Raw genomic sequence first — 115,343 nt, forward strand, 5'->3', positions numbered from 1 at the left:
TTGTTCTCGGCGCTGGAGTTCCGCGCGCCGCTCATCCATGAGCGGTGGCAGCTTCGCTAACAGCTCATCGCTCACCGCTAAGGCGGCACGGCGGAACTGGCTCTTAATATCAGCCGCAAGTGTGCGGCAGAAATTGAGCAGCGCCTCGCCGCTATTCCCCGTTCCCGGCTTAACTGAAGCCGCCAGCCACTCCTGGCTCACCGCCGGGAACCCTTGCTTCAGAGTCGTCTCCGCCTCCTCCTCCCACAACCCGAGACTCTCCGCCCAATCACGAACCAGCTGAATCAAATGCCATTCCAGCTGAGCGGAAATCTCTCGGGTCAACAGTCCTTGCCATACCGCCAGTCGTTTACTTTGTTCCTTCTCCCGCCGCGCAGCCGTAGAGAAAAACCCTAACCGAAACGTAGGGCTGGCACTCTCGATATAGTTTCCCGATGCCTCTCTAACATCCGCAGGCATTAGATTAGCATTATTCAGTAAAGTGTCGAGACCCGTTCGCAAGCTCGATCGCGAATGCTGAGGCAACTCCTCGAGTTGTTTCTGCTCTTCTTCTAGCGACTTCAGTTCCTTCGTCACCGTCTCTGCGTTCGTACCTTCCAATTCTTCAAGGAGAGCTGCTTTCTCCTCCTGCTGATCTTCACGGAATGCAGTTAAAGAAGCGTCCGCTGTATGGTGAATGGAACGAGATAGGCTATATTGAAGTAGTTGCTCCTTTTGTTCCAATAGTTCGGTTATTAGGATGAGGAGATGATCCCAATGATTAAGTGGATGCTCTTTCTTTTTGAGAGAGGTGAACAGAATTCCAGCACAATGAATCCCCCATTGTTCAAAAGCATTTTCAAGTTGACGTTTATATTCCTCAATAGAAATTTCTTGTTCCCTGTGCTTGTCGATCTGATTAACGATCAGATACAAAGGTTTACCCCAGTCGCTAAGATTTTTGGCAAAGGCCAAATTATTCTCTGACTGTACATGGTTATAATCCATTACATAAAATACAACATCCGCTAAATGCAGCGCGGAACGAGTCGCCGCCTGATGACCATCATCCGTCGAATCTACACCAGGTGTATCCAATAAAACGCCATCCTTACCTAGCAGCGGTATCTCATTCCATACCTCAATCGCGGAATATTCGCCACCATTTCGACAGTATTCCTGTAATCTTTCTGGAGTTGTCTCTATAGGTGAAGGTTCATTTTCACTTCCTTCAACCCTAGGATAAATAAGCACTCGCGGAACTCCACTGCGAATAGAGACAATATTGGCACTAGTCGGCACAGGTCCCGAAGGCAGCACTGAACTGCCGCATAGGAGATTGATCATACTGGATTTCCCTGCCGAAAAATGCCCGCAAAAAGCAAGGGTCAGTTCATTCCCACCCTCTTTATGCTGTAAATCTTCATATATACGTTCAGATCCCTCATCGCCCCAGCGATGCATTAATCTACGCAACTGGAAAAGCAGCGATGCTGTTTCATTTAATGTCTCTTTCTGAATGCTAACCTGTTCCGCTCTCACTGACTCTCCACCTCCACTGTTACCATCTAATCATGCTTTGAATATTACCCATTCAAGAATACGAAATCAGACTCATTTTTAAAATATAAGAAAGTATATGTTTCACACTATTCATTATCCTTATATTTCTCGCTTAAACGCTTGCCGTCCTTATAAGGACGCTGAAGGCATTTAAATTTATACAATGTTTATAACGGTGTAATTTCTGAGATGTCATGCGAAACCTTTTTTATAAATAATAATTACAGTTTATCACCAGTTTGACACAAATTAAATACACACTACTTACAAAATAACCTATCATCTCTTACGAAATGAGGTTATTAAAACATCTTTCTGCTATTATCGCTAAAAAGTAAGCAACAAAAAAGGAGCCAACCTGAGGGCTGACTCCTTTTAACATTTTTTAACTTATGCAGTTTCCGAAACAGGTAACAGAATTTCGAATACTTTTCCGTGCTGCAGAATAGTCAACCCACGAGATTTATCTCTCATTACGACAACCTCAGGTTTCACTGACATACGCTCAAAATAGTGTTCAGGAACGTCACCGGAATGACTGATCGTGATACCTTCTACTTCTTGCTCTTCGTTCTCTTCGAGTGGGCTTTCCACTACGCGATCAAAAATATCAGAGAACACTTCAAAATTATCTGTGTATACAGAAATGCATTTCATCTCTATCCCATCCTCTTCTTCAACTCTAACTTTTTGACGTATGATCTTTAGCTTTCCTGACAACCGCTGTTTTCATACGTTTTTTGCCCTCTCGACATACATCAAGGAGCGGACAAACTTGACATTTTGGGTTCTGTGCCTTGCAGTGATATCGTCCGAAAAAGATAAGCCGGTGATGAGTGATCGTCCATTCGTCACGTGGCACAGCCTTCATCAGCTTCTTTTCCACTTCCAGCACAGAATCTTTCCAGCCTGCTAGCGCAAGTCGTTTGGCAACCCTCTCCACATGCGTGTCCACTGCAATGGCAGGAACTCCAAAAGCGTTGGATACTACTACGTTTGCGGTTTTACGACCTACACCGGGCAACGTTACAAGCAAGTCATGAGCCTCAGGCACCTCGCCACCATACCGTTCTATGAGTATAGAGCATAGGCTTTGGATATGCTTAGCTTTGTTACGATATAAGCCGATGCGCCGGATATCCCCCTCCAATTCCTCCAGCGGTACAGAAATATAATCGATGGGGGCTTTGTACTTTTGGAACAGGTCCTCGGTCACTTTGTTCACCGTTGCATCCGTACATTGGGCTGACAACAGTACCGCTATCGTTAATTCAAAAGCATTACTGTGATTGAGCTCGCAATGTGCATCAGGGAACAAGTCTCCAATCGTATCCAAGATGTGGCGGACCTCTGCAACTTTCATAGTGTCCCCTCCACGGAGCGATTACGCTCAGTAAAACTTACACGAGCGTGTCCTCTAATGTAAAGAAATATAAGCAAAGTCTGTATTATAACGTATGGTTTCATACATTTCAAGAAAATACAACTCTTAAACTTTCTTATATTTCAAAAAAAACGTCTTGACGCAGGCAAAGCCCCTGTGTCAAGACGGTGATTCACTCGGAAATCCACCATTGCTACTATTGTTTCACAATTTCAACCACGATATCATTATTGAAATACATTATAATATTATCATTTTCTTTCAGAGATTGCACGGACAATGTCGTATCTCCTTGATGAATATATACATTTGAAGCAAGAGTGAACTGATACTTATCGTTCAGATTTGCTCTCTTCGTCACCAATGAGTTCGTCGTACTGTCAAAGCGAGAGAATGAACGAGTTAACTGTGGTAACACTCGAATGACTGTCACTCCATCCGTATCTTTCCGAATCTCCACTCTGTCCGCTGTTGTTAAGTTACTAAGAGCCGTTGTTGTCGCACCATCACGTATGATTCTAACTCCACCTACAGTAAAGTTTTGTGCTGCTCCAGCATACTCCTTCACAATTAAGCTATTGGTTGCTGCTCCTACTGAACTAATCTGACCTGTTGTAAGCTTGACGGCCTGAATAGAGAGCGGTGCGCTTCCATCAAAAGTCACATTCAGATAATCTCCTGATTTCAAAGCGGTTATCTTAATGCTCTCACCGGCTTCATTAGTTATTGGAAGCGCCGCAGTATTAATTTCACTGGTCCCCCCGTTCCACTTAATGCTTACACGGTTGGTTCCAGAATTAACAGTTGCTGCTTCAACCTGAAGAACGGTCTTTACTTTCAATACTGCAATGAGATCCTGACTAGTTGTCAGTGAGGCTGTCACATTACTACCAACAGGGACATCACTTAAGGATGGATTAGTCTTCCCAAAAAGATCAACTAATTGTGGATATGGCAGTGTTATAGTTTGCCCGCCATCTTTAAGCTTCAATACAATTGTTCTAGAAGTAGTATTAACAGCAGACAAAGTTCCTTCGTACTTTGTGACAATTTCCAAAGACAAAGCCCGTTGACCTATTGCCGTTAAATTTACTTTACGGTTCTCAACAAGTTTCGTACCGGCATTCGTTAAGTTAGGAAGTACGCCTTCAATCAACAATTTTGTTTTTTCATCCAACTGAACGACATGTGCCTTTTTATCAACATCCAGAACTGTCAACAGCTGTGTTTTTGTATTATAGTCAATAACCGTCGCTCCACTATACTGCTCAATTTGACGACTTAACACTTCAATTTTTGTGACCTGGTCACTGCTGTTTAGCGTAAGCTGAATTTTGTCCCCACCTACTTTATCAGCTATAAGATCATCAGCCACGGCGCTATTCATATTCGGAATAACAATCACCGGCTTCGTGCCTAACAGTTTAACTTCAAGTGTTCCGTCCGTTTTTTTATAAACAACTGTTGAATTGCTCAGTTCCGTAAGTACACCTTGAACTGTCCGTTCAACACCCTCTGTCACTTCTACAGTACGTATCACATTTTCCTTAATCGTATATTTAACAGCAGCACCTGTCTTTAAATCTGCTGGCTGCAGTACTGATGATTGCGAGCTGAATAATGAAGTGCCATCTTCCCATTTAAAGGTTTCCACCGTACCAGCAGCATTTTTAAACGTAATGCTTTTCCCAGTAAGATCTATGCTTTGAACGGTACCTGTCGTCGTTTTGTTAACAACGCCTGAAGTCACTTGAACGTTGACCACTTTATGTGAACCGCTATAAGTTTCACGCTGTAACGTAACTATGCTGTCTGCTACCAGCGAAGCAGGTTCAATTGAAGTCCCATTCGCATCTACAAAGGTAGTCGTTTCATCGTAGTAATATTCAGTGAACCCAGTAGCTGATTTCAGCCATAGCTTATTACCAGGTGCTACCATTGCGAAGTTTCCGGAAAGGCTCTCCACTTGTTGTGTAGGGTCTGTCACTTCAACATAAGCTGCGTTATATGTCGCTCCAATTACAGTAACCTTTGTGTAAGGTTGGATATCACTTAGATTTATTCTACTTTCAGAAGCGCTTGTGTAATAAGCGGTGCTCGCTCCCAGGTTATATGTAGAAGTCTTTCCATTGTTATAAACGGATAGTTTTCCATCTGCTAATTGACTGATTGTTCCTGATACCGTGTTGTCATATTCAACCGTATTGTGAGCTTCCGCACGGCTGAAAAAGGTTGCCAATTGAGCACGGGTCACAGCCCCTTGTGGATCAAAGCGATTACCATCAAGACCATTGGCTAGTTTCAGATCAACAGCAACGTTGATGTAGCCTCTTTTGTTTGCAGACACTTTAGCATCATCCGCAAAACCTGTCGGCTCACTAGCTGCTACGGCTGCATCTGCAGTTTTTCCTAGTGCACGAATTAGGAGTTCAGCAATCCATTCGCGGGAAGCTTTACGCTCTCCCCAAGAAGTCTTCAGATTATCTGGAGCCATTTCGGTTGCCTTATCAAGCAGGCCTTGTTGAAAGGCTAACACTACATAATCCTTGTAATAATTTGTAACCTTAAAATCATTAGGTAAGGAAACTGTTGAAGAAGTATCCACTTTATCCTGCAACTTCATAAAGCGTAATGCCATAAGCACAGCTTCTTGTTGAGTTACAGAATCGCCAGGGCGGAACAAACCATTATTACCAACCACAATTCCTTGTGATGCAAGTTTATAAATATGCTTTTCAGCCCAGAAGCCTGTTTTCACATCGCTAAAAATGCCTACAGATTGTGTTGTGGTTGTTGCTGCTGTCGTTGCTGTATCTGCAAACACTGCGCTTGTGCCGCCAAAAATCATGGCACCAGCCATAACAGCCGATACTGCTTTAGTAGAATAAGTCTTCAATGGACGTTTTGACCTTTTTTGCGCGGACAATAGATTATTCCCCTCTCTGTGACACAAATAAATAGTATACCTTAAAGTTCGTCAGTTAGATGCTGTATTCCTTTGTTGTAATAACAATTAGCTATTATCTCTAGTCATAGGATGCATTAGGTCCACATGACCCATCAAGCTTTCAACCTTTTCACCGTCTACCAAAACTTCGATACTTTTCACTTCATCAAATTGAAAATAGGTTTTGGCAAGTGAAGAAATCGCTAAGGACTCCCCACCAGCACCCAGCTGTGCTTCATCCGGTTTATGAATATCCATCACAATTTGACCATCCACAAACTTTAACGATTTCAGCTCAATCTTTCCCCATAACGATACAAGCTCAGTATTCTCGTTACTTTGCAATGCTTTGAATGTCTCTGTATATTTCTCAACATCGTCAGAGAAGCTAATGCTAGTCTTAGCAGGAATCAGATCCATAACTTGTGAATTCGTATAATAAGCTTCTATACTCAGACTCTGTTTTTGCTTCTCATCTGCTACTGGCTTCGCAGTAGGCTGAGTTTCTGCACTAGTATTGTCTGCTGTCGGTTGCGGAGTGCTAGCCACTTCGTTTCCTGGATCTTCACTTGGAGCCGGAGTACTTTCTCCAGCACCACTTACAACATTAGTACTACCTGTCTCCACACCGTTTGCTGGAGCTGCTGTAGGCTTATCTCCACAGCCAGCGATCACTAGCAGGAGCAGCGCGGCAACCCCAACCATAGTCCATTTTTGTTTCATCATTAATAAACGCCTCCTCTAGATGAATACGGGCAGACAGGTACCGCAAAACCACTTCTTCCCTTTTAAAAACAAAAGCAGAAAGCTGACTTTGCGGCGCTCGTCTGCCACTGGTCTGTTATTTTATACCCAAATATTCCTTAATTCCACTCACCATTGAAGCAGCAACTTTATTTTGAAGTGCATCTGTAAAGAGCAACGCCTCATCTTTTTTGTTACTCAGGTACCCTACTTCAAGTAAAACTGCAGGCATTTTCGTTTCACGAATTACATGGAAATTACCGTAACGTACACCGCGATCGCTAAGTCCTGTAGCTTGAACAAGATATTTATGCATCACGTTCGCCAATGCCTTGCTGGCTTCCCGTTGATAATAAGTTTCTGTTCCACTTGCCGCCGAGGATCCTGAACTATTGGCATGTACAGAAATAAATAGGTCTGCCTTTAAATTATTAGCCATTGCCGCACGATCCTTAAGTTCCAAGAAAGTATCGTCACTACGCGTTAACACAACGTCGATATTACTCTCTTTTTTAAGCAACGCAGCTGCCTTAAGCACTATAGCTAAATTAAAATTCTTCTCGTATTTACCAGTGACTCCAACTGCTCCAGAATCCTTAGCTCCGTGCCCTGCATCCAGTACTACAAGCTTCTTACCATCCTTGCCTGGCTGTGTTGAAGTATCTCCCGTATCTTCTGCATTCAGATCAATGATGACCAGCTTAGAATCGGTGCCAGAAACGCTTACGTTATAATTTTTAGGATGATTCAAATCGATCACAAAACGTACTGTATAAGGGTTAGTGTTGTAAAGAGAATAACGCACTCCAGAAACATCAGGATAATCCGTTACTTCCAGTTTACCATTCAGGTCAGGGTCAAGAACTTGTCCAGTTCCGAACAGATCGGAGAAAGTAGCATTAGGAAAATCAACCACTAACCGATCCGGTCCAGTCATCGCCGTCACTTTCGGTGCTGAATTACCCTCTATCGCAATACTCAAACGATTTTCACTAAAACTCACACCATTTACCATCGTTAAATTCTTAGAAGGATCTACTGGGGGTACAACCTCAGATCCACCATTTTCAGTATTTCCACCAGAACTACCGTTATCATTTGAGGATCCTGGGGTAATAAGATATACACTCTTCTTCACGTTGTCCCACGAGACATTCAATCCAAACTGTTCACTTATGAATCGAATCGGTACAAGTGTCGTATTACTACGAAGGATTGGTGCCGTGGTAAGCGTTAGTGTCTTGTCATCAACTGAGGCTGTCTTTTGATTCACAACCAGTTTGATGACCTTTCCTTGCTGTTCAATCGTTACCGTCTTGCTCTTCTGATCCCATCCCACGTTATATCCAAGGCTTTCAGAGATCAACCTTAACGGCACCATGATTGTATCATTCACATTCTCAACCGGGACATTTTGCCCTGCGGTCAGCTCCTTGCCGTCCAGATAAATCTTGCTATTCCCGGCAGCAGCATGTCCGTTCTCAGGCAAAACAAAAACTAAGAGCAACAAAAACAACATCAAACTGAATTTCTTCATTCTTCACCTCTAAATCTAGTATTCGCCTGTGAATGGCGATCGTGATGGCCTGTCTACGTCAACCTCAGACCTCTATTAGACGCTAATAATCTATAAAGGTTGCGAATATATTCCATAAAAATTGAGAAATCTCACCAACATTAAGCATTAAAGTCCTAAATATTCCTTAATACCAGCTACAATTTCCCTCGCTAATTTGTCTTGTAGCTGCTCACTATACATCCCTGATTCATTTCCTGAATTAGTAAGATACCCCACTTCTAGAAGTACTGCCGGCATACTGGTTTCTCTTGTAACATGCAGACTTTTCGTTCTTACTCCGTTGTCCTTGAATCCAGTACCAGCTATCAGATGTTTGTGCATAATCTGTGCAAGCGGCAGACTTCCACTACGCGAATAGTACGTTTCACTGCCATTTATTTTATCTCTATTCGGATAACCCTGCTCCAGTGAATTCCCATGAACTGAAATAAATAGATTAGCCTTTGCAGCTTCTGCGATATTCACACGGTCCTGAAGACCTAACGTAATATCTTCAGTCCTAGTAAATACGACGTCAACCAAAGCTTCTTGCATTAACAGTGCTTGTACTTTACGGATAACAGCTAAATTGAAGTCTTTTTCCAGTTTACCTGTGAGGCTGACTGCTCCTGATTGTGACCCTCCATGACCCGCGTCGAGGACTACAACTGGCTTCCCTGTCATTCCACTACCACCTGAGGTATTCCCTTCACTGCTTGTAACATTCAAATCTAGTGTCACCAGTCCAGTACTTTCATCCGTACTTAATTGATAAGGCTGGCTCCCGACTGTTTGAATCACGAACCTAACAGTAGAAGGACTTACACTGAACAACGCATACCGGATCTCAGAAACTAGAGGGTAACCCGTAACATCCAGCTTCCCTTGCGGACTTCCGTTTGTGGTAATACTTGGTAGGCCTCCTACGAAATCAGGAGCAAAAGCCGCACCGGGAAAATCTACGACGATTCGATCTGGACTGCTCATTTTTGTGATGCTAGGTTTAGCAGCCCCAGAAACAGCGATGATTAATCGATTCTCAGTGAAGGCTGCCCCATTTACAAGCGGACCTGCTGCATTCACACCAGTGCTTCCTGGTACGGAAGATGATTGTGGTGTCGGTGAGGGCACAACACTTCCAGCGCTTGTGCCATTATCCATGCCGGGTGTAGTAATCTGAGTTGGAGAAGGCGTACTTGTTGCTGTAGGACTAGTAACGGTTCCCTCAGGTGTAGCCACCGAAGCTTGTCCACCCGTCAAATAGACCGTTTTATCGCTATTATCCCAGCCAACCTTGAGCCCGAACTGCTCACTTACGAAGCGAATCGGAACGAGAACTGTACCACCGCTTTGCTTGGGTGCTGCGTTTAAATCAAACGTTACTCCATCCGCATCAGCTGTTTTTCGTCCTACAGCCAGCTCAATGCTTTTTCCATCTTGGTGAACCGTTACTTTGCGGGCCTGCTGCTCCCATAAAACCTCAAATCCAAGATTCTCCACTACCACTCTGACAGGGATCATAACACTGCCATTGACGTTCTCAAGTTTAATTCCTTTTGGTAAAGTAAGCTCTTGATTATCCATAATAATTCTGCCTGAGCTACTACTAGCTGCGGCAGCTTCACGTCCAGTGAATGATAGTAATAATAATGGCAGCAACAATAGCAGCAACGTTCGATACCCAACTCTTCTCATTTTCCCGCTCCTTCTGCAAGTGATAGTTCTAGATAAATACTTAGACGACAGAAATCACCAAATGTTTCCTTAATAACCAATGAATATTTTGATTATAGCAAAAAAACTTCTATTTCCGTGACCCGGAAATAGAAGTTTTGCGTAATTTTTGTAAAAATTAAGAATGAAACCAGTCATACCCTACTATTAAGAGAATAACTTAGCCGCATGACGCTCTTCATACGCAGCAATTTCATCCGCATGTTGAAGGGTCAAGCCGATATCATCCAGACCTTGCAGCAAGAACTGACGGCGGTGCTCATCCAGATCAAAGCTGATGCTTAGTCCAAATTCATCATGAAGTGTATTGCTTTCAAGGTCCACGGTCAACTGGTAGCCATCATGCTCGGCTGTCCGATTAAACAGCTCATCCACTTGCTCTTCCGAAAGCTTGATCGGCAAAATGCCATTCTTAAAGCAGTTGTTGTAGAAGATATCTGCATAAGAAGGTGCAATAACAACTCTGAAACCATAATCCATAATCGCCCAAGGTGCATGTTCCCGTGACGAACCACAGCCAAAGTTAGCACGTGAGATCAAGACAGAAGCATCTTTATAGCGTGGTTTATTCATTTCAAAGGCAGGATTATCGTTGCCAGCCTCATCAAAACGCCATTCGTAGAACAAAAATTGTCCAAATCCAGTCCGTTCAATCCGTTTCAAGAACTGCTTTGGGATAATTGCATCCGTATCTACATTCACCCGATCTACTGGTGCAACAATTCCTGTTAATTTTTTAAAAGCATCCATAGTTTTATCCTCCCGTGTTCTCTCTAGTTCTATGAGCTGACAGCTTCCGTCTTATAGTTCCAATCACGTACATCAGTGAAACGACCCTTTATCGCAGCTGCAGCAGCCATAGCTGGGGATACCAGATGCGTGCGTCCACCGCGACCTTGACGTCCTTCAAAGTTACGGTTCGAGGTAGATGCACAGCGTTGCCCAGGTTGCAGTACATCAGGGTTCATCGCAAGGCACATACTGCATCCCGCTTCGCGCCATTCAAAGCCCGCATCAGTAAAGACTTTATCAAGCCCTTCCTTCTCAGCCTGCATTTTAACACGACCAGATCCAGGAACAACAATGGCAGTAACCTTGTCAGATACCTTATGGCCTTTTGCTACCACGGCAGCGGCTCTCAAATCTTCGATCCGTCCGTTAGTACAAGAACCGATAAATACATAATCAATTGGAATTTCAGAAATAGGAGTTCCAGGAGTCAAATCCATATATTCAAGCGCTTTTTCAGCAGCTTTGCGTTCATTTTCAGTGGTAAAGTCAGCCGGATTTGGCACGCTAGAGTTGATATCTGTACCCATGCCCGGGCTAGTACCCCAAGTCACTTGTGGAATCAATGTCTCCACATCGAATTCAACCACCGTATCATACTGAGCACCTTCGTCACTAACAAGACTCTTCCATCCTTCAACAGCAGCGTCATAAGCTTCGCCTTGCGGCACATATTGACGTCCACGCAGATAGTTAAAAGTAGTTTCGTCAGGAGCGATCAAGCCTGCTCTTGCTCCGCCTTCGATCGACATGTTGCAGACGGTCATACGTTCTTCCATCGACAACTCACTAATAGCTTCACCTGTGTATTCAATTACATAACCTGTTGCAAAATCAGTACCATACTTAGCAATAACACCAAGGATCATATCCTTTGCTGTTACACCAGGATTTCTTTTACCAGTAAAGCGTACTTCCATTGTTTTAGCTTTGGATTGTTGCAAACATTGGGTAGCCATTACATGTTCAACTTCGCTTGTTCCGATACCAAAGGCCAGCGCACCGAATGCACCATGTGTAGAGGTATGGCTATCACCGCAAACGATAGTTTTACCAGGGTGAGTCAAGCCGATCTCAGGACCCATTACGTGAACAACACCTTGATCAATATCATTCAGGTCGAACAATCTCACACCAAAATCAGCACAGTTCTTAGAAAGTGTATCGATTTGCTGCTTGGAAATTGGATCTTTAATGTTAAAACGATCCTTGGTAGGAACGTTGTGATCCATTGTAGCGAAAGTCAGTTCAGGACGGCGAACCTTGCGGTTACTGAGGCGAAGTCCTTCAAACGCTTGTGGAGAAGTTACTTCATGAACCAAATGAAGATCAATATAAATAATGCTAGGCTTACCTTCCTCTTGATGAATAACATGATTATCCCAAATCTTCTCAAACATTGTCTTGTTGCTCATAATTTCACCTCATTAATAGAATCGTTCATTGGAAGAGAGCGTGGAGTCTCTCTTGAATGATCTAAATATAACATCACCTTCTTTATAATTCCAAGATATGATATCTATAGAACTGATAGGTTCAACCTATAAGATTGAAGACGTTTTTTTCTGAGACCCTAGTAAGCCCACTCCTTAGACGAATGCCCTTCATACTATATCGGGTCCTAGTTGTTGAAATGCAGTGCATTTGTTAGCTCAGAAGGAGTTGGAACAATTGAAGTCAGGAACGAGACTTACCGGGCGAGTTATTTTCAAAGGTGATCAAGGGTATGAAACGGCACGTAAGAATTGGGATCCACATACTGACAAATTCCCGAAAGTGTTTGTTTTCGCACAAAAAACACAAGATGTCGCGAACGCCATAAAATGGGCTAACGAGAATAAAGTCCCCATCCGTGCAAGAAGCGGTAGACATTCCCTGGAGGTTAATCTTTCACAGGTCACCGGAGGAATTGTCATCGATGTAAGTGAAATGAAGAAAATCAAACTAAATAAAAAATCAGGAACTGTTGTTGTGGGTACCGGAAATACAGTAGGGAGAATTGCACACACGCTTGCTGGGCAAGGATATATGGCTCCATTCGGCGATAGCCCTACGGTTGGAATCGGAGGCATCACCCTAGGCGGGGGTATCGGGCCGCTCCAGCGAACCGTGGGCCTTGTTAGTGATAATCTAATCGAACTCGAAATGGTTGATGCCAAAGGGAAAATTATTCGCGCCAATAAGAATAGTAACTCTGATCTCCTCTGGGCTTCACGCGGAGGTGGCGGGGGGAATTTCGGAGTTTACACCAGTTACAAATTCAAAGTACGTCCAGCTCCAGCTTCGGCTACCGTTTTTCGTATCACCTGGCCTTGGGATCAGTTCGAGAAGGTATTCAAAGCTTGGCAACTCTGGGCTCCTTCCGTTAATACCAAGTTGGGCAGTGAATTATCCATTGGTCCGAAAAAAGGCGGTAATGTTACTATGACGGGGCTGTTCCTCGGATCAAAAGCAGAGGCTTCTCGCCTCTTAAAGCCCGTTACGAGCATAGGAACGCCTACGAATCAAATTATCCGCTCTTTGCCCTATACAAAAGTAGTGAGTTTTATGTTAGCGCCCGATCCAGTGCTAACTCAAAGAGTCAGCAACCAGTTCTCCAGCGGTTTCGTAAGAAAACCCTTCCCGGACAAGGCAATTAAGTCCATGCGTGAATTCTTAGAGAAAGTGGAGGGAGAGTTCGCAGGTTTCTTTTTCCTCAACTGGGGTGGAGCTGTGAGCCGTAAGTCACCCAAATCTACAGCCTTCTACTGGCGTAAAGCGAAATTCTATGTAGAGTGGAATAGCTCATGGATCAAGAAATCGGAAGCTGCCAGAAATATATTCGTAGTACGAAATACACGTCGGAAGCTGCAGCCATTTATCGTGGGGAGCTACATCAACGTTCCAGACCAGGGAATTAAAAATTCCGGAACAGTATATTATGGAGCGAACTATCCTAGATTACGGAGAGTCAAAGCTAAATATGACCCGGGAAATATATTTAACAACCCTCAAAGCATCTCTCCAGCCCGCAAAGTATAGTAAGACGTAATAAGATAGCATAGAAATTAGACCGGCAAACATAAAGGACTCCAGCGATTACTGGTAAACCACACCTTCCTATTTGCCGGTCAGAGCGTTCGTGCACGAACTCACATGCGAACCTATATAAAACTTCAACTTCATAGGTTATACTTATAAGTAAAAACAATCTCCCAAAGGAGTTTATACATGGAACTGAGACAACTACAATATGTACTGCAAATCGCAGCCGAAAAAAACTTCTCCCGAGCAGCGGACAAGCTGCACATTGCCCAACCATCACTCAGTCAGCAGCTTTCCAAGCTGGAAAAAGAGCTCGGTGTAATGCTGTTCCAGCGAAATACCAGTTCTGTTGAACTGACCTATGCTGGATCTAAATTCGTAGAGCAAGCCCAAATCATCATTGATGGCGTAGAACTGCTGCGGCAAGAAATGTCTGATATTTCTGAACTGCGTACCGGTCGAGTCGTTGTAGGCAGTATGCCGATCACTGGTGCACATTTACTACCGCATGTGCTTCCGGTTTTTAAACAAAATTATCCGGATGTAGAAATCACTCTGCTTGAAGACTCCTCCATGAACCTAGAGAAGCTTACTGCGAGTGGTCAGACTGATTTAAGCCTGCTCTCATTGCCGCTCGAAATTCCGGCTCTTGCTTACGAAGAACTGGGTGAGGAAAGGATCGATCTTGCAGTCCCACCCGAACACCCACTAGCTAAACGTAGCTTAGATGGAACTAAAACCTCTTTGGAAGAACTAAAGGACGAGCTATTTATTGTACTTAAAGAAGGTCAAGGCTTCCGCAAAATGACTATGGATCTGTGCCGAAACGCTGGCTTCGAGCCAAAAATTGTTTTTGAGAGCAATAACATGGAGACAGTTCAGTCACTGGTGGCTACTGGCATGGGGGTAACTCTTGTACCTCATTTTATCGCTCGTGCACCGCGGAGTGAGTTCGTGCCTGTCTACTTGCCTCTAGCTGATCCAGCCCCTAGCCGAACATTAGTCGTAGCCTATCGACGTGGACGTTATTTATCCAAGGCCGCAAAGGCTTTTGTAGAAACATTTAAATCTACGGTAGCTGAACTAACTGAGGAATAGATACTTAGCCTTTCATAACCTTCTTCCAAAACATATGAAATGCCCTGATAACCAATTGCATGGTTGTCAGGGCATTTTTTCAAGTTTACCTTATAAAACTTTCTGTTTTATTTACGCATATTACGCTTTGTAATCAGGCGGTTCTGATCATCTGACACCCGAGCCGTACTTTCATTAACAGATCCTTTAACAATGAAAGTTCCGGTATGTTCCTCCACAAATTCACGAGTCACACTATTTTGAAACTCTGCTATTTCGTTTGGATCTTGGTTCTGTGCCTGCTCAGCATTGTTGCCTTTAGTCACTTCAATCCACCTCCTAGTAACAGATTATAAGTACTTTACCCCCTCGCTTAGAGGCTAAACATAATATTTAAAGCTCTCTCATGCGAGAAATAGTTCCTTCGTTTTTCCTTTGCAATGCAACCATCTCCATGGTATTCTATTGAAAATAAGTGAAACGTGCAGACGGGACCAGTAAGAATGAGTCTAACCGCGCCTAGAGAGTAAATTCCGACAGGCTGAAAGAATTTACCGCGGTTTTCATTCCGAATCCTACCCCCGAGCGGCCTGTGCTAAACAGGACGGATCCTCCCGTTACGAGAATGAAGTCGGATGATCCCTCATCAATGAAGGTGGTACCGCGGAAGTTAATAGCTTTCGTCCTTTGCTAAGTCTAAGGATGGGGGCTTTTTGTCGTTTTCAGGATCTATAAAATACTAAGGAAGTGAACAGAAATGACGACACGAATCGTAGTCAAAATAGGCAGCAGCTCGCTGACTGGAACAGAGGGCGGTTTGAATCGCGAAGCCGTCTCCTTCTTCGCTTCAGAGATTGCCGAATTGAAGAGAAACGGCTGCGAGGTGTTATTGGTAACCTCCGGTGCTGTAGCTGCAGGCTTTCGCAGTATCGGTTACCCAACACGTCCAAAGCTACTGCATGAGAAGCAAGCAGCGGCAGCTGTAGGCCAAGTGCTGCTCATGCAGGCATATCAAGAAGCTTTTGCTGAGCATGGAATCACCACAGCACAAATTTTACTAACCCGTACCGACTTTTGTAGTCGCAGAGCCATGAATAACGCTATGATGACGGTAGATGAGCTGCTTCGCCAAGGAGCGGTGCCTGTATTTAACGAGAATGACACCGTCTCCGTAGATGAGTTGAAATTCGGCGATAACGATACTTTATCTGCGCTCGTAGCCAACCTGCTGAAAGCCAGCAGATTGCTCGTCTTAACCGACATGGATGGCTTATACAGCGGAGATCCACGGAAACATCCCGACGCTGTTCGCTATCAGTTCGTTGATGATATTACGCCAGAGATTTATGCTATTGCCGGTGGAGCCGGCTCTAGTGTGGGAACGGGTGGTATGCGTTCAAAAATCGATGCTGCCAAAATTGCCACACGAGGTGGTGTACCTGTCTTTGTTGGAAGAGCTACCGAGCCTGGAGATTTACAACTCGCAGCGTCAGGAACGGGTCGAGGTACTTATTTTGCAACCAAGTTATCTTCCTTGCCTGTTAAAAAGCAATGGCTTGGCTTCATGTCCACCCCGCTCGGCTCCCTTTACATTGACGAAGGAGCCGTTGAAGCGCTGCTCCATGGCGGTCATAGTCTGCTGCCTGTCGGCGTCAAACATGTAGAAGGCAATTTTCATGCAGGTGATGTTGTAGAGGTCCTTGGACCTGACTCCAAATTGCTGGGACGCGGGATTGTGAATTACGATGACGCCCAGCTGCGCAGTATTCAAGGCTTACCAAGCCGTCAGATTGTTCCGAAGCTGGGAGAAGTACACCGGCTAGAGGTCATTCACCGTGACGAATGGATTACTTTAAGGTAAGGAATCTTGTCCATACAAAATTTAAGGAGGAATCGTCATGAGTGAGGTTGTCAATAAAACAAAATTAGCCAAGGAAACCACTGGAGTATTAGCTAGTCTAACAACCGGTCAAAAAAATGAAGCTCTCTTAGTGATGGCAGAAGCGCTACGCCGTGAAGCTCCAGCCATTATTACCGCCAACAAGGAAGATTTGGAACGCGGGCGCCTAAGCGGCACTCCTGAGTCTATGCTTGATCGACTAGCCTTAGATGTAGGCCGAATAAACAGTATCGCTGAAGGACTTCAACAAATCGCTGTATTACCTGATCCGATTGGTGACACGCTAGAAACCATTGAGCGTCCAAATGGTCTGGGCATCCAGAAACTCCGTGTTCCACTCGGTGTCATCGGGATCATCTATGAAGCACGCCCAAACGTAACTGTTGATGCTGCTGGTCTGTGTCTTAAGACGGGTAACGCTGTTGTGCTGCGCGGTGGCTCCTCCGCTCTGTCCTCTAACCGAAAAATTGTCGAGGTGCTTCACCAAGCGCTAGCAGGGACTTCAATGCCGAAAAATGCACTTCAGCTGATCGAGGATCCCAACCGTTCCTCCGTTGATGAAATGCTTAAGCTCAACGGACTACTTGATGTAATTATCCCCCGTGGAGGTAGTTCTCTGATTCAAAATGTTGTGCTTAACGCAACCGTGCCTGTTATTGAAACAGGTGCAGGCATCTGCCATACTTATCTCGACGCAAGCGCCTTGCCAGAAATGGCACAGAACATTAGCTTGAATGCCAAAGCACAACGCCCTTCGGTCTGCAATGCCATGGAGACGCTGCTCGTTCATCGGGATTTCGCAAAAGAGTATTTGCTTTCATTAGCCGAAGCTTTCCGTGAGGTTAAGGTTGAATTGAGAGGCTGTCAGGAAACAATATCTTATGTCCCATGGGCATTACCTGCAACATTAGAGGACTATGCTACAGAATATAACGATTATATCTTGAATATCAAAATCGTCAGCGATTTAGATGAAGCTATGCAGCATATCGCCCAGTATGGAACGAAGCACTCGGAATGTATCGTAACAGAAGATCCGGATAACGCTTCACGCTTCTTACAGGAAGTAGATGCTGCAGCTGTTTACCACAATGCTTCCACCCGCTTCACAGACGGCTTTGAATTTGGATTTGGTGCAGAGATCGGCATTAGTACACAGAAACTCCATGCTCGTGGACCAATGGGTCTACCTGCCCTTACTTCAACCAAATATAAGATTTATGGAACAGGTCAAATACGAGGCTAGTGTCCACGTATCTGTTTTCAATTACACCACTTTAGGAGGATTTTAGCCATGTGTCAGCAACCTTCCATTCCACTAATGAATCATAATATTGTATTTTATGGCGCTGGCTCCATGGCAGAAGCCATCGTTCGCGGGATGATTAGCCGCAGTATCGTGAAATCCGATAATGTTATTATGCTTAACCGCAGCAGCAGTGAACGTCTGGCAGAGCTAAGAAGTCGTTACGGCGTAATCGGTACAAATGATCCTGAACAAAAAACAGATTATCTACGGAACTCACCAGTAATTGTGTTAGCAATGAAACCAAAAGATGCTGCCGAAGCGCTACGCGGACTAAGTCCTCTTCTTTCTCCAGATCAGATCATAGTTTCTGTAATCGCTGGGCTGTCCATTCGAACGATGCAAGGTCTGCTTGGTAAAGAGCAACCCATCGTCCGCACAATGCCGAATACTTCTAGTTCTATTGGTCTTGGTGCCACCGGCATTGCCTTTTCCAAGGAAGTAGATGAGAAAGGTCGACGCCTTGCACTCAACATCTTTGAAGCTGTTGGACTTACAACAGTCATAGACGAAGAACGCATGGAAACCTTGACGGGTATTTCCGGCAGTGGACCTGCCTATATTTATTATATGATGGAGGCAATGATCGCTGCTGGTATACGAGGCGGACTGCCGCTTGATCAAAGCACGCAGTTAACCGTTCAAACGGTTCTAGGTGCTGCCAGAATGGTACAGCAAACGGGTGAAGATCCAGCTGCACTTCGCAAGAAGGTCACTTCCCCGAATGGTTCTACACAAGCAGCAATAGAAGTACTAGAGCAAGGAGAATTCTTTGAAACTGTCATTGCAGCAGTAAATCGATGTGCCGAACGTTCCCGTGAAATGGGCACTGCGCTTGAGAAAGAGCTGCATTCCTAACTAAAAAGATCGCTCCCAGACCACATTGGTCAGGAAGCGATCTTTTTTCAAATTAAACTTAGATTAACTGGTCACAACATTTCCATAAGTATCTCGAATAATCACTTTAACATTAGCAGGAGCCCCAACAGTCACGTCCAGTGTGTTCCGAGAATTATCGAATAGCAGGTCTCTAGGAGTTTCCCCTAAAATGATGTATAACGTATTCCCAACATGCTTAGTTTGAAGCAGCTGCTGCTCTTGTGCTTCTTGTAGCTTTCCTTTATTTGAAAAATAACTTCCAAATACATTTAGCTCGTTTCCACCCGTTTGATCCACTTTAATCCCATAAGGCTCGGCAGCTTGAATAATGATGGTACTAACGCCATCTGGAACGGCTCCTTTCCAATCTGGCAATGCGTAACTTTCTTGCACAGCTGAAACGGCACGGCGAAATTCCTGTGTTAATCCTAAAGAACTAATTGCTGCAAAAACTAGACAACATACTGCTATAAAACCAACGAACAGAACACTTAGCACGTCATAATACATTTTTCCTTTTCCACGAAACCATAAAGTGTATATTACAATTTCTAAGCCTAATAATATAAAAATAATCGGCCACCAAGCTAACGTCGTCTCGAACACCTCCGCGCCTCTCCACTGCGAAACCATAATTAGTGCTCCCAGAAATAAAAGACTCAGTCCCATCGACAACGTTCCTACACGCCACCGCCTTGTTTTATCTTCCGTGACTGGACGCTCATTTGGAACAATGACTCCCTGCTGTATTTCTATCGGATTATTCAAGAGTGACCACCCGTCCCTTTTCTTCCTTTATTATTTTTACTTCCCGCCATCAGTTTCAAACCACCGCCAATCAATAGCACGGATACAATAATGGTCCTGAAATATTCATTGACTCTATACTCCAAACGCCATTCAGGAAATCTGATATCAAGTGCGGGAACTGCGACATTCACTACAATGTAATACAGCCCTAGACACATCAGAGCAGCTCCAAGCCATCCTTGATGATTTAAAAATCCTTCTATGACTGGCTTATCCCGTAAAGGCTCACGTCCATGTCGGCTGACAAGCTGTAAACCATCGAATAAACTGTAAAACCAAATGACTGGAATGAGGAAGAATAGCAGCGTTAAACGCAGTAGGTCCATGACATAAATACTCCCGAGGAATAGTAACATGAGCTGTAATCCTCTTTTTTGCAGCCCTAGATACATTTGTCCGGCACCCGGAAAAGCAGAAAGCAGTGTAGCCAAAACTTTGCTACGGCGCCCCTCCTCACGACCAGCCTCCATCTCTTCGAATAAGGTACGATCTACCATTTCTTCTCCAGCTTGCTTGCGATGGATTAACTGAACCGCATCAAACATACAATATAACCAAATCACTGGTAATACGCCAAACAGGAGAAGGAAAACATCACTTGACGTAATCCCTGCCAGGAATAACATCACGGTCATGAAACCGAAGAAAGATATGAGGAAAGACAATCCTCGCTGCATCAACCCCATATGAAAATGACCTAATCCTGGAATGAACGATAATAAAATTACATGTACACGCTCATTATCGTCTGTCTTAACGGGCATTGAAGAATAATCAAAATTCGATCCATCTGGAGCCATTACCGGAGCAGGCATCTGCAGCATTTTTACTACCAGATGCACCATCGAGACCATCCCAATGAGTAAAAACCCCAAAATACCCATGATTAGAATCTCCTCAGCGCCTTCAGCCACAGCTAATAAGAATGACATAAATAAGATGCCAAAGCTTAACAGAAGATAAACAATTCCCTGTGGACGTTTTCCCATATAATAATGACCTGCTCCAGGAATCAAATTAAGAAAAAAAGCTTTTAATTTACTACGCTGCTGTTGCATGTTTCATTTCTCCTCTCATCACTTTCTGCTGCCCATTAGCTGATCCAACCATCCGCTAGTTGCCTGTATGACTTGCTCGCTAAATGATAGGGAATTATCTTTTTTAGGGATCATTAGCTCCATTTGACCTGTGTGCAGCTTATCAAACATACCTGATGACATAATCAACAGTGTAAGTGATGCGGCAACCGCATAATGAAAGATTGTCTTTTCATACCAGCGATATCGCCGTCCCCCTTCTTCAACCGTCACTTGTTCCAATGCTGCTGAAGATTCGGTCATTTTTGCCCAATCAGCCATAACTCTCTCTGTAAAAACAGACGAATTCTCCAATGAAGGCAGATCCTCCTGTAGCTCATCCAGCATTTCCATATAAGAAGTAAACGTTTCTTCATCTTCCAACAGCAATCGTTCCCAATCTTCTCTGATCGTTTCTTCCATGTGACCTTCAACATACGCTTTTGCTTGTTCACGTTGGTTTGGATCTTCTCCACGCTTCATCATAGCCATTCGTCCTCCTTCCAATGGTTTCGAATCCATTGTCTCGCCCTATATAATCTGGATTCTACTGTCTTCAGTGAAATTCCCTGCTCTGCAGCAATCTGATCATATTTTTTATGTTCCAGATAATAAGCCACCATAATTTCACGATGAGTTTCTGGCAGGCTATTAATTTCACTGAGCAGCCGATCCATCCGATCACGGCGTACAACACCTGACAACACATCCTCCTCGTTGGAAGCGGTCTGGCTTAGTACAAGCTCATAGTCAACAGGCAGTTCCCTAAGTCGATCACGCTTACGCTTAGCATCGATTGCCTTATTTAAGGCGATCCGTGTAATCCATGATTTCAAGCCTTGAAAACGGTAGTCAGGGAGAGATTTGTACATTTGTAAAAAAGCTTCCTGAGCAGCATCTTCCGCCATCTTGGCATCGCGTAATACAGAATAAGTAATTTTGTAAATTTGCTGACTGTATGTATTTACAAATTGGCGGAACGCATCTTCGTCACCTTGGCAAATCTGCCGAATTAATACCTCTTCTTCAATGACTCTCCCCTCCTTCCCACAGCAATAGACGCCATCGATTACAACTACCCCTGCATTTTTTTATAAAAATATTAAAAAAACCGCACTGACTTTAGCGATGGGCTAAAGCAATGCGGTTCTCTCCTGAGCAAGCTATCTTCCGCCATTGCGGAATTTTTGCGTATAGTTCTTAACATCCTGAGCGTTCTTGACCCGGTTGCGGGCCCATTCCAGCAATATTCGATCAATATAACGGAAATGAACCTTTCCTGCAAATACAGATTCCTTCAGTGCTAACAGAATCAGCTCCTCGGGATACCGGTCTTGATCCACCCAACTAGATATCGTCTCACATTCCATTGGAGATAGCGGACGTCCGAATTCCTTTTCGAAAATACTGAACAGATTTCGGCTTTCCTCTTCAGCTCCAAGTTGAGAAGGAGATGAGGGGGGTTTTCCGCCGAATCCACCCCCTGAAGCAGCCCGTGGTGCCGAGGTTGCATAGCCCCCTGCGTGCTTATCTTGCTCATGCTCTTGCACAACTGTCGCTAGATAAGCACCAAGCTTTCCGTATAACCCTGAGAAGTTGTAGCGTTCATAATGGATGTCTCTTAGTTCATCGTTGTCTCCATCGATACTAATGAAACCTTCCTTCATAAGCTTCTGCAATTCTCCTGCTAGAACAGATATGCTACGGCCTGTTACGACCTGAAGCTCCTCAAGCGAAGGGAAGTCAATCCCTTCCACCTGCCTGAAAGAAAGCAGATGGATCAGCAGCATGGCCTCACTTCCGCTTAAATTCAGCTTCCGGTAATACTTCAGTAATGCATAAGGTATGACGGCCATTCCGTTCTCCAGACCGAAGGAGACGCCTTCGCCCCAGGTACTCCATCCTTTGCCGTCCATGAACGTCCCCCTTCAAATATAAGAACTTATGGGTAGAGACGGTACAGTGTACGTGGGAATGGAATAGTCTCACGTACATGATCAAGACCACAGATCCAAGCTACAGTACGCTCAAGTCCAAGTCCAAAACCAGAGTGAGGTACAGATCCGTAAGTACGCAGATCCATGTACCACTTGTAAGAGTCCATCGAAAGATTATGCTCTTTGTAACGCTCTTCAAGCAGAGCAGGATCGTCGATCCGCTGTGAGCCACCAATAATCTCTCCGTAGCCTTCTGGAGCGATCATGTCCGCACACAGCACGACTTCTGGACGATTTGGATCCGGCTTCATGTAGAACGCTTTGAAAGAAGCAGGGTAGTGAGTAATAAATACTGGTTTATCGTATGCTTCTGCGATTGCTGTTTCATGAGGTGCACCGAAATCATCACCCCAAGCAATATCTTCAAAGCCTTTATCGTTTAAGAACTTGATTGCATCGTCATAAGTAATCCTTGGGAATGGCGCTTTGATATTCTCCAGTTTGGAAATATCGCGACCTACTGCTTCCAACTCCGCACGGCAATTCTTCAATACGGATTGCACAACGAAGCTAATAAACTCTTCTTGTACCTTCAAGCTTTCTTCGTGATCTGTAAAGGCCATTTCTGGCTCGATCATCCAGAACTCGATTAAGTGGCGACGAGTCTTGGATTTCTCTGCACGGAAAGTTGGTCCAAAGGAATATACACGGCCCAGTGCCATTGCAGCAGCTTCCATGTACAACTGTCCGCTTTGAGTCAGATAGGCATCCTCATCGAAGTACTTCGTGTGGAACAAGTTAGTAGTTCCCTCTGCCGACGTTGGTGTCAGAATCGGAGGATCTACCTTTGTAAATCCACTCTCGTTAAAGAACTGTTGGATTGCGCGAATAATTTCCGCACGAATAACCAGAACAGCACGCTGCTTCGAGGCACGAAGCCAAAGATGACGGTGATCCATCAAGAAATCTACGCCATGCTCTTTCGGAGTAATAGGATAATTTTCTGTAAGATGCAGGACTTCAATTCCAGTTACAGTCATTTCAAACCCGGACTGACTGCGAGGCTCCTCGCGAATAATTCCGGTCACATACAAAGAGCTCTCCTGCGTGAGGCTCTTAGCAGCATCCCATACCTCTTCAGGTACTTCTGATTTCACTACAACTCCCTGAATATAACCTGTACCATCGCGAAGCTGCAGGAACTGAATTTTACCACTGGAGCGCTTGTTGTTTACCCAACAACCGATAACAACGCTCTCTCCAACATGTTCATTCACGTTCTTGATTACACTCTTGTTAGCCATGCCTTCAATCTCTCCTCTAATTTAGCCGTTAATTCCTTGCACAATACGGTGTGTATCGCGTGCAATGACAAGTTCTTCGTTTGTCGGAACTACTAGCACTTGTACCTTGGAATCTACCGTAGAGATACGACGTGGATCGCCTGAACGAACTTTGTTAGCTTCAGCATCCAACTCAATACCCAGGAAAGTAAGGTTATTTAGCAGTTTCTCACGAAGCAATGAAGCATTTTCACCAACACCGGCAGTAAATACGATCGCATCTACACCGTTCATGGCAGCCGTATATGAACCGATATACTTGCGCAAGCGGTACTCATACATTTCAAAAGCTAGCGTGGAATTAGGCTCACCTTTTTCCATACCCTCAATAATATCACGCATGTCACTGCTTACGCCCGAAATTGCTAAGAGACCACTATGTTTATTCAACATGGAGTTCACTTCACCTACAGACAATTCTTCCTTGTTCATTACGTAAGGAACAATTGCTGGGTCAAGGTCACCACTGCGTGTACCCATCATCAAACCTTCCAGAGGTGTCATACCCATCGAAGTATCCACGGACACTCCGCCCTGAACTGCAGTTACACTACCGCCGTTACCGATATGACAAGTAATGATCTTCAGATCTTCCAGCGGACGCTCCAAGTACTCCGCAGCAGCCTTGCTTACGAAGTCATGTGATGTACCGTGTGCGCCGTAACGACGAACTTTATATTTATTGTACAGTACTCTAGGAATAGCGTACATATAAGCTTTCTCAGGCATCGTTTGGTGGAAGGCAGTATCGAATACAACGACCTGCGGTACACCCGGCATATTTACTTCAGAAGCCGTAATCCCCATCATCGCTGCTGGGTTATGCAGTGGTGCAAGGTCAAACAATTGACGAATTTTCGTTTTTGCGTCAGCATCCACAAGTGCGGAGGCTTTGAAGAATTCACCACCATGCACTACGCGATGACCTACAGCATCAATTTCTTTAATGGATTCAATTACACCATGCTCCTTGTCTGTAAGACAAGCAAGGACTTTACGAATCGCAGTATTATGTTCCAGGATTTCGCTTACTTCTGTCACTTCCGCTTTGCCAGTCGGTTTATGATTCAGAATAGAGGAGTCCATTCCAATACGTTCAACCAAACCTTTAGCCAAAACCGATTCATCATTCATGTTATAGAGCTGATATTTCAAAGAAGAACTACCTGAGTTAATAACTAGAATATTCATACACGGTCACCATCCTTGTCGTACTTGAAGAAGCCTTCTCCTGATTTCATACCCAGTTGTCCTGCACGTACCATCTTCTTGAGAATTGTAGAAGGGCGGTATTTCAATTCACCGTATTCACGGAACATATTTTCAAGCGCAGCAAGAACCGAATCCAAGCCGAATCTGTCAGCCATTTCAAGCGGTCCATATTGGAATTGATAACCGATACGCATAGCATCGTCAATATCCTGTGCGGAGGCAACGCCCTCTTGCAACACATGCATAGCTTCATTGATAAACAAGCAAATGAGGCGTGATGTTACAAATCCTGGGGATTCATAAATCATTACACCTTTTTTCTCAACAATCTCATCAACAAAGGATTTTGTGTCTTCAAAAGTAGCATCTGAAGTTTTCAGACCGCGTACGATTTCAACAAGATCCACTTTAGCAACAGGATATATGAAATGCATTCCGATCACGCGTTCCGGATACATTGTAGAACTTGCAAGTTCAGTCAAGCTAAGTGTTGACGTATTGCTGGCAAGAATAATGTGATTTGGACATACTTGATCCAATTGATTTAGAATCTTTTTCTTTTCTTCCAAATCCTCAACAATGGTTTCGATGACCATATCACAAGAGCTGAGCTCTGCGAAATGTGTCACTTTTTGAATGCGGCTAAGAATCAGCTTCTTTTCTGCTTGAGTGATCGCCCATTTCTCCAATTGCTTATCTAGACTTGTCTCGATCATTTCGTAAGAGTAGTCCAGTTTTTCTGCGGTTTTCTCCACCAGCAATACATCCAGGCCTTTGGCTGCTAACATTTCAGCAATACCTTGTCCCATTGTGCCACCGCCGATGACACCTATTTTTTTGAAATTCATAAAAAAGTCTCCATCCTTTCAGGTATCTATACTTTTGTATTGTACCTTGTCTGTCGCAAAAATTTATAAAGCCCGACATATAATGATATCTTAGCATGCCTGAAAAGTAAAAAAAAATAACCAGCATAAAAATTTATGCTGGTAAAAGGACGCTGTCACGAAATTGACATCGAAATTGCTCTCCAGAGAGTACTTCTTCCTTCATTAAAATGTCAAGAGAGTAATCAAATACATTTCGTTGCTTTTCAAGGTGCTCACGAGTGCGCGTCATCAGTTCATCCAATATCTTACTATTTTCCTTCATAAGCTCTTCAGTGGTAACCATTTCCAGTTTAGCAATCCCCAGCGAAGTTAATCCTGACTTCATCATCGTTTCCACAATATTCAGCGCCTGATCGAAATCAGCGCGTGAACCTGTGCTTCGTCCGCCATAATACATTTCTTCAGCCGCCGCTCCACCAAGTGCAATCATAATCTGATCTTCCAAATAATCTTTGGTGTACAAATACTGCTCTTGCTGAGGATTGTGCCGTACATATCCAAGGGCTTGCCCACGCGGAGTCAGTGTAACCTGACTAACGCTTCCTGGACGAAGGAGCTCTGCCATGATGGCATGTCCCAATTCATGAATAGCGACCCTCTTTTTCTCTTCGTGATTGGTTTCTCGATCCGTTTTTTCACCCATCATTACCTTGTCAATCGCCATCGACAGATGCCGTTGCTCAACTTCCGTCAAGTCCTCACGCATCATATAAATCGCAGCCTCATTCATGACACTTTCCAGCTGAGCACCGGAGAAGCCATAGGCTTCTTCAGCAATTTTGTCGAGGCTTACTTCTGGATGAATAGGTTTATTCTTCGCATGCAATTCGAGAATCGATTTACGGCCCTTCTTGTCAGGCATGTCCACTTGAATATGACGGTCGAACCGTCCAGGACGTAGCAATGCCGAATCAAGCATTTCTTTCCGGTTTGTTGCAGCGACCAGCAGAATACGCGGTGTTTCGTTATTATAAATACCGTCCATCTCAGTCAACAGCTGATTCAAGGTCTGGTCATATTCACGCTGCTGCCCGCCTTCACGTTTACCGCCAATTACGTCAATTTCATCAATGAAAATAATGGCACTCTGCTTGTTCTCCTTAACAGCGCGGCTACGGGCATCCTTGAACAAATCACGAATCCGGCCGGCCCCGACACCCACATACATTTCAACAAATTCACTACCTGATGCAGCTACGAATACAGAATTTGTATAATGTGCAGCCGCTCTGGCCATAAGGGTCTTACCTGTTCCTGGAGGACCAGTGAGCAGAATCCCTTTTAAAGGACGAATCCCAAATTTGCTGATTTCCTCATGACGGATCAAAAAATCGAGTGCTTCACGAAGCTCTTGCTTCGCATTGTCTTGCCCGCCAATTTCTTCAAAAGTTAGCTTTGAAGGTCCTTCCTTCTTGCGTTTTTTCCCAGCACCAGCGTTCACCGTAAGCCCGCCGCGCAAATGAGCAATTATAAGCAGTGCAGTAAGCATTCCAGCTGCTATAACAATTGGGAATATATTAATACCTAAAAAAGCCATGAAAATAAACAGTACAGGAATAAATCCGAGTAAAATTTCTTTAAGATACTTAGGCATTATTCCATACCCCCAAGGTCGCAGGTTTTCGCGGCAAAATAATGAATTTACTTTCTTTTCCATTACTTAAACTAACATACACATTGTTGTCGTCGATTTCAGTAGATGCTATCACATTTTTATATTCTGAATGTTGCTCTTTTAATCTATCAAGTTCAGTAGGTATAAGAGTATATTTACGGCTCTCCATCGCTTCAGCTACAGAGAACATCGCTTTATCCCAGTAATCATCCAATAATTCACTTGAATTTTGATCCACATCGAGTTTAAGTTTACGTCCTTCAATCACTGATTTTCCTTCTTTGGATACATACGATACTAGATCACGTAAATTCGTGCCCGGCTGCAAATCAAGTTTCAAAGTGACCTCATCGCGGTTAATACTAATATGTGAATTGTTTACTCCCTCATAACCGGATACAATCTTTTGGAGCGGTTCCTGTAAAGCAAACTGACGATATAAAAAGAATCCTCCGAACAATAGAGTAGCCGACAGTAGAGACGTTATCAGTACAGGTACAAGACGTAATTTCAAGAAACGTCCTCCTCTCAAAGATGACAAAATGTAAACAGAATGATCAATAAATCAAAGCTGTTAAGCGCTCATCAGAGCCTAACGTTCTCTTAATACTGTTCTAATTACAAACAGTAGTATATCACATGTGTATATATAAAAATGAAAAAAAGTGTGAATATATTTAAAATTTTATTTTTTATTTTTTTCCAATTCATTAAATATATTGATTTATTTCAACGAAAAAAAAGAGCCGTTACTTGTCATTAACAGGCTTATTTCCACATGTGTTTTTAAATAGAATATATAAAAACTACCTACTTAGTATATCACAAATAGTACATTACGAGTATATCAAAATAATCCATCATATTAACGAAAACAAGCGAACCATAAATGGTCCGCTTGTTTCTAGTATAGTACTTTTGTTTATTTTAGCGGCTGGGTAAACTATATCCTTCACCCATTCGAGCTCCATCTGAGAACCGATAAAATTGATAATAATAACGACCGCTTTGTTTATAAAAAAGCTGCCATGCATACTCTCCGTTATATACCCCCGGCAACAACCGCTCGATACTAATGTCCGGAAGATCAGCTTTAATTATGCTGCGTATTTTCGCTTCAGAGGTCCCTTTACTCAGTTCCTCAGCATATACTGCGTCGTTGCCTTCTGCAAACTTCCCGTCTACAGTAAAGCGTACCCATACCATCAACTCGGTCCCGGATTGATTCTTCCCTGTTAAGACCCAGTACACTGCATTTTCATCCCACACGGATTTCTGTGCTTTAGTTACCTCTGTCAGACCAGCGCTGGTTTTGGCGATATCCTTAGCAATATCTCGCTCGTTCCATTGATCTTTCATAATATAGGCATAGAACTGGATAAGTCCAAACAGAAGGAGCAGAATCAGAACTGACCCCAGGAGGATCCATTTTTTCCTTTTCTTCAAGGTGCAGCTCCCTTTCTAGTAATATATCTTTTTTGATTATATAACACACCCGTGTGTTTATCCAAAGTTTCATATTCATTCATATAAATTCTTATATTTACAGAAAAGGCCGTAACTTTTGCAAACGCAGAAAGTCACAGCCTTACAGTTAATTCTTATCATCTTAGACTAGCGCTTGAGCAGCCCCTCAAAGGATTCTTGCGCCTTACGACGGATAGCTTCCTCATCTAACGTTACACATTGTCCATGTTTTACAACCTGTTTACCATTCACCCATACATGCTCAACATCCTTGGCACTGGCAGAGTATACAGCATGAGACAGCAAATCTGTGTGCGGTAGTAAATGCGGCTGGTCTATATCAATCGCGATAAAGTCAGCTTTCATGCCTACAGCGAGCCTGCCCACATCATTTAAAAAGATAGACTTCGCGCCATACTCTGTAGCCATACTCAGAGCTTCCGGAGCCGGTACAGCCGTAGGATCACCACTTACACCTTTATGGATAAGTGCTGCAAGACGCATCTCTTCAAACATATCCAAGTTATTATTACTTGCCGCGCCATCTGTACCCAGCGACACCTTCACACCGGCCTTTAGAAGATCCGTAACACGAGCAACTCCACTAGCCAGTTTTAGATTACTTCCCGGGTTATGAGATACACCTACATTATGACGAGCCAGAATCTCGATCTCTTCATCATTCAAATGAACGCCATGAGCAACAATAGACGGACGTGTGAACATTCCAAGCTTCTCTAAATGCGCTACAGGCCGCAGGCCGTAATCCACTACATTCTGCTCCACTTCGCGATTCGTTTCGGACATATGTGTATGCATCGGTAAATCCAAATCATGCGCCGCCTGTACAAACTTAACAAAGAAATCCGGTGGGCAAGTATATGGAGCGTGTGGCGAGATCATCGTTGTAATTCTACCGTCAGCCTTTCCATGCCAGTTCCGTGCAAAAGAAATCGCTTCCGCAAGCTTGTGATTCTGTACTTCCTCTGGACAAAGACCGATTACGCCTCTCATCAATACGGAACGGATGCCTGATAATTCGACCACCTCAGCTACTCGATCCATATGATCATACATATCCAGGAAGGTTGTAGTGCCACCTTTCAGCATTTCCAGAACAGACAAGGAGGTTCCCCAGTATACATCTTCTCCGGTGAACTTCTCTTCCATCGGCCACATTTTTTCCTGAAGCCACACTTGAAGCGCCAAATCATCTCCATAACCACGAAGCAATGACATTGCAGCATGGCCGTGTGTGTTTACCAGACCAGGCATAAACAACAGACGACTGCCATCAACAACTTGCACACCTTCTTCCATCAGAGGCTCTTCTTTTCCTATGTAAGTGATCAAATCATCTTCAATAGTCATATATCCACTAAGAACAGGCTCATCCGTTCCCGGAATAAGAAAACGCCCGCCTTTGATAATCGTTTTACTACTCTTCATTTCCGCTTTCTTCCTTTCCGTCTTTCAAATAATAAGCAAGGCTTTGCAAATCCGTTGTAAAATCGGCTGCATGAACCCGGATATTCGGTGGTGTTTTTAGAATCACTGGTGCAAAATTCAAAATCGCCTCAATGCCAGATTCAATAAGAATATCTGCTACATTCTGCGCTTCTGAGTCAGGTACTGTAATAATCCCAATTCGAATGCCTTGCTCACGAACTGTCTGACCTAGCTCCTCCATGGGTTGAACCGTAAGAGAGTTGATTTTCCGCCCTACCTTAGGTGCATAAGAGTCAAATATAGCGGTAATCTTCATAGTATCCTTCAGATAAGCATTATAATTAGATAATGCATGTCCAAGGTTACCGGCACCTACTAATGCCACATTCAGCTGTTGGTCCAGCTTCAAAATATGACGGATTTTCTCAATAAGATAAGTTACGTCATACCCGATACCTTTTCTACCGAAGTCTCCAAAATACGCTAAATCTTTACGGATTTGAGCGGGATTCAGATCAAGTTTTTGTCCTAATTCTTGCGAGGAAACGGTTAATATTTCACGTTTCTGGAGATCATTCAAGAAACGTAAGTATACAGGAAGTCTGCGAACAACGGCTTCTGATATTTTATCCGATTTCATAATTTACCTCCTAATTTAAGTACTATTCTGTTTGAATCCAATTAAAATTTCTGTACCTCGTCTCAATGAAGAGCGGTATTCTCTTATACCGCCCTTCATTGTGGAGTGATTAATTAAACAGAAGATGTCCTTCTTAAGAAACGCCTCCGTCTTCCAACCACTCTGCTATACGAGGAACCATTTGATCCGTAAGCATATGTTCCATTTTCGGGCCAGGCAACGAATAAAGGAAATACTTCCCATAATGAGATTCGATAACCCTAGTGTCATACACTATAACAATACCCCGATCCTGCGCTGTCCGTACCAGTCTTCCAAATCCTTGCTTGAAGCGGATAACTGCCTGAGGCACCGACAATTTCATAAACGGATTCTTCTTCTGGGCTTGTAATAACTCAGACTTCGCTTCCGCTAGAGGGTGATTAGGCGGTTGAAATGGAAGCCTCACGATGGCCAGGCATGTCAATGCCTCACCCGGAATATCTACTCCCTCCCAGAAGCTGCTAGTTCCAAGCAGAACTGAAGCAGCACTGTCCTGAAAGCGTCGAATCAGCTTACTGCGGCTTCCACCTTCCACGCCTTGACCTAGCACCGTGATTTCTTGTGAGGCTAGAGCCTCTTTCAGAGGATCGTAAACTTGGCGCAGCATCTTGTAAGAAGTAAACAGAACAAGCATCCGTCCGCGTGTCGTAATAGCCGCTTCTGCTAGTGACTGTACGAGCGTATCGACAAATCGGGCATCACCCACACTGCCCTTCACACTAGGGAAATCCCGTGGAATTACTAATAGTGCCTGCTCCCGATACTTAAAGGGAGAAGGAAGGAGAGATGTCATTAGACGCCCCTCTTCCGCAGCTTCATTAAGTCCGAGATTATCAATCATAAACTGGAACGATTTATCGACAGAAAGCGTCGCCGAAGTTAACACAATACTTTTCTTTTTGTCGAAGAACAGCTCTTTAAGCTGGGTACTAACATCAACAGGGACGGCATATAGCTGTAGCGATTTGCTGCGATAATTTCCATTCGCCTCCAGCCAATATACTACATTCTCGTCGTTTAATCCCATAAAAAACCGTACTTGCTCACGTATAGAAGCTAAATCCTTAAATAAGCCGCTAATATCGGTTACTAAACTATCTGAAGAAGATTGACCTTCTTGATCACGCATCTCATTAAGCATTTTATCACCCTTACGGATAATTTCGCTCAATGTCAGATTCATAGTATTCTCCAAAGCAACCAATTCATCCCAATCTTTCGGTTTACGGGTAGGAAGTAACCGCATGACTAGCTGTCCAGCTTCTCCCGCCGCTGCATCGCTACGTTCCGGCAAGAGGCTAAATAGCTTGTCACTAAGTAGATCCCAGGTTTCTTTTACAGTAAGCAGATCTGGATAGATTCTATCGATAACTCCGCTCCATTCAGAAGCTTCCTCACTGCCTGATGACTGAAGCATTTGACGAAGCGTTGGGAGTTGGCCGTTACGACTATCCTTGTATAATCGGGACAGCGTGTGAGCCACCGTGAAATGCTTCATATGCATACCTAAATGCTTGCCAGCCACGTCCTCCAGATGGTGGGCCTCATCAATAACAAGATGTTCATAAGCCGGGAGTAGCTGGTGCCCAGCCTTAACATCTGCGAAAAGCTTAGAGTGGTTCGTAATAACCACGTCAGCAATACCCGCTTCATGTTTTGCCCGATGGTAATAACACTTGCGGAACCAAGGACAGGAGCGACCGAGACAAGAATCGGTATCGCTTGCTACCGTCTCCCAGAAATCTCCGCCACGACCGCTTAAATTGAGCTCTTCGTCATCCCCTGATTCACTTTGTGTCAACCAAACGATCATCTGAGCCGCAGTAAGTGCATCTTCCCTTGGACTTATAAAGTCTTTTTTATTAATTTTATGTTCAAACTTACGAAGACACAAATAATGCCCTCTGCCTTTAAAAATCGCAGCTTTAAATGGAAACGGAACTACCTGCGTTAACAAAGGAATATCACGCTCACGCAATTGATCCTGCAGATTAATGGTATGAGTGCTGACCATAACTTTCTCATTAGTACGAACACTTTGGTATATGGCAGGCAACAAATAACCAAGCGATTTGCCGGTTCCTGTCCCTGCTTCGATCAATAGATGTTTGTCTTCGGCAAGTGCCGTTATCACCTCATTGATCATAATATCCTGAGCTTCTCGGCTTTCATACTGTGGCAAAGTGTCTTTAAGCCGTTTCGTTACTTCATCCATATAATCTGTAAATGATAAATTCTGTAGCGGATTCTCAGCATGCTCGTCGCGAGGTGGAGCTAGTTCATTCCAATCCCCTACTGCAAGCGCTAATTGACGATAGAAAGTCAGATCACCTTCGGGTTGAAGCGTCTCCGCTTCCCGCTCACGCAGCAGACCATCAAAATACCAACCTAAATCACTATCCTCTTCGGTAAACAGCTCACATAGTCGCTGGATGGTGAGTAACGGTAAACTATAAAGCTCCTCCAGACATTTCAACAGCACAAGAGCTGTCGCCAGTGCATCACTATCTGCCTGATGCGGACGATCATGTGTCACTCCAAAATGTGCACTAACTGACCCTAGTTGATAGGATGTTAGGGAAGGAAAGCAGATTTTTAGAAAATCAATCGTATCTAAAATCCGCCCTTGAAATGGTAAATACCCACATCTGTCTAAAGCATTTTGCAAAAAATGGAAGTCAAATGCGACATTATGCCCTACAAGCACAACATCATCCAAGAGTGGAACAAGCTCCATCATCATCTCATCCAGCTCAGGCGCATCCTTTACATCATCGTCGGTAATCCCCGTCAGACCAGTTATAAAAGGAGGTATCGGCGTTCCGGGCTTGACGTAGGAACCATATACCCGGGAGATGGACCGGTCTTCTTCTATAATTGCAAGGCCAACCTGGATAATTTCACCCACGGATTGGGTTCCCGTTGTTTCAAAATCAAGCACGGCAAATTTCATTATAATTCTATTCCCTTTCAATTGAGACTCTTAATCAGCATAACAGAAGTTGCGAAAAAAGGCGATGCACACCACTGGTTCAGGGGATGCATCGCTTGAATGAAAATGCGGAATAATAAACCGTAAACGTAATAATTTACAATAATGAAACAAGCTGATTTCCGAAATGAAGCTTTCCTCCACGGCGGCGGCAAACCTCCAAATTAACCGTTGGTTCAGGAAGTGCAGGGTCAAGCTGCAATGAGAGGCCAAACAGCTCCTGCGCTTCATTGAAGCGTTCCTGTGAAGCCCGGATGCAGCCTAAAGCATTATAAACCATTGCTTTCAGCTTGGTTTCCCGTATCAAACCGAGCATATGGTTCAAATGACTCCACGCTGCTTCCCCATTCCCTTCCTGAAGGTAAGAGATGGCTAAATATAAGCGAGCAGCCAAACTATCCGGATATTGCGCAATAACTTCCTTAAACTGCTCAATACATTTTCCATACATCAGCAGCTTATAATACCCCTGGCCTCTAACAAAAGTATCCATGCAGAGCTCGGGTGCTTCCTGCTCTGGCATGTCCTCTTCAGCCACAGTCGTAAAATCTACACTTTCACGAAAGTGACTTAGCTTCTCTGCAAAGGCCAGCCATTCATCCATTACTTTATCGCTTAGTCGGTGCAGCATATTATAATTGCATAAAAGCTCATTCCGGCGGGCACCCTCCGCTGTAGGGTAATCTGTAACGATCTCCTGAAGCACCTTGTTCATTTCAGCAAACAAATGTTGAAACATGGGCTATCCCCCTTTACTGAAGATGAAATCAGTTCAGCTTGCCTGACTTCATTTTCTGCGAGAACGGGGTCTTTCATCCCTGCCATTCATTACATGGCGTAAGTCCATTATTTAAGCGATTGTAGCATGCAATTCATGATCAGCCAGCTTGACGGGTCTGTTGTTCTCATCCACGAATACCACTGTTGGCTTATGCGACTCCAGTTCTTCCGAAGACAACATCGCATATGAAATAATAATTACTGTGTCTCCTGGTTGAACAAGACGGGCGGCTGCACCATTCAGACAGATCACACCACTTCCGCGAGGTCCAGGAATAACATACGTTTCTAACCGTGAACCATTATTGTTATCCACGATCTGTACTTTTTCATTTTCAAGAATATCTGCCGCTTCCATTAAGTTCTCATCAATGGTAATACTACCCACATAATTCAAGTTCGCTTCTGTCACCGTAGCGCGGTGAATTTTGGATTTCATCATATGTCTAAACAAGAGCGGCAACCTCCTTTGGAATAAATACATTATTGTCAATTAAGCGTGTTCTGCCAAACTTCACAGCAAGCGCTATAATAATTTCCCCTTCTACATCCGTTATTAAAGCTTCGTGGTCTAAACTTTCCAGATTAGGGAATGTCAGTATTTCCGCATAATCAATGACCGCCAAAGGAGAGCTGGAAATAACCGATGTCAACAATTCCCGCACTTCAGCAACGGTTCTTACTTTTCCTTCTTCAATGGACTGACGTGCTTCACGTAAGGAACGAGATAGCACTAATGCCTGACTACGTTCCTCCGAAGATAAGAATACGTTTCGTGAGCTAAGCGCAAGTCCATCCCCTTCACGAATGATAGGGCAAGGTACAATTTCAACATTCATATTCAAATCGGATACCATTCGGCGGAGCACTGCTACTTGCTGGGCATCCTTTAGTCCAAAGAAAGCATAATCCGGCTGCACGATATTAAATAGTTTATTCACAACCGTAGTTACGCCATTAAAATGCCCTGGGCGCGAAGCTCCGCAAAGTCGAGTAGTAAGCTCAGATACTGAGACTGTAGTCCGGGTAGGCTGCGGATACATTTCTTCCACGCTGGGGATAAATACAATATCGACCCCTTCGCGTTCCGCCAGCTCCAAATCACGATCTTCATCGCGCGGATAGGAATCATAATCCTCATTCGGTCCAAACTGCAGCGGGTTCACAAATATGCTCATAACCACCGTGTTGCTCATTTCTCCTGCCCGCCGAAGCAGACTGGCATGTCCTTCGTGAAGATATCCCATGGTTGGAACAAAACCAATCGGGGTATGCCCACCTTGTCTCATATACTCCAAAGCTTCGCGCAGCTGCTCAATGCTTCTGACAACTCTCATCTTATTCCCCATCCTTTCCGGCACCGCCGTATAAAGATTCCAGAACGGTTTCATCTGCCTTAAAAACATGGCCTTCATCTGGGAACGAGCGATCCTTCACTTCTTGCACATATTGGCTAATCCCCTCACGAATTACATTACCCACATCCGCATAGGTTTTGACAAAACGTTTCTCACGATAGGGTGAGGCATACCGCAGCAAATCATGGAAAACCAATACCTGACCGTCACAATAACGGCCTGCACCAATCCCAATGGTCGGAATGCTCAGTGCCTCAGAAATCGCTTGTGCGACTTCTTCTGTCACCAGCTCCAGTACGACTGCAAATGCACCGGCTGCTTCAAGCGCCTTGGCCTCATCCATCAGGCGTTTTGCGTCTTTGGCGTCCTTACCTTGAATACGGTAGCCCCCAATCATATTTACCGATTGTGGTGTAAGTCCAATATGCCCAAGCACAGGGACTCCCGCAGCTACAACTGCAGCGACTGTCTCACAAATTTCGAGACCGCCTTCCATTTTGACGGCATGAGCCCGCCCTTCCTGCATTAGTCTGCGCACACCCCGCAGGCTCTCATCTACACTTCCGTGATAGGTCATAAACGGCATATCTGCCACAATGAACGTATTTTGTGCGCCTCGAGTTACGGAACGAGTATGGTAGACCATATCGTCAATCGTAACGGGTAAAGTTGTATCATATCCAAGTACCACGTTTCCCAGGGAGTCACCCACCAGGATAAGGTCGATACCGGCTTCTTCAGCAAGTAGAGCCGATGGGTAATCATAAGCGGTCAACATACTCAACCGTTCACCATCTGCTTTCATTTTTTTCATTTTCACAATATTAAGTGCTTGTTTGTTTGCCATTTCTCTCTTCGTCCTCCTTTTTGAAATAACATCCCCGTAAAAATCGCAACAAAAAAACCCTTTAGCAATCATTTGCTAAAAAGGTCCGAAGGGCAAAAAAGAGTCACTCGCGATCGTCCCTTCTGTCTCGGTCCTTACGGCTCAGAGCAGAATCCAACGTAACCGTCTAACGCAGTTATGAAGGTAATTCCAATAATAAAAACATTATAAATTCATCAGATCAAGAGTACAGTTCGTAAAACGATACCGCCTCCGACCCATAGTATATCAAAAAGGACTCGGAATTACACGAAAAAAATATGACAAGGGATGACACCCCTGCCATATTGAAAAGACTTATAAAAGCTCAATTTCACCTGAGCATACATTTGAAATGTCCCCTGAGCTATTTTTAAGGAGTAGTCCGCCTAAGTTGTCCAGACCTACTACGACGCCTTCAGAACGCCCCTGAGGGCTATTCAGGGCGATTTGGCGCCCCAATGTAACTGACATCGACTCCCATAGCTCTTTGATGGGTTTAAAACCTTGATTCATATACAGATTGTAATGCAATTCCAACTCATCGAGCACAGCCCTAACCAGCTCCGAACGGTCAATAGGAACACCGCTCCGCTGTATCCGAAGTGAAGTTGCCACTTCTTTCAGATGATCAGGATAATCGTCTTCAGTCAAGTTCGCAGAAATCCCAATTCCGGCGATGCAATAATGAAGCTCCCCTTCTCTTAGCGAAGACTCAAGCAAAATTCCGCATATCTTACGACCGCCCGCAAGCAAATCATTCGGCCATTTAATACCGGCATCGACTCCGGTCACACGACGTATTGCTTTACAAACAGCAACCCCAGCAAGCAGTGTTAACTGCGGAGTCTGTAACAAGGGTAAATTCGGCCGCAATACTATACTCATCCAAATCCCTTTGCCACGAGGAGAAAACCAATTTCTGCCCATTCTCCCCCTAGCGCCGGTTTGTTCTTCAGCGATTACGGTTGTTCCTTCTGGTGCGCCGCTTTCTGCCAATCGTTTGGCTTCCTCCTGAGTAGATACGACAGACTCTAGAAGCTGAACTCTGTCTATCCAATTCGAATCGGAAGCTTCCTGCTTCAATTCGGTTAGCGACAGCGCCTTATCATAGCTCATGTCCATCCATCCTTTTTGCTTCAAACAGCAATACTTGTTTATTGTTTAGTAGATCTCCCGAAGCAGTCGCTTGCAGAAGTGCACTCAGCATATTGCCGAGCCAAGGACCCGGACGTTTCACAAGCGCTTCCGCCAGCTCATTACCTGTAACAGCAAGCTCGGATAAGCTCTTAAGCGGCATCTGTGAGATCCAGTCTCTTGCAGCTTGCAAATAGATCAAGCCATTTACAAGCTCTGGCGCCGCTGGGGTGACAGCGGGTGAAATCTCTGAAACCGCTGGCGGGTTCGCAGCGGGAAGGCCACCTGCTGGCAAGATCGCCAGCAGCGAGAGCCACCCTTCGGCGGCTTCCACGCCGAAGGTCAGCACGGCGGCGAGGAAGCGCCGCCGCAGTAGATCCGTGCCGCCCGGTTCCCCCGGCGGCACTGCCACCAGGGCAGCGGTCCAAGCTTCGCGGACCCGCAGCACCTGGACGACGCTGGTACGCGTCGTCCCAGAGAACGTCCATGCCCGCAGCAGCTCATCGGCCTCCTGGGCCGACTGCTTCAGGGCATGGAGGAGAAGCGCCCACCCCAGGTGGGCGCTCTCCAGTTACCCTATCCCGGCCGTCAAGGCGGCAGCAGCTGCCAGATCGGTTCCGGTCCAGGGGAACGGGGCTTTGCCGCGCGCGAGCAGTTCACAGCGCGCTAGCATTGCAAGTCCGCGCCGAGGATGCGGCCCCTCTACGATGCGGTCCAGCTCCGCGCGGACGCGCTCCACAGCAATATGCGCCAGCTTATCTCGCTGGCGCAACAGTCCCCTCCACGTATTCTTGGCGATGGAGAAATCTAACACCGATGCGAAACGAACGCAGCGAAGCATGCGTAGCGCATCCTCATCGAACCGTTCCTCCGCATCCCCCACACAGCGGATCACACGGAGAGCTAGATCCTTCTCGCCTCCGAAGGGATCAATCAAATCTCCGTCCAGTCCGCAGCATATTGCGTTAATCGTAAAATCGCGACGACGCAAATCTTCCTTCACATCACTAACAAATTCAACATGTTCCGGACGACGATGATCGACATACCCACTTTCAGTTCGGTATGTCGTCACTTCAAACCCATGCCCATCCTGAAGCACGGTGACCGTCCCATGTGCTAGCCCTGTCGGAATACTGCGTGCGAAGATGGCTATCACTTCCTCCGGCACTGCTGAAGTTGTAATATCCATATCATGTACTGGCCTACCCAACAGCTCATCGCGAATGCAGCCTCCGACCCAAAAAGCCTCATGGCCGTTCTGAGTTAGCTCAGAAATTACATTTTCCGCCGCAAGAGCCATAGCGGATGGCGCCATTTTCCATTTCATTACGAACCCCTTACCCCCTGACTGTATCCAGTCTAGGTACCTTGCGCCCGAGCACACGGTAATATATATCTTCATACTGACTTGTAATCGAATCCTTACAGAAATCTTTGCAGGCTGTTTCCAGACAGGCTTGTCTGAATTGCTGCACCATGCGATCATCCGAAAGGAGTTTAATTGCATATTTCGCCATAGTGTCCGTATCACCAATCGGAGCAATAAATCCTGTCTTGCCATGCTCAATTAGCTCTGGAATCCCTCCGGTTTGAGAACCTATAGTCGGTACTCCACAGGCCATCGCTTCTAGCGCAACCAGACCAAAGCTTTCCTTCTCTGACGGTAACAGCAGCAAATCAGCTAACGAAATGACTTGAGCGATCTCATCCTGTCTTCCTAAGAAGCGGACTTTATCTTCCAGACCCATTTCACTGATCTTAGCTTGAATCTTGGGAAGATCAGGCCCTTCGCCAACAAGCAGCAGTCGTGAAGGGATTTCACGATTCACTTTAGCAAAGATATCTACAACATCGCTTACCCTTTTAACTGGACGGAAGTTACTGATGTGCATCAGGATCTTCTCCTCAGTTGAAGCAAAATCTTCCCGAAGATTCGATACATCCCGCGGGTAATAGACACGATGATCAACGAAATTATAAGTGAGGTCAATCTCGCGAGTGATATCCAGCACTTCACGTGTTTCTCTAATGAGATCCTTCGATACAGCCGTTACAGCGTCACTTTCATTAATTCCAAGACGAATTAGATCTTTTAGAGATTCGTCCTGTCCAAGTACCGTAATGTCAGTGCCATGCAAGGTCGTTACAACCTTTATATCATTACCAAGCATTTGCTTGGCAAGAAAAGCACAAACAGCGTGTGGAACGGCATAATGAACATGGAACAGATCCAGATTCTGCATTTTAGCAACCTGAGCCATCTTCGTAGCAAGCGCTAAGTCATAAGGAGGATATTTAAATACGTAATAATCGTTAACTTCTACCTCATGATAAAATATATTTTTCTGAAACTTCCCTAACCGAAACGGAATACTGTGTGTAATAAAATGAACTTCGTGCCCCTTTTCGGCCAAGAGTTTTCCTAATTCAGTCGCTACTACACCTGAGCCGCCAAGAGACGGATAACAGGTAATACCTATTTTCAAACGATCCATGTTCCGTCCCCTTCTATACTTTATAAAGTATGATCCCCCGCAGTAAACAAATTTACCGCATAAGGAACTTTTGTAGCAAACCCTTCCGCATAAGGAATGAGTCTGCGCTGTCCAAGCAACATATCTCTAGAGCGGACCCGCTCAATGTAACCCTCCGTTAACGGTGTGGATACAGCATCGGCACCCAGCGGTTTGGTGAACTGAGAGCGATAACAGGACAACGCCTGCTCCTTTAACCCATATTGTTCAGTAACATCTACAATAAGATCCGTACGTCCAAGATCATTTATAAAATAAAAAAACAATTGTGGTGCTGAAACTGCCGGCTTGTCCGGCATATATTTACGTAGTTTGGCATTAAAGACCGCCTCTTCTACCAGCTTACTGCATGCTATATGATCAGGATGACGATCTTCCCAATAAGGAGCAAAAACTATCGCAGGCGCAAAACGGCGAATTTCTGCTGTAACAGCTGCTACATGCTCTTCCGTTATAAAAAGCCCTCTGTCTGATAAACCTAAATTCGTCCGCACCGATACACCAAGTAGATCAGCAGCTTGCTGCGCCTCTTCCTTGCGTAGCTCTACAGTACCATTCGAGGACATCTCTGCAGCCGTTAAATCGCACAGGCCCACTTTAAGGCCTGCGGCGGTATGTTTCGCAATCGTACCTGCCATACCGATCTCCGCGTCATCCGCATGAGCTCCAAATACAAGAATGTCCAGCTTCATTCATCGACACCTGGTTTGTATTTATGAACTAGTTCACGCCAAGCAAAGTCACCGCGATCAATCGCCTTCACAAGCACTTCAGCTGTCGCAATATTCGTAGCCACAGGTATACCGTATACGTCGCATAGACGAAGTAAAGCTGTAATATCTGGCTCATGTGGCTGTGCCATTAATGGGTCACGCAAGAAAATAATAAGATCCAATTCATCCTGCGCTACCATTGCGCCAATTTGCTGATCTCCACCTAACGGGCCGGACATATAGCGATGAATTTTCAAGCTAGTCACATCCATGATTCGTTGGCCAGTAGTCCCCGTGGAAAATAATTCATGACCTACAAAAACATGCTCATAGGCTAATACAAAATTTACGATTTCATCTTTTTTACGATCATGTGCAATAAATGCGATTTTTAACATGGTGTTCTCCCCTGTCTATTCTATAAAGTGCTCAAAACCATAGATCAAGCCAGTGTATTCCATTACCTTCTGAATCCCCATCTTAACGCCTGGCATATATCCTGCTCGCTCATAAGAATCATGCCGGATTTTTAAGGATTGTCCGAACCCGCCAAAAATCACTTCTTCTTGGGCAAACACACCAGGAAGACGGACACTATGTATCCGGAATCCGTTATAATAACCCCCGCGGGCACCTTCAATCGTTTCTTCTTCTTTAGGATTCCCTTGACGAAGCTCTTCCCGAACCTCTGAAATCATCTCTGCCGTTTTAATTGCAGTTCCGGATGGAGCATCCAGTTTCTGGTCACCATGATACTCGATAATCTCCAGATGCGGGAAGTATTTTGAAGCTTGAGCCGCAAATTTCATCAACAGAATAGCCCCTATGGAGAAATTAGGAGCTATGAGTCCGCCTATCCCCTGGTCTTGACACTGCTTGTCCAGTTCCACAATTTGCTCCGGTGTGAATCCGGTTGTACCGATAACCGGACGCACTCCGTATTTAATGGCTAGTGCTGTATTCGTATACGCTGATTGTGGTGTAGTGAAATCAACTACAACATCTCCATTGCTTCCCGCGAGGGCAGCCTCAAGATCTGAAGTTACAATAACTCCCGAGTCTTCTAGACCTACAAGACGGCCTGCGTCTATATCCATCGTTGAACGATCTACCGCAGCTGCCAGCTCTAACTCTTCGTCCTGCAGCACAAGTTTAATAACCTCTTTACCCATTCTCCCGCCTGCGCCGGATACGATAACTCTGATCTTGTTGCTCATATCTTTTCATCCTCGCCTTCACTGGTTATATAGTTACTGCATATACGATTGTATGGATTTCTGAAGGTCTACCATCAATTCTCGCAAGCCAGAATCATCCGGATGTAAAGAAATCACTTCTTTCAGGGCAGCTATAGCCTGAATATGCTCATTTACCCGACTATGCGCGATGGCAAGCCATACATAAGCATCCCCATATAATGGGTCAAGAGTGATGGCCTCTTTAAGCAGCGTAATCGGATGATACGGGTTGCGAGTTTTGTTATCTTCATCTTCTATCAACCGCTTAGCTTCCTGTACATGCATCATAGCCTGAAGATGTTGTAGATGTAGACTATACTCAGGTTTGCTACCGTCTAACTTCATAGCGGCCTGAGCATGAACTAAAGCTTTATCTAGCATACCACTGCGGGCATACGTTATGGAACAACGATATCTGACTTCTGCATCTGCCGGGCTTGCCGCAATCGCAGCCTCAAAGCAAACAATAGCTTCCGCAAAGTCACTTCGCAATATAGATCGGTAGGCTTCTCTTACATAATCTCTTTGATCCATATACACACCATCCTCACGGCTAAATCCCGTTCGTTTGGTACAGCATATGTTATAGAGGCCTAATCGGTGTCTTTTGGTGTCCAACGCCCAGCGTCTCGGGTATTAAACTTATGCATAACCTTATTATGCGCTTCAGTCAGATCTATCCCAAGAGAATTCGCAAAACAAACGGTAATAAACAGAATATCTCCCAGTTCAAGCTCAATAGAATTCTCTGCTTCATCAGACTTCTTCGGCTTTTCACCGAATTCATGATTAACTTCCCGCGCCAACTCTCCGACTTCCTCGGACATGCGGGCTAACATAGACAGCGGACTGAAGTACCCTTCTTTAAATTGCGATATATAAGCGTCTACTTCACGCTGAATGTCACCAAGACTTTTGTCCATAAAATGTATCTTTGCCCCCTCTGTATATCTTGCCTTCTGTTTGCCCCTATGTTATCGTAAAGACGTTTTGAAGACAAATCTTTTTTGAATATTTTAACACCTGCAAGAAAAGGTATACTTATTATAGGAAAAGAAAAACTGCCTTAACAAGGCCTAACGAGGGATTCCATGAATTCAAACAAGGTAATCACAATCAGTAAAACAGTTGCTCCCATCATGCTCGGCACTGCCGTATATGCATTCGGTCTACTGTATTTCATCATTCCCAGTCAGCTAATGGAAGGCGGCGTAACAGGTATCACACTGTTGCTTAATTATGCCTTTGACATCCCAATCTTTTTAACAACGCTGCTAATCAATCTTCCATTGTTTCTGCTGGGTTGGAAAGTCCTAGGCGGCCGCCAAATTGTATACACAGGTGTAGGGATCGGGTCTTTATCCCTTTTCTTGTGGATCTTCGAAAGATTGATCTCTGCCGGATGGATCGTGCCGTTCAGCACCGAACATGACTTTATTCTTGCTGCACTATACGCAGGGGTGACACTTGGAACAGGGCTTGGGATTGTGTTCCGTTTTGGTGGCACAACAGGTGGCGTAGACATTGTAGCAAGAATTCTGGGACGGAATTTCGGCTGGAGCATGGGACAGATTATTCTGGCTATCGACATTTTCATTATCGGTTCTTCCATCTTCTATATTCCCAAAGAAAAAATTCTATACACTCTCGTCGCAGTGTTTATCGCTTCACGTGTTATTGATTTCATCCAGGAAGGCGCTTATGCCGCCAAAGCTTTTACTATCATTAGTGACGAGGCACCCCAAATTGCCGATCTAATAACTGCTGAATTAGAACGAGGAGTAACGCTCATCCCCGCCATCGGTGCGTATTCTAAGCAAGCCAAGCATATGGTGTATTGTGTGGTCTCAAGGCAGGAAATTCGCCGTCTTAGTTTATTAGTCAAATCAATTGATCCGCACGCGTTCGTAATTATAAGTGATGTGCATGATGTTCAAGGCGAGGGATTCAGAGAAACATAAAGAAAAAGGAGCGAGGACTCTTCCCGCTCCTTTTTGTTATTCATTAAGCCAATTTCACTAAATCGGCTTGAATTTTTGATTTTCTCCACGATACTTACGATAGCCCACATAAGCTAATGCTGCAATTATAAAGCTTGCGGCTAGCCCTCCCCAAATCCCAAATTCTTGTGAGGCCAGGGGTAATGACAAAGCAGGCTCATCCTTCGATTTTCCGAACATTACCCGCACCGCATCCTGACCGTAAGACACTATTTCAAGCAACCGGGCCCGTTCGATTTTTTGTGAAGAAGAAGGAATGCCTGCTGCATAAGAGAGCCAAGAATCAAAAGCATTTACAACTTCTGCTTGACGGGAGACGATCACTGCTGGCCGAATATTCTCGTACCTGCTCTGCAGCCTCTCTACAGCCGCTTTCCATCCAGCCAGATCATTTGCAGCACCGCTTCGTTCCATCGCATTCAGATCTTCGCGGATTAGCTTATAATACTGCAGCCAAATGGGCTGTCCAGGTTGATTTAGACTGTTGGCGGCTAACCGTAACTTGGTTGCTGTAGTCTCCAATTGCTGTTGAGATATTTTTGCACTTGCCACTGCGGCCTTCAGGTCCATAATTACCCCTGACAGCGCATTAATGCCCTCTACAGAAGTCATTCCTTCAAAGGAAGAGGACACTAAGATCCTAGAGAGCTCTTCGGTTTCTTCTCGGACCTTCATCACATCGCCTTCCAAGACATACCCATACAATGCCTCAGCGGCTTGTTCTAGCTGCTGTGCTCCAGTTTTCCCACTCATCACAACCAAACCGTTGCCCGAACTAACATCGGCGCTTTGCTTCGAAACATTGCCAGAACCTTCACCAGCATTCGCTTGCGCTGCTGAAGCTTTTTCAACATTCATGCTGGCCAGTAACCAGCAAAATACTAGAATAACCAACACATAATATCTCCCGCGGAGCATGAGACATCCCCCTTCTACCTTAAGAAGAAACGACGTTGTCGTCTTTTAAAGACGATATTCATTTCTCGTAAAATTATAAGGATAAAGTATAGTATAAAACTAATACTTCTTATAATTCTAAATGTATGGCAAAGGGACAAGGGTTAGAACTGCTTGCTAGAACCTATTCTTAAACTGATAGATAGACTCAACTGGTCTTTGTCTACTACTAAACAACCAAGCAACAATTACGCTAAACACCGTAAGCGCCATTGTAAAGTATTGTACCTGAGTAACATCATCATTCAGTACAGAAGGTAACCATGGGTATATTCCATAGGAATAGTCCAGCAAATCGTTAGCAAGGGTCCAGAACAGCGCTAGCGGTATCATTTTGCGGAAAGAAAAGAATCGTGCATAGATCAAGGCTTCCACTGCCATCCCCAAATGGGAGATTACCAGCATCCAATCTTTCCACACTAGAATATCTCCTTGATACCCTCCAGCAAAAATCATACTTACCGCCCAAATCCCATACTTCACGGACGTCACTACCGCTAATGCTTCAATAAGCTCCCTAACGTTATTTCCCGTATAGCTTTTTGGAGGAAAGAGCATTAGCAACAGTGCCAAGGTAAAGAACAAGCTCGCGGTTGGACTATCTGGAACAAACGGCAGCAACCAAAGCGGAAAGTTAGCTGCCGTGAACTCCAATTGATTGCCATACCATATGTAGCCATAAATGGTACCGAGAAGATTCACAATAAATAACAACCAAATGATTCCTCGGTGTTTAAACAGTCTATCAAACCCATGAACTGACATACAGATCATTAACCTCCCAAGTAGTGGCAACTTTACGATTGACATACAAAAACCTGACCGCAGTTTCGATCAGGTTTTGCGTTATTATTATTTTACTGTTCGCTTTTTTGTTTGGCAAGCCAGTCTGCCAAGGCATCAATGTCTTGATCCGAAAGCCCCGCTCCCAGAGCAGTATCATACATCTTCGGCATCTGCCCTTGACCCTCTTTTATAATAGTAAGGATTGCTTCTTTATCATGGGTGTCCCCTACGCCACGAAGAGAGGGTCCACCAGCCCCTTTCAAATCGGCGGCATGACAAGAAATGCAGGTAGCTTGCTTAAAGAGTCCCATGGCTGGATCATCCTTGTCTACAATCGCTACTTCCTTTGCTTTAACTGCATTCGAGGTTGGGAGGCCCTTCGCCCTATTCTCCGCCGCCTTCTCTTCCCGTTGAACATCTTCAGGAATTTGACCGGTTTCAGCCATTTCATGTTTGTATTCAGTCCAAGCCGTATTCGTCAAGTACACAATCGCTGCAAGTGATAAGAACATCAAAGATGAAGCGATCGGTCTACGATAGAAGCGGCGTTCTCTGCCTGTATCCAGAAATGGAGCTAAAAGAAGTGAACCAAAAGCTACACCGGTTACTCCTAATGTACCCAGTACGATATAATCACCAGAAGCATATGGAAGCTTTAAATACTGATAGAGAAACAAGAAGTACCAGTCAGGAATTGGGATAACCGTAGCACTCGCATTCGCTGGAAATCCTAGCGGCGCAGGCTCTGAAATAGTAAGCACTAATATTCCTACAAGTACAACGACGCCAACCATCCATTCTTTCAGTAGAAAGTTAGGGATGAAGGCTTCCGATTTACCAGGATAGGCTGAATAGTCTGGAGGTGTGATAAATCCATTGCCTTTACGAACTCTGGTATCACCGACGTATACAACCTTTTCCTTAGAATTGTTTCCATGTGCCATCCGTATTCCTCCTCTCTCAGATTAACTTACAACGGTCCAGAAATCCCTTGTCTGCGGATCATAATAAAGTGTCCTACGAGCAGACTAAGAAGCACCGCTGGGAGGAAGAATACATGTAGTGCGAAAAACCGAGTCAATGTTTCTGCACCAACAATCGTACCACCTTGCATAAGCTCTTTTAGTACGGGTCCCATCACAGGAACAGAGTTAGCAATTTCAAGGGTTACTTTTGTTGCAAAATAAGCTTTATTATCCCAAGGCAATAAGTAACCCGTTAAACCGAGACCCAACATTACGAAGAAGATAAGCATACCCACTACCCAGTTCATCTCACGCGGAGCTTTGTAAGAGCCTGTAAAGAAGACACGCATCGTATGAAGGAACATCATAACAATAACTAGACTGGCACCCCAGTGATGCATTCCGCGGACAATTTGTCCAAAAGCAACACTAGACTGTAAATATTCAACACTTGCATAAGCATTGATAATATCTGGAACATAATACATCGTTAAGAACATACCCGATAAGATCTGAATCACTGTAATAAAAAAGGTCAGTCCGCCAAAACAATACACAAACGCAGAGAAATGATGGGCCGGGTTAACATGCTCAGGAACCTCGTGATCGGCCACGTCCCTCCAAATTGGCGTAACATCCAAACGTTCGTCAATCCAGTTATAGACATTTTTAAACATTAGAACCTACGCCTCCCCACTAGCTACTGTATTAGGCACAATATCACCCAAAAGAACCCAGCCGTTATCAAATTTCGTTTTATACTGGTCAAGCGGCTTTGGAGCAACCTCGAGATTTTTGCCGAGTTTAGTGTAACGCGCACCGTGGCAAGGGCAGTGATATTCGTCGGGATGAGCCTTATCGTTATTCCATCCGACCGTACATCCTAAATGTTTACATATGGGTGAAAGCGCATAAATATCACCCTTTGCGTCTTTACGGATCCACGCAGTCAGCGTCGCTGTGCTATCGTACCATCCGTCCTTCTGCTTCAATTCAAACGTAAATTCTTGGGGCTCTTCGGTGATTTTACTTATTTCAGCAACCTTTATAAATTCACCTGCGCCCTTCTTATGTAATATTGGGTCCACGACAAAACGGACCATTGGGAGAATTGTGCCTGCCCCCATAAAAGCAGTAGCGCCACCTAGCGTGTAGGTCAAAAATTGCCTGCGCGACATCTCTTTACGGCTGGGTGGTTGTTCAGGCCAAATATCCTGTTGATCATTATGGCTGCTCATACTGTTATATAACCCCCTTCACAAGATATAAGAAAGTATCTATGGTGTCCGATCAGAGATGCCTTACTATAAATAATCCGTTTTCAAATCTTTTCAATGAAATACATCACATACCATTTCGATTCAACCTAATAATAGCTTAGGCACCAAAACCCGTCAAGAATATTGTCTAATTTGTGACAGGCCAAAAAGTGATTTTCGCCTACAATTGTTGATTTTCTGTCACATTTAAAAGAGGTTCACCGTCGCCACATTTCTTGAATTTTCATACCAATATCACTATTAATCTTGCCTTCCAGAGAGGACTCAATAATAGGCAGAGAGAGCACTAAATCGCTTTCAAAGATTTCTTTCTTCAGAAGTGCTATATCCGCTGTCAATACTACGGCATACTGGAAACCACTGGATTTGACTTTTCGGCAAACCTCATTAATTAGCTCGACATATCCTCCCCCTCCATACTGAATCGCCGGGTAAGTTACGATACGCCCCTTGAATGGTATTTCCACCAAATCCATGAAATCACGTAATCTTTCTAATGCCTGAACCGTCTCAGGGGGACTCTCAGAACCGCTTAATCCTGTAAAAGGTATGAGACATGTATCATAGAAATTTCGATTGTCTTCCCATTGTTTAACTTCAAAATCACTGAATTTCATTTATGTCCATCTCCCTATAATACAATCCTTCGTCGTTTCCGCTGTTCACAAATTTGCCCGAAGTTATAAATCCCATTATATTGAAAGAGGGGTACAAACGTCTAGATTTAGATTTTTACTGATACAGAAAGTAAGCTTCATCGCTCCATTAGCAAGACCACAACAAATTAAATAAAAAAAGAAATGCGCTAAGCGCATTTCTTTATGCCAAACTTTTAAGTTCTTCTGTAAGATTTCGAAAAGCCAATTTATCTCCTGTAGCCAGCGCCGTGTCAATCTCACGGTGCAAGATGTCGGAGCGACGCTTTCGCAGCGCTTCATCCCACACCATTTCTGCCGCAAGTCCTAGCATCACTTCGTACGTAGCCTTCATTTTGTCCATTCGATACACCTCCGCTGTTTAAGAGATCCTTATTGCTTTAATATTTTGAATATCCATCAAGATGATTTGTTTTCGGTTTCAAAAGTGACGGCACCTACTAAATCATATTCAACAATCCTGTCTACGTTCTACATATTTACCCATTCTGATCAATACTTCATCTACTGTTCCTATCAGCAACCAAGGCGAAGTCCTCAATCTACATATGTAATCCCCATAAGCATTTGCTTGTATGCCTCCATACTACTATAGATGTTTAGGCACGGCTATCTCCATCCCCCACGGCGTCATCATCACAGCGAGTCCAACTGCGGTCTCCCCTAATTTAAGCATCCCAAGGTGCACCATCATCCGAATAATTCGTTGCTCCAGGATAGAAGCAGCATTGTCATAATAGAACGGTTTAATTAACCACCCTACCCCATCCACTAATGAAGGTACGCTCACCCAATTCCTTGCACTAATGCTTACCCAATACACAAGTGAAGGCAGGTTTGGTATAGCCCCCTTATATAGTTTTAACCAAAAAGAGAATATCTGCATCAACGAGTCGCATTTTCCATCGGCCAACACTGCCTCTCCTGTCGCTGTAAGCCTTAACCGAAACCCTTCTTCAGTGATCCAGCGGCGATGACGAACATAATCATACAGGAGCGCTAATCTAGGTGGATAATGCTCGCATGCCCTACCATAACCAAATCTCCAGCCGCCTTTGCTAAGAAGATCCTCCGGAATATGAAGTGCATTCATCACTCCTTGCTGATACCGCCTATACATTGCCCCTTCCTGATTCAGCTCCGGCTCATTTTCTTTAATATATCTCAGAAGCATAACCAGATCACCTAATAACAATTCGCCTTCATTTCGATACATGGCTGGTTCAGAGCTAACCGTAACCTTATCCTTGATATATGCGCTCATCGTCTCACGAAAGCGCTCTTTCAAATCTTTAGGCACTTGGAACAAATATCTGGTTTGCTGGGAGGAGCCACTAAAGAGCCAGCCTCCGCTTTTGAAACGAGAAACCATCTCCCGGAAACCTCCGGTCTTTCCTTCAGGAGCGTCAAACGAAGCCTGCCTAGCCACAGCCAACAAATCTTCTAGACTAAAGTAGCTGCGTTCATCAAAAAGTAATGTATTCAGAAACCGCAGATCCTCCGGAGCACATTCCCGGATATGAGACTCCATAAAACTTCTGCTACCCAGCATAATCAAAATACTCTGGATCAAGTCATGTTTAGAATTCAGCTTGCATTCACACCGGTAGCGTCCCGCTATGGCGGTCAGCTGTCCAATATCTGCATAAGTAAGCATATCCGCCAGATTCATGTTTTATCGCCTCACCGTTTTACTACCATTATGGGAAATACAGCCCATTTTATTCCCCTTAGCGCAAAAAAAATAACCCGATGCACGGGTTAACGCTGATTTTGCAGGATATGGCGAGTACAATTGTATAAAATAGGGTTCCATTCCCGCTCTTTCTTCTCTAAGATGGTTAGGGATAAATTCCCAATTCGTTCAGAATACTTATCCTTGTAAAGTGCAGTATACAGCTGAGCGAGGAACCCCCCATGAGAAATAACTAATATGTTCCGATCGGGATGCTGCGCAGAAATATCCTCCATAAAAGCTAGTGCACGAGCCTGAAGCTGCTCGTCGGTTTCTTGACCTAGCGAGAGCTGACTCCATTCCTTGCCCCACTTCTCTTCGCGTTCAGCGGCAGTAAGCCCTTCTACCTGCCCGTAAGCACGTTCCCGGATCCGATGATCAGGATCTAGCAGCGGTATGCCTAATTTATCAGCAATAATCTTGCCTGTCTCTGCGGCGCGGGAAAGGTTACTTGTAATGCAATAATCCCAGCGATACGGTTCCTGTAGTAAGCGGTCAGCAAGCATAGCAGCTTGCATCCGTCCTTCATCATTAAGCGGAATATCACTTTGTCCCTGAATCTTCCCAATTGCGTTCCAGTCCGTCAATCCATGGCGTATCAAGCCGATTAGCATATTGCCTCCCCCTTTTCATCCAAGTATTTGTCTCTTAATGTAACATGGATGCAATAAAAAGTCTTCTTTTATACATATTAGAATACAAAAAAAGCCCCTCATAACCTTAAGTAAAGGGACTCCTACAACGTTATTAACACTATTATATACTGTAACAGCCAAGTCATACGTCAATAGACCCTTTAAGATCTGCGATAGCGATTCAGCCGGGTTAGCGAAAACACTGCAAAACCCACGCCAAGCATGGATAACATCATCCAATATTGAGGATGAGTAGGTCCCATATTCACTACAAGCGGTTCAATAATCCCACCTTCAGAGCCTAAAATCGGATAAGTCGATGTCCATTCCATAGAACCTGCAATACCCGTCTCTACAATTCCACTTTGAGCCGCTGTGATATCAGTAGGTGTTCTAAACATAGTGAAGTAAAGAACACTGGATAAAAATACTGCCAGAAAGCAAGCGATCCAGAGGCTAAGCCGATGGCGGACAATAGCAGATGTCCCTGCGGATTTCCCATCACCTGGCATCAACCAAGGACTCTCTAGATAAATCCGTTCCATAACTTTAACATTTATGAGCTCTGCACTCTCTTCGCTTATCTCTTCCTTCAAATCATGCATAAGCTGACTACTTTCTTGCCACAAAGACCATTCAGCCGCGCAGTAAGGACAAGTTTCAATATGTCTTTCAAGTAAAATCCGCCTAGGATGTGTGGGGGGAGCGTCCCACAAGAGCGGAATACATTCTTGCGCTTCCCTGCAATTCATTCGCCTTACACCCTCTCAACCTGCTCTTCAACTTCAGGCTCATTGAAATAGGATTCGAGTTGAAGCTTCACACTACTTCTGGCACGAAACAACAATGATTTCACGGAGCTTACACTTTGATCCAAAATTTCTGCAATTTCTTGATAGTCCATTTGATCGTATTCACGCAGGATTAGCGCAGAGCGTTGTTTCTCCGGAAGATTATTAATTGCCTCACGGACTAAATTCATCCGTTCTTTACGCAATGCAGCCTGCTCAGGTGCTACCTCAAACGGTGCAACGGGAGTATATCCGCTCTCTTCTAGAGATACATTTCCGGCACGATTCTTACGAAGCTCACTTAGTACAGTATTACGAGCAATAGTGTACAACCAAGTTGAAAAGGAAGCATCTACCTCTCGAAAGGAATGCAAGCTACGGAATGCCTTGTAGAAAGTCTCCGAACAAAGGTCCTCTGCAATTAGCTCCATTTGTGAGTTTCTAAGCATATGATATACAAATGCCAATATTTTTCGCTGATAACGACGCATTAATTCTGAATATAATTCTGTATTTCCTTGTTTGATTTGCTGGATCAACTGGGAATCCGTCATGGTGAGATTGGCCCTCCTCGCCCTTGCACGTCTTTTCCCGTCCGGTCCGTACTTATTATACCGGTTAGGGCTTTAAAAGTTGCGGTGCTAACTGCAATTTTTTAGTTTATTACCAAGAAGAAACGATATTGTCGTCATTTTATGTAGGACAACCTTTTCTCGTCGAAATTTAAAGATAATGTATAACATAAGACTTACATGATCTTAAATTTTGAAATACACCTATGTATATTCAACCACCCAATATTTATGGCATGATGATTGTGATGAATATAAAAAGAAAAATGGCATACTTATAAAAGCATATAAATTTTATAACGAATCTAGAAATATACCAGATCTATTGTATCACAGATTCTCATAGGATGACATTAATAGACTTCAGAGCAGTAATCTCGTCAGCACGACCTGACATCAGATTATAAATAAACTTTAGCTCCAGCAATAAGACTTTGGTCACTGTAAAAAGACTTTAATCTCTTTTTTAATAAACTGTTGACAAAATGTAAACGTATACATATAATAAAAGTACAGTATGGTTTCTCTCCACTCCTATCCAAAAACTGTACAGTTCCAAGTAATTGTGAACTGTAGCCGCTTACTTTGTAAGCGGTCTTTTTTTTGCCTTGTAAGCGCTGTATCTAACTTATTAAAGATATAAGCTACCATCACTAGATCAAGTCAGCCAGGTTAGCGCCGGTCATTATCAATACCCTCTTCTGCATCCACTTGAAGCAGTTATTGTTCACAGCGTTATGCTTTTTTAGAGCCCATAATAAATAAAAGCCCCTCCATATTGGAAGGGCAACTAACTACACATATACGGTATAATCGTGCTGCTGCAGAAGCACCTTCGCACGTTCCATATCGTTCTCCTGTCGAAATGATAGGCGCATAATACCCGGCACATCTTCACGACTCTCGATGATTTGTACGTTACTAAGGTTAATGCCTTGGTCCCCCAGCTCAGTAGCAATACGACCGATAATCCCCGGATGATCCGGTACATCAATATGTAGGTCAAATAAAGGTGCTATCATGCCTTTACGCCGTTCAGGTAACCGACTGCGGAAGCCATTTGCTTCCTGGAAGGCCTCTTCAATCCCCACACCATCTTCACTTTCCAGTAGACGAACAAAAGAAGAAACTTCCTCGTTCCAATCCTTCAATAAACGAAGCATTACAAAACGATTGTTCAGTAAAATGTCTCGCCAAATTATAGGATCACTGGAAGCAATCCGTGTAATATCCCGAAAGCCCCCAGCAGCTAATGTGCTATATAAGGAGTCAGTATCATCATAGGCACGAATCTGATTCACCAGAGCAACGGCAATAATATGCGGTAAATGACTAATGGCGCCTACAATCTCATCATGACGTTCTGGATCAAGGCGTACAATCTGCGCTCTTGTGTGGTGTAGTAGAGACTCCAACGCATGATAAGCCTCGTCTGGTACGCCTGGAGGAGGCGTCAACACATAATACGCATTCTCAAATAGCAGTGATGAAGCCGCCTCAACACCTGAGCGCTCCGATCCTGCCATTGGGTGTCCGCCGATAAAATGTACTCCAGGAATATCTAAGGAGACCGCACATGCGGCAATACTAGCTTTCGTGCTTCCAACATCTGTAATAATGCAGCCGGGTTTTAGAGGCAATTTACTTAATTGTTGCAGATAATCCTCTAACATCCCTACCGGTACACATAAAAAAATGAAATCAGCATCAAGTGCCGCTTCTTCAACAGAAAGCGTGGCTTGATCAACCACACCTCTGCTTATATATTTACTCGCGGATTCAGGACGGTGGGCATGTCCTACGACGGTCAGGCCCTCCTTGCCTTTAAAGCAAAGGGCCAGTGAGCCTCCGATCAGACCGACACCGAATATAGCTATTTTTGTCGTCATGTTCTTTGAACTACCTGCCTTTTTTAGTCTAGTCTTGCTGTTTATTACTAAGCGCGCACACCATACTCTATAAGCGTTTGTTCCAGCGCAGTTATAAACGCTTTGTTCTGTTCAGCAGAGCCCACAGTAACACGAATATAAGTAGGGTAAACTTGATGACCTGCTCTTACTATGATGCCTTTACGCATCAAAGCATCGAAAACCTCGGTTGCAGGTTTACGAACATCTACCATAATGAAGTTCCCGTGTGCAGGGAAAGATTCTAGTCCCAGACGTTTGAATTCACCTTGTAATTGGACAATACCCGCGCTATTAAGACGACGGCATTGCTCCACGTAATCTTGGTCATTCAAGGCAGCAAGAGCCGCCGCCTGCGCAAGACGAGAAGTATTGAAAGGCTCACGTACCTTGTTGATCAATGAAATAATCTCAGGACTAGCAACGCCATAACCAATACGCAATGCGGCTAAACCATAAATTTTGGAGAATGTGCGAAGCACAACCAGATTCGTATAACGATTTAATAATTGGATACCGTTGGAGTAAGAAAGATCTGTTACGTACTCGCAGTATGCTTCATCAAGGACAACCATTACATTCGAAGGAACAGCATCAAGGAAAGAAACCAAGGCTTCCTCTGGTACAATCGTTCCTGTTGGGTTATTCGGATTACAAATCCAGACAACCTTCGTGCGGTCCGAAATACGGGCCAGCATCCCATCCAGATCATGTGTACCCTTTACAAGGGGTACCTCGATGGATACAGCGCCTTCGATATCTGCGTTACTCTTATAGACAGAAAAGGTCTGGTCAGCCATGATTGTCTCATCACCTGGCAAGAAGAAAGCACGAGCAATAAGAGCAATAATCTCATCAGAACCACAACCAAAAATAATATTATCGCTATTTACACCAAGCCGGCTGGCAAGTGCTGCCGTCAACTCAACGGCCGATCCGTCTGGATATAGATAAAGATTCTCAAGCTCTGCTAGAATAGCCTCTTTAGCACTCGGGGAAGCTCCATACGGGTTCTCATTGGATGCAAGCTTAATAACCTCACTTAAGCCGAGCTCCTTCTTAACTTCGTCTATAGGTTTCCCTGGTTTGTAGACAGGGAGATTAACTATATTCGGTTTTGGATTCATGAATAGTCCTCGCTCTCCATAGTTGATTACTCCACTATACACAGGTCTAAATGACCCTGTTATGGTCTTTTAAATTGTGCCACAAATTCTCGAATTTGCAACAGCCCCTCATTCCGTGTGACAGGATTGTCGAGCAGCGGAATGACATCTTCTATTTTGCGGACAATGGCACTGCCTACTACAACCCCATCGCAAATCTGAGCAAAGCGGGCAACCTGTTCACCCGTTGAAATACCAAATCCAACAGCTACTGGTAGGTCTGTTGCTTGACGTACAGAATCAATAAACGCTTCTACATCAGCATGAAAAGTGGATCGTTCTCCTGTCACACCTAACGAGGATACACAATAGATAAACCCACTCGCACCTGAGACAATCTTCGCAATCCGTTCACTTGAGGTCGGTGCAACCAGTGGAATCAGATTAACGCCAACCTCACTACTGCGGCGACGCATCTCCTCTGATTCCTCGACAGGAAGATCTGGAATAATAAGACCACTAATCTCATGAGCATTCAGTTCTGCAAAAAATGTATCCAGTCCCATTTGCAGAATAGGGTTGTAATAGGAAAACAAAATAAATGGCAATTCACTTCCAGCTTGACGAGCCTTTAACGCAGTCTCCATGCAAGTACGCAGGTGAACCTCACCCCGCAGAGCACGCGCAGACGCTCGCTGAATGACAGGGCCGTCTGCAAGCGGATCAGAGTAAGGAACCCCTAGCTCGAGAATATCTGCACCTGCTAGTTCAAGCTCGGCGATGATGGCAAGCGTAGTCTCTAGATCAGGATCTCCCACAGTTAGAAAAGGAATTAATGCCGTCTGTTCTTCAGCTTTAAGCTTCCGGAATACCAAATCCATTCGGTTTGTAGTTTCGGTTGTCATTCATTTCCCTTCCCTTCTGTGTACGCCATGATCGATTCCACATCTTTGTCTCCCCGGCCTGACAGACAGATAACAACAATATCGTCCTTGGTAAGGGTTGGACCCATCTTTACTACATGGGCTATCGCATGTGCTGACTCTAACGCTGGAATAATGCCTTCCGTCACGCATAGCAGCTTCAGTGCATCTAACGCCTCTGCATCTGTAATCGGGACATATTTTGCGCGTTCGATATCTTTTAAATAGGAGTGCTCAGGACCTACACCAGGATAATCCAGACCTGCGGAGATAGAATGAGCCTCTGTTACTTGACCATGTTCATCCTGCAGAAGGTAACTCATCGAACCCTGGAATACGCCATGAGTCCCCTTACTCATCGTCGCCGCATGAAATGGTGTGTCAATTCCTTTGCCTGCTGCCTCCACACCAATCATACCGACACCTTCATCCTCTACAAACGGATAGAACATGCCGATGGCATTACTACCGCCGCCTACTGCAGCAACAAGCACATCCGGCAGTCTTCCTTCAGCCTTCAGAATCTGGCGCCGCGTTTCATCACCAATCACCCGCTGAAAGTTACGAACCATCATCGGATAAGGATGTGGGCCTACGGCAGAACCGAGAATGTAAAAAGTATCTTCCACATTGCTAACCCAGTAGCGAAGCGCTTCGTTGCCGGCATCTTTTAAAGTACGCGATCCTGAAGTAACGGGAATCACCTCAGCTCCAAGCAGCTTCATACGGAATACATTGAGTGCCTGGCGACGAGTATCCTCTTCCCCCATAAACACCTTACATTCCATACCAAGTAGGGCTGCAACCGTAGCAGTAGCAACACCATGCTGACCAGCTCCAGTCTCAGCGATCACCTTGGTTTTACCCATCATTTTAGCCAGAATTCCCTGACCAATCGCATTGTTAATCTTATGAGCGCCCGTATGATTCAAATCTTCACGCTTCAAATATATTTTAGCTTCTCCCAGATGTTTACTTAGACGTTCTGCATAATACAGTGGGGTCTCCCGTCCGGAATATTGCTTTAATAGATAATCTATTTCTTCTTGAAAAGCCGGGTCCGCCGAATACTTCTGATAGGCTTCCTCCAGCTCAATCAATGCAGTCATCAAAGTTTCGGGCACGAAGCGCCCTCCGAATGAACCGAAACGTCCATGCTGGTCCGGTACTTGTGTCATGATTGCTTCACCCTTTCCACAAAAGCTGTCATTTTAATAATATCTTTAACGCCTTCACTCTCTACTCCACTAGATACGTCTACTCCGTACGGAGCATAAGTATCTAGCAACTCTCCTACGTTATTAGGATGAAGTCCTCCAGCTACAAATAACGGCAAACCATTTCGTAGCGCGATTTCCTGATAATCAGGCAACCTCTCCCAAGCGAAAGTGCGCCCAGAGCCGCCGCTCTGCTGAGGATCATAAGTATCTAACAATACAGCATCAACGAAGCCTGCGTATTGTTCCAATGTATATTTGTTTTCGGCGTCATCACGCTCTTTATCAGCAACAGACAATGCCTTCCACACCTGAACTTGTGGGAAAGCTTGCTGAACCTTTTGACAAAAGGCTGGACTTTCCTCCCCATGTAACTGAATAACATCTAGTGACACAACGGAGAGCAGTTCGCTCAGCTCATCCAGCTCGGGATTAACAAAAACCCCAGCAGCTTTAGGCTTGTCACTAGTCTTCCATTGTGGAAGCTCAGCAATCAGTTCGGAAGCACGCTCCAGAGTAATCCTGCGACGACTAGGTGCGAATACAAATCCAATATAATCTAGTGGTAAGTGTACCATAGATTTTAGCACTTCAACGTCCTGAAGTCCACAGATTTTTACCAATGTCTCAGCCATGCCGGACACGGTCCTTTCCATTTGGGAGCATACCTAACAATCCATTTACCGCATCTTCTACATTAGCTTGACGCATTAGATATTCCCCAACGAGTACACCATGAGCGCCAGTCGTTCTTAGGTAGTCAATATCACTTGGACCTGCAATTCCGCTTTCACTGATCACAGGGACGCCTTGAGGTACTAATGCTGCAAGTTCTGCCGTTGTCTCTAAGGAAGTCTCAAACGTACGCAGATTACGATTATTAATGCCCAGCAGTATATTAGGATGAGTTATTTTGTCTGTACTTAATACCACCGCAAGCTCGTTTCGATCATGAACTTCGATCAATACATCCATTCCAAGTCCTGTGGCTATATCTACAAAATGAGACAGTTTATCCGGTGTCAAAATTGCGACGATTAACAACACCGCATCTGCTCCAAGAATACGCGCTTCATAAATCTGTTTCTCATCAATAATAAAATCTTTGCGGAGCAGCGGAAGATTAACGCTATCCTTCACTTGCTGCAAGTAGGCAGCGCTGCCCTGAAAATAATCCCTATCCGTCAAAACAGATAAACAATCAGCGCCTCCCGCTTCATAGCCTTTTGCAATAGAAACAGGATCGAAATCTTCACGGATCAAACCTTTAGAAGGGGAAGCCTTCTTCACCTCAGCAATCAATCCCATCTCTCTGTTCTTCCCTTGGGTCAGCGCCTTACGAAAGCCCCTAGTCTGAGGGAGTGCTGCTATATCACGTTCGGCTTGAGCTATAGAAAAGCGTTCACTGAGCGCCTCCACCTCTTTGATCTTTGTAGCGACAATTTTATCAAGATACATAATTAAGCTCCTCCGTCATCACAACAAGCTGATCCAGCTTGGATAATGCCTTACCCGAATCCACTACTTCTTTTGCTTTCTCGACGCCTCCGGCCAAGGTATCTGCCAGACCTGCAACATATATACATGCTCCCGCATTAGCTAACACGATATCGCGATAGGGATTGATCTCACCTTGGAGCACGGAGGTAATAATTGCTGCGTTCTCAGCTGCGTCTCCACCCAGAACGGCTTCAAGCGGATGTCTGTTAAGACCTAATCCCTCCGGAGTAATTTCATAAGTGGTCACTATACCCTCTTTTAGCTCAGACACTAATGTAGAGGCAGAAATGCTGATTTCGTCTAGACCATCCGAACTGCTTACAACCATTGCACGCTTGGAACCTAGCTCCTTCAGTACATTAGCCACCGTCTCCGTCTTATCCCGGTCATAAATCCCCAGCAGCTGACGGTCAGCACCTGCTGGATTTGTAAGAGGACCCAGCATATTAAAGATCGTTCGTACACCAAGCTCTTTACGAGGTGCTGCTGCATGTCGCATCGAAGGATGGTAAATTTGTGCGAATAAAAAGCAAATGCCAATGCGATCCAGACATTCTCGAGCCTGCTCTGCATTCAGATGAATGTTAACACCTAAGGCTTCAAGTACATCAGCACTTCCCGCTCTGCCTGAAGCCGAACGATTGCCATGCTTTGCAACTCTAACCGAAGCCGCAGATGAAATAATCGCTGAGGCGGTTGAAATATTAAATTTATGGATGCCGGAACCGCCCGTACCACAGGTATCTAACAAACGTGCGCGGTCAGTCAGTACGGATGTGCCGAAACCTCTCATAGCTTCCGCAAAACCCGTAATCTCCTCCACGGTTTCTCCTTTAATTCGTAAAGCAGTCAGCAATGAACCGATTTGTGCTTGTGAAGCATCTCCAAGCATTATAGCACCCATTATATCCCGTGCTTCAGTACGTGTCAGATTTTTGCCTTCGATCAGTCCGGCGATTCCTGATTGAATTAATTTCGTTGCATCCATAATAATCTTCCTCCCAGCCTTAATGAGTTACTATATAAATCAAACCACTTGTTCAGGGGTATATTCGTACATATAATCTTGGTTGATGACTTGCTTCTCTTTCACTTCAGATGGAAACATAGCTTCTGCCATACGAATAGCCTTCAGCATGCCCTTCGCTTTATTCACGGTTTCCTCATACTCTTTCTCAGGAACCGAATCCCAAACGATACCTGCTCCGGCCTGCACATATGCGCGACCTTTCCGGAAGATGATCGTACGAATGGTGATACAGGAATCCATGTTTCCAGAGAACCCTAGATATCCAATGGCTCCGGCATATGCTCCTCGCGCTTCTTTTTCCAACTCAGCTATAATCTCCATGGCCCGTAGCTTAGGCGCCCCGGAAACCGTTCCGGCCGGCAGACAAGAGAGGAATGCATCAAAGAAATCTTTATCCTCACTGAGTGTGCCTGACACATTCGATACCATGTGCATGACATGAGAATATCTTTCAATTTCCATAAAGGAATCGCATTTCACTGAACCAAATTTGGATACTCTGCCTAGGTCATTACGACCCAGATCAACAAGCATCAGATGCTCTGCACGTTCTTTTTCATCCTCCAAGAGCTCCGCAGCAAACGCCCGATCCGCTGCTTCACTGTCCCCCCTTGGCCTTGTTCCAGCAATTGGCCGTGTCTCCACCCGATTTCCATCCACCTTTACTAGCGCTTCCGGTGAAGTACCAACAATAATCTCCTCATCCATTTTTAAATAGTACATATATGGGGAGGGGTTAAGTGTTCTCAGCATTCGATATACATGCAGCGGAGAAACCTTCGTTTCAATATGCAATCGCTGTGACAAGACCACCTGAAAAATATCGCCTGCACGAATGTATTCCTTCGCTTGTTCAACATTGTTGATGTACTGTTCTTTAGTAAGATTTGAATGAATCTCACCAAGCTCGATATCCTGAGGTATGCTGCGACGATTCACATTTTCCTTAGGACCTTCTTTTTGTAGATCTTCAGCCATGTCCTCCAGCTTACGACTCAGGATTTCATAATTGGATCTGATATCCGAATCTGTATCTCCGTCTTTTACATGCAGGTTACCAACAAGTAGAATCTGCTGCTTCACATGGTCAAACACAATGATCCGATCACAAAACATAAATCTTATATCATCCATTTGGAGATCATCCACTGGATGCTGAGGCAGCTTCTCATAATATTGCAGCAGATCATATCCAAAAAATCCTATAGCCCCTCCGGTAAACGGAGGCATTTCGTCAAGCTTAGGACTACGGTATGAACGGAGTAACGCTTTAAGCTCCTCAATCGGCTTTCCGTATAGTCGCTTCTGCTCTCCTCCGACCTCTACGTTAATTGCACCCTTTTTACCGGATATCATCAAAAAGGGATCGCTACCGATGAAAGAATACCGTGCCCATTGTTTCCCGCCCTCTACACTTTCAAGTAAGAACGCGCGATCACGTTCAGCGAAACGTTGGAATAATCGGATAGGTGTTTCCATATCCGCGAGCAGTCGCTTTACAACAGGAATCAGATTATAATCCCGCGACAGCTTTACCACCTCTTGAACACTTGGATTCGTCATTGTTAGATGCCCCCTTAGATATATGAATGGTTCCGAAATACAAAAAAACCCTCTACCGAAGTAGAGGGTTTGTGTAAGTAAGTATATGTTTTTGAGCATGGATCAGCATACTGATGTAGTGTTTACAGACTTATCCCTAAATAAGATACACCACTGATGTGAAAATAACACTTCAGTGCATATCAAAATAAAGACTCTGCTTACACAATACATGCTAATCTAAAAAACTTCTTGCACTCTGCTCAACTATACTCATCTCAACTAAACTAAACTCTTCTATACTCGGCTAACTACACTATACATGATGACAAGGGTCATTGACAACCCACAACTATAATTTAAGACTTGCTCTCTGATAAATCCGGACGTAGCTTCTGAGCTTCATTCAGATAAACATGGCGAATCTCACGCTGCGATTTATCCGTATTAATCTGTACCATCAACCGAATACACTTCGGTAAGCTGCCTTTAACCGGGATTTCTGTTGAACACATAAGTGGAACCATTTCCCAGCCCTCAATCTCACGAATAGCCCTTGCCGGAAAAGTAGCATCCAAATCATTGGTCATCGTAATCCATACATTGCTTATATTCTCAGCTACAACATCATTGCGTTCTACGATTTCACGCAGCAGTATAACTGTCTCTCGTAAAATCTCTGCCTCTTCGTTCTTTGTCACGGTTGTTGCTCCGCGAATCCCTCGGTTTACCACGGTGGTTCCTCCTTCTTAAGCTCTGCGAGAACCTCTCGCACAAGTGACTCCTGCACATCATTCACAATGCTTACAGAGCCTATGGAATCAGGCACGATAAAGGTCATCTTGCCTTCTTTGAATTTCTTATCATGCATCATAGCTTCCATCAGTTCATCTTCATCATACTCGGAAGGAAGGCGTACCGGTAGCGATAACGCGGACAGCATGGATACAGTATCCTTATAGATGGAAGCATCACGTCCAAGCTTCACAGCCAATAGCGCTGAACCCGCCATGCCAATCGCAATCGCTTCCCCATGCAGGAACACACCGTACCCACCAACGGCTTCAATCGCATGTCCGATCGTATGTCCAAGGTTCAAAATCGCTCGAAGTCCATGCTCACGCTCATCATTTCCTACTACCTCTGCCTTGATCGCACAGCCACGCTCTAAAGCATAACCTAAAGCTTCGACATTCAGACTTAGCAGCTCTTCGGCATGATCACGACACCAATAGGCGAACTCTTTGTCCACCAGGAGACCGTGCTTTACCACTTCAGCCAGACCCGATGCGACTTGCCGTGCTGGAAGAGTACGTAACGTATCCAAATCGTAGAGTACCATCGACGGTTGATAGAAAGCCCCAATCATATTTTTAGCTAATGGATGATTGACTGCCACTTTACCACCTACACTGCTATCGTGAGCTAATATCGTCGTCGGAATTTGTAGAAAGCCGATCCCACGCATATAGGTCGCTGCTACAAATCCAGCTAAATCTCCAACTACACCGCCACCTAAAGCCAAAACCGCTGAATTACGGTCTAGCCCTGCTTGAATCGCAGTTGTCATGACCTCTTCATACACGGTTAATGATTTAGAAGCTTCACCTGCTGGCATAATGTGACTAACCACAGTATAGCCATGAGAACGCAAAGCTTCTTCAAGTGCCGGCAAATACCTTGGCGCTACTTCACTATCACTCACCACTAACAGTGGACTACGCTCCGAAAATCCTGCTTCAGCACAATAACGGGCGATGTCCTTAAGTACTCCACTACCGATAAGGATAGGGTACGATCGATCGCCTAAGTCTACATTAATTGTACGCATAATTAGTAGCTCTCCAGCTGTGATAAGTAATTTTCATAGTTCGCTTTAATTTCTTCCAGTGAATCTCCACCGAATTTATCAAGAAAGGCTTTTGCAATTTCCCATGCCACTACACTTTCCAGTACAACACAAGCCGCTGGAACTGCACAAGCGTCGGAGCGTTCAACTTGCGCTGTAAATGGTTCTTTCGTGTCGATATCTACACTTTGAAGCGGTTTATAAAGGGTAGGAATCGGCTTCATGACACCGCGAACTACAACAGGCATTCCGTTAGTCATACCACCTTCAAAACCGCCTAAGCGATTGCTTGCACGGTAGTATCCTTTAGAAGCTTCATACATAATTTCATCATGGACTTGCGATCCACGCAATTTACCAGCTTCAAACCCAATGCCAATCTCCACACCTTTAAAGGCATTAATTGACATTACCGCCCCAGCGATTGCTCCGTCAAGCTTCCGGTCTGACTGTACATAGCTGCCAAGTCCAATAGGAAGTCCTTCGACGATACATTCAACGATTCCACCGATGGAGTCGCCCTCTTCCTTAATCTGATCTATGTAAGCCTCCATCTTCTGTTCCGTTTCTTTATCGACAACTCTGACAGAGGATTGTTCCGTCCGCTCAATCAACTCATCGATAGGCAGATCGTTAGCAGGCCCTTCAATCTCACCGATACGGATGACTTGTCCTGCTACTTTCACGCCAAAAGCCGCCAACAGCTGTCTGGCTACAGCGCCACATGCGACTCTGGCTGCTGTTTCACGAGCACTGGAGCGCTCCAGAACATTACGAAGATCCGTATGGTTGTACTTCAATCCGCCGTTCAGGTCTGCATGGCCAGGACGCGGCCGGTTTACGCGCCGTTTTTCTTCATCACTGCCAGGAATAGGCTCAATATTCATAATGTTCTTCCAGTGGGTCCAGTCTTTATTCTCTACTACCAAGACTACTGGAGCACCTGTAGTATAGCCATGACGCACTCCACCTACGATTTGTGCCGTATCTTTCTCAATCTGCATGCGACGTCCACGTCCATATCCCTTTTGTCGACGTTGCAATTGAAAATTAAGCTCTTCAAAATCCAAGGTCAAATTACTAGGCAATCCCTCAATAATGGCCGTGAGCTGGGGGCCGTGCGTTTCCCCCGCTGTTAAATAGCGCAAACTCATGCTGCGTTCCCCCTTTTATACTTTTAAACTGTAAACCGCTAAAATCCTAATGATCTTTGCTCATTATAGTATAGGCAATCCTCTTTGACAAGAAAGGGATCTTCCTAAAAAGGCAGCCTTCCCGACAAAATAATGTGTCCGAAACTTGCTCAAAAAGATCCAAAACGTACAATTAACTGCATCTGAGTCTGTTTACACATGAGCTAGTAGTTTGTAACCCCTCTGGTGAAATACTATGGCTGAGGGTGAAAAGATGAAAAGATTCGGTGCTTCAGTGAGCCTGGTATCTTTAAGATGTTGATGATTAGGGAAAATCTCCCTGATTATAAGCAGATATTGATCCATTATCTATGAATTGAGGAAATTCTCCCTAATTTTCCGTGAAATCACCTCTTTGTCTATCTTTTCGATGGATGATTAGGGAGGTTTTCCCTAAAAAACCTTATTTCCGTGTATTTATCAGAATAATTAGGTACATTTTCCCTAATTCACATTATGAGCGTTACTGTTGAGGAAGTGCAGAACTTCTATTTCCTTATATTTTTAAAGAAAAAGCGCCATTCATACTCTAAAGAGTATAAATGGCGCTCCTCGGCTCAGTCCGGCGCTTGTTAGCTGCCGATCCGCTGACTCGTTGAAGGAAATGTAGACTTACGCTCTTCCAGTTGCAGAAGGCGCTTCAATTGCATTTCTTCTACACCGAGAATTTGCCCGCACTCACGAACGGTGATAAAGCCTCGTTTGTACGCGGCAATGACCTTGCTTTTGTCCATCGGTTTAACGATCCTTTCGCTTAGCTTACAGATTCTACTACCCAGTATCACTGAACGATAGCGAAAGTATACCTAAAATGTACACAGACGAAGGAGCAAGAAGTATTTATTTTTTACGATAGAAAAAGGTTTCCGTCGATTCAAAGCCATATTGCGCTGGGGTGAAGATCTGCTCTGTACTACCTACAAACAAATACCCGCCTGGACGTAAACTAGCCGAGAACTTATTGTAGAGCTTATTCTTCGCCTCTTCAGTAAAATAGATCATTACATTGCGACAAATGATAAGATCAAAACCCTCATCGAACTTGTCCAGCAGTAGGTTCTGTTTACGGAAATCTATGTTTTTCTTAAGCGTGTCGCTAACTTTGAATAAATGACCCTCGGGTTTAAAATAACGAGCAGCAACATCCTTAGGCACATCCTTTAAAGAACGTTCCAGATACAAACCTTGCTTTGCTTTGGAAAGCGCACCGTCGTCAATATCCGTAGCCAGAATGCCAGTCTGTCCCAATAAATTCTTATCCGATAAAATCATAGCCAGCGTATAGGGTTCTTCTCCAGTGGAACATGCAGCGCTCCACAGTTTCAATCTGCGACCAGATTGTTGTATGTCAGGAAGAATGATATCTCGCAGTACTTCCCACCGATTCGGATTCCGCCAAAACTCGGAGACATTAATCGTCATTCGGTCCAAAAATTCATAAAATAATTCCTTGTCCTTCATCATTGCGGCAAAAAAATCACTAAAGGTTTGATATCCATTCTTCACACGAAGAGTCGTTAAACGCCGCTTCATCTGCGCTTCTTTATACTGAGCCAGATCAATTCCGGTGCTTTGCTTAACATGATGAATAAACCCGATGTAATCTGAATCTGCTGTTAATGCTGCAACATTACGATCAGACATGTTAATCCCCCGCCTCCCGCTTGGCTCCTACATCCAGACTGCGATCTCTTTGGTATAAAGATTCAATTCATCTGGAGTAAAGAAATTAGCAATTTCTCTTTCTGCACTTTCAGGCGAGTCTGATCCATGAATTAAATTAAGAGGTGTATGGCTGGCAAAATCGCCTCGAATCGTACCCGGCAATGCTTCTCCAACCTTAGTCTTACCAATGAGCGTACGGGATAATGCTACAACATCATCACCTTCCCATACCATTGCAAACACTGGACCTGAAGTTATAAAAGAAACCAACTCTGAAAAAAAGTCTTTGCCAGCATGCTCCGCATAATGTCTTTTTGCTTGGTCTTCACTAACTGTAATCAGCTTTGCAGCGACCAGCTTAAAGCCCTTATCTTCAAAGCGTGAGACAATACGCCCAATTAATCCACGTTGTACTCCATCCGGTTTGACCATCAGATACGTCTTTTCCATAGAGGCACTCTCCAATTTCCCATTAGTTGGGTTGTTTTGACGCTATCTTAACAGAAACCGAGCTTTCTGGAAACGTTTAATTTCATGATCACCAAAATACTAATAAGCTCTACCTGTTACAAAAAAGGCAATATCGCGCAGATTACGCTTAGTCTTGTTGTTAGGCAACTGATCTAGTGCAGCAAGTGCCTTCGCGATATATCGCGAAGCCAGCTCCTCGGAACGGACAATTCCGTCTCCAGAAAGAATAAGATCAATAGCACGCCCTACTGTGCTGTGCCCTTCACGAATAGACTTCAACTCCTCAAGAAGCGGAGCTCGCAATCTTTCATCCTCCAGGCTATAAATGACAGGAAGGGTGATGTTCCCTTGCCGCATATCACTTCCTGGAGGTTTACCGATTTGCTTTTCGGTGCCTGAGAGGTCAAGTAAATCATCACGAATCTGGAAAGCCATCCCTACATTGTATCCATAATTATAAAGTAGACGAGCCACCTCTGGTTCAGCATCAGCAGCAAGTGCACCTAATTGGCAACTGACTGCAATCAACAGCGCTGTTTTACGGCGAATCCGCCGCAGGTAATGACGCACACTTTGCTCACTGTTGAAGAAGTCACGAATCTGCTCCATCTCACCGATCGACATTTCAATCATGGCTTTAGACAAAATCTGATGAATTCGCGGATTCTTTAGTTCCGTCGTCATCACCAGCGCTTTCGCATATATGTAGTCACCAGTGTACATGGCAATTTTATCGCCCCATTTGGCCTTTACAGTAAGTTCACCTCGGCGGAGCTCTGCATCGTCGATGACATCATCGTGAACAAGTGATGCGCTATGAATTAGTTCCAGCGGAATCGCCACACGCTTCAGCTTCTCTAGATCATACTTGCCAAACTTTCCTCCCATTAAGACAAATACAGGGCGCAATCTTTTACCGCCAGCTTTTAATAAATGCAGGGAAGTCTCGGTTAGCAGGTCGTCATCACCCTGTACGCTACGATACAACTCTTTTTCAATCTGATCCATGTCTCTGTTCAGTAATCCGAATATTTGCAGTCGTTTCATTCCTTCACCCGTGTCAACAGTTTATGACTCCAAATCTCCATCTTCACTGCCTGCGGCAGCAGACCCATCTCATAGGCATAGCGGAAATAGAGGTTCAGACCTTTCTGCTGCCTTTCTCCAAAATCATAGCATAAATTGCGAAAGTACCCTTCCCAATAAGACTTAGTACCTCCAATTGTCGTACAGGCTGCAAGTACAATAGGATCTAAATCACTTAACCCCCGGAGCTTACTCTCAGCAAAAGCTTCTGCAATCTCAGCTATGGCTTCCGGTTTGTCCTTCGCTGCCTTTCGATTCACTGCCCAGACCGCAAAGGTCATCCCTAAGCCCGTCCATTCTTTCCAAAGCTCTGCTAAATCCGTTACGATATAACCTTGATCCTGCCAAGAGGCTTTAATCGCATGATCACCAATGAGTAAACAGGCATCTGCTTGATGCATCATGGCATCCAAATCAGGATTAGCACTAATATATTCTGGTTTATTGCCAAAAGCTTTTTCCATTAAAATTTTCAGCAAGTTAACCGATGTTGCAGAAGTGTTCGTAACAGCAATCGTACCTGAACCTATCTGTGCAAGAGGCACCCGAGAAAAAAGAAATATTGACCTCACCGGACCGTCCGCACTTACCGATAAATCAGGTAGCAGCAATAACTTCTCACTGGCTTCAGCATAAGCAAAAGAGGATAACGCACCTACATGAATCGTCCCGCGACTCATCCCCTGATTAAGAATGGCAGGTACTTCACTCACCATCTCTGCAGGATATTTCAATGCAGAGGGATGAAAATTGTGAAATACCGGCCATGAGTTGGTATAGCTGATTTTGCCGATGATGGTGTGGCTGTTATTCTCCATTCTTCAATCCCCCCATCTGCGAAATAATTGATGTTCAATATTAAAGCTGTCAAGCACTTTACCCACCATGAAATTAATCAGATCATCCATACTTTGCGGCCCAAAGTAAAAAGCCGGCATTGCCGGAATGATCCGAACCCCCAGACGGGACAGCTTCAACATATTCTCTAGATGAATAGCATGCAGAGGTGTCTCACGAGGTACAAGGACCAGCGGACGTCCTTCCTTAAGCATAACATCAGCAGCACGAGTCATCAGATTATCTGAAGTCCCATTAGCAACTGCTGACAATGTTCCCATGGAACAAGGCATTATAATCATCCCTTCTACACGAAAGGAACCACTTGCGATCGTTGCGCCGATATCAGCGACAGGATGATAAAGTAGAGAACCGGGATAGCCCTTGAACTTTTCGTTCAAAAAGCCTTCCCGGTCTGATGCGATATAACCTAGTTCTTCTTTAAATACGCGCCAGCCCGCATTGCTTACTACCAAATGCACGGAGTAGCCTAGCGATAACAACGTTTCGATCAGACGAATACCATAAATAGCACCGCTTGCCCCTGTAATTCCTACCACGAAGTTTTTCGGTTTAGTAAGCGTCATTTTTTGAAATGCACCACCAAGTCAATCAAAGTGAAAGAGAACACCACGATGCTCAGTACGCCGTTCATAGTGAAAAAAGCGGTTTGCAAACGACTAAGATCACTAGGGGATACAATATAATGCTCATAAAAAAGAATAATATAAGCAAGGATCATACCTGCCACATACCACCAGCTTAAATCCGTCAAAAACAACAGCGATACGAATCCAATCGCCGTGAGAATGTGAAATACGCGAGCAATAACGAGCGCACCTTGAACCCCAAACCGCACTGGAATGGAGTTTAAGCCCTCTTTAATATCAAACTCAACATCCTGACAAGAGTATATAACATCAAAACCAGCAGTCCAAAACACAATTGTGAAGTAAAATACCATTGAAGTCCAATTCACACTTCCGGTCACTGCTACCCATCCGCCCAGAGGTGCAAGCGCAATGGTGAGGCCGAGGATAAGATGGCATGCCCATGTAAAGCGCTTAGTGAATGAATAAATGACAAGAAAGAATACAGCGATAGGTAAAAGCTTAGCTGACAAAGGGTTCAACTTAAAGGCTGCCCAAAAGAGTAAGAAAAACGAAATGCCGATAAAAATGACAACTTCACCGATCTTGAGTAGCCCTGCAGGAATCGCTCTTCCGGCTGTCCGCGGATTCTTGGCATCACTAATTCGGTCAATCAATCGATTCAACCCCATAGCTGCACTACGTGCTCCAAACATGGCGATTATAATCCAGCCTATTTGGCTCCAGGACGGGAGACTATCATTCATGACAACAGATCCCAGTAAAGCCCCCATAAAGGCAAATGGTAAAGCAAATACCGTATGTTCAAACTTAATCATTTGCAAAAAGATACCGATTTTCTTAAACATTTCCGTTCTCCTTGAGCCCAATATGTAATGCCGCGATGCCTCCGGTCAAGGGGAAGGATTCCACTTTTTGAAGTCCGGTTTCACGGAAAATAGTGGCTAGCTGCTCCCGGTCAGGGAACAATGCCAGTGACTCTGGCAGCCATTTGTATTGCTCGTACCTTTTCGCGAATAGCTTACCAAGCAGTGGGAGTACACGCTGGAAATAGAAGAAATATACGCCTTTAAACGGCTGTTTCATCGGCTTCGATAGCTCCAAACACACAACCATTCCACCAGGTTTTACTACCCGCTTCATTTCGTTAAGCACTTGAACAGGATCTGGCACATTGCGTAGACCGAATCCAATCGTTGCATAATCAAATGCATTATCTTCAAAAGGTAACTCCATAGCATTGCCTTGCACCAGCGAAATACGGTTCTGAAGCTTGCGCTCTTCAACCTTACGGCGTCCGACTTCAAGCATGCCGGCACTAAAATCCAGTCCGATTACATTGCCAGTCTGCGAGGCTTCCGCCAAAGCGATGCTCCAATCACAGGTTCCGCAACATAGGTCAACGGCGGAATCCCCACGCTTCATCCCCATCTTCTTCATCGTGAATTTACGCCAAGCCTTGTGGCGGCGAAAGCTTAGGATGTCATTCATTAAATCGTATTTTCCAGCAATACTCTCAAACACGGAATGCACAAACTGCTCTTTTGGTTTGCTGTTGTCACCCACAGCAGTTGTCGTCTTTTCCATAGTCATCCATTAACCCTCCACGGCTGCTTGTCCTGTGACCTTCATCTGCAGAAGAAAACGATCCAGCGCGATCTCTAGCTCTCTAAGCAAACTCTCGTCTTTAACACTTTGCAATAGTCCCTGAATAGACTGAAGCGATTGATGCAGCTTGTCTGTCAGTTGAGAATCACATTTATATTTCATTTTCAGCTTCTTCCATTCCTTCTGATCAAGGTTCCGGTCTTGAAGCTGCTTGCATTCTTCCTCCGTTGCAGTCTCCATCATCTTCCAATAGCAATAGCCATTCCCTGCATTTGCAGGATCATCACTACGGGAAAGCTCGAGAGCAACGGTCTCGCATTGACTGAATTCTGCCAGCAGTTTCTCCCACAGCTCCACTACAGAGTTCTCAATCAAAGGCGTAAAAGAAAGGAACAGCCGCATATTCAGCTGTACCATATGCCGCAAGTATTGTTCAGCCGAAAGGCGTATGCCTCTCATTTTCACATAGAGATTCGCTTTCAAGACATTGAAATCTGCAATTGCCTTGCTCAAGATTCCAATCATCTCGATCTGATCACTCTTTGCAAGCAAATGGTAAAACCAGCTACTGAAGTAATCACCAGCTAGCACCTTCAATTGACGGGAACGCATAGGATCTCCCCCCCGTCTATCGTTTGAACGGTCAATTACCTCATGAGTGTCCAGTCCCAGTTGAACAAGCGCTGTCACAAGCGTGTACAACTCTCCGGCACTACCTTTTGCAGAAGAAGCGTGATTCAGAAAAATATATAACAAATGACCCCGGCCATCAGAAAACGGCGGCAATTCCGTATGCTTCTGAATCATGTCGTAGTCTGTGTAGGGTTTAGCCAGTTGCGGTATGCAGTACGGTTTCATTTCAGCCTCCGAAGCCATTGACATAATAATAATTCGTTTGTTCACAATCTTGTCTATTATATCACATGTTTTTTTGTCACGCACTGTGATACGTCTGAGTTTCTTTTAATCCATTCATGGATAAATGAACTGTTTCTTCCAGAGCTCGGTTTCACTAATGCGGAAGCCCGTTTTGAGACGATCCGATATAGGAAGATTCCCCCTAGACTGGAGTTCATCTTGCAGCGCATAAGACCACTCCGAACGTCTGATATCTCCAGCTAACAACAGTCGTCGGCTACCAAGCCATTTATCCTCTACGACAATGCGAAGTAAAAGCTGATTCACATTCGAAGTTTCTTGAATAGCAAAGGAAATGGCCTGAGCCATATTTTGATAGAGTTCCTCAGGTTCATGATCGTTCCCGCTCACTTTTAGATCCAGTGACAGAACATGATCTTCCCAGCCTACGCTATCTATGGATAAGGTCAACGGAAGAGCGCCCATAATATCAACAAGATTGTCATTGCCCAGCACTGTGTTATGGCTGCCAGTAAAAGTCTCCACTGTTCCATTTCTCTGCTGTACGGATGAGTCTAAGTCTGCCAGTTTCGGCAAAATAATAGCAGAGGTCGCAGTCAAGAGTAATACAGCACCGACCAACCAGGCTTTGTTCATGGACACGCCCCCTTATCCATAGTACCCACTTTTATGCGGATATGATCATTCACCCTTACTATATTTTGAAAAAAAGCAGGCTATGCCTGCTTTTCAGCTTTCACTTTCCAATTGTCCATGTTTCGTTAAAATTTCAGCTTTACCGCGGATTTTCATAGCTGAGGTATGATCGGTAAATTGGGCAATCAACACCTCACCCTTGTCTAGCTTCTCTGTATGATGAAAGCGTGTATCCGTACCTCTAGTTAGACCAATCACTTGAACGCCGTTCTCTTTAGCCTTAACCACAATATAGTCGCTGCCTGTCGGAAGCGGATTTTCATTCGTCTTTTTATCCGTCATTGCTGATCCTCCTCTAACCCTAATGTACAGCCCATGATATCCGAAAAAACAAATGCCGCCTTGGAGGGCGGCATAGTTGTTACTTAAAAAGACTATGGGATTGATATGTAGAAATCTTTATTTGATTCCGTCTTTCAGCGCCTTACCAGGTTTGAAAGCTGGCACCTTGCTTGCAGGAATTTCGATTTCTTCACCAGTTTGTGGGTTACGGCCTTTACGTGCGGAACGTTCGCGCACTTCAAAGTTTCCGAATCCAACCAGTTGTACTTTGTCACCGCTTTGCAGTGCTTCTGTAATTGCTTCGAAAACCGCATCTACAGCTTTAGTAGCATCCTTCTTGGGAAGTTCAGTTGCTTCTGTAACTACATTGATCAAATCAGATTTATTCATGTTTTCTCACCTCCCTGAGTAAATTTCCGGTATCATACACTGTTTCCGTTTCAACGTAAAATATACGTGATAATCCCGTTTATTACTGATCACTGGCGCCCATAGACCTTGAAGCGCAACAAACTTATAGTAATACAGCCCATCCATAAATTCAAGCAGTAAGACAAAAAAGGAGTAGAAATTATCATCTATGCTTGCGTAATTATCTAATTTCTATCTAATTTTATAGACCTATAAGACCAGGATAATTCTGCTTTTCCGCATAAAAATTGAGTCAGATTCACCGTTATTATAGGAACTAGGAATCAAGTTTCGTTATTTTTACACATAAAAAGAGTGGGATCTCTCCCACTCTTCCAATCCGCTTAAATTCAGGTTAGAGAATAATTGCAATAAGTCCGCCTGAGCCCTCATTGATGATCCGACCAAGCGTTTCTTGCAATTTGTAGCGCGCATTATCCGGCATCATTGCAATTTTGCCTTGAATACCTTCCCTTACAATGGAATGCAAGGAGCGCCCAAAAATATCGGATTCCCAAATCTTGATCGGGTCGTTCTCGAAATCCTGCATCAGATAACGAACCAACTCTTCGCTCTGCTTCTCTGTTCCAATGATTGGTGAGAACTCAGATTCAACATCAACACGAATCATATGAATAGATGGTGCAGTAGCCTTTAAACGAACCCCAAAGCGAGAGCCTTGACGAATCAGCTCAGGTTCATCAAGAGCCATTTCAGCTAACGAAGGAGCAGCGATACCATATCCGGTAGTTTTGACCATTTCTAAAGCTTCCGAGAAGCGGTCGTACTCCCTTTTTGCATGAGAGAATTCCTGCATCAGCTGGAGTAAGTGATCCTTGCCGCGGATTTCAACCCCCACTACCTCCATCAGAACTTGGTCGTACAGCTCTTCTGGGGCATACAGGTCGATCTCTGCTACACCCTGACCCATGTTCATACCACTTAGGCCAGCTTTATCGATAAAATCATACTCAGTGAACTGAGATACTAGGCGGTCAACATCCCGCAAACGGCGAATATCTTTTACCGTATCGCGAACGGAGTTCTCATAGCTACTACGCAGCCAGTGATTCTCTCCAAGCACCATAACCCAGCTTGGCAAGTTTACGTTCACTTCATGTACTGGGAATTCGTACAACACCTCACGAAGTACACCGGTTACATCCTCTTCAGTCATGTTTGCCGCGCTAAGCGTCATAACAGGGATATCGTATTTGATGGCTAGCTCGCTGCGGAGCTGCTGCGCTTCCTCACTGCGTGGCCGAGTGGAGTTTATGACCAGTACAAATGGCTTACCCACTTCCTTCAGCTCTGCAATGACACGCTCTTCAGAGTCCACGTACGAGTTCCGCGGAATTTCTGCAATCGTACCATCTGTTGTTACTACAACACCAAGCGTTGAATGCTCCTGGATGACCTTACGTGTTCCGATCTCTGCCGCTTCCTGAAAAGGAATTGGCTCCTCAAACCAAGGAGTAGAGATCATTCGTGGTCCATTCTCATCCTCATAGCCCTTAGCGCCTTCTACAGCGTAGCCCACACAGTCTACCAGTCGAACGTTAACCTCAAGCCCTTCCGCAACCTTGATTTGGACTGCGTTGTTAGGCACGAACTTAGGTTCAGTGGTCATAATTGTTTTGCCTGCTGCGCTTTGCGGAAGCTCATCCACAGCTCTTACCCGATCTGCCTCATTCGTGATGTTCGGCAGGACGATTGTTTCCATGAAGCGCTTGATAAATGTCGATTTCCCCGTGCGAACCGCGCCGACGACGCCAAGATAAATGTCTCCGCCGGTACGCTCGGCAATGTCCTTGAAAATATCCACTTTTTCCAAAAGAGATCCCCTCCTCATATTACTCCGAAGAAAAAATGCCTGAAGAGCATCGACTTCGCGTTCCGCCGGTAATCTGACCCTTGCAGGACATCAACCGGACTTATCGTATGCCCGCCCGAAGCCTAGCTGCTTTCGACCGGGACGTACTTGCCCCGCGCTAAACTCCGAATGCTCGGACATGCATTTGGACTAGTATCATCATATGTATCCGGAACGAATTTATGACCCATAATCGCGCATTTTGCAATGTAATTTCTAAAAAAATTAGTTGTGCGCGCCGCAAGGCGTCTGACGCCCGGAAGCTTTCTCATCCATCATATGAGATAGGATTCATTGATAGAACAGCTATTTTAAGCAAGCGAAAACGCCTTCGATGTCCCTAAAGGACGCTAAGCGTTTATGGGAGAATTATAAGGATAATGTATACGTGAAACTTATACTTTTTATATAAAAAAAAGAACTTCCCCCTCGGCCTGAAACCGATGTTTGGGGAAGCTCTTCTTCTAAATGGCAGTATTTTATGTACACTTAACTAGGAGGCTTGCGGAATCGGCTGATTGTTAATCCATAAATACGGCAAAGACTTCACGGGCACGTAATAGGATGCCTCCTCCAGATCTAGTCGCAAATCTTTTTTCTCGTCATGTTCTCCACCATTCTTATCGATGGCAGCCATTATATCAAAAACATAATCTACGTAGACCGTACCAGTCTTATCCATGATGAAATCAAGAACCTGGCCGGAATAGACACTAGTTAATGATATGGAGCTCGTTCCTGCCTTCTTATGATCAATGGTGTACAGTCCAGGATAAAGCTCATCAAGCATAGGTAGAGAGCCGTCATGAGCTGATTTATAACGATTAATCTGTCGCTGCACATCATTAACCTTTTGAACGGTAACAAGGTCCATTACCTTAACTACTGGATCAATTTCCTCATTCAAAATTAGAAAATAAGCACTTCCTCCCTGTTCAAAAGCCGTTGCAGGAATATCATCCAAATATCCCTTATTGTTAAGCTTGCCCAGGTCTATACGGAACTTCTCATATCTTGGAGTAGTTTCATCCGCATTAAGAATCGGAAGCACACCTTCCTCCTGCTGATAATCATCCACGGCTGCTTGTATCCGTTTAACACTTTCTCGATAATTAACACTAGCTCGTTTCTCTTCTCCAGGATACAGACAACCCGAAAGTGTAAGAGTAATCGACATTACTACTAGACAAAGTCTTGCTCCTGCCTTTAGTTTCTTCTTCCTTCGTATAAACTCCAACCGAGTCCCTCCCACGGTGAAAATCTGACACTACCACAGTTCATCTTCTTCCCCACGCCGCGCTGCTTCAAGCTTACGGCGCACAGCAGCCTTAAGTGGATCTTCTGGTACCTGAACGGTCACATCGCCCCATACGGCAGCCTGACAGGCCAGACGCATTCCTTCTTCTAACGCAGTTCCAAGCTTACGCCGTTCAACATCTCCAGGTGGTCTAACCGCTGAGGCCTCTTCATCTGCAATATTAACTTTGCACATCAGGCAGCCTGCTTTGCCTCCACAGCGAGTGGTTATCGTTACTCCGGCTTTACGAGCTGCCTCCAGTACGGAGATACCGCGATTCACGACAGCTTTACGACCTTCAGGTTGAAATACGACGGTGACGCCATTTTGCGGTTTCATGATGTTACTTCCTTCCTTATCGCTATGTAACTGCTTACATAATCGAAACAACTCCGCCCAAGAGGCCAACTAACATGATGACAAACGCTAGGATAGATAGCAGTGCTTTAAGCAGCCCCTTTGTTTTGCTCCGAGCAAACGTTATTAGAAACACAGACAGTCCCATAATCAGCATTGCAATCAGGGACAACCACATTTTTGTCATCGGATCCAAGGTCAAAGCCCCCATTCGCCTGTAATATATTAGGGACTATTATATCATGACCTTATCCTATTCTGTAAAAAAACATCATTTTTTATATATTATTATTTAGATAATTTTGTTTGTGATAGTTTTCCAATCAATACAAAAAAAGAGCAAAAGATAACAGAATCTGTATGGATTCCGAATCTTTTGCTCACCCAACCTAAAGCTATTTTTTAAGCATCATTTTCATTAAAGACTCCATTGTGCCGGTACCTGCGCCGCCTTTTTTGACGGCATTGATAATTTCCTGCACAGTAGCTTCACTGACCGGCACTTTAGCCATCGATGACACCTGCTTAATTAACTGGCGGAGCTGGGCTTCATTCTGCGTAGTTCCTGGTTTGACCGTACTGGCTAGCTTTTTGACGGCACTTTCCGTAATGTTCTTGCCCGCCTTTTTATTAATGGCGTTCAATGCATCCTTGGAAAAATCTCTGCTCACTTTTCATCCCTCCTCCGTCAATCCCCAATACAACATATGAGAATTCGCGGAAAAAGGTGAACAGGATCAGGAATGCCACTGCTCCCAAGTTTCCTGAGATATCGCCTCAAGCTCAGGTTTACGATCACGGCCCATCAGAGCTTCGACAGCACTACGTGGACTTCTGCCTTTAAAAAGCACATGATAAATTTGATCTGTAATGGGCATTTGGACACCTAGTTTGATGGAAATGGCATAAGCTGCCTCTGTGGTACGAATACCTTCGACAACCATCCCCATTGACTCCAGCACCTCATCCAATGGTTTCCCTTGCCCGAGCATAAAGCCTGCACGCCAGTTACGGCTGTGCTGGCTGGTAGCAGTCACTACAAGATCCCCGATACCTGCAAGCCCTGCAAAGGTCAAAGGATTCGCTCCAAGCTCAACGCCCACCCGAGAAATCTCGGCCAGTCCACGTGTCAGAAGCGCCGCCTTAGCGTTATCCCCAAATCCAAGACCATCGGATAGACCTGCACCGAGTGCAATAATATTCTTTAGTGCACCAGCAAGCTCTACCCCTACCTGATCGCGGTTCGTATATACACGAAAATCATTGTTAATGAACAATTCCTGTGCTTCTGCGGTACGCTTATCATCAGGTGAAGCCACAACAACCGTAGTAGGACATAGGCGCACTACTTCCTCTGCATGACTCGGTCCGGAGAGAACGACAATCTGCCCTTCGTTACAGCCGAGCTCCTCAGCAATAACGATGGACATCCGTTTCTTACTTTCAGTCTCAAAGCCCTTCGTAGCATGAACGCATAGCATATCATCCTTCCAGAACGGCTTCAGACTGCGAGCAACCTGCCGCATACCTGAAGATGGGGCCACAATAACAACTGCTTTAGAACCGGAAACTGCGGTCTCCATATCAGTGGTTGCAATGATGTTTGCGGGCAGGGAAATCCCCGGTAAATACTTATTATTCATATGAGAGCCATTGATCTCGGCAGCTTGATCAGAGTTACGTGTCCACAGATAAACTTCCGAGTGATTAGCAGCCAGCACACTTGCCAGCGCAGTTCCCCAGCTCCCCGCTACTAGTACGGTTACTTTATCAGACAACACGATTCCCTCCTTTTACTTTTGAGCCTATCTTATTCTCACGGCCCTCCACAATCTTAACAATATTCGTCCGGTGCCGCCAGAAGGCAAAAACCGCGATAATAATACTGGTCCAGAGCACTGGCTGGGTAAATCCTGTCAGCAATAGAAAGACCGGTGTCAGCGCGACAAAAATTAACGAGCCAAGTGATACGTAACGAGTGATAAAGATAGATCCTATGGCGATGACACCGGCGAGCAGCGCTGGCCACAAACACAATGTAGCCATAACGCCAATCGTAGTAGCGATGCCCTTCCCCCCACGGAAACGAAAGTAAAGCGGCCAGTTATGTCCAACAATGGCAGCGATTCCGCAAAGAGCAGCAACCCAGGTTCCCCAGCCACCTACCCAAGTTCCTAACCAAACAGCGGCAACACCCTTTAGCACATCCAGCACTAGCACAGATATCGCAGGACCTTTCCCCAATACACGTAGTGTATTGGTAGCCCCCGCATTGCCGCTTCCATATTGACGGATATCAATTCCCTTTAGCAGCTTGGCAAACAGCACACTAAAGCTGACAGAACCAAGCAAATAGCTTAAAACGATAACCAGAAGTTCAAGCGCCACACTTCTTCTCCCCTAACCTTCGTTTTCGGATTTGCGCCGTGTAAAGAGACGGATTGGCGTTCCCTCGAAATTAAACGCCGCACGGATTTTATTCTCCAAGTAACGTTCATAGGAGAAGTGCATCAGCGACGGGTCATTCACGAACACCACGATCGTCGGTGGCTTCACCGCAACCTGCGTTACGTAGTTAATACGCAAGCGACGGCCTTTGTCAGTTGGAGGAGGATTAATCGCAATAGCATCCGATACAACATCGTTCACCAGATGCGTAGTAATACGTAGTGCATGCTGTTGTGATACATGCTGCACCACAGGTAGCAGTTTCTGCAGGCGTTGTTTAGTCAAAGCCGACAAGAAGACAACCGGTGCGTAACTCATAAACAAGAAATGGTCACGAATCTTAGTCTCGAAGTTTTGCATAGTCTTGTCGTCTTTCTCAATAGCATCCCATTTGTTCACAACAAAAATTGATGCCTTACCTGCTTCATGTGCATAACCAGCAATATGCTTGTCCTGATCGATGATACCCTCTTCACCGTTAATTACAACGAGGACCACATCAGCCCGTTCAATCGCACGCATAGCACGCATAACACTGTATTTCTCAATGTTCTCATATACTTTACCTTTTTTGCGCATACCCGCAGTATCGATAAGTACATAACGTTGTCCATCACGTTCAAATGGTGTATCAATAGCATCTCGAGTAGTGCCTGCAATATCACTAACGATAACGCGTTCTTCACCCAGAATCGCATTAACCAGAGATGATTTACCTACATTCGGACGGCCAATCAATGCAACACGAATGACATCATCATCGTATTCATCATCTATTTTCTCTGGCAGACGTTCTACTACAGCGTCCAACAAATCACCGAGTCCTGTACCATGACTACCGGAAATCCCGATCGGATCTCCAAAGCCTAGGCTATAGAACTCATAAATATCATCTGCACGCTTCATATTATCCACTTTATTGATGGCAAGAACGATTGGTTTACCTGAACGGAACAGAATCTGAGCTACCTCTTCATCTGAATTCGTCACACCGCTCTTCGCCTCACACATAAATACAATAACATCCGCTTCTTCAATCGCCAGCTCCGCTTGAACGCGGATTGATTTTAGAATCGTGTCATCTCCATCAATTTCAATACCACCGGTATCAATCACACTGAACGACTTACCGTTCCAATCTGAAATACCATAAATCCGGTCACGTGTAATCCCCGGTTTATCTTCTACAATGGCCATTCTATCGCCAATCAGCCGATTAAAAATCGTCGATTTCCCGACGTTAGGCCTCCCAACGATTGCCACAACGGGTCTTGCCATATTCATTCCTCCTGTCATCCTTACGATACTCATCATAGCAAAAAACATTAAAATTGGCTAACACTCATGTTAGCTTTAATAAATCTTTCTGTTACCAGAAAAAGAGAATCGGCGAACCCCCGTATCGAGGGCTCGCCGATTACTTTACCCGTATATTCAAAAAGCAGGATTAGTTATTACCTTTGAATTTGTCCAACTTGTCACCAAAACGTTCAGCAAGAGTAAAGCTAAGGCCTTCGTTGCTTAAAGAAACGTTAGGGTTGTTCAATACTTCTTTAGGAGCTCTGTCTCTGCTGTTGCTGCGTTCAGGTCTAGCAGTAGGTGCTGGAGCTTCTTCTGTTTCTTTGATGCTTAGGCTAACACGTTTCTCGGATGGGTTGAAGTCAAGTACTTTCACTTGAACTTCTTGTCCTTCTTTCAATACTTCGTGTGGAGTAGCAATGTGTTTGTGGGAGATTTGTGAAATGTGCACAAGACCTTCCACCCCTGGAAGCAATTCAACGAATGCTCCGAAGTTCACAAGACGTTTTACAACGCCTGTTACAACATCACCGATGTTAATTTCGCCAGCAGCAGAGTCCCAAGGACCTGGAGCAGCAGCTTTGATACTCAAGCTGATTTTTCCTTTTTCAGGATCAACCTTAAGTACTTTAACACGTACTTTATCACCTTCGGAAACTACATCAGAAGGTTTCTCTACGTGATTCCAAGCGATTTCGGATACGTGTACAAGACCATCAACTCCACCAACATCAACAAATGCGCCGAATTGGGTTAGACGTTGTACAGTACCTTCAATGATTTGACCTTCAGACAGTTCAGCCATAATTTTGAGCTTGTTGGCTTCGAACTCTTCTTCAAGGACTTCTTTAGCGGACAGGATTACTTTGCTGTTCTCACGGTCAAGTTCTTTCACTTTAACGCGCAGGGTACGGCCTTTGTAATCACTGAAATCTTCAACGAAGTGACGCTCAACCATAGAAGCAGGGATAAATCCACGTGCTCCAACATCAGCAACTAGACCGCCTTTAACAACGTCAGCTACAGTAACTTCGAAAGCTTCTTGGGAAGCAAAGTATTTCTCAAGATCTTCCCATGATTTTTCGCTATCAACAGCACGTTTGGAAAGAACAAGGCTTTCTTTGTTGTCGTTGATGCTAACAACTTTACATTCTACTTCCTGTCCAACTTCTACTGCTGCTGCAGCGTTGTCCAGTTGTACTGCGGACAATTCGCGAATCGGAATCACGCCGTCGTATTTATATCCAATGCTTACATAAGCTTGGTTATCTTCGATTTTGACGATTGTTCCTTTCACGGTATCGCCTTTTTTCAAAGAAATGATTTCCAAGTCAGCTTGGTTAGTCACTTCTTCTTCGTTAACGGCAGCAACTTCTTCTACAGCTCCGTTATTTTCTGTCACAGCGGATTCCACCGCTTCTACGGTTTCATTACTCTCCGTAGTTTCCTGATTTTTAATTTCTTCAGACATGTGATTAGCCTCCTCGATTCAAAACCCCATTTATTTAAACCTGCGTATAGCAGAGTTCAAAACAAGCACTGCTTGGCATTACAAATTACACTTGAAGATAGTATGTTCCAAAAAATAGCGACTATGCCGTTATTTAATCGTAGTACTGGACGAAATTTATTATTTCGTTTATCCCTTAACTAACAGTTGGTATACCCGACTTCTTCATCTCGTTGATGCGTTCCATAATGACATCGGTAACAGCCTCGAGAGATTCACTTCCTGCACCGGCAAATTGACTGAGATCTATAGGAGCCCCATAGACAACAACCATCCGTCGAAAGGGTTTGTACTCACCGACAATAGCAGCTGGAACAACTGCAGCACCGCTTCGAAGTGCGAAGCTTGCAGCCCCTTTCTTGGCAACTCCGGCGTCAGAGTTACGCGTACCCTCCGGGAAGATACCCATGACATTACCACTACGAAGTGTGTTAAGGGCCGTTTTAATGGATTCTTTGCTTACGCCACCACGTTTGACCGGAAAAGCACCCAATTTGTTAATGAGCCAGCCAAGCACAGGAACCTCAAACAGTTCTGCCTTAGCCATATACTTTACCTGACGGTCTAGCTTAATCCCAATAGTCATCGGATCTAGCAAACTAATATGGTTGGCACAGAGCAGCACCCCGCCCTCCTTTGGCACATTCTCTTCCCCCACAATCTTAAGCGGGAAAACAATTGCGTAAATCAAGCGAAGCAATCCTCGGCAAAATACATAAATCATAAATGATTTCTCTCCCCGTCAACATGAGATCTGCAATGGGATACAATGGCCTCAACGACTTGATTGATATCCATATAGGTCGTGTCCAGAAGAATTGCATCTTCCGCACGGCGCAGCGGTGAAATCTCCCGTCCTTCATCCAGACGATCTCGCTGTGCAATATCATGTTCAAGCTGCTGAAGTGTCACCGATTCCGCGTCTCTCAATTCCTTATAACGACGGAGAGCTCTTTCTTCCACACTTGCCGTCATAAAAATCTTTACTTCGGCATCGGGCAGCACGGTTGTACCGATATCGCGGCCATCCATTACAACGCCTTTGCGAAGCGCCATCTGACGCTGCAAATGACTGAGTCTGGACCTTACACCTTCGATCTTCGAATACTGCGACACAAGGCCGCTAACCTGAAGACTCCGAATATGCGGCGTTACGTCTTCCCCATTAATCAGCACCTTTTGGATGTCTTTTTCCGGTATAAGCTCAATAACCATGTCGCGAACCTTCTGGTTCACTTGATTCTGATCTTCCGGCTCTATGCCTTCACGGATCATATACCAGGTGATTGCCCGGTACATTGCGCCTGTGTCGACATAAATATAAGACAGCTTCTGGGCTACCAATCGGGCTACAGTACTCTTGCCTGCCCCGGCAGGTCCGTCGATGGCGACGTTAATTCTGTCGTAAGTATGTGTACCCTGCCTATCCAACGGGGCATTCCTCCTCAAACACTCTTTCATAAGAAAAGCATCTAGCGATGTCAAGTTCGTTCCTGCAATATCAAGAAGCAAATACAATTGGATATGCTTGATGATATTATCAAGAAAAAAGCAGGCATTGCCTGCGACTTATAAAATTATACCACAGTTTATACGTCAGTGCAAAATCAGAACGCTTAATAGAGCTTAGAAAAATGCCTATCGGTTGCGGAAATCAAACTGACGTTCAAAGCAATAACGTATTATTTTCTGACGCTCATTATCTGTAATAGCCACAAATTTCACCATGGCCAATTGACGCCCATTTTCAAGCTTTTTAATTCGAACCACTTCACCCTCAAAATCCACATGCTCAATACTACCGTTTCTATACGGCACTAGAACCCAGCAGGACAATTTCGCCCCCACATCGAGCTTCACCTGGTTATCCACCAAGAAAGAGGTTCCTCCTCCACCAATATCATCTGTACGTACAAGGAATCTTTTACCAAGGTTATCCTTCACAGCTAATTCAAGATCTGCATTCACTCGAAAAAAGCTCCGTCTCTGAATTTTGAAAATTGAATCCGCCTCTGGTTTTTGGATCCGTACCATACGAATTACATCTTCTTTAAACCCGAGAACATGAGTATTAAAGTAATTCTTAATGCCGCCCTCAGTTATAAAGTAAACCGAAAGCTCGTCCCCCATAAAAAGTCGTTTTAGACGACCGTTACTCTCCTGCATAGGAATTTCAATCAGAAACGCGTCGTCTTCTGTCTCTGCAATTCTCGATCTATATTCAACTTCTGCTTCAGCAGCGTCACTGGAAGCAACCTGTATGTATAGATATTCATTAATTTTAGGATACAAAGATGTCACCGCCAAATCAGTATAGTTAACAATGATTATAGCATGGGAATATCACCCAATGAGATAAATATTAATTGAATTTAAAAATAAAAAAGGGCTCATCCATATTATGGATAAGCCCTGTTCTTTCACTTTTGTTCAACTCCCGAAGAAGCTCTGATTTCTTCCACAGACTCTTCAATGCCATCATCCGCATTAAGATAAATACGATACTGAGTACCATTTACCTCTCCGCCAAATTCGTAAGTCAAGACTTCTACGGAGTCCTCATTTTTAATCCAAGCCATGCGATGATAGTTCTCCTTGAAATCCGAATTCAGGAATTTCTTTGCTTCCGCAAGGGAGAGCTTAGGCTTTGGAATCTTACGATTGTCCTTATGTTCATTGACATATTCGCTAGCCTCAAATCCAACCGTTGTCCCAGTATCAAGTCCTATGCGAATCGTCATTTTCTCAGGATAAATCAATACATCGTTCTGGCTGGTTACAAAGGTTAAATTCCCAATATTATCATAACGGTCAGCGTTCACCGCAGTCATATGAGGATATCCCTTTTTCTTAAGAAACTGCTCTGCCTTGGTAACCGCCTCTTCTAAAGATACCTTAGCTGGACCAATCTCACGGTTATCATAATAAGAGATCAGCAAACCACCATTTTTGGTGAAATCCATACTGATAATCTGCTTATTATTCGAACCGCTGACAGTAGCCGTATAGGAAGGCCAATCCGTATTTTTGCCGTTTTCTTTCACATCTACCTTAGCATTGGAGCCTGCATTTGCAAACTTAATGGCTTTACGTTTGATATCTTCAACTGAAACAGGGGTGCCCCCCAGCATTTTTACAGAACGTTTATCGTAAATGCTTGCAACTGAAGGACCCCAATCCAGTTCAGGGTAACCTTCGACGCGTTTGTCCACCGACTTGAAGCCGTCAATAATCGAATTATCCTCTGCCTTTTTCTCTGTAGCCAGTGCGGTTTCGACATCCATCCAGCGCAGGCGGCTACCGATCACTTTATTCTGAACATCTTGCAAATCTTTAGAGATTTCTCCAGAACTCTTATACAATGCTTTTAAATTGCTCAATTCACCATCTGTCAAAGGCTTCTTAGCGAAATCACGAATCCCGGCTTTATAAGAAAAGTTAGAGATTTTGGACAGAAACTCCTCCGTTTTACTAAATGGCAGTAATGTGAGCGGCAACTGATTAATTTCATTTTGTGCTTCACTGGTCATTCGCCACACATTAACAAGTCCTTTGCGGTGCATCCCGTTAGAAGCGGAGTTAACAGCTAGTGTGTTCCCGAGCTCTCCATGAAGACGTTCCACATGGTAAGACAAATCATGAAAGGCACGCTGATATTGGTTCTCCGCCTTAATTAGAATCGCATTCTTCTCCTGATTCTCCTGATAACCCCACACGAGCGCTCCAATTAACAGCAGCGCAGTCAGGGGGAACATTACAGCACTTAATCTTTTGTACATAGGGCTACAAGACTCCTTTCGATAGCTTATTGGCGTTAGTTTGACAATAAACTAGGAGTCTTATGCACCCGTCTGTAACACAATGTGACTAAAGTGTATGAACAAAGCTAATTCCTTCAAAATTTCATATCATAGCACTTAAGCTCTCTCTTCAATCTCAAAGCCACTGCTATTACTGCAAAGGCATTGCTTAAAGCCGGTCTGAATAACACCCTGCTCTTTTATCCCTCTTAATATGTAGGTCTCACCGCATTGTTTGCAAAGTATACGGACTTTTATACGCAAAAAAAGACACCTCTCTCCTCTCTGGAATTCCCCGCTAAGGAACAATCCTTTGAATATAAGTGTGTCCATCTCGATTATAGGTTAACCTCTTCTTCTCGTTTCAGAAAGCGGAAAGGGGATCGGCTGTTAGCCCTATCCACTTTCCCCATTCCTCCGTACCATAGAATAGCCATCAGAGGAACAATAAACCATATCCAGTAGTTAGCTGTCGTACTCAAAATAAAGTCATAAATCCCATGCCACAGCCATGGCAACAAGATAGAGATCAACAGAATCCCTTTTGTTTTAGCTCCTTTTGAGAACTTGGCTCTCCCTAAATGATAGCCCATGATTACACCAAACATAGCGTGTCCAGAAACCGGAAGCAGCGCTCTCAGGAACATGGAACCGATTGATGCATTGCTATACCAAGCATACATTATATTTTCTATTGTTGCGAAGCCGAGCGAAATCGCTACGGCGTATAGTATCCCATCATATGGCTCGTCAAATTCGGTGTGATTGTAAATCATATGGTAAAGCACAAACCATTTTAGACATTCTTCCACGCCAGCGGATATGAGAAACGACTCCACATAAGGACCGCCATTCAGCCCCAGCATTAGTCCTCTCTGAATGATCATAACAGGGAATACAATCAGAAGGCCTAGCAGGAACACCTTAATAACGATATGAAGCGGTTCTTGATCATACTTATCTTTCAAATAAAAAAAGGTCAGCAGAGCAAGTCCCGGCGCTACTGCCGACGAAATAACCGATAACACAAGCACCGAATAACCTCCCTATATCCCTAGCGCCTTATTCTGCTGATTACAGCAAGGCAGATAACAGCTTTAATTCAAGAATGACCGCCACACCATCAAGAACAAGACTAGGGCTAATCAGCCAAGCATAAACGCCTTTGGCGTCCTTATAAGGACGGTAAGCGTTTATGCGAGAAATATAAGGATAGAGTATAGTGTGAAACTTATACTTTCTTATATTTCAAAATGATGCTCATCAGCCCTATCATGCTAATTAATCCTGACGCTTAAAATGAGTGCACAACAACTGGACTGCATTCTCCGACATTACTGTCTTCCCGTATTCGTCGAGAACAGCTTCTGTAACCGGTGAGGAATCTCCAAACTCGGCAAGTACGCCAACAAGACCTGACAACGCCGTTTCTTCAAATTCCTTTGGATCGAAGTACAGATACCATTTATTGTTATAAGAATACAGTTTCCCCTGGGAAGTAATATTACCGATGAGCACATGAGCCGCTTCAACAAGAACCTCGAAATCGCGGAATGCATATACAATGGAGTCGCTTTGTTCAAGAGTAACTTCCATTTCGTAAATCTCTTCTGGCAATTCTTCTTCCCCGGACGCACCGTACTGATGGTGATCATATTTTCCTCGGGTCACTATAACGACCATGCCTTGCGCGGGCAATGCGAAAACTTCTACGGCAAGCGGACCAGTAGCATCAAAACCTAGTTCACTATATGCTTGATCCATCATCTCCGTAAACAGGTCATGTACCTTGGGAACTTCCTGCCACATGTCTTCCTTCTGGATGCCCCGCTCGCTCAGGTCGTCAAAAGTGAGGAAAATCCGTATCTTATCTTGACTTAATCGCTCTATTCTCATGACAGGATCCTCCTTTTGCAAGCTCATTTATTATAATGTATGATGAGTCCCGAGTAATGAGCCAAAAATGGTTACTATGTATGTATGTTATCATTTTGCAGAGATAAATGCACGAAAATAAATATATAAAATCCTCTAAAACGTTGCCACTACTGAAGAGCCTATTCTACTTCATAAACCATTTTCAAGAGCTTGAATATAAAAAAGAATCATCCTGAGGAATATTTCATCCTCAAAATGATTCTGAAGGAGACCTTTACGGTTACAATCCCGGTATGGCTGTATGCGTATCTTTTAGAATCTGCTCCACTTCGCTCTTCACTTCAGGATTGTTGCGAATGAAATCCTTTAGTAATTTGAGATTGGATTCTTTTGATTTTGCCGGCGATTCCATTTTATGCTCAGAAGTTCCATTGTTCGAGCCATTACTTTGCGCATTATTGCTTGCATTACTGCTTGAAGCAGCAGTGTTACCAAATCCTGTCGTAGCCATACCAATTATTTTTTCTTTTGCTTTATCTGCGGCCCCGCTCATGGAACCACCTGATTGCCCCAGCGAAGACATTAAAGAATTCCGCTTTTTGGACATAATCATACTGGCTGCGGCGCCCATCAGCACCCCGCATAAAAATGACGAAGTATTCATAATCCCAGCCTCCTTGTATGGTAAAATCATGTTTAGTGTTCGCGTAAAGATTCCAGCTCATACAACCTAATCACAAGAAAGCGAGATGAAAAAAGTGGGTAAAATGACATCAGTGCTGCTATTAGCTACCTTGCTGCTGACTTCCTGTAGCAATAGCGGAGGAGATAGCAACAATACTAAGGAAACAACCACAACAAATAATCAGCCCACAGCGGCAGCTACACAGAGCGTAGAAACAGAGGCACCAACAGCGGAAGTTGCAGTCACCCCTACACCTCAAGCAACATTAGAAGGTGAAACTGCAGGAAGTAACACCAATACTGGGGCTGAAGCCTCTGCTGAAGTTCCACTTCAGTACCATATGAACAAAAATTATGATATCGTCCCCAATGAAGAATCAACAAATAAAAAGGTTGTTTTGCTTACGTTCGACGATGGTCCCAAAGATGCGAATATGATTAATCCATTAATGGATGTTCTGGACAAGCATCAAGCCAAAGCCATTTTCTTCGTCAATGGTTACCGTGTTAAAGCGCATCCCGAGCTTTTAGAGTTAATTCATAAACGCGGAGGAATTATTGGCAACCATAGCTGGGATCATATTATTCTCAAAGACAAGTCTTATGCAGAGGTTAAAAAGCAAATCGAAGATGTTCAGAGCATTGTTAAGGAGACTATCGGTGAAGCCCCTCACTTTTTCCGCCCTCCACATGGTGCTGGCGGTGATGTCGGCAAAAAGATTGCCGCTGAGAACGGGATGCTATATATGACCTGGTCCAACGGATCTTTAGACTGGGAGATGAAAGAGAAGGAAACTGAAAAAACGGATAAATTGATCAAAAATGTAACGGACCAGTTGCACTCCGGGAGTAATATTCTGATGCATGAGCTCCCTTGGACAGTCGAAGCCTTGGATAAGTTGCTTACTACACTTGAAGGCAAAGGTTATAGCTTTGTAGATCCCCGCAGCATTGAGCTTAAGATGCGTTAATTCCGGAATAGAACAAAAAAGGTAATCACCTTACGAAGAGGTGATTACCTTTTTTTATTACTAACTACTCTTTCTCTTTTCGGAGGGTTAATACATGCATCTCGGCAGGACTCCCCCAGCGGATTGGCAAGTGAGAGGTTCCAAACCCTCTACTGATCAACAGCTTTGCTTCCCTTCCAGTTCCATCCCTTCTGGGCCACTGAAACATTCCCGCATCATATTTATGATAGAAATTTTCTACATGCCTGCGACCCAAAAAAGGAAGTATAACCTGTCCTCCATGCGTATGTCCTGCCAATATCAGATCAGCAGGCACACTTTTCTGTATGGAGAGCCAGAGCGGATCATGAACAAGAATGATCCGACAAGTAACATCTAAAGCATCAGGCATTGTAAGACGCGGAAATGGACGATATGAGGTCTTACCACCCTTTTTCGGAAAATCCACTCCCGTTAACCAAAGAGATGCTCCCTCACGTTCAATACGCACATTTTCATCCATTAACAGCTTTGCACCACTGCCATTAATAATCTGATCAACCCATGAAATATCAGCCCGATAATCATGATTTCCATGCACTACATAAGTAGGAGCGATAGAGGTGACAAGCGTCATATTATCGGCCAGTCGATCTAGAGGACTATTTTTTTCCGTTAGATCACCGCCTAGTAAAACAGCATCTACTTTTCCCTTTAACGGATTCAATAACGCTGATGGAAGGCGTCGCCGATGGATGTCGGTTATAAATAAGATCCGAAATCCATCAAACACATCAGGGAGAGACTTTAGAATTATTTCCTCGGTAATAATTCTGTTTCTAAAGGCGTTACTCACCATAATCACTGCAATAATTAACCCGATCAGAAGCACAGCCCCGATCAATCCCCATAACCAAACGGTCACCATAAAGTTCTCAAAGGCGGCGCCCCTTCGATACCCCACCAGAGGAGCGCTGCCAGCAATATAACAAAAATGAAGATCAGTGAGTTTACGAACATTTTGCTAAGTCGAACACGTTCTGAAGAATACGTATCCGAACGTGATGGAACAGTTTCTTCTTGCTCTTTGTTCCCACCGTTAGTTCCCTTAGTAGAAGCTGCCGGACGACGGCGCGCTTTCCTTGATAAAGTTGCCGTTGCTGTCCTCGAATGATTGCTCTTTTTAGGAGCGCCCTCCGATCGCGGATTCGCTTTTTTACTTTTGCTAGGTGTTTTGCCTTCGCCACCACGCTTTTTCTGACGAGACTTCAACCGGCTCAATTCCTCACTCATGATTCCCTCCTGTAGCGGATCACCAGACCAGAGAATAGGTCGATGAAGAAATGACATAGTATAGGTGCCCACAGGCTACCTGATTGAATGTATATATATCCAAGACCATAACTGCTTAAGAATACCCATCCGGTAGGTACAAAGTGGCGCAAATAACGAACATGAATAAGTGCGAATAGAATACTCGTCCAATAAGGACCTATGGAATATTGAATCGCTCCTCTGAACAGAAGCTCCTCACATATCGATACCATTGCTGCAATTATAACAATATGCCATACAGGCCGATTTCGAAATAAAAGATCGTTTATTCCACCGTCATCCATACTTTCTTCAGGTACAATATGAGTCAGTAAATAATCAACTACCAGCATTACAGCGGCCAGTCCAAGACCCCATGCCACAAAATGTACGCTTTCTGGAAAAATTAATAGCTGAAACGGATTTCTTTTCTGAAATAATATCCATATCAAACCGATAATTAATGTAAGCCCCTGAGTAATGTAGAGATTGAGGAGCAGAAGACGGTCTGTTAACTGGCCTGGTTCTACTTTTTTTATCTTAATCTCACCAAATTTGAATTTTTTCATCGTGACCTGCCTGTTCTTTAATTTTTTCGGGCAGCTCCGAAAGAGAAACCGTCCATAATGTTGCTATCAATACATAATACATAGGATAATTCCCCCAGAAAAAGGAGCACTAATTATGAGCCAACGTAACTCCCGTACTCAAATGCTATACACCCTATTTTTTTTGTTTTTCCTTATTTGCGCCTTCGCCGCATTTTTTACAGGCGTCAAGGTTGGCGCAGACAAGACGGAAGCTAAATATGAGCAACAAAAGAACAGCAATGGATATGGATTAGAAGAATTCACGGGCTCTTACCAACAGAAGGATCTTGTTACTTTCTATCATAACGTATTTTTGCCTTATCGGGAATTCAAGCAGAATTGGAACACACAAGTGGACAAGCTGGCACGCAGTACAGATGCCCGTATGAACGCAGCAGCTATCAAGAATCTCAGCCTTCTAGCAGATAAGCAATATGAAAGAGTTAACCAGGACTCTATTTTTTCCAACTCTCCATTATTGCATCAATCACAGCTAAACATTCTCAAAAGCTTAACTTTATTCTCCAAAGCTTCTGGTGAAATAAGTGCAAGTGCATCTGGTGCAGAGACGGCAAAATTGCTGAAAAATGATCCTTATACTGCCGGCGCGGTTAAATTCGGATTGCTCGCACAAAAGAACTTTTATGATTCTATGCTAAAGTGGGGCTCTAAGACAAACCAGAAAATTCCTTCTGATGCTGGTGAGCTAAAAACAATGTCCTTTATACAGTGGAAAAAAATGCCCCTTCTCCAAAAGAACGCATCTATTGCTGATATCATGTTGAACCGCGGAATTTTTGCAGCCTATGATCCTCAGGACATTACTGCAAAAATAGACGATTTGATTCATTCTGGTACTGCCAGTTCATTGAATCTTACGGATGTCCAGTCCTCTGTTACCCTGCTTATTTCCACAGGTGCTATACAGACAGAGGATTTTATGAAGTGGCGACAACAGTACTATAGCAAGGAGACGATTCCACAGCTCCCGTTTTTTTATGAGTAGAGCCAGTCATTGAATCATAACGAAAAATGAAGTTCACTTCAAGAAAGCCTACTTTCAAAGCCTATTGACACATTTACATTACCGTGTTACATTATGAAAAAATTAATCAATCAAAAACGATGATGGAACAAAGATTCTGATAGTCTTCAGAGAGCCGGTGGTTGGTGCAAACCGGTGACGAACAGATGTCTTTAGCGCTCCTGAGATATTGTATCGAACCTTAAAGTAGGTACAATCGGATCAACTCCGTTACCAGTGTGGCCTTTGCAGGCCAATGAGGCTGCTTCTTCCAAGTTGCAGTGAATTAGGGTGGTACCACGAAGATAACTCTCGTCCCTTACTACGGCAGTAGTATGGGGGTCGGGAGTTTTTTTAGTTCCTAAATACCTAATTTATACTACCCTTTTGCCCAAAGTTACCGATTCCGCGGCACTTTTGCACGCAATTTCTTTTATGCGACACCGCGTTGATCTACTATTATCGCATGTTTTTCTCTACTAGTTTGTGAAACTTCAGGTATTGTGGATTGCCAATAGGCGTCCTCGACATATAAAGCTTTTCAACTTTAAGGGGGATAAGAAACCATGTTTAAAGTATTAGTATCGGATCCAATCAGTGATTTGGGAATTCAGCAATTGATGGACGCAGAAGATGTAGTTGTTGACAAAAAAACAGGCCTCAGTGAAGACGAACTCATTGCAATTATCGGTGAATACGATGGCTTACTTGTCCGCAGTCAAACTACCGTAACAGACAAAATCATCGAAGCAGGAAAAAATCTAAAAGTAATTGGTCGTGCAGGTGTTGGTGTAGATAATATCAAACTGGATGCTGCAACAAAGCGTGGTATTGTTGTAATCAATGCTCCGGATGGAAATACAATTACGACTTGTGAGCATGCTTTCGCAATGATGATGGCTCTGGCCCGTCACATTCCACAAGCTTATGCAAAAACAATTGGTGGAACCTGGGATAGAAAAACCTTCGTAGGTGTAGAGCTTCGCGGAAAAACCTTAGGTGTACTCGGAATGGGCAGAATCGGTAGCGAAGTGGCTAAACGTGCCAAAGCTTTCGGTATGGAAATTCTTGCTTTTGATCCTTTCCTAACCGCTGAACGTGCTGAAAAGATGGAAGTTAAATTAGCTTCCGTAGACGATGTTGTACGCGGAGCAGACTTCATTACTGTGCACACTCCACTTACTCCGGAAACACGCCATATGATTTCTCGCCCACAATTCGAAGTAATGAAAAAGGGAATGCGTATCATCAACTGTGCCCGTGGTGGTGTTATTGATGAAATGGCGTTAGTAGAGGCAATTGATAGCGGTATTGTCGCAGGCGCTGCATTTGATGTATTCGAAAAAGAGCCACCTCAAGCAGATCACCCCTTCTTGTCGCATCCAAAAATCATCGTGACTCCTCACTTGGGCGCTTCTACAATTGAAGCTCAGGAAAATGTGGCGATCGATGTTTCGGAGCAAGTATTGCATATTCTGCGTAATGAACCGTTCATTAACGCTGTCAATATTCCTCCGGTGGCTCCAAGTGTAATGAACAAGCTTCAACCTTACTTCACGCTTGGAGAAAAATTGGGCAGCTTTGTTACCCAAATCGCAGCTGCTGCTATCCGTGAGATCCATGTTGAATACGCTGGGGATCTTTCAGATGTAGATACCCAACCCCTAACCCGTTACATTGTAAAAGGTGTGCTCTCCCGTCACTTTGCAGAGGACGTAAATATCGTAAACTCGATGCATTTGGCGAAAACACGCGACGTGAACGTAGTAATAACTAAAGCTTCCAAAACTAAGGGCTTTACCAACCTAATTACCGTTACTCTAAAAGCTGATCATGACCAAGAGTATCTTGTTGCCGGCACCCTGTTGCAAGGTTATGGAGAACGGATTGTTCAAGTAAATAAGTTCCCGGTTGATATTGCTCCTGAAGGTCATCAAATCTTCGTATCTCATAACGACAAAGTAGGAATTATCGGACTTGTGGGTACATTGCTCGGTGAGAACGATGTTAATATCGCATCCATGCAAGTGGGACGTAAAATTATTGGGGGCGCTGCAATCATGTTGCTGACCGTTGACAAAGCTGTTCCTAAGGATGTCCTAGTGAAACTTGCTGGTTTACCAGAGATTAACACTGCTGAAGAAATCATCCTACTTTAATCTATAACATAAAAAGGTCATTCCAGTATGTACTGGAGTGGCCTTTTTTTGATTTAACGAAACTTTTTCTTCCTATATTATGAATGCAGGGATGGTCCTTCCATCAGTATCGGTAAATCCATACTTTTCAGCTAGCTTTCCAACCAGCTGCGGCTCACCGGACATGGACATTACTTCCGGATCAGCGGCCAGTGCAGCCACAGCTCGACCAATATATGTCGTCGATCCACTCATTTTCAGCTCCTCGACCTCTTGCCAATGTTCCTCATCTGTGTTCATGGCTTCTAAAACTGCTTCTGTTCTCATCCATCCGGGTGAAAGTGGAATAACTGCAATACCGTCATCTTTTAACTCCTTCGATAGTCCGAAGGCCATACGTAAAAGTGAATTTTTAGAAAGATCATAATAAAAGTTGCCCAGATATTTATAATGATCCCAAAAGGTTGTATGAATAATTAGACCGCCAGTATTTGCCTTCCGCATGAGGGGAATTGCGTAATAATTCGTGATCAACTGTGCTCTCACCCCTGCATTAAACATATTCTCCCAATGAGCTGTAGATAGCTCCCAAAAAGGCTTCTGCTCGATAGCTAGATCATTGCCTCCCCATACGTTATTCACTAAAATATCGAGCCGCCCCTGCTCTTCAGCGATTTGACGGATCACTGCTTCTGTTTCCTGATCCTTCGTATGGTCACATTGGATTACCGCACCAGATCCTCCACCCTCTTTTATCTCTCTAAGTACGCTATTTATGCTCCCCTTAATTGGTTCAGTGGCAGATACATCTATGGTTCTCCCTGTAATATAGACAAAAGCACCTCTTCTTGCTAATTCTAAAGCGATCCCTCTACCAGCGCCTCTACTGCTCCCCGTAACCAGTGCCACTTTTCCTTTCAATGTCATTCCCCTCAACCCTTTCAGTATGTTTTCAATTTCAGTATTCTGTGATCATTCCCTACGTTTTATAAGTATAGCCTTAATATATGACATCCACTGACATATATAATATAATCAAAATTTAGAATGGTTGAATGGAGCACGTCCAATATTTAATTCGAGGAGGAGTAAATAATAAATGCGAGCCGACCGTTTGTTATCTATATTGCTTCTATTGCAAAAACGTGGAAAAATGACTTCTCGAGAGCTGGCCCAAACACTCGAAGTGTCAGAACGAACGGTGTTTAGAGATATGGAAGCATTGAGTGCTTCAGGCATCCCGATTGTAGCTGAACGAGGGCGTGAAGGAGGTTGGATGCTTACAGAAGGGTACCGAACCTCCTTAACAGGTATGAAGCCACAAGAGATTGGTTCACTGCTTCTGTCCACTGACTCATCTATTATGAAAGATCTGGGGATACAGGACGACTTCTCTTCCGCTGTTCTCAAACTGGAGGTTGCTTCCTCTCATCGAACTAGTAACCCAGCAAATTATCTAAGCCAGCGGATCCATATTGACGGTGCCAGTTGGCATCCTTCGGATGAGACTTATCCGTTCCTTTCTGTACTGCAGAGAGCTCTTTGGGAAGACCGTAAAGTAAAAATCACTTATCTCCGGAACGACGAGACAAAAGTCCGGATGATTGAACCTCTTGGGTTAGTTGCAAAACGAGGAGTTTGGTATGTCGTAGCCAATATAGGGGATGAACTGCGAACCTTTCGTGTGTCCAGATTGATAAACGTAGAAGAGACCAATGAGCGGTTTAACAGGCCTGATGAATTTGATTTAAAACATTATTGGGAAGAGTCCACTACAGCCTTCAAAGCAGCACTGCCAAAATATCCGGTAAAATTAAGGGTTAGAACATCTGTCTTAAAAGAATTGCAACGTGAAAGATTCGTTTCTATCCATATGATAGAGCCATCTAGCAATGCAGAGTGGGTGAACGTAGAAGCCGAATTTAATACGATCGAGTCGGCCTGCCGGATAATCCTTTCTTTTAGTCCCTCGGTTATTGTACTTTCACCGCAAGAACTTTTAGAGATGGTAAAGTCTGCTATCGCAAAAATTTCCGCTATTTATGAGGATTTTTGACACGAAATCTAAAGAACTACTCCGAAAAGAAGATTTATGTCAGTTCTTACTATAGACCAATCACCTTTAAATCCCATATAATAACACCAATACATAATATTAATAAGGAGGACATTATACCAATGAACTGGATGCATAAACTTCCGTTAAAACAAAGAATTGTTGCCGGATGTTACCTCGTTGCCGCACTATTTGCCATTCCTGTTTTAGTTACTTTTATGATCTTAGGCAACATTATTTTGGGTATTGTTCTAATCGTCGTTCTTGCTGCTCTAACCTTCCCAGTGGCCCGCTTTATCGAGAGAACGCTTACATCTTCTTTTGATGACATCGCGAATGTATCTCATAGTATTTCAAAAGGGGATTTTACTAGTAGAGCCGACGAGAACGGGTCTATGGGGGACGTAAGCCGTTCCTTTAATACTATGATTGACAAGCTCAAGAAGATTTTGACAGAAGCATCACAAATCACTCGTCAAGTTATGGATGCAAGCCGTGGAATCGAAGATAAGAATCAGAATTTGAAAATTGTCATGGCACAGGTAGCCTCTTCGTCTAACGAGCTAGCTCTTGGTGCAAATGAAATATCTACGGATATCGCTGAAATGACAGAATCTATTAAAGATATTGAGAATAAAGTATCCAATTATACGAACTCAACAAAAGAAATGAACAGACGTTCAATACATACATTAGAGCTAGTTGAACAAGGACGCCAATCCGTTGATACTCAAGCTGAAGGCATGCGTAAAAACATCCAGGCTACTCAAAAAGTAGCTGACACTATCGAAGCCCTTTCTCAAAATGCTCGCGGCATTACGATGATCACAAAGACCATTACTGAGATCGCTGAACAGACCAACCTGTTATCACTAAATGCTTCCATCGAAGCAGCGCGTGCAGGAGAACATGGTCGAGGATTTGCTGTAGTCGCACAGGAGGTTCGCAAGCTCGCTGAAGAATCAACGGCTTCTACGAAGGAAGTCTTTGGCTTGGTTCGGAGCATCGAAACTGATATTAAACAAGCGATTGATAATATCGCTATCAACGAAGAAGTCGTACAGGTACAGAATGAGATGATCACTCAATCTGCTCATATCTTTGCTCAAATCGTGCAAAGTGTACAGTATATTACCGAGCAGATCTCCTCCTTCTCTGCCGAAAGTGATCTTATGTTGGAAAGTGCATTGAAAATCTCAAGTGCAATCGAGAATATCTCTGCGATCACGCAGCAAACCGCTGCCGGCACCGAAGAAGTATCAGCCGCTATGAATGAACAAATTAATGCCCTGCAGTCCGTTGCAGAAGAAACTGAGAAAATGACTCAGGCTGTATTTAATCTACAGAAGACGATCCATATTTTCAAGTTTTAAGTGACGTCCAAATCATATAAACAAATTCAAAAACTGCTCCTAAGCTTAGACTTAGGAGCAGTTTTTTTATATCTATTATTTCATAGGTTCGACAAGACTTTCGTCAAAATTCGAGTTAATTTGCGATAATATATTGACAAAGAGTGTCTAGGAATATATTGTAAAGGAAAATTCTTCTTATAAATTTCTAAATTAATATTGGCAAAATCTTCGAAAGAGGATGACGCAAAACCATGGATCTACAGCCTCATTTTTAATCTGAGGCCATGACTGCCAGGTTGCTGAAAACCAAGACGACTGGACTTTTGTTCAGTCTCTATGGCGATTTATGCTACCAACCTGTGCCCTATTTTAGAGCACAGGTTTTCTAGTGTTTGGTTTTAAAATAACAATCAACTTGTGAGGTGTATTTTTTGAAGACAGTCGCAGATTACATGTCGGAAGCACTACGGAACCTTGGTGTTACCCATTCCTTTGGTATCATCGGTAAATCCATTTGTCCTATCGTTCTTAAAATGGTAGATTACGGTATTGAATTTATTCCTGGAAGACATGAAAGCAGTTCCGGCTTCGAAGCAGCTGGTTATGCGCTGAAAACTGGAAAACTAGGCGTAGCTTTTGGCACTTCGGGTCCTGGTGGAACAAACCTACTAACTGCAGCAGCACATGCTAAGGCCAACAACCTACCTGTCCTATTTATTACTGGCCATCAATCTATTAAAGAGCTTGGAATTCCCCAATGTCAGGACTCTACCTCTTTTCTAGCTGATTTAGCTGATATGTTTAGACCTGCCACCTTATATAGCAAGCTTATTGAACGTGGAGATCACTTTAGCACAATCTTTAATCATGCCATATCCATTGCTTTGAGCGGTAATCGTGGTCCCGTTCACCTTTGTATTCCCTTTGATGTACAAACGGAATTGCTAGAGGAATGTAATATTGTAATCCCTGAACGCGAATCACTGGTCAGCCATGCTAATATCGACCGTGTACTTGATGCTATAAATAACTCAAAGAATCCAATAATTATCGCGGGTAAAGGCGTTAACCGCTCAGGAGCACATAGTGAGCTAATTCAATTAGCAGAAACATTTAATATTCCTGTAGTTACATCTCCAGGTGGTAAAGGAGCTATAGCTTGGGATCATCCACTCTATCACGGTCCAATTGGAGTAGGCGGTTGTACCCATGGGGATGACTTGCTGAATCAAAGTGATCTATTTATCGTTCTCGGGTCACGTTTAAGCGATATGACTATTTGTAATCTTAAAAAGGAAAATCATCCTGCAACATTAATTCAGTTTGATAGCGATCCGACTTTTGTCGGAAAAATATTGTTCTCTAAAACGATTCCAGTGACTGGAGATCTACGTGACAATCTAGTTTGCTATCTCAATAATATTGACACGAACAACATCACAAAACGCGAAGCACCGACAAATTCCGATTATACCGAAGAGCCTCCGATTTTACCAAACCTTTCACTTGCATCGGTCTTGAGTACGATGAGTGATTTGATTCCTTATAACAGCACAGTCTTTGTTGATGATGGAAGTCACGGTTTCCATGCTGCGAAATGGTACAAGGTTAAGAAACCTGGCAGTTTTGTATTCGATGCTTACTTTGCTTGTATGGGTAATTCCATCGGGATGGCAATTGGCGCAAAGGTTGCTGCACCAGAAGAAACGATCTTCTGCATTACAGGAGACGGCTGCTTTATGATGCTAGGCGCAGAGATTAACGCTGCTGTCTGCAAGGATATTCCTGTCATATTCATTGTTGTGAATAATAAACAGCTAGATATGGCTCTAAAAGGTATGGAAAAAACTACAGGACGTATTGACGGAACGATCTACGAAGTCCCTATGGACGCTGTGAAATTCGCAGAATCACTTGGTGCTACGGGTTACAAATGTGAGACAGCTGAGGAGTTCGAAACAGCTATCAAGGACGCTGTTGCCATCAACCGTGTTGCCGTCATTGAACTGCTAACAGACCGTGATGAGGTCCCTCCGACTGCTCATCGTACTTTGAACCTAAATTAGGAGGTCACTTATGAAAGACAATGTAAACAGTGGTCTTAACCACTTCACGAATCTCTCAGGAGACTACGGAGCTAAGGCACTGGCTCCGATTAAAGAACATTTCCCTGATTTGGCTGAATTTATTATGGGAAATGCCTACGGCGATATTTTTCAACGCAACACAATCGAAGCTGACTGGAAGGAAATCGCAGTTATCTCTGCCCTGATTTCGATGGGTCAGTTTGATCAATTGGGTGTTCATTATGTCATGGCTCTTCGTGTGGGAGTTACTGTAGAACAACTCAAAGGGATTCTATTACACTTAGTACCCGCAATAGGGGCACCTAGAATCATTACCGCTTTTAATATCCTTCTCGAAACGATTGAAGAAATAAAGTAACTATATGCCGGATGGCAAAATGTAGCATTTGTTATTGAATATTGCAACACAAAAAGCGGCAGGCCAAGGATAATCCTTAGCTTGCCGCTTTTTGTGTTAATCTGTGATGGGGACTTTAGGACTCACTGGCAAAGGACAAACCTTTCTCCGTGAGCGCACGCCGTAATTGATTAAGTGCCTTAGGTCCCATCCCGTGTAACTGCAGAAGCTCTGACTCAGTGAGCTTACTGATTTGGTGAATCTCTGTATACCCAGCACCATGGAGTGCTCGAAGCGCAGGCTTGGCCAATCCAGTCGGAAGATCTGATTCTGATCCGCCAAGCATTCCTGCAGGATCAGTTTCTATATTTCTGTTCTTAGACATATGCATCTCCCTGATCACTGATATCCTTCATGTTTCTCCCAGCCCATGGTACGCGCTACAGCGTCTTTCCAGGCGCTGTAGCGACGTTCACGCTCATCCATACCCATTACAGGTGAAAAGACCCTCTCCGCTTTGTTGAAGCTTTCCAGCTGTTCTCTTGTCCAGACCCCAGAGGTTAATCCAGCCAAAAGCGCTGCTCCCAACGCAGTCGTCTCCGCATATGTAGTTCGAGTAACTTCACTACCGAGGATATCAGACTGGAACTGCATCAGCAAATCATTACGAACAGCTCCACCATCTACACGAAGACCGGTTAATGGCATGCCCGCATCTTTTTCCATAGCCCCTATTACGTCTCTAGACTGAAATGCTAATGACTCTAACGTTGCCCGTACCAAATGTCCCGAGGTTGTACCTCTAGTTAGACCGAATACGGCTCCACGTGCGTACATATCCCAATAAGGTGCACCGAGTCCAGTGAAAGCTGGTACGACGACAACCCCTTCACTGTCCTCAACTTCCCGTGCTTTGTCTTCTGAGCCTGCCGGCTCCGTTATGAGTCCCAGCCCCTCCTGAAGCCATTGTACAGCCGCTCCGGCTACAAATACACTGCCCTCGAGCGCATAATAGAGTTCCTCTCCCATTCCCCAGGCCACAGTGGTCAACAGACCATGACTGGAGACAACGGCTTCCGTACCTGTATTCATCAGAATAAAGCATCCAGTTCCATAGGTGTTTTTGGCACTGCCGGGTTCAAGACAAGTATGCCCAAACAAAGCAGCCTGTTGATCTCCCAATACAGAGTGAATAGGGATTTCTGCACCGAACCACTGTGCATCTGCTGCACCAAATTCACTACCGGACATTCTCACTTCTGGCAGGATGGAGTGTGGTACTCGAAGCTCATCCATTAGCTTTTCATCCCAGCAGCGTTTATGGAGATTATATAGCATCGTACGTGATGCGTTAGTTACGTCAGTGGCATGTATAGCTCCGCCAGTAAGCTTCCAGATTAACCAACTGTCCACCGTCCCAGCTAATAACTCGCCATTATTCGCACGCTCTCGGGCGCCTTCCACATGATCAAGAATCCAGGAGAATTTGGTTGCAGAAAAATAAGCATCCACAACGAGTCCCGTCTTGCTAGCAATAAGTCCCTCTAACCCCTTACTCTTGATCTCTTCACATAGCTCTGCAGTACGTCTGTCCTGCCATACAATCGCAGGATAAATCGGCTTACCTGTTGCTCTATCCCAGATTAGGGCCGTTTCCCTCTGATTCGTAATACCGATAGAAAATATTTCCTGAGGCGCAATCCCGCTCCGAGTAATCGCCTCTCTTGCAGCTGCAAGCTGTGACGCCCAAATTTGCTCTGGGTCATGCTCCACCCAGCCAGGGCGGGGGAAAGATTGTTCAACCTCATATTGTCCTTGTGAGACCATTCTAGCGTCCTTATCGAACAATATGGCTCGTGAACTGGTAGTCCCTTGGTCTAAAGATAAAATCATTTGATGGCCTCCCAAGCATAAACAATGAGATATGTTCCACGATGAACAAGATTAATGTGTTCGTTTCAACAAAAAGCACCTCTGCTGTCAGAGGCGCTATCACACATTGTGTTTGGAATTACTGTTTTTCGACAGGAAGTCTTAGGGTAAAGGTAGTACTCTCACCCAATTTACTGGAAGCTGTAATGGTTCCATGATGCGACTCAACAATATTTTTAACGATCGCAAGCCCAAGTCCCGTTCCACCTGACTCTCCACGTACACGTGCCTTGTCGGCTTTGTAGAAACGGTCAAATATATACGGCAGGTCTTCCTGAGGAATACCGACGCCTTCATCCTGAATCTTAATTTCAAAATAGCGACGTCCTTCTAAGACACAAGTTCCTGTATGAACTGTGATCTTCTTACCGCCCTGTGTATGACGAAAAGCATTATCGAGCAAGTTCGTTAAGACCTGCTCCAGCTTATCTTCATCCGCAGCCTTAAGAACAAGGACATCGCTCTCTTTGTTTAGCTGCAGATGAATATCACGCTCTTTAGCACGTACGGAAAATTTACGGTACACACGTTCAAGCAGTTCATTCATATCTACCTCTGCCTTCAACATATCCGTGTGTCCGGCTTCCATTCGCGCAAGGTCGAGTAAATCCTTTACAAGACGTCCCATACGGAGTGATTCATCATGAATGACCTGAATCAGTTCACTGCTTTCCTCTGGTGAAGTAGCCATGCCGTCAAGTAAAGCCTCACTATAACCTTGCATCATCGATAATGGCGTCCGAATCTCATGAGAGACGTTCGCCACGAAGTCACGGCGCATTTTTTCGAGTCGTACTTCTTCAGTCACATCACGCAGAACAGCAACCACTCCACGAATGCTACCCTCAGAATATAAAGGTGCCATATGGACGGACCACACGCCCTGCCGGACATGTACATTAGAACGCTCATCGCCGCCTTGTTTCAACGTGCTCAAAAATAAAGGACGAAGGGGAGGTGGAACATTACTCTCAGCCGTTTCCGAATGAGGTTCAATATCACTCTCTTGTTCCCACTCTAAATCGCTCCAACTCTCAAGAAGCGATTGACCATGCGGATTGGTCAGAATTATCTGGCCTAGGGTGTCGAAGGTGATTACAGCATCACTCATGCTGCGTAATACACTGGATAGATGACCCTTCTCATGGTGCAGACTGCGGATATTCTCTTCCAACTCCTCAGCCATATGGTTGAAGGAAGTCGCCAATTGACCGATTTCGTCGCTCGTGACAAGCGTCAGCCTTGTTCCGTATTCACCACGTCGAATATTGTTTGCAGCCTCGATGACACGTTGCATCGGTTGAGTGATCTTGGTGAACAAGAACAACGCGAAGAATGTCGTCAAAGAAAATCCGATCATGCAGGTATACATAAATAAACGTTTGATATCACCAGAATTGGCAAAGTTACTGTCGATATAGGGAAGTAGAAACAACCCGAGTGTAATCAGTACGACAGCGACCAGGCAGATGATCGTAACCCACAGCTTACCGACAAGACTTCTCCAGAAGTTCACTTATTTAGGTACCTCAAGTTTGTAGCCTACACCCCATACGGTAGTAATCATCGCCGCAGATTCCGGTGATACCTTATTCAGTTTTTCACGAAGACGTTTAACATGGGTATCTACAGTACGTAAATCTCCGAAAAACTCATAATTCCAAACATCTTTAAGCAATTCTTCACGAGAGAATACTTTATCCGGCGATATCGCCAAATAATGCAGCAGTTCGTATTCTTTCGGTGTCAGACTCACTTCTTCACCGCCAGCAGTAACCCGGTGTGCGTCATGCTCAATAATAAGATGAGTAAATACAATGTTATTACTGGAGTTGCTCTCTTTGGACAAAAATGCAGTTGCCGAAGAACGGCGCATAATGGCCTTCACGCGATAAATCACTTCGCGAGGGCTAAATGGCTTCACGACATAGTCATCAGCACCCATCTCAAAGCCCTGTACACGATTAATCTCTTCGCCTTTAGCTGTAAGCATTAAGACTGGTGTTGACTTGACCCCTCTGAGTCGGGTCAACACTTCCATTCCATCAATGCCAGGCAGCATAACATCCAGCAAAATCAGACCGTAGTCATTTGCAGTTGCTTTACGAAGAGCGATTTCTCCATCTTCTGCTTCATCGATTTCATAGCCTTCTTTTTCAAGATACATCTTAAGCAGGCGGCGAATGCGTTCTTCATCATCCACTACCAGAATTCTGTTTAAATGATCTGCCATTTCACAACAACCCCTTCATCAAATACAGTAGAACGTAACCTTAAATCCATTGTGCTGTGTTAGCAGGTAAACTATGCTCAGTCCGTCCCCGCATAAGAATGAAGTCCGGCGATGACTAGATTAACGCCAACTAAGGTAAACATTACGACTAAAAAGCCTAGAACAGCAAGCCAGGCAGATTTTCGCCCTTGCCATCCACGAGCTAATCGTAAATGAAGATAAGCACTGTAGAAGAGCCAAGTAACGAGTGCCCAGACTTCTTTGGGGTCCCATCCCCAGAATCTTCCCCAGGCAATTTGCGCCCATATCATTGCAAAAATCAAAGCGCCTAATGTGAAAATAGGAAAGCCAATGGCTATCGCCCTATACGTAATCTCATCTAGATCGCCTTCATCAATTCCCTCCATTACCGGGTGAATCGCTGCGCCTAGTGGCTTACGTACGATCAAGCGAAGAATTCCGTAAAGGAGTAATCCTGAAAGAATCGACCAGATTACAGTATTAAACTTCCGGCCAGCATTCACACCATTCATCCATGAAGGAGCTTCAAAGAGAGGTTCTTTCATGCCAAGAAACGACTGGAAGCTTTCAATTTCGCTATTGTGAGGGGCCACAATCGGCGGCATTCGATAACTCACTTTCTCTATTGTACTATTTTCCTGCCCTGCGCTGTCAATCGTAACGTTGGGACGGACAAAAACAGTCTCATAGCCTGCTCCGCGGAAAGCAAAAACTGAACCCAGAAACCCAATTATAACAATGATTGAAAAGAGAGTAAATTCAATCAGCCTTTGTTGTTTACGATCCACCTTTTCTTTACTGGAAAAATTAACAGTCCGCAGCAGATACATCAGCCCTGCCGCAAATCCTACTGCGAAAAAGGACTCACCCAGCGCTGCCAGGGTTACGTGAATCTTGAGATAGTTCGATTGCAGGGATGGAATTAACGGCTGAACCTCCTGTGGAAAAACAGCTGCGTATGCCATCACAATAATACTAATTGGAACTGCAAACAGTCCGAGAATAACCTTACGATAGATCGCATACATCACTGTAAAGGCTACCATAACCATCATAGATAAGAAAGTCATGAACTCATACATATTGCTGACTGGAATATGCCCTGAACCAGCCCAGCGTGTAAAGAAATAAATAAGATGAAAGATAAGACCTATAGAAGATACAATAAAAGCTATTTTACCCCATCGAGCAGTATGCTCCTCTGGCTTGCGGCCCGACCACTTGCGACCCATGATAGCGATAGTGAATAACATAAACGACCCGCTGTATAATAAGAATGCGGCAATAAAGACAGCACTGCTGATATCGAGCAAGCTCATGTGAGGCCTCCTCCATTATCTATTGATTTTTCATCGACTACCATATCTACTTTTTCTAAAATAGAAACGATCTCACGGCGGAAACCGAACCAATTCTTGTTCGTATGTCCTCCGAGTATTAGCTCTCCGTTTACAACGGTAAGCCAGATGCGTCTATGCTGCCAGTAGAATCCAAGGATTAAACCCAGCATCACAATTGCTGCACCTAACCATACAAAAGGCATTGCACGATCAATACGTATATTCAAGTATGTAGTCGATTCCGAAAAATCAACATCGCTCATGTTGTCCACTTCAAGCTCAAGAAATCTATTGCTGCCGCCAAGCTTATCATTAATAGCAACCTGCTGAAACTGAGACTTATCTACCTGCTTAGGAAAATAGAAGTACTGCTGACCTTCCGCTGGCAAATTCGGTCCTTGAATCAAGAACAAGAATGCTGGTGCATTCGGATACGGCGACTTAGATATCGGCTGCCCATCCTCATTTAGTCCAAAATCCATATATTTCTCTTTTAAAGTCATCGTATAAGGTCCCGCTGTTATCGTACGCTGCGGATTCTTCATATCCAGTTTGAATTTACCGTACGACTCCCCTGTGGTGGAATTCTTAAGCACAGGCTGTACGGAACGCAGCACAGGCGTTAAATCATAATCAAACTGATACGCTTTCAATCCTTTATAATCCAAAGGTGAGTTTACTTGGATATCATGTGTTGTCACCTCGGCAAGCTGCGGTTCCTTAGTAGGATCTCCGCAATCTGCGGTACATTTATATAGCACTGCTTTAGTTTGGAATAATTTTGGAAGGATTTTTTTGCCTCGAAACTCCTCAGGCATCTCTTCATCTGTATAGAACTCTACGGTGAATTTCTCGTTTTTTAAATAGTAGGTCGTATCCGGAATCTGTGTAATCTCCCCTTGCGGGAAAGCTAGATGCTGATCCATGTTGAGACCCGGCAATCCTCTTGCCAATACAGCAAGTAAAAAAATAATCAAACCAATATGTATTACGTAAGGTCCCCAGCGGCTGAAGCGGTGCTTCTCTGCTAGCAGAGCTCCTCCATCTGTTTTGACTCGGTAGCCCTTTTTACGCATAGGTTGAACCACCCGAGCAACCCAAGCTTCTGGTTCTTCTTGCACTTCAGTGACTAGCACGGCCTTTTGCCGAGTTAAGAACTGACGATGCTTTCGAATCTTCTGTCTAGTTAATGCCTTATATAGCGGAAGTACTCTGTCCAAACTACAAATGACAAGTGAAGCTCCAATCATTACGAGTAGAGTTACAAACCACCAGGATTCGTATGTATGTGAAAGTCCAAGCTTATAGTAGATGTCCCCTGCTGTTCCATACTCCTGCTTATAATAACTAGATGCATCAATATTAAGAAAAGTACTCTCCTGAGGAAATATCGTGCCCAGCATAGAGCCTAACAGTGTCAATACGATTAGATAAATCGCTATTTTGACGGATGAAAAAAAGTTCCATACGCGATCAATCATGCCTGGATTAACACGCTGCGAACGACGGGCTACACCGTCATAACGCATTTCCAGATTCTCCCCCCAGTCCGATTCTTTGCCAAGCGGTTTTCCGCATGCTTCGCACAGAACAGTACCTACAGGATTCTGGTGGCCGCATTCACATTTGGTATTGGTTATAAAAGCCTCGCGTTCACTCATCAATCCACCAGCTTCCCAATTTGATCATCTAGTGAATCTAAATCAAGCTGGCCGATATGAATGCTGTCAATTTTACCCTTTGGATTAATAAAGAAAGTAGTGGGAAGTGGAGAAATACCATAACTTCGCACAGCATCTCGTCCCGTGTCCATCAGAATCGGAAAATCAATGTCGACCTGCTTCACAAAATTCTCGACAGTCATCTGATCTTCACCTACATTGATTCCTATAACGACTACATCCTTATCCTTCCATTTCTCCCATTGTGCTTGGAGCGCCGGCATTTCTTTTACACATGGTGTGCACCATGAGCCCCAGAAATTCAGCACAATAGCCTTACCCTTATACTCGTCTAATGTATGCCCAAGTCCATCTAGACCTAGCAAATCAATGGCAGGCGCTTTACTACCTTCCTCTGGCTTACCACTTCCACCAAATACAGAGGAGCCAATTGCATAACCACCCACTAGAACGATTAGAAACAGAATTACGATTTGAATTGGTTTTCTCGCTTTACCCACATGTAAAGCCCCCTTCTGTGACGCAACTCATACTTATGTTGTAAGGTGTGAACATCCTATGAACATTATAGCGAATTTAGTCACAGTATTAGGGGGCTCAATTGTGAATATTCTGTGTCTTTATGACTCTTTACGTGGAGTTCTTTCTTTTAGCAATCCTGCTTTAGCAATTTGCTGCAGATGGTTAATTTCATCTTTGGTCAAATGACGGTAGGATCCGCGTTTAAGATTTTGCAGCATAATATCCCCGAAAGAAATCCGTTTCAGACGGATGACGGGGTGTGAAATCGCATCAAACATGCGTCGTACCTGACGGTTACGTCCCTCGTGAATCGTAATGCTGATTACCGCTTCTTTATTCACTTCATCGATATCTTTGTACTCCACTTCGGCAGGCGCTGTCATACCATCTTCCAGCTTGATCCCTGCCTTTAGCTTGTCCAGTGCAGTTCCGTGCGGTATACCCTTGACCGTAGCATGATACGTCTTAGGTACGTGATGCTTAGGATGGGTAAGCAAGTTAGCGAAATCCCCATCGTTTGTTAACAGCAGCAAACCTTCCGTATCGTAGTCCAGACGGCCTACAGGGTAAACCCGTTCTGTAATTCCTTTAAGGTAGTCTGTTACAACCTTACGACCCTTTGGATCGGAAGCACTTGTAATTACTCCTTTAGGTTTGTTGAACATAATGTAGATTTTGTTCTCGCCCCGGATCAGTCTACCGGAGACTTTAATAATATCTGTTGCGGGGTCCACCTTCGTGCCAAGCGTAGTTACGAGTTCCCCGTTGACTTCCACTTTACCGGCCAAAATCATTTCTTCACACTTACGTCTGGACGCCACACCGGCCTGCGCCAAAATTTTCTGTAATCTTTCCATTTTCGACTAGTCACCTCAGATTAATGATAACCATCAGAGGGATAAATCACAAGTTCATTCCATGGAAAAAATGCTCCTGGGCAGTATTTATTGTGGGGTTCGATGATTAAAGGGGAGATTTGGTAGCGCTCTACCAATTCTAGAATGAGTTTACCCGTTGCAAATAGCTGTTCCTTCCTGCCAGATAATGGAGGAATTCCATCTTCCCTGCTGAAATCACCTTCCAAGCAGATGTGAATATACTCCGGATCGGTCAGCAGCGGTGCCGCGTAAATGGCTCCGTCCACTCCAACCCAGAAATCAAAACCTTTGCCGTTAATGGAAGTACAGCGAGACTGATGCAGAATAAAACCTTTATAAATCATAGCGGATTGCCTCCCTCCACATTGCTGAATTAGCATATGTCGAGGAAGGATAGGGGGTGACGCCGCCTACCCAAAAAGCAGGAGACAGACCGCGATCGCTGCAACGAAACCAACGACATCGGAGAATAGACCTACCTTAAGTGCGTAGCGGCCGTTACGCACGCCTACGGCGCCAAAATAAACGGTTAATACATAGAGTGTTGTATCCGTACTGCCCTGTATGGTAGAGGCGATCATGCCGATTAGAGAATCTGGACCATGAACGCGAATCAGATCTGTGGTATAAGCTAGCGAGCCTGTCCCTGTGAGGGGCCGCAGAAGGCCAAGTGGCAGTACTTCTGGAGGGACGCCAAGCCCTTGCAGAGCAGGAGATATAAATCCCATGAGGAAGTCGAGTGCACCCGATGCACGAAAAACGCTGATCGCTACAAGCATCCCCACGAGATGGGGAATAATCGCGATTGCCGTACCAAACCCATCCTTTGCCCCTTCAACAAACGACTCATACACTGGGACTTTACGCGTATAAGCATAGAGCGGGATGAACGTAATCATGACCGGAATCGCCCATGCCGATATGAGACTGATTAACTGGTACAAGTCATGCTCACCCTTTCAAAGAAGAATTAGGCAGCGACGTCTTGGCCAATGAGGCAGAACCAGACTTTGCTGATGGCGGCTTTGGAGGTTTGCGCAGCAATGTCATCCTTCGGAAGAATCGGTCAGCCGCTATCGCCGCAAGGGTCGCCACAGCTGTTGCGGCGAGGGTCGTGCCTACTATTCCCGCAGGATCTGCCGAATTGTAATTCAATCGAATCGCAATTAATGTCGCGGGAATAAGCGTAATGCTTGCCGTGTTAAGCGCAAGCAAGGTACACATAGCTGGCGTGGCCGTATCTTTATCGGGATTGAGCTTCTGTAGCTCCTGCATCGCCTTGATCCCCATAGGTGTAGCCGCATTGCCTAGTCCAAGCAAGTTAGCGCTCATGTTGGAGAGGATATAACCGATCGCAGGATGACCCTTCGGCACATCTGGAAAGAGGAAGGATACAATTGGACCAAGTATCTTGGCTATTTTTTTAAGCAAACCAGCATCCTCTGCGATCCGCATAATTCCAAGCCAGAATACAAGCACACTTATTAAACCGAAACTTACTGTAACCCCACTCTTTGCTCCGTCGAATACGGCGGCTGTAAATTCATCCATTCTGCCGTTAACGGCGGCGAACAGAAAACCGATGATGATCATTCCTAGCCAAATCCCGTTAATCATGGATACGCCTCCCTCTTCATTATTCAGCCTATCTGCTTACTTGGAGCTTTCCCCCAATTTAAATAACGCCTTCAGTGCACTTCCTAAAGCCTGAAACCAATTATCCGCAGGATAAGTGTGTGCTTGGGTTGCACTATATTTTTTAGTATAAGCGGATTCCTCAGGTGGTAAGGACTCTCGTGTATACACCGGAACCCGACCTATTTCTTTGTCACCTAGATTTAGAACGAGAACCCCTTGCAGTCCAAAGTTTGATCTTACAGTTTTAGCTGATGCTGCAGGCATCTGATTTAGGACAAGTTTGGTGGTCACTCTATCCTGTTCGCCTTGTCCGAGAGGATAGGCAAATTTTTTAGCTGTCACGAAGTCATAACCGCTTACGGGATCCTCACGTTCGATCAATGTCCTTAGCGGATAGTGATTAAACCCGAAGTTTAGTAGTGAAGCATGATCATTCCAGTCGTCGCCATCATTTATTGTCACTGCGACAAGCTGCTGACCGTTTCTAGTCGCCGAGCTGACAAGGCAGCGTAGCGCTTTTTTGGTATACCCTGTCTTTACACCGTCCGCTCCCTCATATAAGTACAGCATTTTATTCTTGTTTCTCCATTTGTAATCCCATTTCTCATTTGGATTGTCTGCAGTTTTCTCCTGCGTCTTCACTATTTGCTTAAATACAGGATTATGAAGAGCATAAGCCGTCAGAACGGCTAAGTCGTTAGCACTCGAATAATGGCCTTCAGCATCAAGACCATGCGGATTAGCAAAATGAGTATTCTTCAATCCTAGCTCTTCAGCCTTATTGTTCATCAGGTATACAAACCCTTCTTCAGATCCGCCAATATGTTCAGCAATCGCTGTTGCTGCATCATTCCCTGAGCGCAGCATTAGACCATACAACATATTTTCCAGCGTCATCTCTTCTCCTTGCTGTAAATAAATTGAGGAGCCTTCTTTGGCGAAGGCATTTTTGCCAACTTTGACTTTGGATGCTAAATCACCATTCTCAATAGCGACGAGGGCGGTCATTATTTTAGTCAGGCTGGCAATAAGCATAGGCTCATCTCCTCGACTGCTATACAGAATACGCCCGGATTCCACATCAATCAGCGCTGCTGCCCTTGCATGCGTAGATATGGAGCTGTTCTCTGCATGGATCAAGGTTAGCGGTGTCAGAAGAAACAACACAATGCTCAGTAATAAGGCGATTGGAAATTTACGGGTTATTGTCTTCATATTTATCCTCCGGATTCTTATCGGTTCTTAAGTAAAGTCATTCATTTCTTGCTTATGTTGTACAAGTGTATGCGGACCAGCCTTAGGGTATGTCCTCTCCACACAAAAAGGGACACCGCCTGATGTAAGGCGATATCCCCGAGGCTATTTGAACAATTATGTGTACCTAATGTGTTGAAGATTGGGATGTACTTGGATCGGGTTTAGGAGGTGCTTGTGATGCTTGCGCTTGTGGTGCTTGTGTAGCAGTTGCCCCAGCTTGACCTGAAGAACTGCTGCTGCTTTGGAACATGGTCTGGATTTTGTCGATGAGCCCAGGCGTGGCATCGATAATTTTTTCGAACAAATGCGTTTGATTGTCGAGTGGCACAATGTTTACCCCATCCTTACCAACCACTAGAAAAGCAATTGGTCTGATGGAGACACCGCCCCCACTACCGCCACCAAAAGGAAGCATTTTGACACCGCCTTGGGAGCTGGATCCACTTATAGAATCCTCTACTCGATAATCACTACCCCCTGCAGCAAATCCAAAGGCCACTTTACTAATCGGGAGAATAATACTACCGTCAGGTGTTTGTACCGGATCTCCAACAATCGTATTAACATCTACCATACCCTTGATATTTTCCATCGCTGTTTGCATTAGGCCCTGAATAGGATGGTCGCTCATATTGTTTCCTCCTTTGATTGAGTACGATTTCTCATGCTTCTACAGCGCTTATCATCCCCACATCCACACATTTGTATGTAACTTTCATTCTAAACTTTGCCCATGAGGCTCCCTGCGCATCCGTTTTAGTAACTTTCTCCATTTACTGATTCCCCCTGTCTCTCTCAAGACACGTAGAAGGAGCTTCATTGATGCGTATACGGCATAGGAAACGGACATTTTTCCCTCACATACGAACTCCATTGAAAAAGAATGCTCATCTTGAAAAACAGGCTTCACAAACACTCGTGGATTGTATTTCAATTTGACCCACTGTGAAATAAATCCAACGATGCTCCACTTCAATCCCCATACGGCCCCTGATACTATGGCAGTGTCAGCTGCATCACCAAGTGAGAAATCCGTGGACCAGTCGAGCTTTGATATTTTGACATGAGATACAGTTTCCTTAAACCATTTTTTCAATCCGCGTGTAGACTTCACTGCTAGTTGTATATTGTCTCGCCAGTGCTCAAATCTTTTTTTATCGAATTGCTCTTCCTTTACAGTATCAACACCTGTAGTCGCGGATCCTGTCTCTTTAAACTTCCCGATCACACCTTGCTCCAATCCTTTAAAGACCAATCGGGGCAGTTCATAGTGGAGTTTGATTAGACCAAAAAGAGTCTTAACATCTAACTCGAGCAGATCATTTTTGTCATGTTTATAGCACCGGATGCGGAAATCGATAGATGAAGACAGAACCAGGATCATTGCCAACAACAGCAATCCGAGGGGAATTCCAAGCCATAACGTCACGTATTTACCTCCAAGAAACCGAAATAATGGGAACCTTTGGTTTAGTATGGCAATTTAAGCTGGAAAAAATTCGGGGTTTGGATAAAAAAGTGCCTCTTCAAAAAAATAGGGACAGCCCATAAACCATATGAATGGTTTATGGGCTGTCCCAGCAATATAAATAATTGCGGAATTACAAAAAAACTAAGGTTCCTCTATATCCTCGAACGTCATTTGAGTATCCAGCTTATTGAACAATAGCTGCGTTTCCTCTTCCAAATTATCCGTGGATTCGAAGTTTGATGGTTCTGGCAATTCATTCAGACTTGCAAGGCCAAAACTTTCCAAGAATGATTTAGTCGTGCCATACAAGATTGGACGTCCTACAGCTTCCGCACGACCTACCTCATGGATCAAATCCTTATTATTCAGCGTATGAATTGCACGTTCAGATTTCACACCTCGAATTTCTTCGATCTCCACCCGTGTAATCGGCTGACGATAAGCCACAATCGCCAATGTCTCTAATGCGGCTTGAGACAAAGTGGATCTAGATGGGGAATAAGCCAAACGCTCAAAATAATGGGCATGTTCAGGCAATGTAGCCAGCCGGTAATTCCCGGCAATTTGGACTACCTGTAACCCCCGCTCCTGAGTCACATAATCCTCTTTCAGTTCTTCTAATGCTCCAGCCGCAAGCTCTGGCCGCTGCTCCGTAATCTCGGCGACTTGCCGTACGGAGATTCCTTCATCACCTGATAGAAACAACAGGCCTTCAATAATCGATTTCAGCGTTTTGTAATCCATTGAAGTGTTCTCCTCCTCTCCACTCCATTACGATGTCTTCAAACAATTTCTCTTGGTAGCAAAAAATCGCCTTCATTTTCATTAGTTCCAGAATCGCAAGAAAAGTAACTACAATTTCGTGTCGCGCCATTTCATCGTGAAGCAGTGCTGAGAAATGGAGCCTTCCGCCCTTTCCTCTGCGCTGCAGCGCATCCGATACATCACGTATACGATCTTTTACCGATATTTCGTCCCGGGTGATCCGCTGGTAAGAAGACCTTCTTGCCGCCTTACTTAGTGCTTTACGGAAAGCAGCTATAAGGTCGGAAGTATGTAGTCCTTTTAGCGTATGGTCGATCTCTTCAGGCACGAATGGACCCAGATCCTCCGGTTCCTTCGTAAAAATCAAGCTCCGCTCGCTCTCCATATCCATTAAATGAACAGCAATACTCTTGAATTTACGATACTCAATCA

At 44.4% G+C, this 115,343-nt stretch carries 120 protein-coding genes, 1 riboswitch and 1 other annotated feature (2 of these 122 only partly in view); of the genes, 13 read left to right on the plus strand and 107 right to left on the minus strand.

Translation table 11 applies throughout. The features are described 5' to 3' along the window. From NSU15_RS20200 to leuC, 9 genes are all read right to left on the minus strand, one after another. Positions 1-1,521, minus strand: partial view of a dynamin family protein gene (locus tag NSU15_RS20200; protein WP_339287387.1) — the 5' portion only. 2,166 nt of this gene lie to the left of the window's left edge; 1,521 of the gene's 3,687 nt are visible here — the first part of the coding sequence; its start codon is at positions 1,519-1,521; its stop codon lies beyond the left edge, outside the window. Between the two features lie 411 nt (positions 1,522-1,932). Continuing rightward, positions 1,933-2,199, minus strand: coding sequence for a hypothetical protein (locus NSU15_RS20205; RefSeq protein ID WP_042129455.1), 267 nt, complete (start codon positions 2,197-2,199; stop codon positions 1,933-1,935). A gap of 25 nt (positions 2,200-2,224) precedes the next feature. Beyond that, positions 2,225-2,905 carry an endonuclease III gene (nth, locus tag NSU15_RS20210; protein ID WP_076119747.1) on the minus strand — a complete coding sequence of 227 codons (681 nt, stop codon included), beginning with the start codon at positions 2,903-2,905 and terminating at the stop codon, positions 2,225-2,227. A 217-nt stretch (positions 2,906-3,122) separates the two neighbouring features. Continuing rightward, complete coding sequence (locus NSU15_RS20215) at positions 3,123-5,852, minus strand: S-layer homology domain-containing protein (protein WP_339287388.1); 2,730 nt, start codon at positions 5,850-5,852, stop codon at positions 3,123-3,125. Between the two features lie 87 nt (positions 5,853-5,939). Further along, on the minus strand, positions 5,940-6,599 hold the full coding sequence (locus NSU15_RS20220) for a GerMN domain-containing protein (RefSeq protein ID WP_339287389.1): 660 nt from the start codon (positions 6,597-6,599) through the stop codon (positions 5,940-5,942). 115 nt (positions 6,600-6,714) lie between these two features. Continuing rightward, the gene (locus NSU15_RS20225) at positions 6,715-8,154 is read right to left on the minus strand and encodes an N-acetylmuramoyl-L-alanine amidase (protein WP_042129459.1); all 1,440 of its coding nucleotides are present in this window, start codon (positions 8,152-8,154) and stop codon (positions 6,715-6,717) included. 147 nt (positions 8,155-8,301) lie between these two features. Further along, a complete protein-coding gene (locus NSU15_RS20230; protein WP_339287390.1) occupies positions 8,302-9,870 on the minus strand; it encodes an N-acetylmuramoyl-L-alanine amidase family protein in 1,569 nt (522 codons plus the stop codon). 186 nt (positions 9,871-10,056) lie between these two features. Then, positions 10,057-10,659, minus strand: coding sequence for a 3-isopropylmalate dehydratase small subunit (gene leuD, locus NSU15_RS20235; protein ID WP_042129463.1), 603 nt, complete (start codon positions 10,657-10,659; stop codon positions 10,057-10,059). Positions 10,660-10,688: 29 nt separating this feature from the next. Next, complete coding sequence (gene leuC / locus NSU15_RS20240) at positions 10,689-12,113, minus strand: 3-isopropylmalate dehydratase large subunit (protein WP_339287391.1); 1,425 nt, start codon at positions 12,111-12,113, stop codon at positions 10,689-10,691. Between the two features lie 256 nt (positions 12,114-12,369). On the opposite strand from leuC, the gene NSU15_RS20245 reads away from it, so the two are divergent. Both NSU15_RS20245 and NSU15_RS20250 read left to right on the plus strand, forming a co-directional pair. Further along, positions 12,370-13,719 carry an FAD-binding oxidoreductase gene (locus NSU15_RS20245; RefSeq protein ID WP_339287392.1) on the plus strand — a complete coding sequence of 450 codons (1,350 nt, stop codon included), beginning with the start codon at positions 12,370-12,372 and terminating at the stop codon, positions 13,717-13,719. Between the two features lie 189 nt (positions 13,720-13,908). Next, a complete protein-coding gene (locus NSU15_RS20250) occupies positions 13,909-14,820 on the plus strand; it encodes a LysR family transcriptional regulator (RefSeq protein WP_339287393.1) in 912 nt (303 codons plus the stop codon). Positions 14,821-14,927: 107 nt separating this feature from the next. Here NSU15_RS20250 and NSU15_RS20255 read toward each other — a convergent pair whose 3' ends face one another. Further along, entirely contained in the window at positions 14,928-15,125 is a 198-nt protein-coding gene (locus tag NSU15_RS20255; RefSeq protein ID WP_042129470.1) for a hypothetical protein, read from the minus strand. Positions 15,126-15,556: 431 nt separating this feature from the next. Here NSU15_RS20255 and proB point away from each other — a divergent pair, with 431 nt between their 5' ends. The 3 genes from proB to proC are packed head-to-tail and all read left to right on the plus strand — an operon-like array spanning position 15,557 to position 18,863. Further along, entirely contained in the window at positions 15,557-16,660 is a 1,104-nt protein-coding gene (gene proB / locus NSU15_RS20260; RefSeq protein WP_042129472.1) for a glutamate 5-kinase, read from the plus strand. A 37-nt stretch (positions 16,661-16,697) separates the two neighbouring features. Beyond that, positions 16,698-17,945, plus strand: a complete 1,248-nt coding sequence (locus tag NSU15_RS20265; RefSeq protein WP_339287394.1) for a glutamate-5-semialdehyde dehydrogenase — start codon at positions 16,698-16,700, stop codon at positions 17,943-17,945. 48 nt (positions 17,946-17,993) lie between these two features. After that, entirely contained in the window at positions 17,994-18,863 is an 870-nt protein-coding gene (proC, locus tag NSU15_RS20270; protein ID WP_339287395.1) for a pyrroline-5-carboxylate reductase, read from the plus strand. Positions 18,864-18,926: 63 nt separating this feature from the next. On the opposite strand, the gene NSU15_RS20275 is transcribed toward proC, so the two are convergent. The 27 genes from NSU15_RS20275 to NSU15_RS20405 all read right to left on the minus strand — a co-directional run bounded on the left by NSU15_RS20275 (position 18,927) and on the right by NSU15_RS20405 (position 43,908). Next, entirely contained in the window at positions 18,927-19,652 is a 726-nt protein-coding gene (locus NSU15_RS20275; RefSeq protein WP_339287396.1) for a hypothetical protein, read from the minus strand. Continuing rightward, entirely contained in the window at positions 19,649-20,752 is a 1,104-nt protein-coding gene (locus NSU15_RS20280; RefSeq protein ID WP_339287397.1) for a hypothetical protein, read from the minus strand. The genes NSU15_RS20275 and NSU15_RS20280 overlap by 4 nt, the downstream gene beginning before the upstream one ends. Before the next feature lie 18 nt (positions 20,753-20,770). Next, on the minus strand, positions 20,771-21,256 hold the full coding sequence (locus tag NSU15_RS20285; RefSeq protein ID WP_081389880.1) for a hypothetical protein: 486 nt from the start codon (positions 21,254-21,256) through the stop codon (positions 20,771-20,773). Continuing rightward, positions 21,253-21,801 carry an RNA polymerase sigma factor gene (locus NSU15_RS20290; RefSeq protein ID WP_339291407.1) on the minus strand — a complete coding sequence of 183 codons (549 nt, stop codon included), beginning with the start codon at positions 21,799-21,801 and terminating at the stop codon, positions 21,253-21,255. Before NSU15_RS20290 ends, NSU15_RS20285 begins: the two co-directional genes overlap by 4 nt. A gap of 132 nt (positions 21,802-21,933) precedes the next feature. Next, complete coding sequence (locus tag NSU15_RS20295) at positions 21,934-22,686, minus strand: DnaD domain-containing protein (RefSeq protein WP_042129483.1); 753 nt, start codon at positions 22,684-22,686, stop codon at positions 21,934-21,936. 26 nt (positions 22,687-22,712) lie between these two features. Then, the gene (gene asnS / locus NSU15_RS20300; RefSeq protein ID WP_036676308.1) at positions 22,713-24,011 is read right to left on the minus strand and encodes an asparagine--tRNA ligase; all 1,299 of its coding nucleotides are present in this window, start codon (positions 24,009-24,011) and stop codon (positions 22,713-22,715) included. A gap of 21 nt (positions 24,012-24,032) precedes the next feature. After that, a complete protein-coding gene (locus tag NSU15_RS20305) occupies positions 24,033-25,241 on the minus strand; it encodes an acetate kinase (RefSeq protein WP_042129486.1) in 1,209 nt (402 codons plus the stop codon). Beyond that, positions 25,238-26,110 (minus strand): 3-hydroxyacyl-CoA dehydrogenase NAD-binding domain-containing protein, encoded by an 873-nt coding sequence (locus NSU15_RS20310; protein ID WP_042129488.1) that lies wholly within the window; start codon positions 26,108-26,110, stop codon positions 25,238-25,240. Before NSU15_RS20310 ends, NSU15_RS20305 begins: the two co-directional genes overlap by 4 nt. 133 nt (positions 26,111-26,243) lie before the next feature. Beyond that, on the minus strand, positions 26,244-27,746 hold the full coding sequence (locus NSU15_RS20315; protein ID WP_339287398.1) for an AAA family ATPase: 1,503 nt from the start codon (positions 27,744-27,746) through the stop codon (positions 26,244-26,246). Next, positions 27,739-28,281 (minus strand): hypothetical protein, encoded by a 543-nt coding sequence (locus tag NSU15_RS20320; protein ID WP_339287399.1) that lies wholly within the window; start codon positions 28,279-28,281, stop codon positions 27,739-27,741. Before NSU15_RS20320 ends, NSU15_RS20315 begins: the two co-directional genes overlap by 8 nt. A gap of 413 nt (positions 28,282-28,694) precedes the next feature. Further along, entirely contained in the window at positions 28,695-29,213 is a 519-nt protein-coding gene (locus tag NSU15_RS20325; protein WP_339287400.1) for a DUF5590 domain-containing protein, read from the minus strand. Positions 29,214-29,381: 168 nt separating this feature from the next. Further along, on the minus strand, positions 29,382-30,683 hold the full coding sequence (locus NSU15_RS20330) for an amidohydrolase (RefSeq protein WP_339287401.1): 1,302 nt from the start codon (positions 30,681-30,683) through the stop codon (positions 29,382-29,384). Then, on the minus strand, positions 30,673-31,323 hold the full coding sequence (locus NSU15_RS20335; RefSeq protein ID WP_042129497.1) for a redox-sensing transcriptional repressor Rex: 651 nt from the start codon (positions 31,321-31,323) through the stop codon (positions 30,673-30,675). The genes NSU15_RS20330 and NSU15_RS20335 overlap by 11 nt, the downstream gene beginning before the upstream one ends. A 133-nt stretch (positions 31,324-31,456) precedes the next feature. After that, the gene (dinG, locus tag NSU15_RS20340) at positions 31,457-34,318 is read right to left on the minus strand and encodes an ATP-dependent DNA helicase DinG (RefSeq protein WP_339287402.1); all 2,862 of its coding nucleotides are present in this window, start codon (positions 34,316-34,318) and stop codon (positions 31,457-31,459) included. Between the two features lie 136 nt (positions 34,319-34,454). Then, complete coding sequence (locus NSU15_RS20345; RefSeq protein ID WP_339287403.1) at positions 34,455-35,096, minus strand: hypothetical protein; 642 nt, start codon at positions 35,094-35,096, stop codon at positions 34,455-34,457. A 111-nt stretch (positions 35,097-35,207) separates the two neighbouring features. Further along, entirely contained in the window at positions 35,208-35,591 is a 384-nt protein-coding gene (gene panD, locus NSU15_RS20350) for an aspartate 1-decarboxylase (protein ID WP_042129504.1), read from the minus strand. Further along, entirely contained in the window at positions 35,584-36,474 is an 891-nt protein-coding gene (gene panC, locus NSU15_RS20355) for a pantoate--beta-alanine ligase (protein ID WP_042129506.1), read from the minus strand. Before panC ends, panD begins: the two co-directional genes overlap by 8 nt. 1 nt (position 36,475) lies before the next feature. Next, positions 36,476-37,342, minus strand: coding sequence for a 3-methyl-2-oxobutanoate hydroxymethyltransferase (gene panB / locus NSU15_RS20360; RefSeq protein WP_339287404.1), 867 nt, complete (start codon positions 37,340-37,342; stop codon positions 36,476-36,478). A gap of 336 nt (positions 37,343-37,678) precedes the next feature. Continuing rightward, a complete protein-coding gene (locus tag NSU15_RS20365) occupies positions 37,679-38,479 on the minus strand; it encodes a biotin--[acetyl-CoA-carboxylase] ligase (RefSeq protein WP_339287405.1) in 801 nt (266 codons plus the stop codon). Further along, entirely contained in the window at positions 38,469-38,945 is a 477-nt protein-coding gene (locus tag NSU15_RS20370) for a hypothetical protein (protein ID WP_339287406.1), read from the minus strand. Before NSU15_RS20370 ends, NSU15_RS20365 begins: the two co-directional genes overlap by 11 nt. A 123-nt stretch (positions 38,946-39,068) precedes the next feature. Then, the gene (locus NSU15_RS20375) at positions 39,069-39,827 is read right to left on the minus strand and encodes a CCA tRNA nucleotidyltransferase (RefSeq protein ID WP_339287407.1); all 759 of its coding nucleotides are present in this window, start codon (positions 39,825-39,827) and stop codon (positions 39,069-39,071) included. Positions 39,828-39,837: 10 nt separating this feature from the next. After that, on the minus strand, positions 39,838-40,995 hold the full coding sequence (gene bshA / locus NSU15_RS20380; protein WP_339287408.1) for an N-acetyl-alpha-D-glucosaminyl L-malate synthase BshA: 1,158 nt from the start codon (positions 40,993-40,995) through the stop codon (positions 39,838-39,840). Positions 40,996-41,015: 20 nt separating this feature from the next. Further along, on the minus strand, positions 41,016-41,726 hold the full coding sequence (gene bshB1 / locus NSU15_RS20385; RefSeq protein WP_042129515.1) for a bacillithiol biosynthesis deacetylase BshB1: 711 nt from the start codon (positions 41,724-41,726) through the stop codon (positions 41,016-41,018). Then, complete coding sequence (locus NSU15_RS20390; protein ID WP_042129517.1) at positions 41,723-42,145, minus strand: methylglyoxal synthase; 423 nt, start codon at positions 42,143-42,145, stop codon at positions 41,723-41,725. Before NSU15_RS20390 ends, bshB1 begins: the two co-directional genes overlap by 4 nt. Positions 42,146-42,160: 15 nt before the next feature. Beyond that, complete coding sequence (gene dapB, locus NSU15_RS20395) at positions 42,161-42,964, minus strand: 4-hydroxy-tetrahydrodipicolinate reductase (protein WP_042129520.1); 804 nt, start codon at positions 42,962-42,964, stop codon at positions 42,161-42,163. Positions 42,965-42,997: 33 nt separating this feature from the next. After that, positions 42,998-43,519: a tetratricopeptide repeat protein gene (locus NSU15_RS20400; RefSeq protein WP_042129521.1), complete on the minus strand. Its 522-nt coding sequence runs from the start codon at positions 43,517-43,519 to the stop codon at positions 42,998-43,000. Between the two features lie 59 nt (positions 43,520-43,578). Next, positions 43,579-43,908 (minus strand): nucleotide pyrophosphohydrolase, encoded by a 330-nt coding sequence (locus NSU15_RS20405; RefSeq protein WP_036676271.1) that lies wholly within the window; start codon positions 43,906-43,908, stop codon positions 43,579-43,581. A gap of 168 nt (positions 43,909-44,076) precedes the next feature. On the opposite strand from NSU15_RS20405, the gene NSU15_RS20410 reads away from it, so the two are divergent. Beyond that, on the plus strand, positions 44,077-44,946 hold the full coding sequence (locus tag NSU15_RS20410) for a YitT family protein (protein ID WP_076119766.1): 870 nt from the start codon (positions 44,077-44,079) through the stop codon (positions 44,944-44,946). Positions 44,947-45,003: 57 nt separating this feature from the next. Here NSU15_RS20410 and NSU15_RS20415 read toward each other — a convergent pair whose 3' ends face one another. The 50 genes from NSU15_RS20415 to NSU15_RS20660 all read right to left on the minus strand — a co-directional run bounded on the left by NSU15_RS20415 (position 45,004) and on the right by NSU15_RS20660 (position 89,301). Next, positions 45,004-45,903: a sporulation protein YpjB gene (locus NSU15_RS20415; RefSeq protein WP_339287409.1), complete on the minus strand. Its 900-nt coding sequence runs from the start codon at positions 45,901-45,903 to the stop codon at positions 45,004-45,006. Positions 45,904-46,059: 156 nt separating this feature from the next. Further along, on the minus strand, positions 46,060-46,707 hold the full coding sequence (locus tag NSU15_RS20420; protein ID WP_076119768.1) for a DUF1405 domain-containing protein: 648 nt from the start codon (positions 46,705-46,707) through the stop codon (positions 46,060-46,062). A gap of 92 nt (positions 46,708-46,799) precedes the next feature. After that, a complete protein-coding gene (locus NSU15_RS20425; protein WP_076119769.1) occupies positions 46,800-47,672 on the minus strand; it encodes a menaquinol-cytochrome c reductase cytochrome b/c subunit in 873 nt (290 codons plus the stop codon). 26 nt (positions 47,673-47,698) lie between these two features. Then, positions 47,699-48,370, minus strand: coding sequence for a cytochrome b6 (locus NSU15_RS20430; RefSeq protein WP_042129529.1), 672 nt, complete (start codon positions 48,368-48,370; stop codon positions 47,699-47,701). Positions 48,371-48,376: 6 nt separating this feature from the next. Beyond that, positions 48,377-48,931, minus strand: coding sequence for a ubiquinol-cytochrome c reductase iron-sulfur subunit (locus tag NSU15_RS20435; RefSeq protein ID WP_042129531.1), 555 nt, complete (start codon positions 48,929-48,931; stop codon positions 48,377-48,379). Positions 48,932-49,170: 239 nt separating this feature from the next. Beyond that, entirely contained in the window at positions 49,171-49,590 is a 420-nt protein-coding gene (locus NSU15_RS20440) for a DUF2487 family protein (RefSeq protein ID WP_339287410.1), read from the minus strand. 202 nt (positions 49,591-49,792) lie between these two features. Then, entirely contained in the window at positions 49,793-49,972 is a 180-nt protein-coding gene (locus NSU15_RS20445) for an IDEAL domain-containing protein (RefSeq protein WP_042129535.1), read from the minus strand. Positions 49,973-50,218: 246 nt separating this feature from the next. Continuing rightward, positions 50,219-51,301, minus strand: a complete 1,083-nt coding sequence (locus NSU15_RS20450) for a hypothetical protein (protein WP_339287411.1) — start codon at positions 51,299-51,301, stop codon at positions 50,219-50,221. Between the two features lie 89 nt (positions 51,302-51,390). Further along, on the minus strand, positions 51,391-51,978 hold the full coding sequence (locus NSU15_RS20455; RefSeq protein ID WP_042129539.1) for a histidine phosphatase family protein: 588 nt from the start codon (positions 51,976-51,978) through the stop codon (positions 51,391-51,393). A gap of 182 nt (positions 51,979-52,160) precedes the next feature. Continuing rightward, the gene (locus NSU15_RS20460; RefSeq protein ID WP_339287412.1) at positions 52,161-52,751 is read right to left on the minus strand and encodes an anti-sigma factor; all 591 of its coding nucleotides are present in this window, start codon (positions 52,749-52,751) and stop codon (positions 52,161-52,163) included. Positions 52,752-52,756: 5 nt separating this feature from the next. Then, the gene (locus NSU15_RS20465; RefSeq protein ID WP_042129542.1) at positions 52,757-53,344 is read right to left on the minus strand and encodes a sigma-70 family RNA polymerase sigma factor; all 588 of its coding nucleotides are present in this window, start codon (positions 53,342-53,344) and stop codon (positions 52,757-52,759) included. Positions 53,345-54,156: 812 nt separating this feature from the next. Continuing rightward, positions 54,157-55,251, minus strand: coding sequence for a prephenate dehydrogenase (locus tag NSU15_RS20470; protein WP_339287413.1), 1,095 nt, complete (start codon positions 55,249-55,251; stop codon positions 54,157-54,159). A 47-nt stretch (positions 55,252-55,298) separates the two neighbouring features. Continuing rightward, positions 55,299-56,396, minus strand: coding sequence for a histidinol-phosphate transaminase (gene hisC / locus NSU15_RS20475; RefSeq protein ID WP_042129546.1), 1,098 nt, complete (start codon positions 56,394-56,396; stop codon positions 55,299-55,301). A gap of 59 nt (positions 56,397-56,455) precedes the next feature. Beyond that, on the minus strand, positions 56,456-57,280 hold the full coding sequence (gene trpA / locus NSU15_RS20480) for a tryptophan synthase subunit alpha (protein ID WP_339287414.1): 825 nt from the start codon (positions 57,278-57,280) through the stop codon (positions 56,456-56,458). After that, positions 57,277-58,476: a tryptophan synthase subunit beta gene (trpB, locus tag NSU15_RS20485; RefSeq protein ID WP_042129551.1), complete on the minus strand. Its 1,200-nt coding sequence runs from the start codon at positions 58,474-58,476 to the stop codon at positions 57,277-57,279. The genes trpA and trpB overlap by 4 nt, the downstream gene beginning before the upstream one ends. Beyond that, a complete protein-coding gene (locus NSU15_RS20490; protein ID WP_076119773.1) occupies positions 58,473-59,150 on the minus strand; it encodes a phosphoribosylanthranilate isomerase in 678 nt (225 codons plus the stop codon). Before NSU15_RS20490 ends, trpB begins: the two co-directional genes overlap by 4 nt. Then, entirely contained in the window at positions 59,143-59,973 is an 831-nt protein-coding gene (gene trpC / locus NSU15_RS20495) for an indole-3-glycerol phosphate synthase TrpC (RefSeq protein WP_042129555.1), read from the minus strand. The genes NSU15_RS20490 and trpC overlap by 8 nt, the downstream gene beginning before the upstream one ends. After that, entirely contained in the window at positions 59,963-61,003 is a 1,041-nt protein-coding gene (gene trpD / locus NSU15_RS20500) for an anthranilate phosphoribosyltransferase (RefSeq protein WP_042129557.1), read from the minus strand. The genes trpC and trpD overlap by 11 nt, the downstream gene beginning before the upstream one ends. Positions 61,004-61,042: 39 nt before the next feature. Then, entirely contained in the window at positions 61,043-62,608 is a 1,566-nt protein-coding gene (trpE, locus tag NSU15_RS20505; RefSeq protein WP_339287415.1) for an anthranilate synthase component I, read from the minus strand. A gap of 338 nt (positions 62,609-62,946) precedes the next feature. Further along, positions 62,947-63,321 carry a chorismate mutase gene (gene aroH / locus NSU15_RS20510; RefSeq protein ID WP_042129560.1) on the minus strand — a complete coding sequence of 125 codons (375 nt, stop codon included), beginning with the start codon at positions 63,319-63,321 and terminating at the stop codon, positions 62,947-62,949. Beyond that, positions 63,315-64,418 carry a 3-dehydroquinate synthase gene (gene aroB, locus NSU15_RS20515; protein WP_339287416.1) on the minus strand — a complete coding sequence of 368 codons (1,104 nt, stop codon included), beginning with the start codon at positions 64,416-64,418 and terminating at the stop codon, positions 63,315-63,317. The genes aroH and aroB overlap by 7 nt, the downstream gene beginning before the upstream one ends. A gap of 2 nt (positions 64,419-64,420) precedes the next feature. Next, entirely contained in the window at positions 64,421-65,590 is a 1,170-nt protein-coding gene (gene aroC / locus NSU15_RS20520; RefSeq protein WP_339287417.1) for a chorismate synthase, read from the minus strand. A gap of 611 nt (positions 65,591-66,201) precedes the next feature. Next, a complete protein-coding gene (locus NSU15_RS20525) occupies positions 66,202-66,363 on the minus strand; it encodes a hypothetical protein (RefSeq protein WP_170880309.1) in 162 nt (53 codons plus the stop codon). A gap of 106 nt (positions 66,364-66,469) precedes the next feature. Then, positions 66,470-67,273: a protein-glutamate O-methyltransferase CheR gene (locus NSU15_RS20530; protein ID WP_339287418.1), complete on the minus strand. Its 804-nt coding sequence runs from the start codon at positions 67,271-67,273 to the stop codon at positions 66,470-66,472. Between the two features lie 27 nt (positions 67,274-67,300). Then, on the minus strand, positions 67,301-67,744 hold the full coding sequence (gene ndk / locus NSU15_RS20535) for a nucleoside-diphosphate kinase (protein WP_339287419.1): 444 nt from the start codon (positions 67,742-67,744) through the stop codon (positions 67,301-67,303). 99 nt (positions 67,745-67,843) lie between these two features. Then, positions 67,844-68,812 (minus strand): polyprenyl synthetase family protein, encoded by a 969-nt coding sequence (locus tag NSU15_RS20540; RefSeq protein ID WP_339287420.1) that lies wholly within the window; start codon positions 68,810-68,812, stop codon positions 67,844-67,846. Next, positions 68,809-69,669, minus strand: coding sequence for a menaquinone biosynthesis protein (locus NSU15_RS20545; protein WP_339287421.1), 861 nt, complete (start codon positions 69,667-69,669; stop codon positions 68,809-68,811). Before NSU15_RS20545 ends, NSU15_RS20540 begins: the two co-directional genes overlap by 4 nt. A 3-nt stretch (positions 69,670-69,672) precedes the next feature. Further along, a complete protein-coding gene (locus NSU15_RS20550) occupies positions 69,673-70,275 on the minus strand; it encodes a flavin prenyltransferase UbiX (RefSeq protein ID WP_042129573.1) in 603 nt (200 codons plus the stop codon). Next, the gene (locus NSU15_RS20555; RefSeq protein WP_042129574.1) at positions 70,272-71,147 is read right to left on the minus strand and encodes a UbiA-like polyprenyltransferase; all 876 of its coding nucleotides are present in this window, start codon (positions 71,145-71,147) and stop codon (positions 70,272-70,274) included. The genes NSU15_RS20550 and NSU15_RS20555 overlap by 4 nt, the downstream gene beginning before the upstream one ends. Further along, a complete protein-coding gene (locus NSU15_RS20560) occupies positions 71,140-71,892 on the minus strand; it encodes a demethylmenaquinone methyltransferase (RefSeq protein WP_139328547.1) in 753 nt (250 codons plus the stop codon). The genes NSU15_RS20555 and NSU15_RS20560 overlap by 8 nt, the downstream gene beginning before the upstream one ends. A 3-nt stretch (positions 71,893-71,895) precedes the next feature. After that, on the minus strand, positions 71,896-72,789 hold the full coding sequence (locus tag NSU15_RS20565; RefSeq protein ID WP_339287422.1) for a heptaprenyl diphosphate synthase component 1: 894 nt from the start codon (positions 72,787-72,789) through the stop codon (positions 71,896-71,898). A gap of 90 nt (positions 72,790-72,879) precedes the next feature. Then, positions 72,880-73,422: a hypothetical protein gene (locus NSU15_RS20570; RefSeq protein WP_042129578.1), complete on the minus strand. Its 543-nt coding sequence runs from the start codon at positions 73,420-73,422 to the stop codon at positions 72,880-72,882. A 93-nt stretch (positions 73,423-73,515) separates the two neighbouring features. After that, positions 73,516-73,764 (minus strand): trp RNA-binding attenuation protein MtrB, encoded by a 249-nt coding sequence (gene mtrB, locus NSU15_RS20575; RefSeq protein ID WP_042129580.1) that lies wholly within the window; start codon positions 73,762-73,764, stop codon positions 73,516-73,518. A 117-nt stretch (positions 73,765-73,881) separates the two neighbouring features. Beyond that, entirely contained in the window at positions 73,882-74,154 is a 273-nt protein-coding gene (locus NSU15_RS20580; RefSeq protein ID WP_036676223.1) for an HU family DNA-binding protein, read from the minus strand. A gap of 376 nt (positions 74,155-74,530) precedes the next feature. Then, positions 74,531-76,009: a stage IV sporulation protein A gene (gene spoIVA / locus NSU15_RS20585; protein ID WP_042129583.1), complete on the minus strand. Its 1,479-nt coding sequence runs from the start codon at positions 76,007-76,009 to the stop codon at positions 74,531-74,533. A 532-nt stretch (positions 76,010-76,541) separates the two neighbouring features. Continuing rightward, positions 76,542-77,285 carry a hypothetical protein gene (locus tag NSU15_RS20590; RefSeq protein WP_339287423.1) on the minus strand — a complete coding sequence of 248 codons (744 nt, stop codon included), beginning with the start codon at positions 77,283-77,285 and terminating at the stop codon, positions 76,542-76,544. Between the two features lie 30 nt (positions 77,286-77,315). Next, complete coding sequence (locus NSU15_RS20595; protein WP_042129587.1) at positions 77,316-77,684, minus strand: 2Fe-2S iron-sulfur cluster-binding protein; 369 nt, start codon at positions 77,682-77,684, stop codon at positions 77,316-77,318. 34 nt (positions 77,685-77,718) lie between these two features. Next, a complete protein-coding gene (locus tag NSU15_RS20600; protein WP_042129589.1) occupies positions 77,719-77,898 on the minus strand; it encodes a DUF2768 family protein in 180 nt (59 codons plus the stop codon). Positions 77,899-78,097: 199 nt separating this feature from the next. After that, on the minus strand, positions 78,098-78,373 hold the full coding sequence (locus NSU15_RS20605) for a stage VI sporulation protein F (protein WP_042129590.1): 276 nt from the start codon (positions 78,371-78,373) through the stop codon (positions 78,098-78,100). Between the two features lie 66 nt (positions 78,374-78,439). Then, on the minus strand, positions 78,440-79,480 hold the full coding sequence (locus tag NSU15_RS20610; RefSeq protein WP_042129591.1) for an NAD(P)H-dependent glycerol-3-phosphate dehydrogenase: 1,041 nt from the start codon (positions 79,478-79,480) through the stop codon (positions 78,440-78,442). Next, positions 79,473-80,090 carry a glycerol-3-phosphate 1-O-acyltransferase PlsY gene (gene plsY, locus NSU15_RS20615; RefSeq protein WP_339287424.1) on the minus strand — a complete coding sequence of 206 codons (618 nt, stop codon included), beginning with the start codon at positions 80,088-80,090 and terminating at the stop codon, positions 79,473-79,475. Before plsY ends, NSU15_RS20610 begins: the two co-directional genes overlap by 8 nt. A 12-nt stretch (positions 80,091-80,102) precedes the next feature. Next, a complete protein-coding gene (der, locus tag NSU15_RS20620; protein WP_042129594.1) occupies positions 80,103-81,428 on the minus strand; it encodes a ribosome biogenesis GTPase Der in 1,326 nt (441 codons plus the stop codon). Between the two features lie 169 nt (positions 81,429-81,597). Beyond that, on the minus strand, positions 81,598-82,920 hold the full coding sequence (gene rpsA, locus NSU15_RS20625) for a 30S ribosomal protein S1 (protein ID WP_256716304.1): 1,323 nt from the start codon (positions 82,918-82,920) through the stop codon (positions 81,598-81,600). Positions 82,921-83,095: 175 nt separating this feature from the next. After that, entirely contained in the window at positions 83,096-83,683 is a 588-nt protein-coding gene (locus NSU15_RS20630) for a lysophospholipid acyltransferase family protein (RefSeq protein ID WP_042129595.1), read from the minus strand. Next, positions 83,680-84,390, minus strand: a complete 711-nt coding sequence (gene cmk, locus NSU15_RS20635) for a (d)CMP kinase (protein WP_231573844.1) — start codon at positions 84,388-84,390, stop codon at positions 83,680-83,682. The genes NSU15_RS20630 and cmk overlap by 4 nt, the downstream gene beginning before the upstream one ends. Before the next feature lie 207 nt (positions 84,391-84,597). Continuing rightward, on the minus strand, positions 84,598-85,251 hold the full coding sequence (locus NSU15_RS20640) for a flagellar brake domain-containing protein (RefSeq protein WP_076119780.1): 654 nt from the start codon (positions 85,249-85,251) through the stop codon (positions 84,598-84,600). Positions 85,252-85,379: 128 nt separating this feature from the next. Then, entirely contained in the window at positions 85,380-86,738 is a 1,359-nt protein-coding gene (gene ypeB, locus NSU15_RS20645; RefSeq protein ID WP_339287425.1) for a germination protein YpeB, read from the minus strand. Between the two features lie 359 nt (positions 86,739-87,097). Beyond that, on the minus strand, positions 87,098-87,793 hold the full coding sequence (gene prsW, locus NSU15_RS20650) for a glutamic-type intramembrane protease PrsW (RefSeq protein WP_042129603.1): 696 nt from the start codon (positions 87,791-87,793) through the stop codon (positions 87,098-87,100). Positions 87,794-88,040: 247 nt separating this feature from the next. After that, complete coding sequence (locus tag NSU15_RS20655) at positions 88,041-88,655, minus strand: genetic competence negative regulator (protein ID WP_042129604.1); 615 nt, start codon at positions 88,653-88,655, stop codon at positions 88,041-88,043. A 262-nt stretch (positions 88,656-88,917) separates the two neighbouring features. Beyond that, positions 88,918-89,301: a hypothetical protein gene (locus NSU15_RS20660; RefSeq protein ID WP_042129605.1), complete on the minus strand. Its 384-nt coding sequence runs from the start codon at positions 89,299-89,301 to the stop codon at positions 88,918-88,920. A gap of 85 nt (positions 89,302-89,386) precedes the next feature. Between NSU15_RS20660 and NSU15_RS20665 the strand changes: the two genes are divergently transcribed. Next, entirely contained in the window at positions 89,387-90,292 is a 906-nt protein-coding gene (locus NSU15_RS20665) for a polysaccharide deacetylase family protein (RefSeq protein WP_339287426.1), read from the plus strand. 64 nt (positions 90,293-90,356) lie between these two features. On the opposite strand, the gene NSU15_RS20670 is transcribed toward NSU15_RS20665, so the two are convergent. Genes NSU15_RS20670 through NSU15_RS20680 form a run of 3 tightly spaced genes read right to left on the minus strand, consistent with a single transcriptional unit; the run spans position 90,357 to position 92,154 of the window. Beyond that, on the minus strand, positions 90,357-91,199 hold the full coding sequence (locus NSU15_RS20670) for a metallophosphoesterase (RefSeq protein WP_339287427.1): 843 nt from the start codon (positions 91,197-91,199) through the stop codon (positions 90,357-90,359). Then, on the minus strand, positions 91,193-91,564 hold the full coding sequence (locus NSU15_RS20675; protein ID WP_339287428.1) for a hypothetical protein: 372 nt from the start codon (positions 91,562-91,564) through the stop codon (positions 91,193-91,195). The genes NSU15_RS20670 and NSU15_RS20675 overlap by 7 nt, the downstream gene beginning before the upstream one ends. After that, positions 91,561-92,154, minus strand: a complete 594-nt coding sequence (locus NSU15_RS20680) for a CPBP family intramembrane glutamic endopeptidase (protein WP_042129608.1) — start codon at positions 92,152-92,154, stop codon at positions 91,561-91,563. The genes NSU15_RS20675 and NSU15_RS20680 overlap by 4 nt, the downstream gene beginning before the upstream one ends. Before the next feature lie 115 nt (positions 92,155-92,269). On the opposite strand from NSU15_RS20680, the gene NSU15_RS20685 reads away from it, so the two are divergent. Both NSU15_RS20685 and serA read left to right on the plus strand, forming a co-directional pair. Further along, positions 92,270-93,181 (plus strand): hypothetical protein, encoded by a 912-nt coding sequence (locus NSU15_RS20685; protein WP_076119783.1) that lies wholly within the window; start codon positions 92,270-92,272, stop codon positions 93,179-93,181. Positions 93,182-93,291: 110 nt separating this feature from the next. After that, positions 93,292-93,522, plus strand: a binding site (T-box leader). 243 nt (positions 93,523-93,765) lie between these two features. Beyond that, positions 93,766-95,358 (plus strand): phosphoglycerate dehydrogenase, encoded by a 1,593-nt coding sequence (gene serA, locus NSU15_RS20690; RefSeq protein ID WP_042129612.1) that lies wholly within the window; start codon positions 93,766-93,768, stop codon positions 95,356-95,358. Positions 95,359-95,430: 72 nt separating this feature from the next. Here serA and NSU15_RS20695 read toward each other — a convergent pair whose 3' ends face one another. After that, complete coding sequence (locus NSU15_RS20695) at positions 95,431-96,264, minus strand: SDR family NAD(P)-dependent oxidoreductase (protein WP_339287429.1); 834 nt, start codon at positions 96,262-96,264, stop codon at positions 95,431-95,433. 172 nt (positions 96,265-96,436) lie between these two features. Here NSU15_RS20695 and NSU15_RS20700 point away from each other — a divergent pair, with 172 nt between their 5' ends. The 4 genes from NSU15_RS20700 (at position 96,437) to NSU15_RS20715 (ending at position 101,193) form a co-directional block, all read left to right on the plus strand. Then, positions 96,437-97,393 carry a YafY family protein gene (locus tag NSU15_RS20700; RefSeq protein ID WP_339287430.1) on the plus strand — a complete coding sequence of 319 codons (957 nt, stop codon included), beginning with the start codon at positions 96,437-96,439 and terminating at the stop codon, positions 97,391-97,393. A gap of 122 nt (positions 97,394-97,515) precedes the next feature. Then, complete coding sequence (locus tag NSU15_RS20705; RefSeq protein WP_042129618.1) at positions 97,516-98,766, plus strand: HAMP domain-containing methyl-accepting chemotaxis protein; 1,251 nt, start codon at positions 97,516-97,518, stop codon at positions 98,764-98,766. A gap of 190 nt (positions 98,767-98,956) precedes the next feature. Then, positions 98,957-99,052: riboswitch (cyclic di-GMP riboswitch) on the plus strand. Between the two features lie 118 nt (positions 99,053-99,170). After that, positions 99,171-100,814, plus strand: a complete 1,644-nt coding sequence (locus tag NSU15_RS20710) for a thiamine pyrophosphate-binding protein (protein WP_081389882.1) — start codon at positions 99,171-99,173, stop codon at positions 100,812-100,814. Positions 100,815-100,824: 10 nt separating this feature from the next. After that, complete coding sequence (locus NSU15_RS20715) at positions 100,825-101,193, plus strand: carboxymuconolactone decarboxylase family protein (protein WP_042129622.1); 369 nt, start codon at positions 100,825-100,827, stop codon at positions 101,191-101,193. 115 nt (positions 101,194-101,308) lie between these two features. On the opposite strand, the gene NSU15_RS20720 is transcribed toward NSU15_RS20715, so the two are convergent. The 16 genes from NSU15_RS20720 to NSU15_RS20795 form a co-directional block, all read right to left on the minus strand. Further along, a complete protein-coding gene (locus tag NSU15_RS20720) occupies positions 101,309-101,557 on the minus strand; it encodes a DNA-binding protein (protein WP_231573845.1) in 249 nt (82 codons plus the stop codon). Between the two features lie 14 nt (positions 101,558-101,571). Continuing rightward, a complete protein-coding gene (gene glpK, locus NSU15_RS20725; protein WP_339287431.1) occupies positions 101,572-103,065 on the minus strand; it encodes a glycerol kinase GlpK in 1,494 nt (497 codons plus the stop codon). Positions 103,066-103,183: 118 nt separating this feature from the next. Then, positions 103,184-104,620: an ATP-binding protein gene (locus tag NSU15_RS20730; protein ID WP_042129626.1), complete on the minus strand. Its 1,437-nt coding sequence runs from the start codon at positions 104,618-104,620 to the stop codon at positions 103,184-103,186. Continuing rightward, positions 104,621-105,337: a response regulator transcription factor gene (locus tag NSU15_RS20735; protein ID WP_036676174.1), complete on the minus strand. Its 717-nt coding sequence runs from the start codon at positions 105,335-105,337 to the stop codon at positions 104,621-104,623. Between the two features lie 77 nt (positions 105,338-105,414). After that, on the minus strand, positions 105,415-106,677 hold the full coding sequence (gene ccsA / locus NSU15_RS20740; RefSeq protein WP_042129629.1) for a cytochrome c biogenesis protein CcsA: 1,263 nt from the start codon (positions 106,675-106,677) through the stop codon (positions 105,415-105,417). Continuing rightward, positions 106,674-108,359, minus strand: coding sequence for a cytochrome c biogenesis protein ResB (locus tag NSU15_RS20745; RefSeq protein WP_042129632.1), 1,686 nt, complete (start codon positions 108,357-108,359; stop codon positions 106,674-106,676). Before NSU15_RS20745 ends, ccsA begins: the two co-directional genes overlap by 4 nt. Beyond that, entirely contained in the window at positions 108,359-108,880 is a 522-nt protein-coding gene (locus tag NSU15_RS20750; protein ID WP_042129633.1) for a redoxin domain-containing protein, read from the minus strand. Before NSU15_RS20750 ends, NSU15_RS20745 begins: the two co-directional genes overlap by 1 nt. Positions 108,881-109,000: 120 nt before the next feature. Beyond that, positions 109,001-109,759 carry a pseudouridine synthase gene (locus NSU15_RS20755; RefSeq protein WP_042129634.1) on the minus strand — a complete coding sequence of 253 codons (759 nt, stop codon included), beginning with the start codon at positions 109,757-109,759 and terminating at the stop codon, positions 109,001-109,003. A 20-nt stretch (positions 109,760-109,779) separates the two neighbouring features. Then, positions 109,780-110,124: an N-acetylmuramoyl-L-alanine amidase gene (locus tag NSU15_RS20760; RefSeq protein WP_042129637.1), complete on the minus strand. Its 345-nt coding sequence runs from the start codon at positions 110,122-110,124 to the stop codon at positions 109,780-109,782. Positions 110,125-110,190: 66 nt separating this feature from the next. Then, the gene (locus NSU15_RS20765) at positions 110,191-110,724 is read right to left on the minus strand and encodes a spore maturation protein (RefSeq protein ID WP_139328549.1); all 534 of its coding nucleotides are present in this window, start codon (positions 110,722-110,724) and stop codon (positions 110,191-110,193) included. Positions 110,725-110,731: 7 nt separating this feature from the next. Beyond that, on the minus strand, positions 110,732-111,397 hold the full coding sequence (locus tag NSU15_RS20770) for a nucleoside recognition domain-containing protein (protein WP_042129641.1): 666 nt from the start codon (positions 111,395-111,397) through the stop codon (positions 110,732-110,734). 36 nt (positions 111,398-111,433) lie between these two features. Beyond that, positions 111,434-112,633, minus strand: a complete 1,200-nt coding sequence (locus NSU15_RS20775; protein WP_339287432.1) for a D-alanyl-D-alanine carboxypeptidase family protein — start codon at positions 112,631-112,633, stop codon at positions 111,434-111,436. Between the two features lie 166 nt (positions 112,634-112,799). Further along, positions 112,800-113,306 (minus strand): GerW family sporulation protein, encoded by a 507-nt coding sequence (gene ytfJ, locus NSU15_RS20780; RefSeq protein ID WP_339287433.1) that lies wholly within the window; start codon positions 113,304-113,306, stop codon positions 112,800-112,802. Positions 113,307-113,390: 84 nt separating this feature from the next. Next, complete coding sequence (locus NSU15_RS20785) at positions 113,391-114,104, minus strand: DUF2953 domain-containing protein (RefSeq protein WP_339287434.1); 714 nt, start codon at positions 114,102-114,104, stop codon at positions 113,391-113,393. 183 nt (positions 114,105-114,287) lie between these two features. Beyond that, a complete protein-coding gene (scpB, locus tag NSU15_RS20790) occupies positions 114,288-114,890 on the minus strand; it encodes an SMC-Scp complex subunit ScpB (RefSeq protein WP_042129648.1) in 603 nt (200 codons plus the stop codon). Continuing rightward, positions 114,859-115,343: the 3' portion of a segregation/condensation protein A gene (locus NSU15_RS20795; protein WP_042129650.1), read on the minus strand. Its footprint extends 307 nt past the window's final position; only the last 485 of its 792 coding nucleotides appear in the window; its start codon lies off the right edge, out of view — the gene reads right to left on this strand; the stop codon is at positions 114,859-114,861. Before NSU15_RS20795 ends, scpB begins: the two co-directional genes overlap by 32 nt.

Source organism: Paenibacillus sp. FSL E2-0201, from assembly GCF_037963325.1.
Classification (GTDB): Bacteria; Bacillota; Bacilli; order Paenibacillales; family Paenibacillaceae; genus Paenibacillus_AQ.

Coding starts and splice junctions, on each gene's coding strand:
- NSU15_RS20365 (WP_339287405.1), bottom strand. CDS start 38,479: ATGAGCTATGATAAGGCGCTGTCGCTAACCGAATTGAAGCAGGAAGCT.
- NSU15_RS20760 (WP_042129637.1), bottom strand. CDS start 110,124: ATGATTTATAAAGGTTTTATTCTGCATCAGTCTCGCTGTACTTCCATT.
- NSU15_RS20435 (WP_042129531.1), bottom strand. CDS start 48,931: ATGAGCAGCCATAATGATCAACAGGATATTTGGCCTGAACAACCACCC.
- NSU15_RS20665 (WP_339287426.1), top strand. CDS start 89,387: ATGAAAAAAGTGGGTAAAATGACATCAGTGCTGCTATTAGCTACCTTG.
- NSU15_RS20305 (WP_042129486.1), bottom strand. CDS start 25,241: ATGAATATTCTAGTTATTAACTCAGGTAGTTCTTCTTTGAAATATCAG.
- NSU15_RS20550 (WP_042129573.1), bottom strand. CDS start 70,275: ATGACGCTTACTAAACCGAAAAACTTCGTGGTAGGAATTACAGGGGCA.
- NSU15_RS20545 (WP_339287421.1), bottom strand. CDS start 69,669: ATGGAGAATAACAGCCACACCATCATCGGCAAAATCAGCTATACCAAC.
- NSU15_RS20755 (WP_042129634.1), bottom strand. CDS start 109,759: ATGGAAAGATTACAGAAAATTTTGGCGCAGGCCGGTGTGGCGTCCAGA.
- NSU15_RS20405 (WP_036676271.1), bottom strand. CDS start 43,908: ATGGACAAAAGTCTTGGTGACATTCAGCGTGAAGTAGACGCTTATATA.
- NSU15_RS20530 (WP_339287418.1), bottom strand. CDS start 67,273: ATGTCTGATCGTAATGTTGCAGCATTAACAGCAGATTCAGATTACATC.
- NSU15_RS20295 (WP_042129483.1), bottom strand. CDS start 22,686: ATGGACGGCAAAGGATGGAGTACCTGGGGCGAAGGCGTCTCCTTCGGT.
- NSU15_RS20455 (WP_042129539.1), bottom strand. CDS start 51,978: ATGCTAATCGGCTTGATACGCCATGGATTGACGGACTGGAACGCAATT.
- NSU15_RS20540 (WP_339287420.1), bottom strand. CDS start 68,812: ATGAAACGACTGCAAATATTCGGATTACTGAACAGAGACATGGATCAG.
- NSU15_RS20630 (WP_042129595.1), bottom strand. CDS start 83,683: ATGATTTATGTATTTTGCCGAGGATTGCTTCGCTTGATTTACGCAATT.
- mtrB (WP_042129580.1), bottom strand. CDS start 73,764: ATGACGGATAAAAAGACGAATGAAAATCCGCTTCCGACAGGCAGCGAC.
- NSU15_RS20230 (WP_339287390.1), bottom strand. CDS start 9,870: ATGAGAAGAGTTGGGTATCGAACGTTGCTGCTATTGTTGCTGCCATTA.
- hisC (WP_042129546.1), bottom strand. CDS start 56,396: ATGAATCCAAAACCGAATATAGTTAATCTCCCTGTCTACAAACCAGGG.
- ypeB (WP_339287425.1), bottom strand. CDS start 86,738: ATGTACAAAAGATTAAGTGCTGTAATGTTCCCCCTGACTGCGCTGCTG.
- NSU15_RS20775 (WP_339287432.1), bottom strand. CDS start 112,633: ATGAAGACAATAACCCGTAAATTTCCAATCGCCTTATTACTGAGCATT.
- NSU15_RS20670 (WP_339287427.1), bottom strand. CDS start 91,199: ATGGTGACCGTTTGGTTATGGGGATTGATCGGGGCTGTGCTTCTGATC.
- NSU15_RS20660 (WP_042129605.1), bottom strand. CDS start 89,301: ATGAATACTTCGTCATTTTTATGCGGGGTGCTGATGGGCGCCGCAGCC.
- NSU15_RS20440 (WP_339287410.1), bottom strand. CDS start 49,590: ATGAAATTCAGTGATTTTGAAGTTAAACAATGGGAAGACAATCGAAAT.
- leuD (WP_042129463.1), bottom strand. CDS start 10,659: ATGGATGCTTTTAAAAAATTAACAGGAATTGTTGCACCAGTAGATCGG.
- NSU15_RS20315 (WP_339287398.1), bottom strand. CDS start 27,746: ATGCCTAAGTATCTTAAAGAAATTTTACTCGGATTTATTCCTGTACTG.
- NSU15_RS20310 (WP_042129488.1), bottom strand. CDS start 26,110: ATGAATTTCAAAAAAATAGGTGTCATCGGCGGTGGCACAATGGGACAA.
- NSU15_RS20720 (WP_231573845.1), bottom strand. CDS start 101,557: ATGTCTAAGAACAGAAATATAGAAACTGATCCTGCAGGAATGCTTGGC.
- trpE (WP_339287415.1), bottom strand. CDS start 62,608: ATGACGAATCCAAGTGTTCAAGAGGTGGTAAAGCTGTCGCGGGATTAT.
- NSU15_RS20250 (WP_339287393.1), top strand. CDS start 13,909: ATGGAACTGAGACAACTACAATATGTACTGCAAATCGCAGCCGAAAAA.
- aroB (WP_339287416.1), bottom strand. CDS start 64,418: ATGCGTACAATTAATGTAGACTTAGGCGATCGATCGTACCCTATCCTT.
- trpC (WP_042129555.1), bottom strand. CDS start 59,973: ATGTATCTTGATAAAATTGTCGCTACAAAGATCAAAGAGGTGGAGGCG.
- NSU15_RS20695 (WP_339287429.1), bottom strand. CDS start 96,264: ATGACATTGAAAGGAAAAGTGGCACTGGTTACGGGGAGCAGTAGAGGC.
- NSU15_RS20415 (WP_339287409.1), bottom strand. CDS start 45,903: ATGCTCCGCGGGAGATATTATGTGTTGGTTATTCTAGTATTTTGCTGG.
- NSU15_RS20420 (WP_076119768.1), bottom strand. CDS start 46,707: ATGTCAGTTCATGGGTTTGATAGACTGTTTAAACACCGAGGAATCATT.
- aroC (WP_339287417.1), bottom strand. CDS start 65,590: ATGAGTTTGCGCTATTTAACAGCGGGGGAAACGCACGGCCCCCAGCTC.
- ccsA (WP_042129629.1), bottom strand. CDS start 106,677: ATGAGCTTGCTCGATATCAGCAGTGCTGTCTTTATTGCCGCATTCTTA.
- NSU15_RS20460 (WP_339287412.1), bottom strand. CDS start 52,751: ATGAATTGCAGGGAAGCGCAAGAATGTATTCCGCTCTTGTGGGACGCT.
- asnS (WP_036676308.1), bottom strand. CDS start 24,011: ATGGCTAACAAGAGTGTAATCAAGAACGTGAATGAACATGTTGGAGAG.
- NSU15_RS20400 (WP_042129521.1), bottom strand. CDS start 43,519: ATGGATCAAAGAGATTATGTAAGAGAAGCCTACCGATCTATATTGCGA.
- trpD (WP_042129557.1), bottom strand. CDS start 61,003: ATGGATGCAACGAAATTAATTCAATCAGGAATCGCCGGACTGATCGAA.
- NSU15_RS20735 (WP_036676174.1), bottom strand. CDS start 105,337: ATGGCAGATCATTTAAACAGAATTCTGGTAGTGGATGATGAAGAACGC.
- leuC (WP_339287391.1), bottom strand. CDS start 12,113: ATGAGCAACAAGACAATGTTTGAGAAGATTTGGGATAATCATGTTATT.
- NSU15_RS20425 (WP_076119769.1), bottom strand. CDS start 47,672: ATGGCACATGGAAACAATTCTAAGGAAAAGGTTGTATACGTCGGTGAT.
- der (WP_042129594.1), bottom strand. CDS start 81,428: ATGGCAAGACCCGTTGTGGCAATCGTTGGGAGGCCTAACGTCGGGAAA.
- NSU15_RS20675 (WP_339287428.1), bottom strand. CDS start 91,564: ATGAGTGAGGAATTGAGCCGGTTGAAGTCTCGTCAGAAAAAGCGTGGT.
- rpsA (WP_256716304.1), bottom strand. CDS start 82,920: ATGTCTGAAGAAATTAAAAATCAGGAAACTACGGAGAGTAATGAAACC.
- NSU15_RS20525 (WP_170880309.1), bottom strand. CDS start 66,363: ATGGACAAAAGCAAGGTCATTGCCGCGTACAAACGAGGCTTTATCACC.
- NSU15_RS20745 (WP_042129632.1), bottom strand. CDS start 108,359: ATGAGTGAACGCGAGGCTTTTATAACCAATACCAAATGTGAATGCGGC.
- NSU15_RS20580 (WP_036676223.1), bottom strand. CDS start 74,154: ATGAATAAATCTGATTTGATCAATGTAGTTACAGAAGCAACTGAACTT.
- NSU15_RS20330 (WP_339287401.1), bottom strand. CDS start 30,683: ATGAAGAGTAGTAAAACGATTATCAAAGGCGGGCGTTTTCTTATTCCG.
- NSU15_RS20430 (WP_042129529.1), bottom strand. CDS start 48,370: ATGTTTAAAAATGTCTATAACTGGATTGACGAACGTTTGGATGTTACG.
- NSU15_RS20450 (WP_339287411.1), bottom strand. CDS start 51,301: ATGAATCTGGCGGATATGCTTACTTATGCAGATATTGGACAGCTGACC.
- NSU15_RS20225 (WP_042129459.1), bottom strand. CDS start 8,154: ATGAAGAAATTCAGTTTGATGTTGTTTTTGTTGCTCTTAGTTTTTGTT.
- NSU15_RS20445 (WP_042129535.1), bottom strand. CDS start 49,972: ATGGACAAAATGAAGGCTACGTACGAAGTGATGCTAGGACTTGCGGCA.
- NSU15_RS20345 (WP_339287403.1), bottom strand. CDS start 35,096: ATGTTTCAACATTTGTTTGCTGAAATGAACAAGGTGCTTCAGGAGATC.
- dinG (WP_339287402.1), bottom strand. CDS start 34,318: ATGAAATTTGCCGTGCTTGATTTTGAAACAACGGGAACCCAATCCGTG.
- bshA (WP_339287408.1), bottom strand. CDS start 40,995: ATGGATCGTTTGAAAATAGGTATTACCTGTTATCCGTCTCTTGGCGGC.
- trpA (WP_339287414.1), bottom strand. CDS start 57,280: ATGACAACCGAAACTACAAACCGAATGGATTTGGTATTCCGGAAGCTT.
- NSU15_RS20655 (WP_042129604.1), bottom strand. CDS start 88,655: ATGAGAATAGAGCGATTAAGTCAAGATAAGATACGGATTTTCCTCACT.
- panB (WP_339287404.1), bottom strand. CDS start 37,342: ATGGCAAACAAACAAGCACTTAATATTGTGAAAATGAAAAAAATGAAA.
- NSU15_RS20685 (WP_076119783.1), top strand. CDS start 92,270: ATGAGCCAACGTAACTCCCGTACTCAAATGCTATACACCCTATTTTTT.
- NSU15_RS20335 (WP_042129497.1), bottom strand. CDS start 31,323: ATGAAATCGGATAAAATATCAGAAGCCGTTGTTCGCAGACTTCCTGTA.
- NSU15_RS20705 (WP_042129618.1), top strand. CDS start 97,516: ATGAACTGGATGCATAAACTTCCGTTAAAACAAAGAATTGTTGCCGGA.
- ndk (WP_339287419.1), bottom strand. CDS start 67,744: ATGGAAAAGACGTATCTGATGGTCAAACCGGATGGAGTACAACGTGGA.
- NSU15_RS20285 (WP_081389880.1), bottom strand. CDS start 21,256: ATGATGAAGCGTGGAGAAGATCCAAACCAACGTGAACAAGCAAAAGCG.
- proC (WP_339287395.1), top strand. CDS start 17,994: ATGTGTCAGCAACCTTCCATTCCACTAATGAATCATAATATTGTATTT.
- NSU15_RS20715 (WP_042129622.1), top strand. CDS start 100,825: ATGAAAGACAATGTAAACAGTGGTCTTAACCACTTCACGAATCTCTCA.
- nth (WP_076119747.1), bottom strand. CDS start 2,905: ATGAAAGTTGCAGAGGTCCGCCACATCTTGGATACGATTGGAGACTTG.
- NSU15_RS20265 (WP_339287394.1), top strand. CDS start 16,698: ATGAGTGAGGTTGTCAATAAAACAAAATTAGCCAAGGAAACCACTGGA.
- NSU15_RS20560 (WP_139328547.1), bottom strand. CDS start 71,892: ATGACTATGGAAAAGACGACAACTGCTGTGGGTGACAACAGCAAACCA.
- NSU15_RS20565 (WP_339287422.1), bottom strand. CDS start 72,789: ATGTCAATGGCTTCGGAGGCTGAAATGAAACCGTACTGCATACCGCAA.
- NSU15_RS20700 (WP_339287430.1), top strand. CDS start 96,437: ATGCGAGCCGACCGTTTGTTATCTATATTGCTTCTATTGCAAAAACGT.
- bshB1 (WP_042129515.1), bottom strand. CDS start 41,726: ATGAAGCTGGACATTCTTGTATTTGGAGCTCATGCGGATGACGCGGAG.
- NSU15_RS20770 (WP_042129641.1), bottom strand. CDS start 111,397: ATGATTAACGGGATTTGGCTAGGAATGATCATCATCGGTTTTCTGTTC.
- NSU15_RS20390 (WP_042129517.1), bottom strand. CDS start 42,145: ATGTTAAAAATCGCATTTATTGCACATGATCGTAAAAAAGATGAAATC.
- NSU15_RS20595 (WP_042129587.1), bottom strand. CDS start 77,684: ATGAAACCGCAAAATGGCGTCACCGTCGTATTTCAACCTGAAGGTCGT.
- NSU15_RS20375 (WP_339287407.1), bottom strand. CDS start 39,827: ATGAAATGGAAAATGGCGCCATCCGCTATGGCTCTTGCGGCGGAAAAT.
- NSU15_RS20470 (WP_339287413.1), bottom strand. CDS start 55,251: ATGACGACAAAAATAGCTATATTCGGTGTCGGTCTGATCGGAGGCTCA.
- NSU15_RS20555 (WP_042129574.1), bottom strand. CDS start 71,147: ATGTTTAAGAAAATCGGTATCTTTTTGCAAATGATTAAGTTTGAACAT.
- dapB (WP_042129520.1), bottom strand. CDS start 42,964: ATGAGCAACAAGATCAGAGTTATCGTATCCGGCGCAGGCGGGAGAATG.
- NSU15_RS20410 (WP_076119766.1), top strand. CDS start 44,077: ATGAATTCAAACAAGGTAATCACAATCAGTAAAACAGTTGCTCCCATC.
- NSU15_RS20465 (WP_042129542.1), bottom strand. CDS start 53,344: ATGACGGATTCCCAGTTGATCCAGCAAATCAAACAAGGAAATACAGAA.
- NSU15_RS20280 (WP_339287397.1), bottom strand. CDS start 20,752: ATGCAACAGCAGCGTAGTAAATTAAAAGCTTTTTTTCTTAATTTGATT.
- ytfJ (WP_339287433.1), bottom strand. CDS start 113,306: ATGAGCGACCATCCTATTCAGGGCCTAATGCAAACAGCGATGGAAAAT.
- NSU15_RS20570 (WP_042129578.1), bottom strand. CDS start 73,422: ATGAACAAAGCCTGGTTGGTCGGTGCTGTATTACTCTTGACTGCGACC.
- NSU15_RS20680 (WP_042129608.1), bottom strand. CDS start 92,154: ATGAAAAAATTCAAATTTGGTGAGATTAAGATAAAAAAAGTAGAACCA.
- NSU15_RS20220 (WP_339287389.1), bottom strand. CDS start 6,599: ATGATGAAACAAAAATGGACTATGGTTGGGGTTGCCGCGCTGCTCCTG.
- NSU15_RS20490 (WP_076119773.1), bottom strand. CDS start 59,150: ATGGCTGAGACATTGGTAAAAATCTGTGGACTTCAGGACGTTGAAGTG.
- glpK (WP_339287431.1), bottom strand. CDS start 103,065: ATGATTTTATCTTTAGACCAAGGGACTACCAGTTCACGAGCCATATTG.
- scpB (WP_042129648.1), bottom strand. CDS start 114,890: ATGGATTACAAAACGCTGAAATCGATTATTGAAGGCCTGTTGTTTCTA.
- trpB (WP_042129551.1), bottom strand. CDS start 58,476: ATGACACAAGTACCGGACCAGCATGGACGTTTCGGTTCATTCGGAGGG.
- proB (WP_042129472.1), top strand. CDS start 15,557: ATGACGACACGAATCGTAGTCAAAATAGGCAGCAGCTCGCTGACTGGA.
- panC (WP_042129506.1), bottom strand. CDS start 36,474: ATGAGAGTTGTCAGAAGCATTGAGCAGCTGCGCGAAGCTTTGGAGTAT.
- serA (WP_042129612.1), top strand. CDS start 93,766: ATGTTTAAAGTATTAGTATCGGATCCAATCAGTGATTTGGGAATTCAG.
- NSU15_RS20205 (WP_042129455.1), bottom strand. CDS start 2,199: ATGAAATGCATTTCTGTATACACAGATAATTTTGAAGTGTTCTCTGAT.